The sequence below is a fragment of the Gordonia sp. DT219 genome, from assembly GCF_049847065.1.
Taxonomy (GTDB): Bacteria; Actinomycetota; Actinomycetes; order Mycobacteriales; family Mycobacteriaceae; genus Gordonia.
Map to the genome: position 1 here is coordinate 57,672 of NZ_JBNCNR010000011.1, position 87,829 is coordinate 145,500.

At 66.2% G+C, this 87,829-nt stretch carries 89 protein-coding genes and 4 pseudogenes; 51 read left to right on the forward strand and 42 right to left on the reverse strand.

What is annotated here, in order from left to right; translation table 11 throughout:
- Positions 1-243 precede the first annotated feature (243 nt).
- From ACPXB3_RS14265 to ACPXB3_RS14275, 3 genes are all read left to right on the forward strand, one after another.
- Positions 244-996 (forward strand): hypothetical protein, encoded by a 753-nt coding sequence (locus tag ACPXB3_RS14265; protein WP_425728014.1) that lies wholly within the window; start codon positions 244-246, stop codon positions 994-996.
- Positions 997-1,041: 45 nt separating this feature from the next.
- Positions 1,042-2,106: a DNA polymerase IV gene (locus ACPXB3_RS14270; protein ID WP_425728016.1), complete on the forward strand. Its 1,065-nt coding sequence runs from the start codon at positions 1,042-1,044 to the stop codon at positions 2,104-2,106.
- A 104-nt stretch (positions 2,107-2,210) separates the two neighbouring features.
- Complete coding sequence (locus tag ACPXB3_RS14275; RefSeq protein WP_425728017.1) at positions 2,211-3,197, forward strand: esterase/lipase family protein; 987 nt, start codon at positions 2,211-2,213, stop codon at positions 3,195-3,197.
- A gap of 6 nt (positions 3,198-3,203) precedes the next feature.
- Here the strand turns inward: ACPXB3_RS14275 and ACPXB3_RS14280 are convergent, their stop codons facing one another.
- From ACPXB3_RS14280 to ACPXB3_RS14290, 3 genes are all read right to left on the reverse strand, one after another.
- The gene (locus tag ACPXB3_RS14280) at positions 3,204-3,818 is read right to left on the reverse strand and encodes a TetR/AcrR family transcriptional regulator (protein ID WP_425704892.1); all 615 of its coding nucleotides are present in this window, start codon (positions 3,816-3,818) and stop codon (positions 3,204-3,206) included.
- Positions 3,819-3,888: 70 nt separating this feature from the next.
- Positions 3,889-4,416 carry a SixA phosphatase family protein gene (locus ACPXB3_RS14285; protein WP_425728019.1) on the reverse strand — a complete coding sequence of 176 codons (528 nt, stop codon included), beginning with the start codon at positions 4,414-4,416 and terminating at the stop codon, positions 3,889-3,891.
- Positions 4,413-4,712, reverse strand: a complete 300-nt coding sequence (locus tag ACPXB3_RS14290; protein ID WP_425704890.1) for a hypothetical protein — start codon at positions 4,710-4,712, stop codon at positions 4,413-4,415. The genes ACPXB3_RS14285 and ACPXB3_RS14290 overlap by 4 nt, the downstream gene beginning before the upstream one ends.
- Positions 4,713-4,772: 60 nt before the next feature.
- Between ACPXB3_RS14290 and ACPXB3_RS14295 the strand changes: the two genes are divergently transcribed.
- Positions 4,773-5,708, forward strand: a complete 936-nt coding sequence (locus ACPXB3_RS14295; protein WP_425704889.1) for a DMT family transporter — start codon at positions 4,773-4,775, stop codon at positions 5,706-5,708.
- Here ACPXB3_RS14295 and ACPXB3_RS14300 read toward each other — a convergent pair.
- On the reverse strand, positions 5,638-6,141 hold the full coding sequence (locus ACPXB3_RS14300; protein ID WP_425704888.1) for a flavodoxin domain-containing protein: 504 nt from the start codon (positions 6,139-6,141) through the stop codon (positions 5,638-5,640). The genes ACPXB3_RS14295 and ACPXB3_RS14300 overlap by 71 nt on opposite strands.
- A 163-nt stretch (positions 6,142-6,304) precedes the next feature.
- On the opposite strand from ACPXB3_RS14300, the gene ACPXB3_RS14305 reads away from it, so the two are divergent.
- The 4 genes from ACPXB3_RS14305 (at position 6,305) to ACPXB3_RS14320 (ending at position 10,924) form a co-directional block, all read left to right on the forward strand.
- On the forward strand, positions 6,305-7,864 hold the full coding sequence (locus tag ACPXB3_RS14305) for a CoA-acylating methylmalonate-semialdehyde dehydrogenase (protein ID WP_425704887.1): 1,560 nt from the start codon (positions 6,305-6,307) through the stop codon (positions 7,862-7,864).
- A 6-nt stretch (positions 7,865-7,870) separates the two neighbouring features.
- On the forward strand, positions 7,871-9,037 hold the full coding sequence (locus ACPXB3_RS14310) for an acyl-CoA dehydrogenase family protein (protein WP_425728021.1): 1,167 nt from the start codon (positions 7,871-7,873) through the stop codon (positions 9,035-9,037).
- Positions 9,038-9,071: 34 nt separating this feature from the next.
- Complete coding sequence (gene mmsB, locus ACPXB3_RS14315) at positions 9,072-9,941, forward strand: 3-hydroxyisobutyrate dehydrogenase (RefSeq protein ID WP_425728023.1); 870 nt, start codon at positions 9,072-9,074, stop codon at positions 9,939-9,941.
- A 104-nt stretch (positions 9,942-10,045) separates the two neighbouring features.
- Complete coding sequence (locus ACPXB3_RS14320; RefSeq protein WP_425728139.1) at positions 10,046-10,924, forward strand: type IV toxin-antitoxin system AbiEi family antitoxin domain-containing protein; 879 nt, start codon at positions 10,046-10,048, stop codon at positions 10,922-10,924.
- Between the two features lie 71 nt (positions 10,925-10,995).
- On the opposite strand, the gene ACPXB3_RS14325 is transcribed toward ACPXB3_RS14320, so the two are convergent.
- Both ACPXB3_RS14325 and ACPXB3_RS14330 read right to left on the reverse strand, forming a co-directional pair.
- Positions 10,996-11,499 carry a MarR family transcriptional regulator gene (locus tag ACPXB3_RS14325; RefSeq protein ID WP_425704884.1) on the reverse strand — a complete coding sequence of 168 codons (504 nt, stop codon included), beginning with the start codon at positions 11,497-11,499 and terminating at the stop codon, positions 10,996-10,998.
- Between the two features lie 106 nt (positions 11,500-11,605).
- The gene (locus ACPXB3_RS14330; RefSeq protein ID WP_425728025.1) at positions 11,606-12,190 is read right to left on the reverse strand and encodes a TetR/AcrR family transcriptional regulator; all 585 of its coding nucleotides are present in this window, start codon (positions 12,188-12,190) and stop codon (positions 11,606-11,608) included.
- Between the two features lie 75 nt (positions 12,191-12,265).
- Between ACPXB3_RS14330 and ACPXB3_RS14335 the strand changes: the two genes are divergently transcribed.
- From ACPXB3_RS14335 to ACPXB3_RS14360, 6 genes are all read left to right on the forward strand, one after another.
- Positions 12,266-12,760, forward strand: coding sequence for a DUF4188 domain-containing protein (locus ACPXB3_RS14335; protein WP_425728027.1), 495 nt, complete (start codon positions 12,266-12,268; stop codon positions 12,758-12,760).
- Positions 12,761-12,842: 82 nt separating this feature from the next.
- Positions 12,843-14,165: a hypothetical protein gene (locus ACPXB3_RS14340; RefSeq protein WP_425728029.1), complete on the forward strand. Its 1,323-nt coding sequence runs from the start codon at positions 12,843-12,845 to the stop codon at positions 14,163-14,165.
- An 85-nt stretch (positions 14,166-14,250) separates the two neighbouring features.
- Complete coding sequence (locus ACPXB3_RS14345; protein ID WP_425704880.1) at positions 14,251-14,445, forward strand: hypothetical protein; 195 nt, start codon at positions 14,251-14,253, stop codon at positions 14,443-14,445.
- 79 nt (positions 14,446-14,524) lie between these two features.
- Positions 14,525-15,460 (forward strand): DUF3558 family protein, encoded by a 936-nt coding sequence (locus ACPXB3_RS14350; protein WP_425704879.1) that lies wholly within the window; start codon positions 14,525-14,527, stop codon positions 15,458-15,460.
- A gap of 56 nt (positions 15,461-15,516) precedes the next feature.
- A complete protein-coding gene (locus ACPXB3_RS14355) occupies positions 15,517-16,044 on the forward strand; it encodes a DUF3558 domain-containing protein (RefSeq protein ID WP_425705000.1) in 528 nt (175 codons plus the stop codon).
- A 25-nt stretch (positions 16,045-16,069) separates the two neighbouring features.
- The gene (locus ACPXB3_RS14360) at positions 16,070-16,999 is read left to right on the forward strand and encodes an SMP-30/gluconolactonase/LRE family protein (protein ID WP_425728031.1); all 930 of its coding nucleotides are present in this window, start codon (positions 16,070-16,072) and stop codon (positions 16,997-16,999) included.
- Here ACPXB3_RS14360 and ACPXB3_RS14365 read toward each other — a convergent pair.
- Entirely contained in the window at positions 16,977-17,861 is an 885-nt protein-coding gene (locus ACPXB3_RS14365; RefSeq protein WP_425704877.1) for an acyl-[acyl-carrier-protein] thioesterase, read from the reverse strand. The genes ACPXB3_RS14360 and ACPXB3_RS14365 overlap by 23 nt on opposite strands.
- 97 nt (positions 17,862-17,958) lie before the next feature.
- Here ACPXB3_RS14365 and ACPXB3_RS14370 point away from each other — a divergent pair, with 97 nt between their 5' ends.
- The 5 genes from ACPXB3_RS14370 to ACPXB3_RS14390 are packed head-to-tail and all read left to right on the forward strand — an operon-like array spanning position 17,959 to position 23,618.
- Positions 17,959-19,656, forward strand: coding sequence for an FAD-dependent oxidoreductase (locus tag ACPXB3_RS14370; protein ID WP_425704876.1), 1,698 nt, complete (start codon positions 17,959-17,961; stop codon positions 19,654-19,656).
- Between the two features lie 55 nt (positions 19,657-19,711).
- Complete coding sequence (locus ACPXB3_RS14375; RefSeq protein WP_425704875.1) at positions 19,712-20,977, forward strand: glycosyltransferase family 4 protein; 1,266 nt, start codon at positions 19,712-19,714, stop codon at positions 20,975-20,977.
- Positions 20,971-21,684: a class I SAM-dependent methyltransferase gene (locus tag ACPXB3_RS14380; RefSeq protein WP_425704874.1), complete on the forward strand. Its 714-nt coding sequence runs from the start codon at positions 20,971-20,973 to the stop codon at positions 21,682-21,684. Before ACPXB3_RS14375 ends, ACPXB3_RS14380 begins: the two co-directional genes overlap by 7 nt.
- Positions 21,681-22,730 carry a prenyltransferase gene (locus ACPXB3_RS14385; protein ID WP_425704873.1) on the forward strand — a complete coding sequence of 350 codons (1,050 nt, stop codon included), beginning with the start codon at positions 21,681-21,683 and terminating at the stop codon, positions 22,728-22,730. The genes ACPXB3_RS14380 and ACPXB3_RS14385 overlap by 4 nt, the downstream gene beginning before the upstream one ends.
- A 33-nt stretch (positions 22,731-22,763) precedes the next feature.
- Complete coding sequence (locus ACPXB3_RS14390; protein WP_425704872.1) at positions 22,764-23,618, forward strand: LLM class F420-dependent oxidoreductase; 855 nt, start codon at positions 22,764-22,766, stop codon at positions 23,616-23,618.
- A gap of 140 nt (positions 23,619-23,758) precedes the next feature.
- Here ACPXB3_RS14390 and ACPXB3_RS14395 read toward each other — a convergent pair whose 3' ends face one another.
- The 5 genes from ACPXB3_RS14395 to ACPXB3_RS14415 form a co-directional block, all read right to left on the reverse strand.
- Positions 23,759-25,021 carry a DUF222 domain-containing protein gene (locus tag ACPXB3_RS14395; protein ID WP_425704871.1) on the reverse strand — a complete coding sequence of 421 codons (1,263 nt, stop codon included), beginning with the start codon at positions 25,019-25,021 and terminating at the stop codon, positions 23,759-23,761.
- 205 nt (positions 25,022-25,226) lie between these two features.
- Positions 25,227-25,826 (reverse strand): TetR/AcrR family transcriptional regulator, encoded by a 600-nt coding sequence (locus ACPXB3_RS14400; protein ID WP_425728033.1) that lies wholly within the window; start codon positions 25,824-25,826, stop codon positions 25,227-25,229.
- A gap of 79 nt (positions 25,827-25,905) precedes the next feature.
- Positions 25,906-26,439, reverse strand: coding sequence for a hypothetical protein (locus tag ACPXB3_RS14405; RefSeq protein WP_425704869.1), 534 nt, complete (start codon positions 26,437-26,439; stop codon positions 25,906-25,908).
- Positions 26,440-26,472: 33 nt separating this feature from the next.
- Positions 26,473-27,021, reverse strand: coding sequence for a hypothetical protein (locus tag ACPXB3_RS14410; RefSeq protein ID WP_425728053.1), 549 nt, complete (start codon positions 27,019-27,021; stop codon positions 26,473-26,475).
- Between the two features lie 228 nt (positions 27,022-27,249).
- Positions 27,250-28,431: a hypothetical protein gene (locus ACPXB3_RS14415; protein ID WP_425728055.1), complete on the reverse strand. Its 1,182-nt coding sequence runs from the start codon at positions 28,429-28,431 to the stop codon at positions 27,250-27,252.
- A gap of 240 nt (positions 28,432-28,671) precedes the next feature.
- Between ACPXB3_RS14415 and ACPXB3_RS14420 the strand changes: the two genes are divergently transcribed.
- The 4 genes and pseudogenes from ACPXB3_RS14420 to ACPXB3_RS14435 all read left to right on the forward strand — a co-directional run bounded on the left by ACPXB3_RS14420 (position 28,672) and on the right by ACPXB3_RS14435 (position 32,083).
- On the forward strand, positions 28,672-28,866 hold the full coding sequence (locus ACPXB3_RS14420; RefSeq protein WP_425704999.1) for a WXG100 family type VII secretion target: 195 nt from the start codon (positions 28,672-28,674) through the stop codon (positions 28,864-28,866).
- A 283-nt stretch (positions 28,867-29,149) separates the two neighbouring features.
- The gene (locus tag ACPXB3_RS14425; protein WP_425728057.1) at positions 29,150-30,523 is read left to right on the forward strand and encodes a flavin-containing monooxygenase; all 1,374 of its coding nucleotides are present in this window, start codon (positions 29,150-29,152) and stop codon (positions 30,521-30,523) included.
- Positions 30,523-31,479, forward strand: a complete 957-nt coding sequence (locus ACPXB3_RS14430; protein ID WP_425728059.1) for an alpha/beta hydrolase — start codon at positions 30,523-30,525, stop codon at positions 31,477-31,479. Before ACPXB3_RS14425 ends, ACPXB3_RS14430 begins: the two co-directional genes overlap by 1 nt.
- A pseudogene (locus ACPXB3_RS14435) lies at positions 31,476-32,083 on the forward strand (SDR family NAD(P)-dependent oxidoreductase). Before ACPXB3_RS14430 ends, ACPXB3_RS14435 begins: the two are co-directional and overlap by 4 nt.
- Before the next feature lie 14 nt (positions 32,084-32,097).
- On the opposite strand, the gene ACPXB3_RS14440 reads toward ACPXB3_RS14435, so the two are convergent.
- Positions 32,098-32,796: a class I SAM-dependent methyltransferase gene (locus ACPXB3_RS14440; RefSeq protein ID WP_425728061.1), complete on the reverse strand. Its 699-nt coding sequence runs from the start codon at positions 32,794-32,796 to the stop codon at positions 32,098-32,100.
- 60 nt (positions 32,797-32,856) lie between these two features.
- Between ACPXB3_RS14440 and ACPXB3_RS14445 the strand changes: the two genes are divergently transcribed.
- Positions 32,857-33,825 (forward strand): NADPH:quinone oxidoreductase family protein, encoded by a 969-nt coding sequence (locus ACPXB3_RS14445; RefSeq protein WP_425704862.1) that lies wholly within the window; start codon positions 32,857-32,859, stop codon positions 33,823-33,825.
- Between the two features lie 9 nt (positions 33,826-33,834).
- Complete coding sequence (locus tag ACPXB3_RS14450) at positions 33,835-34,104, forward strand: DUF2277 domain-containing protein (RefSeq protein WP_425704861.1); 270 nt, start codon at positions 33,835-33,837, stop codon at positions 34,102-34,104.
- Between the two features lie 2 nt (positions 34,105-34,106).
- Here the strand turns inward: ACPXB3_RS14450 and ACPXB3_RS14455 are convergent, their stop codons facing one another.
- From ACPXB3_RS14455 to ACPXB3_RS14485, 7 genes and pseudogenes are all read right to left on the reverse strand, one after another.
- Positions 34,107-35,042, reverse strand: a complete 936-nt coding sequence (locus ACPXB3_RS14455) for an amidohydrolase family protein (RefSeq protein WP_425728063.1) — start codon at positions 35,040-35,042, stop codon at positions 34,107-34,109.
- A 38-nt stretch (positions 35,043-35,080) separates the two neighbouring features.
- Positions 35,081-35,744, reverse strand: a pseudogene (locus ACPXB3_RS14460) (PaaI family thioesterase).
- Between the two features lie 62 nt (positions 35,745-35,806).
- Entirely contained in the window at positions 35,807-37,171 is a 1,365-nt protein-coding gene (locus ACPXB3_RS14465; RefSeq protein ID WP_425728065.1) for an alpha/beta hydrolase domain-containing protein, read from the reverse strand.
- A 16-nt stretch (positions 37,172-37,187) separates the two neighbouring features.
- Positions 37,188-37,556 carry a carboxymuconolactone decarboxylase family protein gene (locus ACPXB3_RS14470; RefSeq protein ID WP_425704857.1) on the reverse strand — a complete coding sequence of 123 codons (369 nt, stop codon included), beginning with the start codon at positions 37,554-37,556 and terminating at the stop codon, positions 37,188-37,190.
- Positions 37,553-38,443 (reverse strand): NAD(P)-dependent oxidoreductase, encoded by an 891-nt coding sequence (locus tag ACPXB3_RS14475; RefSeq protein WP_425728067.1) that lies wholly within the window; start codon positions 38,441-38,443, stop codon positions 37,553-37,555. The genes ACPXB3_RS14470 and ACPXB3_RS14475 overlap by 4 nt, the downstream gene beginning before the upstream one ends.
- Positions 38,440-39,177 (reverse strand): SDR family oxidoreductase, encoded by a 738-nt coding sequence (locus tag ACPXB3_RS14480; protein WP_425704855.1) that lies wholly within the window; start codon positions 39,175-39,177, stop codon positions 38,440-38,442. The genes ACPXB3_RS14475 and ACPXB3_RS14480 overlap by 4 nt, the downstream gene beginning before the upstream one ends.
- A gap of 45 nt (positions 39,178-39,222) precedes the next feature.
- On the reverse strand, positions 39,223-40,689 hold the full coding sequence (locus ACPXB3_RS14485; RefSeq protein ID WP_425728069.1) for an aldehyde dehydrogenase: 1,467 nt from the start codon (positions 40,687-40,689) through the stop codon (positions 39,223-39,225).
- A gap of 64 nt (positions 40,690-40,753) precedes the next feature.
- Here ACPXB3_RS14485 and ACPXB3_RS14490 point away from each other — a divergent pair, with 64 nt between their 5' ends.
- The 9 genes from ACPXB3_RS14490 (at position 40,754) to ACPXB3_RS14530 (ending at position 49,410) form a co-directional block, all read left to right on the forward strand.
- Positions 40,754-41,341 (forward strand): TetR/AcrR family transcriptional regulator, encoded by a 588-nt coding sequence (locus tag ACPXB3_RS14490; protein WP_425704853.1) that lies wholly within the window; start codon positions 40,754-40,756, stop codon positions 41,339-41,341.
- Positions 41,341-42,579, forward strand: a complete 1,239-nt coding sequence (locus ACPXB3_RS14495) for a cytochrome P450 (RefSeq protein WP_425728071.1) — start codon at positions 41,341-41,343, stop codon at positions 42,577-42,579. Before ACPXB3_RS14490 ends, ACPXB3_RS14495 begins: the two co-directional genes overlap by 1 nt.
- Positions 42,579-43,382, forward strand: a complete 804-nt coding sequence (locus ACPXB3_RS14500; protein WP_425728073.1) for an SDR family oxidoreductase — start codon at positions 42,579-42,581, stop codon at positions 43,380-43,382. The genes ACPXB3_RS14495 and ACPXB3_RS14500 overlap by 1 nt, the downstream gene beginning before the upstream one ends.
- Positions 43,379-44,737 (forward strand): cytochrome P450, encoded by a 1,359-nt coding sequence (locus ACPXB3_RS14505; RefSeq protein WP_425728075.1) that lies wholly within the window; start codon positions 43,379-43,381, stop codon positions 44,735-44,737. The genes ACPXB3_RS14500 and ACPXB3_RS14505 overlap by 4 nt, the downstream gene beginning before the upstream one ends.
- A complete protein-coding gene (locus tag ACPXB3_RS14510) occupies positions 44,737-44,937 on the forward strand; it encodes a ferredoxin (protein ID WP_425704849.1) in 201 nt (66 codons plus the stop codon). Before ACPXB3_RS14505 ends, ACPXB3_RS14510 begins: the two co-directional genes overlap by 1 nt.
- Before the next feature lie 21 nt (positions 44,938-44,958).
- Positions 44,959-45,501 carry a nuclear transport factor 2 family protein gene (locus ACPXB3_RS14515; protein ID WP_425728077.1) on the forward strand — a complete coding sequence of 181 codons (543 nt, stop codon included), beginning with the start codon at positions 44,959-44,961 and terminating at the stop codon, positions 45,499-45,501.
- A 25-nt stretch (positions 45,502-45,526) separates the two neighbouring features.
- Positions 45,527-46,801, forward strand: a complete 1,275-nt coding sequence (locus ACPXB3_RS14520; protein ID WP_425728079.1) for a hypothetical protein — start codon at positions 45,527-45,529, stop codon at positions 46,799-46,801.
- Positions 46,801-47,670, forward strand: a complete 870-nt coding sequence (locus tag ACPXB3_RS14525) for an SDR family NAD(P)-dependent oxidoreductase (RefSeq protein ID WP_425728081.1) — start codon at positions 46,801-46,803, stop codon at positions 47,668-47,670. The genes ACPXB3_RS14520 and ACPXB3_RS14525 overlap by 1 nt, the downstream gene beginning before the upstream one ends.
- 141 nt (positions 47,671-47,811) lie before the next feature.
- Positions 47,812-49,410 (forward strand): DUF222 domain-containing protein, encoded by a 1,599-nt coding sequence (locus tag ACPXB3_RS14530; protein WP_425728083.1) that lies wholly within the window; start codon positions 47,812-47,814, stop codon positions 49,408-49,410.
- A gap of 58 nt (positions 49,411-49,468) precedes the next feature.
- On the opposite strand, the gene ACPXB3_RS14535 is transcribed toward ACPXB3_RS14530, so the two are convergent.
- Together ACPXB3_RS14535 and ACPXB3_RS14540 are read right to left on the reverse strand one after the other, a co-directional pair.
- Entirely contained in the window at positions 49,469-50,743 is a 1,275-nt protein-coding gene (locus tag ACPXB3_RS14535; RefSeq protein ID WP_425728085.1) for an SLC13 family permease, read from the reverse strand.
- A gap of 26 nt (positions 50,744-50,769) precedes the next feature.
- A complete protein-coding gene (locus tag ACPXB3_RS14540) occupies positions 50,770-52,416 on the reverse strand; it encodes an MFS transporter (protein WP_425706311.1) in 1,647 nt (548 codons plus the stop codon).
- Positions 52,417-52,437: 21 nt separating this feature from the next.
- Here ACPXB3_RS14540 and ACPXB3_RS14545 point away from each other — a divergent pair, with 21 nt between their 5' ends.
- Positions 52,438-52,734 carry a hypothetical protein gene (locus ACPXB3_RS14545; protein WP_425706310.1) on the forward strand — a complete coding sequence of 99 codons (297 nt, stop codon included), beginning with the start codon at positions 52,438-52,440 and terminating at the stop codon, positions 52,732-52,734.
- Between the two features lie 96 nt (positions 52,735-52,830).
- Here ACPXB3_RS14545 and ACPXB3_RS14550 read toward each other — a convergent pair whose 3' ends face one another.
- The 10 genes from ACPXB3_RS14550 to ACPXB3_RS14595 all read right to left on the reverse strand — a co-directional run bounded on the left by ACPXB3_RS14550 (position 52,831) and on the right by ACPXB3_RS14595 (position 60,448).
- Positions 52,831-53,259, reverse strand: a complete 429-nt coding sequence (locus ACPXB3_RS14550) for a DUF6918 family protein (RefSeq protein WP_425706309.1) — start codon at positions 53,257-53,259, stop codon at positions 52,831-52,833.
- A gap of 135 nt (positions 53,260-53,394) precedes the next feature.
- Entirely contained in the window at positions 53,395-54,255 is an 861-nt protein-coding gene (locus ACPXB3_RS14555) for a MaoC/PaaZ C-terminal domain-containing protein (RefSeq protein WP_425706308.1), read from the reverse strand.
- A gap of 4 nt (positions 54,256-54,259) precedes the next feature.
- Positions 54,260-56,020, reverse strand: coding sequence for a 3-oxosteroid 1-dehydrogenase (kstD, locus tag ACPXB3_RS14560; RefSeq protein WP_425728087.1), 1,761 nt, complete (start codon positions 56,018-56,020; stop codon positions 54,260-54,262).
- A gap of 229 nt (positions 56,021-56,249) precedes the next feature.
- Positions 56,250-56,729, reverse strand: coding sequence for a hypothetical protein (locus tag ACPXB3_RS14565; protein ID WP_425728089.1), 480 nt, complete (start codon positions 56,727-56,729; stop codon positions 56,250-56,252).
- Positions 56,730-56,763: 34 nt separating this feature from the next.
- The gene (locus ACPXB3_RS14570; protein WP_425728091.1) at positions 56,764-57,165 is read right to left on the reverse strand and encodes a hypothetical protein; all 402 of its coding nucleotides are present in this window, start codon (positions 57,163-57,165) and stop codon (positions 56,764-56,766) included.
- Positions 57,166-57,350: 185 nt separating this feature from the next.
- The gene (locus ACPXB3_RS14575; RefSeq protein ID WP_425728093.1) at positions 57,351-59,009 is read right to left on the reverse strand and encodes a hypothetical protein; all 1,659 of its coding nucleotides are present in this window, start codon (positions 59,007-59,009) and stop codon (positions 57,351-57,353) included.
- Positions 59,010-59,012: 3 nt separating this feature from the next.
- Positions 59,013-59,333 (reverse strand): WXG100 family type VII secretion target, encoded by a 321-nt coding sequence (locus tag ACPXB3_RS14580; protein WP_425728095.1) that lies wholly within the window; start codon positions 59,331-59,333, stop codon positions 59,013-59,015.
- A gap of 22 nt (positions 59,334-59,355) precedes the next feature.
- Positions 59,356-59,652 carry a WXG100 family type VII secretion target gene (locus tag ACPXB3_RS14585; protein ID WP_425728097.1) on the reverse strand — a complete coding sequence of 99 codons (297 nt, stop codon included), beginning with the start codon at positions 59,650-59,652 and terminating at the stop codon, positions 59,356-59,358.
- A 140-nt stretch (positions 59,653-59,792) separates the two neighbouring features.
- Positions 59,793-60,236: a hypothetical protein gene (locus ACPXB3_RS14590; RefSeq protein WP_425728099.1), complete on the reverse strand. Its 444-nt coding sequence runs from the start codon at positions 60,234-60,236 to the stop codon at positions 59,793-59,795.
- 8 nt (positions 60,237-60,244) lie between these two features.
- A complete protein-coding gene (locus ACPXB3_RS14595) occupies positions 60,245-60,448 on the reverse strand; it encodes a hypothetical protein (RefSeq protein ID WP_425728101.1) in 204 nt (67 codons plus the stop codon).
- 118 nt (positions 60,449-60,566) lie between these two features.
- Between ACPXB3_RS14595 and ACPXB3_RS14600 the strand changes: the two genes are divergently transcribed.
- From ACPXB3_RS14600 to dmpG, 3 genes are read left to right on the forward strand one after another with little or no spacing between them, the layout of a single operon-like run.
- Complete coding sequence (locus ACPXB3_RS14600; protein WP_425728102.1) at positions 60,567-61,355, forward strand: 2-keto-4-pentenoate hydratase; 789 nt, start codon at positions 60,567-60,569, stop codon at positions 61,353-61,355.
- Between the two features lie 38 nt (positions 61,356-61,393).
- Positions 61,394-62,299, forward strand: a complete 906-nt coding sequence (locus ACPXB3_RS14605; protein WP_425728103.1) for an acetaldehyde dehydrogenase (acetylating) — start codon at positions 61,394-61,396, stop codon at positions 62,297-62,299.
- A complete protein-coding gene (gene dmpG / locus ACPXB3_RS14610) occupies positions 62,296-63,372 on the forward strand; it encodes a 4-hydroxy-2-oxovalerate aldolase (protein ID WP_425728104.1) in 1,077 nt (358 codons plus the stop codon). The genes ACPXB3_RS14605 and dmpG overlap by 4 nt, the downstream gene beginning before the upstream one ends.
- Positions 63,373-63,637: 265 nt before the next feature.
- Here dmpG and ACPXB3_RS14615 read toward each other — a convergent pair whose 3' ends face one another.
- Together ACPXB3_RS14615 and ACPXB3_RS14620 are read right to left on the reverse strand one after the other, a co-directional pair.
- The gene (locus tag ACPXB3_RS14615) at positions 63,638-64,435 is read right to left on the reverse strand and encodes a VOC family protein (RefSeq protein ID WP_425728105.1); all 798 of its coding nucleotides are present in this window, start codon (positions 64,433-64,435) and stop codon (positions 63,638-63,640) included.
- A 106-nt stretch (positions 64,436-64,541) separates the two neighbouring features.
- Positions 64,542-65,459, reverse strand: coding sequence for a LysR family transcriptional regulator (locus ACPXB3_RS14620; RefSeq protein ID WP_425728141.1), 918 nt, complete (start codon positions 65,457-65,459; stop codon positions 64,542-64,544).
- A gap of 100 nt (positions 65,460-65,559) precedes the next feature.
- On the opposite strand from ACPXB3_RS14620, the gene ACPXB3_RS14625 reads away from it, so the two are divergent.
- Positions 65,560-66,696 carry a TDT family transporter gene (locus ACPXB3_RS14625; protein WP_425728106.1) on the forward strand — a complete coding sequence of 379 codons (1,137 nt, stop codon included), beginning with the start codon at positions 65,560-65,562 and terminating at the stop codon, positions 66,694-66,696.
- Positions 66,693-67,289 carry a hypothetical protein gene (locus ACPXB3_RS14630; protein ID WP_425728107.1) on the forward strand — a complete coding sequence of 199 codons (597 nt, stop codon included), beginning with the start codon at positions 66,693-66,695 and terminating at the stop codon, positions 67,287-67,289. Before ACPXB3_RS14625 ends, ACPXB3_RS14630 begins: the two co-directional genes overlap by 4 nt.
- Here ACPXB3_RS14630 and ACPXB3_RS14635 read toward each other — a convergent pair.
- Positions 67,243-67,608 carry a hypothetical protein gene (locus ACPXB3_RS14635; protein ID WP_425728108.1) on the reverse strand — a complete coding sequence of 122 codons (366 nt, stop codon included), beginning with the start codon at positions 67,606-67,608 and terminating at the stop codon, positions 67,243-67,245. The genes ACPXB3_RS14630 and ACPXB3_RS14635 overlap by 47 nt on opposite strands.
- Before the next feature lie 4 nt (positions 67,609-67,612).
- Positions 67,613-68,818 (reverse strand): Rieske 2Fe-2S domain-containing protein, encoded by a 1,206-nt coding sequence (locus tag ACPXB3_RS14640; protein WP_425728109.1) that lies wholly within the window; start codon positions 68,816-68,818, stop codon positions 67,613-67,615.
- Between the two features lie 229 nt (positions 68,819-69,047).
- Here ACPXB3_RS14640 and hsaA point away from each other — a divergent pair, with 229 nt between their 5' ends.
- From hsaA to ACPXB3_RS14675, 7 genes are all read left to right on the forward strand, one after another.
- Entirely contained in the window at positions 69,048-70,283 is a 1,236-nt protein-coding gene (gene hsaA / locus ACPXB3_RS14645) for a 3-hydroxy-9,10-secoandrosta-1,3,5(10)-triene-9,17-dione monooxygenase oxygenase subunit (RefSeq protein WP_425728111.1), read from the forward strand.
- Positions 70,284-70,334: 51 nt separating this feature from the next.
- Entirely contained in the window at positions 70,335-71,246 is a 912-nt protein-coding gene (gene hsaC / locus ACPXB3_RS14650) for an iron-dependent extradiol dioxygenase HsaC (RefSeq protein ID WP_425728113.1), read from the forward strand.
- A 16-nt stretch (positions 71,247-71,262) separates the two neighbouring features.
- Positions 71,263-71,838: a 3-hydroxy-9,10-secoandrosta-1,3,5(10)-triene-9,17-dione monooxygenase reductase subunit gene (gene hsaB, locus ACPXB3_RS14655; protein WP_425706296.1), complete on the forward strand. Its 576-nt coding sequence runs from the start codon at positions 71,263-71,265 to the stop codon at positions 71,836-71,838.
- Positions 71,835-73,043, forward strand: a complete 1,209-nt coding sequence (locus tag ACPXB3_RS14660; RefSeq protein ID WP_425728115.1) for a hypothetical protein — start codon at positions 71,835-71,837, stop codon at positions 73,041-73,043. Before hsaB ends, ACPXB3_RS14660 begins: the two co-directional genes overlap by 4 nt.
- Complete coding sequence (locus ACPXB3_RS14665) at positions 73,040-73,837, forward strand: SDR family oxidoreductase (RefSeq protein WP_425728117.1); 798 nt, start codon at positions 73,040-73,042, stop codon at positions 73,835-73,837. The genes ACPXB3_RS14660 and ACPXB3_RS14665 overlap by 4 nt, the downstream gene beginning before the upstream one ends.
- Positions 73,830-74,990, forward strand: coding sequence for a sulfotransferase family protein (locus ACPXB3_RS14670; RefSeq protein ID WP_425728119.1), 1,161 nt, complete (start codon positions 73,830-73,832; stop codon positions 74,988-74,990). The genes ACPXB3_RS14665 and ACPXB3_RS14670 overlap by 8 nt, the downstream gene beginning before the upstream one ends.
- Before the next feature lie 355 nt (positions 74,991-75,345).
- Complete coding sequence (locus tag ACPXB3_RS14675; protein WP_425728121.1) at positions 75,346-75,972, forward strand: TMEM175 family protein; 627 nt, start codon at positions 75,346-75,348, stop codon at positions 75,970-75,972.
- 22 nt (positions 75,973-75,994) lie between these two features.
- Here ACPXB3_RS14675 and ACPXB3_RS14680 read toward each other — a convergent pair whose 3' ends face one another.
- The 6 genes from ACPXB3_RS14680 to ACPXB3_RS14705 all read right to left on the reverse strand — a co-directional run bounded on the left by ACPXB3_RS14680 (position 75,995) and on the right by ACPXB3_RS14705 (position 82,682).
- Positions 75,995-77,104: an acyl-CoA dehydrogenase family protein gene (locus ACPXB3_RS14680; RefSeq protein ID WP_425728123.1), complete on the reverse strand. Its 1,110-nt coding sequence runs from the start codon at positions 77,102-77,104 to the stop codon at positions 75,995-75,997.
- The gene (locus tag ACPXB3_RS14685; RefSeq protein ID WP_425728125.1) at positions 77,101-78,072 is read right to left on the reverse strand and encodes an acyl-CoA dehydrogenase family protein; all 972 of its coding nucleotides are present in this window, start codon (positions 78,070-78,072) and stop codon (positions 77,101-77,103) included. Before ACPXB3_RS14685 ends, ACPXB3_RS14680 begins: the two co-directional genes overlap by 4 nt.
- Before the next feature lie 5 nt (positions 78,073-78,077).
- Positions 78,078-79,244, reverse strand: a complete 1,167-nt coding sequence (locus ACPXB3_RS14690; protein WP_425728127.1) for an acyl-CoA dehydrogenase family protein — start codon at positions 79,242-79,244, stop codon at positions 78,078-78,080.
- Between the two features lies 1 nt (position 79,245).
- Positions 79,246-80,154 (reverse strand): enoyl-CoA hydratase, encoded by a 909-nt coding sequence (locus ACPXB3_RS14695; protein WP_425728129.1) that lies wholly within the window; start codon positions 80,152-80,154, stop codon positions 79,246-79,248.
- A gap of 143 nt (positions 80,155-80,297) precedes the next feature.
- On the reverse strand, positions 80,298-81,608 hold the full coding sequence (locus ACPXB3_RS14700; protein WP_425728131.1) for a DUF222 domain-containing protein: 1,311 nt from the start codon (positions 81,606-81,608) through the stop codon (positions 80,298-80,300).
- 177 nt (positions 81,609-81,785) lie between these two features.
- Positions 81,786-82,682, reverse strand: coding sequence for a helix-turn-helix domain-containing protein (locus tag ACPXB3_RS14705; protein WP_425728133.1), 897 nt, complete (start codon positions 82,680-82,682; stop codon positions 81,786-81,788).
- Between the two features lie 92 nt (positions 82,683-82,774).
- On the opposite strand from ACPXB3_RS14705, the gene cysD reads away from it, so the two are divergent.
- From cysD to ACPXB3_RS14725, 4 genes and pseudogenes are all read left to right on the forward strand, one after another.
- Positions 82,775-83,731 carry a sulfate adenylyltransferase subunit CysD gene (cysD, locus tag ACPXB3_RS14710; RefSeq protein ID WP_425728135.1) on the forward strand — a complete coding sequence of 319 codons (957 nt, stop codon included), beginning with the start codon at positions 82,775-82,777 and terminating at the stop codon, positions 83,729-83,731.
- Complete coding sequence (gene cysC, locus ACPXB3_RS14715; RefSeq protein ID WP_425728137.1) at positions 83,731-85,614, forward strand: adenylyl-sulfate kinase; 1,884 nt, start codon at positions 83,731-83,733, stop codon at positions 85,612-85,614. The genes cysD and cysC overlap by 1 nt, the downstream gene beginning before the upstream one ends.
- 1,623 nt (positions 85,615-87,237) lie before the next feature.
- Positions 87,238-87,429, forward strand: a pseudogene (locus ACPXB3_RS14720) (hypothetical protein); the annotation flags it as partial.
- A gap of 133 nt (positions 87,430-87,562) precedes the next feature.
- A pseudogene (locus ACPXB3_RS14725) lies at positions 87,563-87,756 on the forward strand (YoaK family protein); the annotation flags it as partial.
- Between the last annotated feature and the right edge of the window lie 73 nt (positions 87,757-87,829).

Below are 87,829 nucleotides of genomic sequence, written 5' to 3' on the forward strand. Positions count from 1 at the left end.
GGCGGGGCCCTCGGTGACGGCGCGCGTCGTCATGCACTCTCGCCCAGTCGAACTTCGTCAGCCTGAATATCGTTCGCCCAGTGCGGCTTTCATCGACGAGGATTTCGGAGAACGTGGGTGACTTCGCCTGGACAGCTCGCGCGATGTGGTCTAAGTTACTCCTCAGTACCGAAAATACTCTTGGGTAACCCGACGATGGGGGATCTCGTCGGATCACAACCCGAAACGGTGGGGGGCACGAGCATGTTTGATTATGCGGAATGCGAAACACGTACTAGTCGAAGGTTTCTCGGTGGAACGGCGATCCTGGAAGCGTTCGACGTCGAGGAAGTGATCGTCTTGCCCGCGCTGCGAATGCTGTTGCGCGCTGCTCACCCACACTCGGACCCGTCCGACGCGGCGCCCGGGGACGAGTTCGGCCTCGCGCCACTGGATGAGTCGGCCACCGCTGCGGTGCATTCGTCGATCGCACGTCATCTGCGTACCAGTGATGTTCTCGCGGACATGCTGCGCGAGTGCGCCGGGGACGGCGAGGCCGGCGCCTCGCTGCGCGGTGTGGCCGGCGCACTCCCGGTGCGGGCACAGGGGTTTCTGCTCTCGGATGCGAGCAGGTCCGGCCATCCCGTCCGCAGTGACCTGGTGCGACTTGCCTTTCTGCTGGTTGCCGCGCACACGTTGAGTGATCCCACGGACGTCGCCACCGCCTCGCGTTCGTTGAATCTGGTACCGCCACCCCTGCATCGTGACCGTGCCATGATGAAACAAGTTCTCGCCCAACTGGTCCCGGCATTCTCGAGCTCGCAGCGGTCCTGGTTGGAGATCACCGTCAGCAAGGCGGCGTCGTTCTTCTCGGTACCCGACGAGAAACGCCTGCCCGCCACCGGCGATTTGCGGCTGGCCGAGGGCACCTCGGATCTGACGCTGCTGCGCTACAACCGCCATTCCCTTGCGCTGGCCTGCGATCAGGCCGGGCTGAGTCTGGCGGGTTCGGTCTGAGCGAGAGCTGACCGCGGGCGCTGCGCCGGCGGTATCGTGACCGATGTGAGCGCGCCGAGGACGCAACGCTATCGGTGGCTTCTCCATATCGATCTCGACCAATTTCAGGTCGCGGTGGAGCGACTGCGCAGCCCGGAGCTCACCGGGGTGCCGGTGATCGTCGGTGGCAACGGCGATCCCGCCGAGGCGCGCAAGGTGGTCACGTGTGCGTCCTATGAGGCCCGGGCAGTGGGCGTGCGAGCCGGGATGCCGCTGCGCGCGGCGTATCGCAAGATGCCCGACGCGGTGTACCTGCCACTCGACATGGCGGCCTACGATGTGGCCTCTGCGCAGGTCATGGAAACCTTGCGGGAGTCGGGCCATCCGATCGAGGTATGGGGATGGGACGAGGCCTACGCGGGGGTGGCGACCGGGTCCGACAGCCAGATCACCGACGTCGCGAAGGGCCTGCGGGCGCAGGTGTTCGAGCGCAGCGGGCTGTCGTGCCGGGTCGGCATCAGCGACAACAAGCAACGCGCGAAGATGGCCACCGGATTTGCCAAACGCGACGAGTCGGCGGGCGGGGTGTTCCTGCTCGACGACCGTAACTGGCTCGCGCTCATGGGCGATGCTCCGACGCGCGACCTGTGGAGCGTCGGACCGCGGACCGCAGACAAACTCGCCGAGATGGGGATCGCCACCGTCAACGATCTCATCGCCACGCCCCGCGACGACCTCATCGCGAGATTCGGTCCGCATCAAGGTAATTGGCTATACGTCCTGTGTCGTGGCGGGGGCGATGCCACCATCACCGCCGAACCATTCGTGGCCAAATCCCACTCGAAGTCGCGGACCTTCGCCGCCGACCTCACCGCGATGGACGACATCAGTGCGGCGGCCGCGGCACTCACCGACGAACTTCTCACCCAGGTGGTCGCGGAAGGACGCGTGGCGTTTCGGGTGGCGGTCACCGTGCGGACCACCACCTTCTACACCCGCACCAAGTCGCGCAAGCTGCCGGCGCCGACCACCGACGCCGCGATCATCACGCCCGTCGTCGACGAATTGCTGCAGAAGTTCGAGCAGGGCCGGCCGATCCGACTGCTCGGCGTGCGCCTCGACCTCGTCTGACCCTGTTCACCCGTGCCGCTCACGCGTTACCGTGAGATGTGCCGCTCGAACGTCATCACCGCCGCCGGACTCACTTTGCGCGCTCTGGGTTACGCACCGCGACCATGGTGTTCGCCATGGTGCTCACGGTCGCGGGCGCGTTGTGGTGCAACGCCGGGACGGCACCCGCGGCACCGGCGGCATCATCCAGCCCGCCGCTGCCGGTACGCTACGACTTCCTGGCCGGAATCTCTGCCGAACTCGCCCACCCCGGCGGATCGTTGCCCGGCACCAACGACTATTCGTGCCGAGGATCGGCGGCGCATCCGCGGCCGGTGATCCTCGTCCACGGCAGTGGTGGTGGCAGACAGACGAATTGGGCCACCCTGGCGCCGGTCCTGGCCAATGCGGGCTACTGCGTATTCGCCCCGACCTACGGAGCGCTGGGCACGGTCTGGCCGGTGTCGGCGCTCGGTGGCCTCGGGCCCAAACCCGACAGTGCTTGGCAGCTCAAGGAATTCATCGACCGGGTGCGGCAGGCGACCGGCAGCGAGCAGGTCGACATCGTCGGGCATTCCCTGGGCACCGAGATCCCGACGTACTGGATGAAATACCTCGGCGGTCGCGGTCACGTCGCCCACTACGTGTCGCTGGCACCGTACTGGCGCCAAGGGCCCGACGACGACGATGTGCGCGGTGAGACCATTGCGGCATTCCGTGCGCGCCTGGGCATACCGGCGCCCACTCGCCCGGCCTGCCCCGAATGCCGGCCGGCGCCAACGGATCTCGACTTCAACCAGGCAGTGCGCCAGCCCACGCCCTATCTGCCCGGCGTCCGCTACACGAACATCGTCACCCGCCACGACGAGATCGTCACCCCGTACGACGTCGGCATCCTGGCCGGCCCGGCAGGCACGAGTACAAGCGTCACCAACATCGTTGTGCAGGACGGCTGCCCGGCCGACCACTCCGACCATCTGTCGATCGTGGCGAACCCGCGGTCCGCGGCGCTGGTGCTCAATGCCCTCGACCCCGCACACCCGCGGCCGGTCCCGTGCGTGCCGGTCTCGCCGGTGTCGCCGCTGCTCGGTCAGTTGACGTCAGTCGGGTGAGGTCGGTCAATTGACGACATAGGTGAGCAACATGCGCACGAACGCATCGGTCGTGCGCTCCACCGACACGGTGTCGCCCGTCATCACATAACCGAGGGTGAGCCCGTCGGACACTGCGACGACGGCCGGCGCCAGCTCCTCTTCGGGCACCGTCCAACGGAACCCGCCCAGCCGGGCACCCTCGCGCAGCATGCGGACGACCAGTTCGGTGTAGCGCGAATACAGATACCGGGCCAGCGATTCCAGGCCCGGCGTCCGGCGGGCGAACAGCCCCAGCGAGATGAGTGCGTGCTCGCGCGTGGCATTGCCGACGACGTCTCCGGCAAATGTCTCGAAACCGGCGCGGAGTACCTCGGCCGGATCGAGCGACGAGGTACTCGACAGTTCCTCGAGTGAACGCACCCGCTCGGTGAGTGCGTCGAGCTCCTCGTTGATGCCGTATTCGGCGGCCGCCGCGAGCAGCGCGTCGCGACTGTCGAACGCGTAGAACAAACCCGATTGCGGGACGCCTGCCTCCTCGGCGATACGCCGCGTGGTGGCGCTCTCGACCCCTTCGGTCGCGATGACCCGCAGAGTGGCCTCGATCGTAAGCCGGCGCCGCTCGGCGACACTGCGCCGCATCTACTCTCCTGCGAACCCTAGACGAAATGGACTCTTGGGATCTTACCCATCGGTGTCCCGACCACCGGAGTCAGTGGTCGGGACGGTCACCCGATGACGGCGGCCGCGGGACCCGGAGACCGACGATGTGCGCGTCGGGGTCGTACTCGAGGCCGATGTCCCGCCACGGCGCGCCGACCCGCACGATCGCGTACGCCGATGTCGGGAAGCGCTCGATCTCGCCGTCCGGGTCAAGGGTCAGTGCGGTGGCCGGCATCCCCGGTTCGTGGCCGACGATCAACAGGCATCGCGCGTCGGCGGGGGCGTGGATGCGGATCGATTCGAGGACGTCGAAGGCGCTGCCGCCGTAGATGTCGTCGAGGTAGACGGCCGGCGCGGAGAACCCGGTGCGTTCGAGGGTTTCGCGGGTACGGGTGGCCGTCGAGCACAGCGCGGCGTCGACGGGCAGTCCCTCGTCGGCCATCCACCGGCCGGCGAGGGCGGCCTCGCGGCGCCCGCGGTCGGCGAGTGGGCGTTCATGATCTCCGGTACCGGACGGATATCCGGACTTACCGTGCCGCATCAGGATCAGCGTGCGGGCCGGTGAACCGTCGCTCATGCCACGCCGGCGCGGGCCGAGGTCCGGGGCCGCTGTGCCGCGGCCAGGACCTGGGCCGTCGCCCGCCAGGCCGCGGCCTCCTGCCGGTAGAAACAGGCGAGTTCGGAGTGCTCGTCCCCATCGTCCCCGTCGCCGCCGCCGTCGCCGTCGGCGTGCTCTGCGAGGTCGTCGAGTTCGGCTGCCTCATCGAGGCACTCGGAGATCACATGTGTGATGAGGGAGGCGTCGGTACACACGGCTTCGATCGTGGTCACATCGAGCGTCGCGAGGATTTCGAGGTCTGGTCGCAACCGCATGGTTCCAACCTACGACGTGTATACCTCGCCGGGCGGGTAGCCACACCGTAGCCTGGGCACGTGCATTCCTGGGTTCCCGCGCTCCTCGCGGTTCTCGCGGCGCTGTTGATCGCCGGCGGAACCGTGCAGCGGCAGCGCGCGTCCCGGGCCTCGGGTGCGATCACTCGTGGCTGGTGGGTCGGGGCGTCGATCGCCGTGGTGGGTTTCGCGCTGCAGGCCGCGGCGCTCGGACTCGGATCGATCCTGCTGGTGCAACCCCTCGTCGTCCTCGCGGTGCTGTTCGCCTTACCGCTCGAGGCGTGGGCCGACCGGCGGCACCCGGCGCGTCGGGAGTGGGCGTGGGGCGCGGTGCTCGTGGTCTGCGTGGCGACGTTCCTGCTCATCGCGCGTCCCGAGCCCTCGGTGCGGCGGCCCCACGACCTGGTCGTCTGGGCGACCGTCGCGGCGGTCATCGGCGTGATCGTGGCGTGCGTGATCTGCGCCGAGCGGTCGACACCGCACTATCGGGCGTTGTTCTACGGGCTCGCCGCCGGCACATTGTTCGGGGTATCGGCGCTGCTCATCAAGACCATCGTCTATCAGCTGATCAACCATCCGGCGCATCTGTTCGTCCACCCAGAGCTCTACCTGTTCGTGGTGGTGGCGACGGGGGCGGTGGTGGTCCAGCAGAGGGGCTTCGGCGCAGGCGATCTGCAGACGTCGTTTCCGGCGATGAACGTGATGGAGCCCGCCGTCGCGATGGCGTTGGGCGTGGTGCTGCTCGGCGAGAACCTCAAGGTGTCGACGACGACGGCGCTGTTCCTCGGTGTCGTCCTCGCCGTCATGATCCGTTCGGTCGTGGAGCTCGCGAAGGAGGCGGCCGTGCGCTGCGGCACGTTGCCCGCCCAGGCGCCCGGACCCGGCAGTGACTTCGACGGTGATCAGGTCAGACGTTTGCCGGATCGATCACCGGGATCAGATTCCGGGCCCACTGCGCGGCCATCACGCTCGGCCTGATCCCCGACGAGTTGTCGTGGCGGGCGTGCTCGCCCACCTGGGTCGCGCCGCGCGCGACGAGCTTCTCGGCCATCAGCTCGCCACCGAGATTGAACGTCTCGCCGTAGACCATGTCGCCGAGGCCGAACACCGCGAAACGCAGGCCGGACAGATCGGGGGCGAGCGCCTCGAGTTCGTCGGCGAATGGCTCGGCGCCCATCGGCAGATCGCCCGAACCCGACGTCGAGCAGACGACCACCAAGAAGTCCGCGGGGTCGAGGTCTGCCACCGCGAACTCGCTCATGTCGTAGATCGCCGGATCGTGGGCGGTGACCAGAACGTCGGTGGCCCGAACGTCGGCTGCCAAGACATCGGCTGCCAGGACGTCGGCTATGGCGTCGGCGACCAGCTCACTCGTGCCGGTTTCGGTGCCGTAGAGGATGACGACGGACATGGAAGCCTCCTTCGCAAGGGATGCAAGGCTAGCCTAACTCGCGCTGGTCATCGAGGGCTATGACGCGGGGCACTGCCTGTCGGAATCCGGGCCTTGCGCAATTACTAGGATATCCTAGTATTGGAAATGTTCCGCACCCCCGAGCCGAAGTCCAGGTGATCGCGTGGCCAGCCCGACCTCTACCCCGTCCATCCCGCACTACCTCGACGGCGCAAAGGTGACCGCCGAGGGCGGCCGCTTCGCCGACGTCTTCAACCCGAGTACCGGTGCCGTCGTCGCGCAGGTTCCGTTGGCGAGCGCCGACGACGTCGCCACGGCGGTCGCCACGGCCACGGCGGCGCAGAAGGAATGGGCCGCGTGGAATCCGCAGCGACGCGCCCGGGTGCTCATGCGCTTTGTCGACCTGGTCAACCAGCACGCCGACGAGATCGCGACCACGCTGTCGCTCGAGCACGGCAAGACCCACGCCGACGCGCTCGGCGACATCCAGCGCGGTATCGAAGTCATCGAATTCGCCATCGGCATCCCGCATCTGATCAAGGGCGGATTCACCGAAGGTGCGGGGTCGGGGATCGATGTGCACTCGATCCGGCAGCCGCTCGGTGTGGTCGCGGGCATCACGCCGTTCAACTTCCCCGCGATGATCCCGCTGTGGAAGGCCGGTCCGGCATTGGCCTGCGGCAACGCGTTCATCCTCAAACCCAGCGAGCGGGACCCGTCGGTGCCGGTGCGGCTGGCCGAATTGTTCAGTGAGGCAGGACTTCCCGACGGAGTCTTTCAGGTGGTCCACGGCGACAAGGAGGCGGTCGACGCGCTGCTGACCCATCCCGACGTCAAGGCCCTGGGTTTTGTCGGCAGCTCCGACATCGCCGAGTACATCTACTCGACCGCCGCCGCCAACGGCAAACGCTCGCAGTGCTTCGGTGGAGCGAAGAACCACATGATCATCATGCCCGACGCCGATCTCGACCAGGCCGTCGACGCGTTGATCGGCGCCGGATACGGCAGCGCCGGTGAACGTTGTATGGCGATCAGTGTGGCGGTGCCGGTCGGGGAGCAGACCGCAGAACGGTTGCGCGCCAAGCTCGTCGACAAGGTGAACGCCCTGCGGGTCGGGCATTCCCTGGACCCGAAGGCCGATTACGGGCCGCTGGTGAGCGCGGCCGCACTCGAGCGGGTCCGCCACTACATCGGCAAGGGCATCGAGGAGGGTGCCGAACTCGTCGTCGACGGTCGCGAACGCACCAGCGACGAACAGACCTTCGGCGACGATGACCTGTCGAACGGCTTCTTCCTCGGACCGACCCTGTTCGACCACGTCACCAAGGACATGTCGATCTACACCGACGAGATCTTCGGTCCGGTGCTCGCCGTCGTGCGTGCCGGCGACTACGAGGAGGCACTGGCGCTGGCCTCGGAGCACCAGTACGGTAACGGGGTCGCGATCTTCACCCGCGACGGCGACGCGGCCCGCGATTTCACCGCGCGCGTCGAGGTCGGCATGGTCGGCGTCAACGTACCGATCCCGGTTCCGGTGGCCTACTACACTTTTGGCGGCTGGAAGCGCTCGGGATTCGGCGACCTCAACCAGCACGGCCCGGCGTCGATCGAGTTCTACACCAAGACCAAGACCGTCACCACACGCTGGCCGTCGGGAATCAAGGATTCGGCGGGCGCCGAGTATGACGGCCGCGCCGAATTCGTCATCCCGACGATGGACTGAGCGTCGATGACGACCTTCGTGGATTCCGGTCTTGACGCCGACGAACGGGTGATCGTCGAGACCGCGGCCGACTTCGCTGCGAAACGACTTGCGCCACACGCGCTCGAATGGGATGCGGCGCATCACTTTCCGGTGACGGAGCTGCGTGAGGCGGCGCGGCTGGGCATGGGGGCGATCTACTGTGCCGAGGACGTCGGCGGCAGCGGGTTGCGCCGGCTGGACGGGGTGCGCATCTTTCAGCAACTCGCCTACGCGGACCCGGCGGTCGCGGCGTTCCTGTCGATCCACAACATGTGTACGTGGATGGTCGACGAGTACGGCACCACCGAGCAACGCGCGCACTGGGTGCCGCGGCTGGCGAGTATGGACACGGTGGCCAGTTACTGCCTCACCGAGCCCGGTGCGGGATCGGACGCCGCGGCGCTGACCACACGTGCCGAGCGCGTCGGTGACGATTATGTACTCACCGGCGTCAAGCAGTTCATCTCCGGCGCCGGGACCTCGGATCTGTACGTCGTGATGGCGCGCACCGGCGCCCCCGGGCCCAAGGGTATCTCGACGTTCCTCGTCGAGAAGGGCACGCCGGGAATGGGTTTCGGTGCCCAGGAACACAAGATGGGCTGGCATGCGCAGCCGACGGCGCAGGTCGTCCTCGACGGGGTACGGGTACCCGCGGGCAACCTCCTCAGCGGGCAGGAGGGGATCGGTTTCGGCATCGCGATGAACGGACTCAACGGCGGCCGGCTGAACATCGCGGCGTCGTCACTGGGCGGCGCACAGGCCGCCTTCGACAAGGCGGCGAGCTACGTGGCGTCGCGAAAGGCATTCGGATCGGTACTGCTCGACGAGCCGACCATCCGGTTCACCCTCGCCGACATGGCGACCTCGCTGCAGAGTTCACGGCTGATGTTGTGGCATGCGGCCGCCGCTCTCGACGCCGGGAGCCCGGACAAGGTCGAGCAGTGCGCGATGGCGAAACGCCATGTCACCGATGCCTGTTTCACCGTCGCCGATCAGGCATTGCAGTTGCACGGCGGCTACGGCTATCTGGCCGAGTACGGAATCGAGAAAATCGTCCGGGATCTCCGCGTGCACCGCATCCTGGAAGGGACCAACGAGATCATGCGCGTCGTGGTGGGTCGTTCCATCGCCGGCCGGTACCGACAGAATTGACACGCAGCGAGTCTGCACCTGAGGAGATGTGACAATGACGACGATCGCCTTTCTGGGACTGGGCAACATGGGCGGCCCGATGGCCGTGAACCTGGTAGGGGCCGGGCACACGGTGCATGGTTTCGACCCGGTGCCGGAAGCGGCGGAAGTAGCCCGGCGCAACGGGATCGAGACCTTCCCGACAGCGGTCGAGGCCGTCTCGGTGGCGCAGGTGGTGATCACGATGCTGCCGAGCGGGGCCATCGTCAAGAAGGTCTACGAGGAGATCCTGCCGGCCACGGCGACCGGTGCGCTGTTGATCGACTCGTCGACGATCTCGGTGGCCGACGCGCGTGAGGTCCACGAGCAGGCCTCCGCCGAGGGTTTCGCGCAGGTCGATGCCCCGGTGTCGGGAGGGGTCAAGGGCGCGACCGCAGGCACCCTGGCCTTCATGGTCGGCGGCAGCGAGGACGCGTTCAGTGCGGCTCGGACCACGCTGGACCCGATGGCGGGCAAGATCATCCACTGCGGCGAGCCCGGCGCCGGGCAGGCGGCCAAGGTGTGCAACAACATGTTGCTGGCCGTGCAGCAGATCGCGGTGGGTGAGGCGTTCGTCCTGGCCCAGAGACTCGGACTGTCCGATCAGGCGCTCTACGACGTGGTGACCGGCGCGACCGGCAACTGCTGGGCCATCGAGAGCAACTGTCCGGTACCGGGACCCGCGCCGACGTCGCCGGCCAACAACGATTTCCGGCCCGGTTTCGCGACGGCGCTGATGAACAAGGACCTCGGCCTGGCGATGGACGCCGTCGCCGACACGGGTGCCCGCGCCCCGCTGGGAACCCATGCCGCGCAACTGTATCGGGCGTTCGCCGAGCAGCATTCGGACCTCGACTTCTCGGCGATCATCGACACCCTGCGCTGAGCCGTCCGATCAGTATGACGTTTCCCCCGGAATCCGGGGGAAACGTCATACTGATCACGCTGCCGACGATGGAACCGGACACGCTCGGCTCGCGTCCAATCGCCATGGACATACACGAGTTGTCGGTGCGTCGTGACGGCGTGTTCACCACCAGGGAAGCGCTCGACTGCGGCGTCAGCGAGTCGGCCATCGCGCGACGCATGGCGTCGGGCGCATGGACCGAGGTGGCACACGGCGTCCACCTCGTCGCCGGCCACCCCAGGGGCGCTCGGGCACAGGCGCGGATCGCGGTGCTCTCGGTGCACAAGAATGCGGTTCTGGGTGGCGCGGCGGCAGCGTGGTGGCTCGGCCTGTGCTCCGAGGAACCGCGAAAACACCTGGTATTCACTCAGACCCGGGGCCGTGCCCGCCGATCGTCGGCGACTGCGGTGAGCCGCTATCGCGAACTCGATGACGAGGACGTCGTCGTGCGTGACGGACTTCGGACGACGGCGGCGGATCTCACCGTGCTCGAAGCGTCACTCGTTCTGGGGCTGTCCTTCATGGACTCGGCATTGCTGTCGGGGCGCGTGACGCCGGAGACCCTCGCCGACGTTCACACCCGCTACCCGAAGCGACATGGCGCAGGCAAGGCATCGGCCTACCTGAGGCTCATCGGCGACGGTGCCCGTTCGGAAGCCGAGCGGCTCACCGTGCGAATCTTGCGTGCGGCAGGGATTTCCGGCTGGGTGGCGAACCTGCCGGCCTGCGGGTACGTGATCGACTTCGCATTTCCCGACCGGAAGGTCGCGGTGGAGATCGACGGCTTCGCCTATCATCGCGACGCCGCCGCCTTTCAGCGGGATCGCACCAAACGCAACGCGCTGATGCGCAATGGCTGGCATGTCCTCAATTACACGTGGGCCGACCTCGTCGACCGACCCGACCAGGTCGCCGCGGAGATCGCGGCCGCCCTGCGCTCGTCGTCCGCGAGATCAGCGTGATCAGTATGACGTTTCCCCCGGATTCCGGGGGAAACGTCATACTGATCGGTTGGAAGGCGACCAGACCAGGCTCAGAAGTCCCCGGCGTGGTGGCGCAGTGACTGGATTGCGCCGACGAGACCGCCGATCTCGTCGCCGTCCATCCCGACGTCGGCGAACACCTCGCGATTGAGAGTGGCGGTCGCGTCCTCGACGGTGGTGCGGCCGAGTTCGGTGATCTCCACCAAGGTGGTGCGGCCATCGGTGGGGTGGGGGAGCCGCCGCACGAGTCCCGCTTCGTCGAGTCGCCGGATCGCGTGCGTGACGCTGGTGACGTGGACCTGTAGGCGATCGCTGGCCTTGGTGATGGGGAGCGCGCCCTGTCGCGAGAAGGCCAGCAGCCGAAGCAATTCGAACCGCGAGAACGTCAGATCGTAGGGCCGCAAGGCGCTCTCGACACGCGCCAGCAGGATCTGGTGGGCGCGCATCACGGATGTGACCGCGACCATCCCATCGGAGACGTCGCCCCATCCGGCGGCGGTCCAGTTCGCCTTGGCCTCGGCGATCGGGTCAAAACGCATGCGGTGACCTGCCATGCGTCTGACCCTATCCCGGCTGGTGATACGAGGTGTCCGGACATCAACGAACCTGTTGCCGTGGTTCGCCATCGAATTCCGGGGCACTGCTGTGTCCGTATCGATCTCAGCGGGGCGCGGCGCGCCACCCGTCGACGATGGCGCCGATCGCGAGCGCGGGGTCGGCGCTTTCGGGGAAGAGGCCGGCGAGCAGCAGCAAGGCCGCGCCGTGGACCTGTGACCACAACGATGCCGCGACCGTCATCGGGTCGGCGCGGCGAAAGGTGCCCGACTCGATGGCCTGGCACACCGCGTCATGTAGTGGGGTGAAGGCCTCGACGCCGGCGGCGCTGGTCTCTGGACTCGGTTCGATGCCGACGGCGGTCAGGACGAACATGAGCTCGTACAGACGCGGGTTCGCCAGCGCCCAGCCGACATAGGCGACGCCGAGATCCATGAGGGGCTCGCCGGTGCGCGCGTCGAGGGCGGCACGCTGGGCGGTGCTGAACCGCCGGAAGGCGCGGACGAGAACCGCGCGGGTCAACTCGTCCTTGCTTCCGAAGAGCGAGTACACCGCCGTGGTCGACGTCGAGGCGCCCTGCGCGGCGGTGCGGACCGACAGTGCGCCGAGGCCTTTGGACCCCACGATCTCGATGGCGACGTCGATGAGGCGTTCGCGGAGATCGGCATCGTGGATCCGAGGTCTTGCCATGTCTCCCATCGTTCCATAACATCGTTTCATAACAGTGTTACAAAACCATGATGTTGCACAACAAGGGAGCTGATGATGGTCGAGTCCGAAGCGCGTCGTTTCACCAACCAGCCCCCGCCCGACGGGACGGCACTATTCCTCATCGGGATGACCCTGCCGCGACTCCGGCATCCGCGCGCGTGGCTGTCGGTCTTCCTCGCCATGCCGCGAATGCTCTGGTATCTCAAGGCGAATGCGGAGACCGGGCTGCTGTCGGCCAGGTTGTACCTCGGTTCGTCGATCATGGTGGTGTCCTACTGGCGTTCGGCCGAGGATGTCCGACGCTTCGCCGCCGACGGCGCGGCTCCGCATCTCCCGGCGTGGCGGCGCTTCACCAAGCGTTTCGCCGATACGAACGCGGTTGGCATCTGGCATGAGACCTATGTCATCGGCGAACACGAGACGATCGCCAGCGGCATGTCGCCGCGGGGGTTGTCCGAGGCGGTCGGTGCGGTGCCCGTCGGGGTCGGCACGGCCACTGCGGCACAACGGATTCACCAATCCGTGGAGTCGATGGGATCGTCGGCGTGACGTGACCGCGCATTCCGTGCACGCCGACGGTTATTCGTGGTTGACTCCTCTCAGTTTTTGTTCAGGTGAGAGAGGTCGGCAGATGGCCATTGCGTCGATGCGTCACGAACACCCACGGCGGCGCATGCGTTTCGGGACGGCCGCCGTCGCGCTGCTGTCGGTCCTCGCGATCGGTCTCGGCATGACGATGGGGGAGGGGCAGGCGCAGGCGGTGGCGGTGCCGAGCCCCACCGGCAGCGTCGGCGACGTGATCGCCGCGCTGGCGAACAACAAGCTCTCGCAAGACCTCGCCAAGCAGTGGCGGCTGGATATCTGTGCCGCCGACTCCGACGGCGGACCGCACGACGGCGGTGCCGACTGCACCGGATCGACGGGAGTCGGTGTGGCCGTGGTGCTTCCGACCGCTATCGAACTCGTTCCGGCGCTACCGAACGCCCCGCTCCCCGTAGGCGCGGCGAAGGTCATCGGCGACGGCTTCCAGTTCGCCCTCGCCTCGGGTGGTGGGCAGGCGACCGCGATCTCTTATCTCCCGCTGAGCCTCGCCACGGCCGGCGCGAGCGACGGCCGGACGGCGTATGCGTTCGCGGTCATCGGGATGGCCGATGCGTGGACGACGAGTGAGATCCCGGTCAAGCTGTTCACCAGCCGCGTTGGGGCGATACCGGCGATCACTCAGGTGAACTGTTATGGCGCGCTTGCCGCGGCGTATGCCGAGAACGTCGGCGCGTGTGCGAACGTCCTGGGTACCTTCGACGTCAAACTCGATCAGCTGCAGCGCATTCCGCAGCTGCAACTCGCGCTGACCGACCCCACTGCCGTCGTGTTCGACCCGGCGACAGTGCTGACGACCGCACTGGGGAAGCTCCTCCACGGGCAGGGTTTCACCCTCAGCAAGGACGTCGCCCGGCTTTCGCTCGGCGGCGATTCGATCCTCGCGCTGACGAGCGACTACGGTCTGTCGGCGCCGATCACGATCGACTGGCTCGGGTCGACGATCACGATCTTCCCGACGGCCCATATCAACGGCGCCGACCGCCCCAACGGCCTGGCGCTGCCGCACATCTCCGGCGGCGCGCTCGACACGTCGAAGCTCGCCCCGGCCGTCACGGTTCCCAAGAGCGCACTGCCGTTCGGACTCGCGCCGATCACGCCGGGCAGTGCCACCGCCCCGGCCACCGCGGTGATGCGGTCGTCGCGCGTCGCGGACACGGTCCTGCAGTCCTCGACACCGCAGTCCTCGACACCGCAGTCCTCGACACCGCCGGCCTCGACACCGCACCCAGCGCAACCGACGTCGACGGCATCCGCTCCGTCATCTCCGGCGCCCACGCCGGGCGACGGTTCTGCCGGTGGCTCGGATGAGGTCACGACAGGTAATACCCGGACGGTCGCCACGGCCGGCTGACGGGCAGGGTTCTTCGCCTTGGTGGTGGCGTCGCAGCAGTTCGATACAGTGGGTGAGGCAACTCGCCGACAAGGAGCCCGCCGTCATGGCCATTGATCCGAACAAGAGCAAAGCCGTCAGTCAGGTGGTGCGGCAGCATCCGGTGATGAGCCTTGTCGCCGTCTCGCCGGGTATCGCGATCTTCGTTCTGCTCTGGGTGTTCGGGATCGAATGGCTGGCCATCATTTTCGCGATCGCCGCGATCGGCGGTGGCTACTACGCGCTGACGCGGCAGAAGTAGGTATGCCGATGTCGCCCCGCCCCCGGCAGGATCAGTACCCCCGGCAGGATCACTGCAGTCCCCGAGAGGTTCGCTGACCGTGGCGTCCACTCGCGTCGACAGCTGGATCTGGGCGGTCCGCCTCACCAAGACCCGATCGGCGGCCGGTGCCGCCTGCCGCGGCGGCCACGTGCGCGTCAACGACACCAGTGCCAAGCCCGCCCAACAGGTGGCGGTCGGCGATCGGGTGCAGGTCCGGCTCGCGGGCCACGAACGCGTCGTCGAGGTCACCAAGGTGATCAGCAAACGCGTGTCCGCGCCGGCCGCGGCAGAGTGCTACATCGACCACAGCCCGCCCCCACCCCCGCGGGAACTCGTCGCCGGTGTGCCCCGGCGCGATCGCGGCGCCGGCCGACCCACCAAGCGTGAGCGCCGCGACCTCGAGAAATTCCGCGGCGGCACAGCCCTTCTCGCGCTGGCCGCGATTCTGTCGGTCGTCATCGTGGGGGCGACGGCGTGCTCATCGAATTCCGATGACCAGACCCCGGCCGCCCGTCATACCCCGGAGGCTCCGGGACCGGCGGGCGCCGGTCCCTTCTTCGGGGAGTGCGGCGGCGTGAGCACCGACGAGGTCTCGCGGATCACCAACTTCGGCGCCCTGAAGCTCGCTGTCGACAATCCGTCGGTGTGCGAGTGGAGTACGGGCCCCAGCCGCACCGGGGCGGTCGCATCGTTCAACTGGTATCGGGGCTCGCCGATCGGACGGGAACGCGGCACCGAACAACTCTCGCGCGCATCGATCGAAGACATCGATCTCAACGGGCACAAGGGATTCATCGCCTCCGATGAGGGTATCTGCGAGATCGGGATCGAGTTCGGTGCCGACTTCTTCGAATGGTCGGTGAGCGCCGGTACGCCATCAGCAGGCTCCCCGCCCCCCGGTAGCCCGCCCGCAGGTACCCCGCCGAGCGATCCCGGCGCCATCTGCAATGCCGCGCGCCAGCTCTCGACTCTGTCGATCGAGCGGGCGAAATGACCGCCGGCGCGCGCCATACGCGCTCATCGGCACGGCGGCGGACGCTGATAGTGGTGATGGTGATGCTCGTCGTCACCCTTGCCGCCGCGTGTTCGCGGTCGGTCGACGGCCAGCCATTGTCGGTGCAGCAGGCCGACTCCCAGGGCAGCGGGTCCGGCAATGTCGACACCGATCAATACGATGAGCTCACGCTGGAATGCCAGATCCTGCGGACCGACCAGGTGGCCAAGGCGGTCGGCGGGACAAGTGCGGAGGCCATCTTCTTCGGCGCGAACTGCCGCTGGTACGTCGACGGGCCGGTCGCCGCGTACGTCACCTTCAACTGGTTCGAGTGGGGCAGTGTCAACGTCGAGAAGGACACCGCCAAACGGCTCGGCTACGATACCGAGAACATCAAGATCGCAAGTCAGGCTGCATTCACCCAGACCCAGGCCCGTCGGCCCGGAGTCTGCGGGGTGACGACGCGCGCACCCAGTCGCGGCATCTACACGTTCTGGGTGGAGCCGGTGGGCGGCGGGGCCGCGCAGGACCCGTGTGTTGCGCCGACCAAATTGATGCAATTGGTGCTCAACGGCGGACAGTGAGTTCGCCTCGGCGAGGGGTGAATCGGTGTTCGGAGTTGCACGGACGGGGATTGCGATCGGGGCCGTGCTCGCGGCGGCGCTCGGCGGATGGACCGCATCGGCGCGCGCGGAAGCCGCGTCGTGTCCGGTGGTACACGCCGAGACCCTCGTTCCGGGTTCCGGCGTCGACGGCTGGGCCGAGAACGTCCTCGTCACCGACGGATCGATCTGGGTGTCGCGCACGTTCGGTGACGTCGTCGAACGCTACGACGCGTCCGGTCGACGAACCGAATCGATCGCGGTGCGCGCGCCCGGCTCGATCCGGCAGGGCCCCGACGGTCTGCTGTATGTCACCTCGGGCGATACGACGGCCAATATGATTCCCGGCGCGCCGCGAACCGGATCCGTGGTGCGCTTCGATCCGCAGTCGCGCGCACCGATCGCCCGGACCTTCGCCGCCGGGCTCGGGATGCCCAACGGGTTGGCCATCGACGCGCACGGCGCCGTGTATGTGGCCGACGGGGCGCTCGGCGTCCTACGACTGCGGCCTGACGGGCGCATCGACGAACCATGGTCGTCGCGCGCACCCAAGAATCTCGCCCCGACGGCGACCGTGAACGGAACGTCCGCCAATGGTCTGGTCGCGGTGGGCGACGATCTGTACCTGACGATGACGACCAGCCTCACCGGGCGGGTGCTGCGGGTACCGATCGCGAATCCCGCGGCCGTGACGCCCGCCGCCGACCTCACCGCGCCACTGCCGGGCATTCTCGACGATCTCGTCGCCCTCGATGACACCACCCTTGCCGTCGCATCGACGACCGGTCAGCTCCATTTCGTGAAGCTGCGCTCCCGCCAAGTGTGTTCGTCGACGGTCGGGGTGCCGCTGAGCGCGCTCGCGGCCGTCCCCGGTCAGCGTGACACGGTGGTCGCGACGTCCGAGAACGGTCAGATCATGAGGTTGCGCTGGTCCTGAGGTCACCGCGAGTCACCGACACCGTTGCCGCGACGCGCAACTCGCCGGGAGCGTCTTCGCCTGCGGGCACCATCATCCACACCAGGAGCCGATCGGGTTCGCGAACGCGGCGCAGCGTGAGGGGCGTGCCCGGCACGATCGGGCGCAGATACTCGATCACCGTGCGATGCGGACCGTCGATCAGATCCGGATGGTCGATGAGCTCGTCTTCGATCGCCTCGAGGTACGCGGCGTTGTTCAGATGTTTGAACGGGTCGAAATCGGTACTGCGCAGGACATGTTCGCGATCGGGGAGGTCGAGCAGTTCGGGGGCCGGTGCGGTCTCGGGGTTCATCGGCTTCCACCGCAGCCGGTGCACGTCGGTCATCGACGAGAGCATCTCGAAGGCCTCATCGGACAGGCGTGACGGCATCCCGAGATCGTTGACGTTGATCCAGAAGGCCTCGGTCTCGATCAGTCCCGCGGGCCGCGGTTGCGGATTGAATCGGTTGGTCTCGTGCTCGGCGGTCAGCCGCACCCGCATATTGGTCCAGCGTGTCGAGAGCGCACCGCACCACCGCTGTGCGGTGATCGCGGCCGGCCACGAGAACGGCCGGATGACGTCGATGACGGTGCGCCGCACGATCCAGAAGGGGTCGGTGTCGCCGAAGTCGGTGGCGTCGATGTTGTCGTTGGCGACGTCCTGCAGATAGCGGGCGACGGCGTCGAGACGGACCCGCATCTGCTGGTCCACGTCACCGGTGCGGATCCGGTAGCCGGCCTCGAAGTGGCGTGCGCCATCCTTGCGAGCGGGCAACGGATCGAAGGCCGCGGGGGAAGTCGTTTCCGGCCGGGGTGCGTCGGGTTGGGCAGAAGTGCTCACTCGGGTCCTCGCATGTCGCCTGGTGTGTCAGGGTTAAGATACAGTGAGGCCCAAAACTAGAACACGTTCCAGGTGGATTGAGGCAAGGAAACCGCAGATGGCGCATGTGATCACCCGACCGTGTTGTAACGACGCATCGTGCGTCGCCGTGTGCCCGGTGAACTGTATTCACCCCACGCCCGACGAGCCGGAGTTCTTCACCGCCGAGATGCTGTTCATCGATCCGGAGACGTGCATCGATTGCGGTGCCTGCATCGACGAATGCCCGGTGGACGCGATCATCCCCGACGATCAGCTCGAGCCGCGCGACGAGCCGTACCTGCAGATCAACGCCGACTACTACAACGATCACGAGGTGGACGGCGGACTGGTGCCGCCGAAGAAGGCGCCGCAACTGCCCGATGCGCCGCTGCACATCGCCATCGTCGGCGCCGGCCCGGCCGCGTTCTACGCCGCCGAGGAACTCGTCCGCCGCCGGCAGGTCGCCGTCGACATGTTCGACCGTCTGCCCACGCCCTACGGCCTCGTGCGGGCAGGCGTGGCTCCCGACCACGCGGCGACCAAGGGCGTCGAATCCGGGTTCTCGGCCACCGCGACCAAAACGAACTTCACCTACCACCTCGACGTCGAGGTGGGTAAACACATCAGTCACGACGAGCTGGCGCAGCGCTACCACGCGGTGATCTACGCCGTCGGCGCCCCCACCGATCGGCGGCTCGGCATCGACGGGGAGGACCTGCCGAACTCGTTGCCCGCCACCGAATTCGTGGCGTGGTACAACGGCCACCCCGACTACGCCGAGCTGGCCGTGGATCTCTCGGCACCGCGCGCGGTGGTCATCGGCAACGGCAACGTGGCCCTCGACGTCGCCCGCATCCTCGTCACCGATCCCGACGAGCTGGCCCGCACCGACATCGCCGACCATGCACTGGCGGCGCTGCGTGACTCAAAGATCACCGAGGTGGTGTTGCTCGGACGGCGCGGGGTCGCGCAGGCGGCCTACACCAACAGCGAGTTCCTGGCACTCGGGGAGGTCGAGGGCGTCGACGTCATCGTCGAACCGGATGAGTTGACCCTCGATCCGGCGACCGAGGCGGCGCTGGCCGACGGCACGCTCGATTCGACCATCGCCACCAAGATCCGGCTCGCCCGCGAGTTCTCGCAGCGACCGGCCACCCCGGGCAATCGGCGCATCGAGTTCCGGTTCCTGGGCTCACCGCTGTCCATCGAGGCGGGCGAGACCAAGGGCACGGGAAAGGTGGCGACGGTGACCGCGGTGCGCAACGTCTACGCCGACGCGCCGGGCACCGAACAGGTCGCCATCACCCCGACCGAGGAGCGCTTCGACATCGACGCGGGACTGGTGTTGCGGGCGATCGGATATCGTGGCGTACCGATCACCGATCTGCCCTTCGACCAAGGACACGCGGTGGTCCCCAACACCGCAGGCCGGGTGCAGACCGCTGCCGGCGGTGACGTCATCCCCGGCCTGTACGTCGCCGGCTGGATCAAGCGCGGTGCGACCGGGGGAATCGGGAGGAATCGTTTGTGCGGTCAGGAGACGGCGGAATCGGTGCTCACCGACTTCGTCGCGGGCGCACTTCCCGAGCCGACCCTCTCGCGTGAGGACGTCGCCGAACTGGTCGCCGACCGCGGCGCGCGGCGCATCGACCTGGCCGGGTGGAAGCGCATCGACCAGGTCGAACGAGCGGCCGGCAAGACCGCAGGCCGCCGACGTGTGAAGCTTGTGGACATCGGTGATCTGGAAAGCGCCGCCGAAGCGGAACCCGGCTGAGTTCCCTCGCCGACCGCCAGCGGACCAACCACACGAGAAGAACGGGGTACACGACGTGCGCGTCGCACTGCTCTCCTACCGCAGCAAGCCACATTGCGGGGGCCAAGGGGTCTACATCCGGCATCTGAGCCGCGAACTCGCGCTCCTCGGTCACGAGGTCGAGATCTTCTCCGGCCAGCCGTATCCGGACCTCGACCAGGCCGCGCTCGATGCCGGTGTAAGTCTCACCAAGGTGCCCAGCCTCGGTCTCTACGACGAACCCGATCCGTTCCGCACGCCGCGGCCCGGGGAGTACCGCGACTGGATCGACGCCCTCGAGGTGTCCTCGATGTGGACGGCGAGCTTCGGTGAGCCGCTGACCTTCAGTCTGCGAGTGGCCCGGCTGCTCGCCGACCGGCGCGACGACTTCGACATCGTCCACGACAACCAGTGCCTCGGCTACGGACTGCTGCAGATCCAGAAGGCCGGCTTCCCCCTGATCGCGACGATCCATCACCCGATCACCCGCGACCGCACCCTGGCGGTGAAAGCGGCCAAGGGCTGGCGAAAGATCACCGCCTGGCGCTGGCACTCGTTCCTGCGCATGCAGGGCCGGGTGTCGCGGCGCATCCCCGAATTGCTGACTGTCTCGCGCAGCAGCGAGGTCGACATCCGCAAGGCCTTCGACATCCCCTCCGGCCGCATCACCACCATCCCGCTCGGCGTCGACACGGAAATCTTCAGGCCCGCCGAGAGTTCCCGCATCCCCGGCCGCATCGTCTGCGTCGCCAGCGCCGACGCCCCACTCAAGGGCGTGTCGTATCTCCTCGAGGCGGTCGCCAAGCTGGCATCGGAGCGTGACGTCACCCTGACGCTGGTGTCCAAACTCGATCCGGCCGGACCGTCGGCCACGCTCATCGACGACCTGGCGATCGCCGATCGCGTCGAGGTCGTGTCGGGACTGTCCGACGAGGAGATGGCGCAGCTGCTCGCGTCGGCCGAAGTGGCTTGCGTGCCATCGTTGTACGAGGGTTTCTCGTTGCCGGCCGTGGAGGCGATGAGCTGTGGCACCCCGCTGGTGGCCACCCGCGCCGGGGCCATCCCCGAAGTCGTCGGCACCGACGGCGCCGCGGCCCGGTTGGTGCCTCCCAGCGACTCCGGCAAACTTGCGCAAGAGATCGGCCGGCTACTCGACGACGCCGACCTGCGTGCCGAGATGGGGGCGGCCGGGCGACGGCGCGTCGAGGAACGCTACAGCTGGGCGGCCGTGGCCGCGAAGACCGCCGAGCACTATCAGACGGTGCTGAATCGGGTGACGACAGAGGAGACGAGTGCGTGCTGACAGTTGATTTCGACCGGCTGGGTGTGGGACCGCAGACCACTGTGATCGACATCGGGGCCGGGCAGGGCAGACACTCGTTCGAGATGTTCCGACGTGGCGCGGATGTGATCGCGTTCGACCAATCCGAGTCCGACATGGGCGACGTGGCCGAGATGTTCGACGCGATGATGGCCGAAAACCAGGTGCCCGCCGCGGCCAAGGCTCGTGCCGAGGTCGGCGACGCGTTGCGGCTTCCCTACGCCGACAACAGCTTCGACGTCGTGCTGATGTCGGAGATCCTCGAACACATTCCGTCGGACGAGGCGGCGATCGCCGAGATGGTGCGTGTGCTGCGTCCCGGCGGGCTGGCCGCGGTGACGGTGCCACGCTACTGGCCGGAGAAGGTGTGCTGGGCGCTCTCGGACGAGTACCACGAGGTCGAGGGCGGCCACGTGCGGATCTACAAGGCCTCCGAGCTGGCAGGCAAGCTCTCGGCGGCGGGCCTCGAGGTCACCGGCACCGATCACGCGCATGCGTTGCATGCCCCGTACTGGTGGCTCAAATGCGCTGTGGGCGTGGAGAACAACGACAATCCGTTGGTCAAGGGCTATCACCAGTTGCTCGTATGGGACATGATGAGCAAGCCGTGGCTGACCCGGGTCGGTGAGCAGGTCCTCAATCCGGTCATCGGCAAATCGGTCGCCCTGTATCTGCGCAAGCCGGAATGAGTCGGCTCACACCGGAGATCGCCGGTGTGCTGAGTGCCGAGCAGGTGATAGCGACGGGCGCGGCCATCGTCGGCATGCAAGAGGAATCCGGTGCGCTGCCATGGTTTCCGGGTGGCCAGACCGATCCGTGGGATCACGTCGAATCGGCGATGGCCTTGAGCGTCACCGGGTTTCACGCCGAGGCCCGGGCGGCCTACGACTGGTCGCGGCGCGGGCAACGCGCCGACGGTTCATGGCCGATCCGGATCGTGTGCGGCACCGTCGTCGACGACGGGATCGACGCCAACTTCTGCGCCTACATCGCGGTCGGCGTGTGGCATCACTACCTGATCACGGGCGACGCGGCATTCCTCGAGCGGATGTGGCCGACGGTGTGGTCGGCGATCGATCTGGTGTGCCGATTCCAGCGGCCCGACGGCGCCTTCCGCTGGGGCGGCGCCCACCACACGCATGCGATGTTCGACGAGGCGCTCATCACCGGTAACGCGAGCATCTACCAATCGCTCGACTGCGCCATCCGCATCGCCGCGGAACTCGATCAGCCCGACGAGGACTGGGTGCGCGCGTTCAAGGCACTCGGCGAGGCGTTCCGCACCCGGGTCGACGTCTTCGAGGCGCCGTCGGAACATTCGATGGACTGGTATTACCCGGTTCTCGGTGGCGCATTGCGCGGCGCGGAGGGGCAGGAACTGATCGCCCGCCGGTGGGACGAATTCGTCGTCGCAGGCACGGGGGTGCGCTGCGTCGATCACCGGCCGTGGGTGACCGGGGCGGAGACCTCCGAGCTGGCGCTGGCCCTCGACGCGCTCGGCGACACCGCCGACGCCGTCGACCTGATCGCCTCCATCCAGCATCTGCGTGATCCGGACGGCTCCTACTGGACGGGTCTCGTCTTCGCCGACGGTAAGCGCTGGCCGGTCGAGAAGAGCTGCTGGACATCGGCGGCGGTGATACTTGCGGCCGATGCGGTGAGCGGCGCGTCGGCGGCCAACGGAATCTTCCGGGACGTGGGCAGCTGGAGCCGACAAAACGAGAACGTGTTCTAGACAGCTGTCCAGTCCTGTGTCTATCATTCGATCATGGATTTCGGGATCGTTCAGTTCACCAGTGACCGGGGACTGAAGCCCCACGTGCTCGCGCCGCTCATCGAGGAGGCGGGCTTCGCGTCGTACTTCGTGCCCGAGCACGGGCACATCCCCACCCGGCGCGACGCCGCGCATCCGCAGACCGGCGACGCCTCGCTGCCCGACGACCGCTACATGCGCACGCTGGATCCGTGGACGTCGCTGGCCGCGGCCGCCGCGGTCACGGAGCGGATTCGGCTGTCCACGGCGGTTGCGCTGCCGGTGCAGTCCGATCCGATCACGCTCGCCAAGACCCTGGCCACCCTCGATCACCTCTCCGATGGGCGGCTGTCTCTCGGTGTCGGATTCGGTTGGAACCTGGACGAATTGGCCGACCACCACGTCCCGCCGAAGCTGCGGCGCACGATGCTGCGCGAATACCTCGAGGCCATGCGGGCGCTGTGGACCGATGAGGAGGCCGAATATCACGGCGACTTCGTCGATTTCGGTCCGAGCTGGGCCTGGCCTAAACCTCAGGCGCATATCCCGACCTTCGTCGGGGCCGCGGGCAACGAGAAGAACTTCCGCTGGATCGCGCGCAGTGCGGACGGCTGGATCACCACACCCGGCGAGGATGATATCGAGGGTTCGGTGGCACTGCTCCAGGAGATCTGGCGTACCGCCGGACGTGACGGCAGCCCGCAGATCGTCGTCCTCGACTTCAAGCCCGTCGAGGAGAAACTCGCAAAGTGGCGCGAGATCGGTGTCACCACAGTGCTTTACGGCCTGCCGGACGACTCGGTGGAGCGTGCCCGCGGCTATCTCGCCAAGCTCGCCGGCAAGCTGGGCCTCGCCCCTGCCGTCGTCTAGGCGGAAGCTGGGCCGAAGCCCTATGAAGTTCTCAACGAACGGTCGCGGTCCCGGCAGGCCGGGTGCGGGGTCAGAAAGGCGTTGTGGGTAGGGCGGTTTCAAGCAGCTGAGTTCAGGCGGTCAGTGTCAGGCGGCCGGTTTCAGGCAGCGCTGTCGAGGTGGAGGGTGCGCCGGTTGTAGGCCGGTAACGGTCGTCGTCGGGGATCGACCGCGGCGGGTGGGATCAGCCACGGATGCCGGTCGAAGCCCATCACAACATCCCACCCACTATCGTGGACGTCGTGGTGGCAGCTGGTGCAGAGCAAGCAGCCGTTGTCGAGGTCGGTGGCCCCACCGTTGATCCAATGCTCGAGGTGGTGCGCTTGGGTGCGCGAGGCGGGCGCACCACACTTGATGCAGCATTTGTCGCGCAGCAGCAACGCTTTTCGTTGTGCCGGGGTGAACAGCCGCTTCTCGCGACCCACGTTCAGCGGCACTTGGTTGTCGTCGACGATGACGACGGTGATCCCCGCATCACAGCCGAGAGTTTTCGCGGTGGCGGGGGTGACCGATCCCATGAACTCGAGTGCGGATAGCTTCGGGGTGTCGGCGGGGATCGTCAACAGCACCCCACCGGTCGGCTTGCAGGACACGGTCTCGTCGGCAAGACCCTTCTGGGCAAGTTCGAGGATGGTTTCGAGAGCATCAGCACGTTTCCGTTCGACCGGCCGCGGATCGTGCGAGCCGTCGGGTTGAGGCTTTGGCGCGGACAGTGCTTCGACGAGGCTGTGGAGTTTCTCCCCGGCGACCGCATCGAGGTTGGCGCGCACGTCGAGGCGTCCGTCGCTGGTTTTGTGGTAGCCGAGTTCGTTGACGGTCTTGTCTTCGGCGGCAGGCGTACCGTCGGTGTCATCGGCAAGAATGTTGCCGAGTTGGTGTGCGCGCTTGCCGATTTCGGCGGGACTCATCCCGGACAGCGCCTGGGCCACGAGGGCGCGGGTGTGGTCGCGGCGTTGCTCGGGGGTGACGGGTTCGCCGGCGCGGGAGGCGATGTGGGTGAGTCCGCGGACGATGGCGTCGGCGTGGTCGAGGGACACCGACCCGTAGGCGCTGTGCTTATGGAGTCCGTCGATGTTGTCGGTGGTGCCGACGCGAACGAGTCGGCCGGCAACAGCGGGCGCGAATCCCATGGAGATCAACAGTTCTCGCACCGATCGGACTTGGGGTGCGGTTATCTTGAGGCGGTCGAATTCGCCGGTCAGGTTCGCCGCGTAGTGATCGAGCATGTTGCGCAACGTGTTCAGTTGCTGCATCGCGGCGAAGGCTTCACGTGAGGTGAGGTCTGGACTGTAAGTACGGTCATCGAGAAGCCCGATAAGGTGCCCGTACAGTTCGGCGGAAAGAGTGGTGGTGTCGTCGATCATGGATTCCCCCCTGGATGATCTTGCGATAAGTCCAGTGTAGCAGAATATTTGTTCGACGCCCAAGTGTTCGACGATTGATTAACAAGTGCGGCAACCAGTTTCGTCCCACCAGTGAACAATTGTCACCGCCGTCGCCGACGGTGACCACGATTGCGTCGACGGCGTCCAGTGTTGCCGAATCTCCGAAACGGTGATGCCTGTTTCGCTACCGAGTGGGTGCGGCCCGTAGGCCGGGCATCACGAATGTCTCGATCTGCCGGCGCACCGACGGCGCATCGTCGGCGTCGACGGTGTCGCCGGGTACGGTTCCAAGGCTGATCAGGATGCGCGCCACCCACTCCGACACCTCCTCGGCGTCGTGGCCGGGATGGACGACGCCGGCGTCGATGGCCGCTTGTACGAAGGGTTTCCAGAACAGGGCGAGGTCGGGGACCAGGCCGCTGACGCCGGCGCCGGCACACGCGGCGAACTCCTCCGGCTCGTCGGTGCGCAGCCGTAGCAGCAGCGTCCCGGGATCGTCATAGGCGCCGCGCCCGATGCGCACGCCGGCCACGAGCTGTTCGGCGAAGTCACCGAGCGCGTCGAGTTCGAGTCGGGCATCGGTCCAGAACGAGTCGGTGAGCCGCACGATCGCCGCGCCGACCATGGCGTGCTTGTCGGGAAAGTGCCGGTACAGCCAGGCGCGTGACACGCCGGCGTCATCGGCGACCTGTGCCATGGTGGCGCCCCGGATGCCGTGCTGCGCCAGCAGTTTCTCGGTGGCGTCGAGCAGCCGGTCGGCAACGTGCGTGGTCGGGGAGTTCATGGCTTCTCACCTTAGCCGCGGATTCGCAGCGGTGGCCGTTGTCACTCGACACGGCTTGGACGTTGTCCGAGGACACTGCTCATCGATACAGTCGAACACCCACGACATCGTCCTTCCACTCGGCCGTGGCCGTGACCACCAGTTGCACGAGGAACATGGAGCGAGCCGGCCCGATGAGACCTATGTTCTGAATGTTGGAGACGAGCGGTCCATATGGAGAATCGAGCGTTCCGAACATGTATGAGGAAGCGGCGTCCGGACCCAGGCCGGCCGATTCGGTCGACACTTGAGACCATCCCGGAGTGCTCTCGGTCATGTCGGCTGCCATTCTGACGAGTTCGGTGGGTGTCGTCTGAATATTGTGCATTACCCAGCCGACAACCGTGGCCTGCGAAGAGAACGGCGGAATGCTGTCACCGGGTGTTTCGTCCCTGGACGATTCTGCAGCGCGAATATCGCACCATACCGGTCCCGGGTTTGTTGTCACAGACTCCATGACCGTCGCACGCCACTTCGGCGGTATGCCGCAGACGCCGAGTCCCGAGACAAGTGGATCGCCAAGAATCTCTGACTGGACCGCGGAGTTGGTCGCCAGGAATTGCGCAAGATTCACTTCAAAGGCTTCCCGGAATCGGATGCGATGAGCTCACGGGACATGAACCATCACATCTACGTACTCGCCAATCGCAGGTAGCGGGTCGGGAACGGGCGTCAACAGCATTGCCCGGATCTCTTCAGCAGTGAGAGGATCGCCCGCCACCGACCGTTCTTTGGTCTGGACCAGCGTCGACAGCAGGGTATTGAAGTTCAGCCCCAAGGGAACTGCGGCAAACTTCGCGACCACACGTTGGTGTTCGCCAAGGGTTCGCAACAAGACTGTCGCCGCATACTCTCCCGCCAGGGTGTATCTGACTTCGACGTCGGACCACAGATAAACTCGCGCGCCGGCGAGTGCTATGAGATCGCCGTTGAGCTTTATCGGACCTCGTCCCAGGAATGCCATGTATCCGTACCACAGGGTGAACCCAAGCGAACCGATAGCGGAAAGTATGATCCGAAAATCAAGATCATCGCAGAATAGGAGATGTCCGACGCACCCGCATAGCATCATTCCGAAAGAAATGGTCATCCATAGGTTAACATTCGCAAAGAATTGCTGCTGGCGCAGCACAACGTCATCGCCCGAAACCTTCATGCGGGTTCGCGGTGGGAAGAAAAGCGGCAGAGGAAGGAGCAGGAGGCCGACTGCCGTAATTGACAATATGTATGCGTGTATGAACACGGCCGCTTGAATGGAAAATATCCCTACTATTATTATTCCGATGGTTGCCTTTTTTATTTTGGGATTTGAGTCGTCTGAGTAACGTCTCCATCTTACATGTATCATAACACTACCGTGTTTCGGGAATATTCTTTGTATTCGTTAGTGGTCCCAAATCTTCGCAATTTCTTTTGAGCTGACATAGGCCACAATGCCGCCGGCCAGAGCGCTTCCGACCGCCCCAATTGCGGTACCCACACCAGGACAGATCGCCGATCCGGCGGTTGCGCCATCCAACGCCCCTTCACCGGTTTCGGCGGCAACCGCTGCACCCGTACCAGCCTCGACCGCAGTCTCTCCTACCGACGCCCCTCCCTCCGCGACGGCTTCGCCCACACCCGATTCACCGGCCCCTTCTGCAGCGTCACCTGCGGTCTCCGCACTTAGACTTTCGTTCGTGTGAAGAAACTTCGAGACACCTGCTTTCGCCGCCGTGGCCGAGCTCGCTATAACCGCTGGAGTGGCCGTTCCCGTTGCGAAGCCGACCGACTCGCGTATGACGGCTTCGTCCCACGGATCACCGTCATGCACATCGGCGAAGATTACCGGGACGGTCATCAAAGCACCCATCCCGGCGCCGATGGGAGTGGTGCGGAGATTCGCGATATCTTTCAGCCACGGCAGTACCCTTGCCTCATATCCTGTCGGCGCCTCACCCAACGATGCGCGCCAGATGTCGGTGATGATGTCCGTGTTGGCGCCGACAAAAGTAGACACCGAACCGAGCACGACGTCGTTGGATGTCGGCCGAAGAGACACTCCCTCGTCCCTGACACCCGCTGCCGCGGCGATTGCCTTCGCAAGATCTTTGTCTGCCTGATCAGCCTCTGTCAGCAGCGTCGCGAGCGACTTGACCAGATTTGCCTGCTGCTCCCGCTTCAGCGCCACGCCGGCTTCCTCGTCAGGCGTGAACGGACCCATGATCGGGACGAGTGGGGTGATCGTGTCATCGTCGGGGTCGAGGACGAACCCCTCGGCGTCACATGCCGCGATGAGCTTTTTGAGATTCGCCTTGACCTGGATGACCTCGAGCTCGGCCGCCCGTGCGGCGTCAGCGACACCGGCCGCAATGTCTCCGTGTAGCTCAAGGGCCTTTCGAGTCTTCTCCGTGGCCTTCTTGGCGTCGTCGGCAGCGATGCCCTGCCAGGATTCGAACGCCGGAAGGTTGTTCACCCTGAGTGCCGTCATTCTCGAATGGTCCGAAACGTCCCTCGACACCCCGAATACGGCCGCAATCTCGTCCGGGTTCCACTTCTGGATGTCCGCAACGGAAATCTTCCCCACGAGCCCCCCATTCCTCTCAGGCCCTGATAGCGTACCTGCGTTGCGTGCGGGAACCAACCATACCCGGGCGCTTCTTGATCCGACCGGCTCGACAAATCGATCAAATCCGACATCGAACTCGTGTTGGCGGGCAGTGAACCCGATCGGAAGTGAGATGCGATGTCCTACTTGTCCGTTGATCCCGGCGAACTGCACTAGTCCGGGCACCTTTGCAACACCTACCGGCTCGACACCGAGGATATTTACCGGTCGGCGCATATGACGATCGAAAGTGCCGTGGCAAGCGGGTGGATCGGATCATCGGCCGTGTCCATGCAAGCGGCATTGGACAATATGCGCGATTCGCGCAGCCGAATCGTTGGCCGCCTCGATGAACACTCGCAAGGCCTGATGATCTCGGCGACCAGTTATCAAGAGGCCGATGCCCGGGGGTGACACGTCCTCGATTCCGTCGGAATCTCTTACCGTCTCTCTATACGATCTCCATATCTGACCACGGCTTTCCGCGTCGATATCGGGTCGGGAATGGCGAAGGCCCACGGTCACCACCGAGGACGTGCGCAAGTGGACGTCCGAGCGGGCTCTTGGCCGGGCCATGCGTCGCGTGTCGGCGGCTCAATGTCACCGCCGTAGTAGACAGTTTTGCCGAAGTGTTCACATCCGGGTGCCTGGTGGAGTAGACAGAAATGTGAATCTGTCAACCACCCTAGGGGGTCCCATGCGCCACGACCTACCGCGTACCGCCGTGATCGGCGCAGGCATCAGCGGCCTGACGTCGGGCAAGATGCTTGCCGACTACGGCGTCCCGTACACCTGTTTCGAGAGCTCCGACCGTGTCGGCGGCAACTGGGCGTTCGGAAATCCCAACGGCCACTCGAGTGCCTACCGATCACTGCACATCGACACCTCGAAGCACCAGTTGTCGTTCCGCGACTTCCCGATGCCGGCGGAGTATCCCGACTTCCCGCATCACACCCAGATCAAGAAGTATCTCGACGACTACACCGACGCCTTCGGGCTGCGCGGGAACATCGAATTCGGCAACGGGGTGACGCATGCCCGCCGACTCGACTCCGGCGGTTGGGAACTGGCGACCGAGCGCGGCGAGACCCGGCGTTTCGACCTGCTGGTGGTGGCCAACGGGCACCACTGGGATCCGCGCCTGCCGGAGTTCCCGGGCGAGTTCAGCGGTGTGCAGATGCACTCGCACCACTACATCGATCCGCGCACCCCGATGGACTTCGCGGGCAAGCGAATCCTGGTGGTGGGCCTGGGCAACAGTGCCGCCGACATCGCCGTCGAACTCTCGTCGAAGGCACTCGAGACGACGGTGACCATCTCGACCCGGTCGAGCGCGTGGATCGTCCCCAAATACTTTGCAGGCAAACCGGCCGACAAGTACTACCACACGTCGCCCTATATCCCGTTCTCGTGGCAACGCAAGTTCACCCAGATCATGCAGCCGCTGAGCGCCGGGCGGCCCGAGGACTACGGCCTTCCGACGCCCAATCACAAGTTCTTCGAAGCACATCCGACGCAGTCGGTGGAACTCCCGTTGCGGCTGGGGTCCGGTGACGTCACCGCGAAGGGCAACATCGATCGTCTCGACGGCACCACCGTCCACTTCGCCGACGGGACGAGTGGCGACTTCGACGTCATCATCTACGCCACCGGATACAACATCACCTTCCCGTTCTTCGACCCGGACTTCATCAGCGCACCCGGCAACCGGATCGACCTGTACAAGCGGATCTTCTATCCGGGGATCGACGACGTGGTGTTCGCAGGTTTCGCCCAGTCGACGCCGACGCTGTTCCCGTTCGTGGAATGTCAGGCACGGGTGATCGCGGCATACGCGATCGGCCGATACCGGCCGCCGGCGGAGGCCGATATGCACCGGATCATCGCCGAGGACCAGGAGTACTACACCGGGCACATGCTGCAGACCGCCCGGCACACCCAACAACTCGACCACTACCTCTACGAGCACGACATCCGCACCAAGGAGTTGCCGGCCGGGGCCGAACGCGCGGCACGGCAAGGAGCACCGCAATGGGCCGGGGTCGGCACCGAGATCCTGCAGGAGGCGTGATGACGACCACCGAGACAGCCCGTCGCACAGTACGTTTCGATTCGCACGGAACCGCCTGCGACGCCTGGTTCTTCGCCCCGTCCGAGCATTCACCGTTCGCCACCGATGCCGGCGTTCCCGTGGTGGTGATGGCCCACGGCTTCTGCGGCACCAAGGATTCCGGGCTGGAGTCCTTTGCCCGGCGACTCGCCGACGCCGGACTGGCCGTGTTCGCCTTCGACTACCGTGGCTTCGGACTTTCCGAAGGCGCACCACGGCAACGGGTCTCGATGTCCGGGCAGGCCGCCGACTATCACGCCGCCGTCGCCGCGGCCGGGCATCAGCCGGAGGTCGACGCGAGCCGAATCATCCTGTGGGGTCTGTCGCAGTCGGGCGGCCACGTCCTCGTCGTCGCCGCGGAGCGCGCGCGTCAGGGACTCGACGACGTCGCCGCGGTCGTCTCGGCGGTGCCCCTGGTCAACGGGCTCGCCGCGGGTGTGCACCACTATCCGCAGGTCGGGGCGGCGTCGATGCTGCGTTCGACGGCGATCGGGGTCGGCAGCGCACTCGGAGCCGCGCTGGGCCGCGGCCCGGTACTGATGCCCGTCGTCGGCGAGCCGGGCCAGAAGGCGGCATTGACGTCACCGGGCTTTCTGGAGAGCTACCTCGCGATCGCCGGGCCGAGCTGGCGCAACGAGGTCGACGCGTCGATCGGCTTTGAACTCGGGTCATTTCGCGCCGACAAGGCCGCCCCCGATGTCGCCGCACCCGTGTTCATGCAGATCGCCGACTTCGACCGCGGCGCACCGCCACACGCCGCCGCCAAGGCCGGCTTCGCCGCCCGCGCCGAGGTGCGGCATTACCCGTGCGACCATTTCGGGATCTTCGCCGAGGTGGAGGATTCGTGGTTCGAGCCGGTCGTCGCACACCAGATCGCCTTCCTGACACACCATCTCGCAGTCAAGGCCGACGCGTGAGTACCGCACTGGTGATCGGCGGCGCGTCGGGGATCGGCAAGGCCACCGCGCGAGAGTTGTATGGCGCGCGCCACCGCGTCGTCATCGCCGATGTCGACGCCGACGCCGCCCGGACCACGGCGGTCGAGATCGGCGCAGGGGAGGCCGGCGCGGGGGAGGCCGGCGGGACGGTGGAGTCGATCCACCTCGACGTCACCGACGAATCGTCGGTGGCTCCATCGTGTGCGTCGCCTCGCTGAACGGCCGCCGGCCGGGTGCCGGGATGGGCTCCTACTGTGCGGCGAAAGCCGGGGTGCTGATGCTGGTCGAGGTCGCTGCACTCGAGCTCGCCGACCGCGGGATCCGCGTCAATGCTGTGTCACCCGGTCTCGTCGACACCCCACTGACCGCCGGGATCGCCTATGTTCCCGGCTTGACCGAGGAATACCTGGAGAACACGCCGTTGGGGCGGGCCGGCACTCCGGAGGACGTCGCCGAGACGATCACCTTCTTGACCTCCTCGGCGGCCGGCTGGATGACCGGGGCCGCAATCGATCTCAACGGCGGCGCGCACCTCAAGCGCTATCCGGACGTGCTGGGACGCGTTCGCGCCCTGGCGCAGTGATTACAGCGCAGTGATCAGCCCTTCGGCAGCGCCGCGCCGATCTGACCCGAGTCGCGGCGCAGGACGCGAAGTGATCCCTCCGCCCGGACCTCGGTGAACTGGCCGGTTGCCAAGGCCTGGCAATAGATCTCGTAGGGCGGGCGGCCGCCGTCGGCGGGGTCGGGGAACACGTCGTGGATCAGCAGTGCGCCGCCGATGCGCACCCACGGCGCCCACCCGTCGAGGTCGTTCTGCGCGGCCGCCATCGAATGGCCGCCGTCGATGAAGACGAAGTCGACGGCCTTGCCCCATGCCCGGGCGGCCACCGTCGACGGCGCGAGCATCCCGATCACGGTCTGTTCGAGGCCCGCGTCGAACATGGTTCGGCGGAAACGCGCGGAGGTGTCGAGGGTGCCCGAGTGCGGATCGACGAGCGTCGTGTCGTGGTACTCCCAGCCCGGCTGGTGTTCCTCGGAACCGCGATGGTGGTCGACGGTGACGATCACCGCGCCGGCCGCCTCGGCGGCCGACCCGAGAAACACCGTCGACTTGCCGCAGTAGGTCCCGATCTCGACGCCGACCTTGGCCGAATCCGGTTGGGAGAGATACTCTCCGGCGATCTCGAACAAGGTCTGCGCCTCGTCGAGGGGCATGAAGCCGGGGGTGTCGTCGGCGACCTTCCGACGTTCGGGCGAGGGTACGGGGAGCGGCTGCGGCGCCGGTGTCGCGGTCATGGGATCGATCGTAGCGTTACCGACCGAGCGATTGTTCTCCCCGGCGTAGGGTGGACAACCATGAAAGCTCAGGTACTCACCGCGGAGTCCGGACCGGCCGCCCTCGAACTGACCGACGTGCCCGACCCGACGCCGGCCGACGGCCAGGTTCTCGTCGACATCAAATCGTGCGGGGTGTGTTTCCCCGACCTGCTGATGAGTCAGGGCAAGTACCAGTTGCGGCTGCCCACACCGTTCACCCCGGGCACCGAGGTCGCCGGCGTGGTGACCGCCGCGCCCGCGGACTCGACGGTGGCCGTGGGCGACAAGGTGCTCGTCGCCTCGGTCGTCGGTGGATTCGCCGAGCAGGTCGCCGCCGCACCCGAGCAGCTGCTGCCGCTGCCGGAGGGATTGACCTTCGACGAGGGCGCCGCACTCGGCATCAACTTCCAGACCGCGCTGTTCGCGCTCAAGATGCGTGCGCAGACCGCGCCGGGCGAGATCGTCGGGGTGCTCGGCGCGGCCGGCGGTGTCGGTGTCGCGTCCATCCTGGTGGCCAAGGCGATGGGCGCCAAGGTCGTCGCGATCGTGCATCGCACCGGGGCCGAGGAGATGCTGCGCGGTCTCGGCGCCGACCACGTCGTCCAGCTCTCCGACGGCTGGGGTGACCGGCTGCGCGAGTATGCCCCCGAGGGCGTCGACGTCCTGATCGATCCGGCCGGCGGCGAGGTGTTCGACGAGGCCCTGCGTCAGGTCGCGGCCGACGGTCGGTACGTGGTCATCGGCTTCGCGGCGGGCGGTATCCCGACCGTGAAGCTCAACCGGGTGCTGTTCCGCAACATCGCCATCGTCGGCGCGGCCTGGGGCGAATACGTGCGCACCCATCCGGGCGTCCCGGAACTGCTGCACGACGAGCTCACCGAGATGATCGGCGCCGGCCTGCGGCCGCCGGTGACCTCGACCTATCCGCTCGCCGACCTGCCCCGGGCATTGACCGATCTCGCCGAAGGGCGGATCCTGGGGAAAGCCGTCATCCACATCGCCGATTGAGAGGTCCTCATGTGCCGCAACATCACCGAACTCCGCGGCCTCGAGCCCGCGGCCACCGGGGAAGAGATCGAGGCGGCCGCCCGGCAGTACGTCCGTAAGGTCAGTGGCATCCGGGCGCCGTCGGCGGCCAACATCGATGCGTTCGAGGCCGCGGTCGGCGCGGTCACCGCGGCCACCCGCACCCTGCTCGCCGAACTGCCCGAACGCCGACAGCCGCCCAAAACCGTACCGCCACTTCGGCGTCCGGAGGTGCAGGCGCGGATCGCGGCACGCGGGTAGGGTCAGACCGACGGAGCGACCCCGAACAGCTCTGCCGCATTCGTGTACAGCACCCGGCGCAACCAGTCGTCACCGAGGTCGAGCCGGGCCACCGCGTCGAGTGCGTGCGTGTAGGGGTAGGGAATGTTCGGGAAGTCGCTGCCGAACAGGATCTTGCGACCCAGCTCGGCCAGTTGGGGACGCAACCGGGCCGGAAATGGTGCGCCGTCCTCGGAGAAGTCGGTGAACGACATCGTGGTATCGAGCCGCACGTTCTCGAAGCGCTCTGCCAGGGCGAGGAATTCGGCGTATTCGGGCATACCCATGTGCGCGACGATCAGCGGCAGTGACGGAAAGCGCTCGAGGAGTGCGGCAATCGGCTCGGGGCCCGTGTACTTGCCGGGGGCCGGTCCGGAACCGCAGTGGATGATCACCGGCACCTGTGCGTCGGCGATCTGCGACCACACCCCGTCCAGCAGCGGCTCGAGGGGCGAGAAGGCGCCGACCTGAATGTGGCACTTGAACACTCGCGCACCGCGCTGGATGGACTGCGAGACGTACGCGGTGGCCGATTCCTCGGGATAGAACGTCGCGGTGTGCAGGCAATCGGGGTGGTGTGCGGCGAAGTCGGCGGCCCAGCCGTTGAGCCATTCGGCCATATCCGGCTTGTGCGGATACACCAGCGACGAGTATGCGCGAACCCCGAAGGCCTGCAATGCGGCGACCCGGACATCCTCGTCGGCGCGGTAGGTGATCGGCCACTCGCGGCCGATGAGTGGACCGGCGGAATCGAAGTACGCCCACACCTTGTCCATCACCGGCCGCGGCATGAAGTGGGTGTGGACGTCGATCAGTCCCGGCAATCCCAGCCCGCCCCACAATGTCCGGACCTGTTGCGCCTCAGCTTCGCTGAACGGAGCCGGGTCTGGGGAGTGGTCATCGGGAACAGGGCTGTCCATGACTCGACGTTACCGCGCCTCGCGCGAGCGGCGACACGTCAGTCCGGGACGTCGGGCCGGTAGTGGTCGGCGGCACGCGGCATCCGTCCGGCCCAGTTCCGCGGCTCGATGAACACACCTTCGGCCTCGACGGTGATGCCGCCGGCGTCGGCCAGTGTCCCGCGGACGGTCTTCTTGCGGCCCTCGCGTGCGACGATCGATGCGCGCGCGGTCAGCGGGCCGAGTGGCGTCGGCCGCAGATAGCGGACGGAGATCGTGCCGGTGTAGCACGGCACGTTGTCGATGCTGGCGCCCTCACCGAGGACGTGATCGAGGACCATCGCGCAGATACCGCCGTGCACATGACCGGCCGGTCCCTCATACGCGGCGCCGAGCGTGAATTCCGCCGACACCTCGTCTCCGTCGTGGCGGGTGTGCAGTGGCGGGGCGATCGCGTTGCGCAACCCCACCACGGCGTTGCCCCAAGGCATTCCGACGAACTCTGGCGTGTAGCGCACCCCCGTAGGGGCCGTCCATCTGCTCGGCCCGCAAGTCCGCCACGAGCTCGTCGATGCGGGTGCGGGCCTGCGTGATGACGTCGTCGTCCACCTCGGTGCGGATCACTGCATCGATGAGCTGCCGGACGGAGTCGGTGAGCGGCTCGTACACCGACCGGCGGCGTGCGATCTCCTCGTCGGAGATGTCCTCGAGGGTGAACTGCATGCGGCGACTCCCGGATCGTGTCCGGCCGAATGGCCGGGGACCAGACTAGAACGTGTTCTAATCTAGCGGAAGGCGTCGGCGTCGGCCACCAGATCGGTGCGTGCGTCGGCGAGCAGTTCGGCCCGGTCGTCGGGTCGGACGAAACCGGCGCCGATGGCCGTATCGGCGGCCGCGGTGTACTGCTCGAGGTACACGTCGGGGTTCGGGTAGAGGTCGGCGAGTACGGTCGGCGGCAATGGTGTCGTGCGGCCGAACAGCACGCAGATGCGTGGCACCTGCTCCTCGACGACACCGCTGAGGACCTGGGTCGCCACATCCACACAGGGTGTGCGTACGCCGTCGCGTACGTTGCCCACCTCGTCGAGCTCGAAGCGGTGCCCCGCACCGGAATCAGTGACCAGTAGCGGTGGCGCCGTGGGTGGTTCGGTCCCGTCGTCCACCCACCCGCGCAGATGATGCAGAGCGGCGCGCAGGACGAACCGTTGCTGGCCGCGATTCACCGGGTCCGGGCAGCCGAGCATCGACTCGTACTCGCCGATCTGGACGTGATCGGCGTGCGACGTGCCCGCCACCTCCCAGACCCGCAGTCGTGGCGAATCCGGTTGCCGTGCCGTTACATACCGGAAGTCGGTGAGGACGTCGGTCTCGGTCTGCACGACGAACACCGGGATCGCCAGATCGGTGGAGATGCGGACGGGCGTTCCCCGATACGCCTCGTCGATGTCGACGGGGCCGCCGGCGTCTCCCAACGGGAGGGCGCCCATCGACCGACTGTGGATCAGGATGCCATGAAACGCGTTGTGCCGGTTCGCGAAGTGATTGGCGTAGGTGGTCAGGGCCATCGCCGACTGCGATTCGCCCACGGCGAGCAGTCGGCGCACCGTCAGACCGGTCAGCGGGTGACCGGGCGCATCGGAGCCGGCCAGGGCCAGCCCGATGCTGCCGAAGATGTCGTAGCTGTATCCGTCACCCGGATGGTGCAGGGTTCCGTATCGGTCGGGGTCCTTGTCGGCGAGCCGCATTCCCATCTCGGCCATGCCGACCGACCCGTCACCGCCCTCGATGCCGGTGTATTGCGCCGACACCCCTATCCACGCATATCCCGAGCGCACGAATTCGGGTGCCAGGTAGGTGTATTCGGGCGCCGCATCCATCCCGCTCGACACGTTGAACCACTCGACGACGACGTGGCCGTTGAAGTCGGCGTCGTCGCGCGGGCGCCGCACCAGTATGCGCGTGGTGAAGTCGGCGGAAGCGAGTTCGTCGAGTTCGCCCGATGACGCGGTGCCGTAACGCCGGGCTCGCCCGGCGGCCGCATATTCGCGTTCGTCGTATCCGTGGGCCGCCAGCTCAGGACCAGGCGTGGCACTGAGAATGGTGTGGCCATGGCCGTCGGTCAATTCGGTGAAGGTCACCCGTGAGGACATTCCTCGACTGTAACCGCTATTCGCTGCGGGACTTGCGATGATTGTCGATGACCTTGCCGAACATGAAATGCATCTTGGTGCCCAGCGGCCAACCCACGTAATAGCAGAGGAACAGCGAGATCTCCTCGAGCTGCTCGGGGGTGAACTCCTCGTTGGCCAGTGCCGACGAGGCCTGGATCTCGGCGACGTCGATCTGTCCGGCCGCAGCGAGCGCACCGAAGAGCAGCAGCCGCCGGTCCCGGATCGAGAGACCCTCGCGCGACCACACCTCGCCGAAGACCTGATCTGCGGTGTGCGCGAAGTAGTCTCCCGGGCCGTCCGACATCTCCCAGCCGTAGACCTTCGACATCATGTCGAGGGATTGGCGGCGTTGCTCGGAGGTCATGCGGTCTGTTCTCCTTCGTGATGGGGGACGCCGAGCGCGCCGGCCAGATCGCGGCGGGCGATCGTGCCGAGCGGCAGGTCGACGCCGAGTTGGTCGGCCAGTGCCAGGGCGAGGGACAGATCTTTCTCGCCCAAGGTGCGAACGGAACGGAAGATGTTGTACCAGAAGTCATCCGGTGCGATCTCCGCGGTGGTGTCGCGGAGCATGATCGCACCCGCACCGCCGGTGATCGCGTCGGTATGCCGAACCACCTTGCCGAGCTTGGCGACGTCGATGCCTGCGGATTCGGCCAGGCGCGCCGCCTCGGTGGTGGCGGTGAACGAGATGAAGTGCAGCAGGTTGCGGGCCAGCTTCATCTTGGTGCCCGCCCCGACGTCGGCTCCGGCGTGCACGAGCATGTCGGCGGTGAGTGCGAACGGTTCTTTCAGCCGTTCGTAGGCGTCACGCGGGCCACCGACCATGATGGCCAGCCGGCCTTCGGCCGCGCCGAGGGCACCACCGGAGATCGGCGCGTCGAGCAGTATGACGCCCTGCGCCGCCGCGAGGTCGGCGAGGTCACTCGCGGTCTCGGGGGAGATGGTCGAATGCACGGTGATGATCGTGCCGGGCGCCGCCGCCGACAGCAGACCACCCTCGCCGGCGACGACGGTGCGTACCTGCGCGTCGTCGAGCACGCAGATGCCGATGATGTCGGCGCGTGCGGCCAGGTCCGCCGGTGAATCCGCCGCTGCCGCACCCTGATCGACCAATGTGGCCACCGCGTCGGCGGCGAGATCGAAGACGGTCAGCCCGCCGGACCACTTCGCCAGACTGCCGGCCATCGGTCCACCGATGTTGCCGAGCCCGACGAAGCCGAGACGCGCCGGTGTGCCGGCGTCGACGGTCACGACCGGATCACCTGACCGCCGTCGACGTTGAAGATCTGCCCGGTGATCCAGCCGGCCTCGTCGGACAGCAGGAACAGGCACATGCCGACGAGATCCTCGGGGGTGCCGAACCGCTTGAGCGGCAACCGGTTCACGATGTCGTCGACCATCTCCTTGGGCGTGGTGGAGCGGGTCGCCTCGGTGTCGATGGGGCCGGGGGCGATGGCGTTGACGCGGATGTTCTGGCCGCCGAGTTCGGTGGCCAGCTGCTGGGTCAGGCCGTTGATGCCCACCTTGGCCAGCCCGTAGAATCCGCTGTAGAGCCATGCGGCGGTGGAGGATTGGTTCACGATCGCGCCACCATTGGTCATCTGCGGATACACCTGGCGCGTCACGTTCAGTGCGCCGTCGAGATTGACGCTCATGAACTTCTTGTAGTAATCCCACGGCACGGTGATGAGGAAGTCGAGCTTCATCCCGCCGTAGATGGCGGCATTGTTGACCAGTCCGTCGATGGTGCCGTACGCGTCGACGGTGGTCTTCGCGAGCGCCGCGGCCGAGTCGGGATCGGAGACGTCGGTGTGGACGTAGCGTCCGCCGATGTCGGCGGCGACCTTCTCGCCTGCCTCGTCGTTGAGGTCGGCGACCACGACGTTCGCGCCCTCGGCGGCCAGCGATCGGGCATAGGCCTCGCCGATGCCGCCGGCGGCGCCGGTGACGATGATGGTCTTGTCGGTGAAACGTGCCGAGGTCATGTGCTGCTTTCTGTTGGTGGAGTGGTCGGCGGGTGCGGATGCGCACTAGGCGGGACGGGCGACTGCTTTGGTCTCGAGGTACTCCTCGAATCCGGCGACTCCCATCTCGCGGCCGATGCCCGACGCCTTGTAGCCGCCGAAGGGGACGTCGGCGGAGTACCAGATGCCACCATTGACGGACATGGTTCCGGTGCGGATTCCGTTGACCACGTGGTCGATCCGTCCTTCGTCGGTGCCCCAGACCGCGCCGGACAGACCGTAGGGGGAGTCGTTGGCGATGCGGATGGCGTCGTCGTCGCCGTCGTGGGGCAGGATCACCAGAACGGGGCCGAAGATCTCCTCCTGCGCGACACGCGCCGAGTTGTCCACCCCGGAGATCAGGGTGGGTTCGACGAAGAAGCCTTTCGCCTTGTCGGCCGGACGGCCGCCGCCGGTCTCGATGGTGCCGCCCTCGCTGCGGGCGAGTTCGATGTAGGACTCGACGCGCTGCCGTTGGCGAGCGGAGATCACTGGGCCGCATACGGTTCCGGGATCGGTGGGATCACCGGCGGCCAGCCCGGCGAGGCTGTCGCGGGTCGCTGCGATGGCCTCGTCGAGCTTCGCACGCGGCACGAGCAGTCGGGTGGTGATGGCGCAGCCCTGCCCGGCATGGGTGACGACCGCGAATGCGGCCATCGAACAGGCGGCGGCGAGGTCGGCGTCGTCCAGAACGACGAAGGCCGACTTCCCGCCGAGTTCGAGGAACACCTTGGTGAGTGACTCCACCGCGCCGGCCATCACCTTCTTGCCGGTGGCGGTCGACCCGGTGAAGGAGACGACGTCGACGCGCGGATCACTGCCGAGCTGGGCACCGAGTGCGTGATCGCTCGAGGTGACGATGTTGATGACGCCGGGCGGGAAGTCGGTCTCCTCGGCGATCACCTTGCCGACCAGGGCCGCGCACCACGGGGTGTCCGGGGCGGGTTTGAGCACGACGGTGCACCCGGCGGCCAGGGCGGGCCCGATCTTGGCGAAGTTGATCTGGTGCGGGAAGTTCCACGGGGTGATCGCCCCGACGACGCCGGCGGCCTCGCTGCGCAGTTCCCGGTGGTTGCGCAGTCCCATCGGCTTGGCCTCGCCGAGATCTTGTGTCCACTCGTAGTTCTCGGCGAGATCGGCGAAGTAGCCGAGGTCGGTGATCGGCCCTTCCAGTTGGGGACCGTGGGTCAAAAAGACCGGGCAGCCCACCTCGGCCACGGTGATCTCCCGCAACTCGTCGGCGTGCGCGAGCAGCGCGTCGCGCAACTGCCGCAGGCACCGGGCCCGCAAGGCGTGGTGGCGCGGCCCCGCCGGGGCGGCGCCGGCGCGCGGGGCCGCGCGGGGCGGCGGCGCCGGCGCGCCGCCGCCCGCGTCGGCGGCCTTGCCGAGGACTTCTTCGGTGGCCGGGTTGATGACATCGAAAGTGCCACCGCCGCCGGGGATCAGCTTGCCGTCGATGAGTAGATCCGACGCGGCTGCAGGTCTGAGGGACATGTTCTGGAACTCCATCTGGACAGGTGTCTGGACTCGAGTACAAAGCTAGTGTAGCGTCGCTCACATGTCCAGCCCCGTGTCCCAGGAATCGACCCGACGGCGGCTCTCGGCCCAGCAGGCCGAAACTGTCGCCAGGCTCACCGACGCCGCCGTCGACGTACTGAACGAAGACGGTTTCGATGGTCTGACGGTCCGCGTCGTCGCCAAACGCGCCGGCGTCGCACCGGCGACCGCGTACACCTACTTCTCGTCGAAGAGTCACCTTGTGGCAGAGGTGTTCTGGCGTCGTCTGGCCGATGGCGTCAAGACGCCGGACATGTCACTCGACCCCGGCGATCGGGTCGCCGCGGTGTTGCGCGACGTGTCGCTGGTGGTGGCCGGGGAAGGACAGCTCGGCGGCGCGGTGACCGTGGCGCTGCTGGGTACCGACCCCGATGTCGAACACCTGCGTCTACGGATCGGCGGATTCATCCGGCACCGGCTCGCCGAGGCGCTCGAGGTCGGCGTCGAGAACCCGGGCCCCGTCGTCGACGCGCTGGAGATGCTCTACGCCGGTGGGCTCGTCCACGCCGGGATGGGGCACCTCAGCTACGAGCAGACCTCCGAACGTCTTGTCGCCGCAGCACACCTACTCATGGAGAAGCAGTCCTGATGCCAGACACCGTCGCCCTCGCAGGCATGCAACAGCGGGTCCCGTTCGACCCGTATGCCTATGACTTCCACGAGGATCCGTATCCCACCTATGCGCGCCTGCGTCACGAGGCGCCCGTCTACTACAACTCGGAGATGGATTTCTGGGCACTTGCCCGGCACGCCGATGTGCGCAGCGCCTTTCGCGACGCGACGCGACTGTCCAACGCGTGGGGAGTGTCGCTCGACCCCAGCTCCTACGGCCCCGACGCACACAAGTCGATGTCGTTTCTGGCGATGGACGACCCCAAACACATGCGGATCCGCAAGCTGGTGAGCAAGGGTTTCACCCCACGCCGCGTCAACGACCTGTCCGGCCGGATCACCGCGCTGACCCACGAGCACTGGAGCAAATGCCTCGACAAGCGCGAATTCGACTACATTGCCGACTTCGCCGGGCTGCTGCCGATGGACGTGGTCTCCGAGCTCCTCGGCGTCCCGGAGAGCGATCGGGCATTCCTGCGCAGGCAATCCGACCTCCTCCTGCACCGCGAGGAGGGTGTACTCGACGTCCCCGAGGCCGCCGTCTATGCGTATATCGAACTGCACAAGTACTATTCGGCACTGATCGCCGAACGTCGCAAGAATCTCGGCGACGACCTCGTGTCGGCACTGATCACCGCCGAGATCGACGACGACGCCACCGGTGAGAAGACCACCCTGTCCGGGGACGAGATCGTCGGATTCATGGTGCTGATGGTCGTCGCCGGCAACGAGACGACCACCAAACTCCTTGCCAACGCCCTGTATTGGGGATGGCGCAACCCCGATGAGCTCGCCCGGGTCATCACCGACACCGATCTCGTGCCGGAGTGGACCGAGGAGACGCTGCGGTACGACAACTCGACCCAGATGGTGTTGCGGCGAGTGGCCGCCGACGTCGAGTACGGCGACGTCACCATCCCGGCGGGTCAGCGGGTGCTGCTGCTCGTCGGATCGGCCAACCGCGACGAGGATGTGTTCGACGATCCCGACCGCTACCGGATCGGCCGCGACACCGCGCAGGCCCTGATGAGTTTCGGGATGGGAACGCACTTCTGCCTCGGTGCGCACCTCGCCCGGCTGGAGGCCAACGTCGGTCTCGCCGAGGTGGTGCGGTCCATCAAGTCCGTCGACATCGACATCGACAACGCGGTCCGCGTGCACTCTGTGAACGTGCGCGGATTCGCCGAACTCCCCGTGAAAGTGACGGTGCGCTGATGAGTTTTCTCCCGCATCCCGATCGCCGGCCGGTCCTGGTCGCCGGCGCGTCGTCGGGGATCGGCGCCGCGACGGCGCAATGGCTGGCCCGCCAAGGCCATCCGGTCGCGCTCGCCGCCCGCCGGATGACCACGCTGCAGGAACTCGCCGACAAAATCGCCGCGGACGGCGGCGAGGCAGTCGCGGTGCCCCTTGATGTGACCGACGAGGCGTCGGTGATCGACTGTGTCGCCAAGGCGCAGGCCGCGATCGGCGAACTCGAGATCGTCGTCGCCGGTGCCGGTGACCTGGCGATCGGATTGTCGTACGAGACCTCGCCGGCGGAATTCGCCGACCAGATCAACATTCACCTCACCGGCGCCTACCGCCTGTACCGGGCGGTGATCGGTGGAATGATCGAGCGCACCCGCGGCGACATCGTGTTCATCGGATCCGATGTGGCGGTGCACCCCCGACCGTGGTCGTCGGCATATGTCGCGGCCAAGTCCGGCATCGACGGTCTCGTCGCCACTATCGCGCTCGAACTCGAGGGCACCGGGGTGCGGGCCGGGGTGGTCCGACCGGGCCAGACCCTCACCGGGATGGGCATGGATCTCGACCCGGAGGCCACCACCGGCATGCTCAACGACTGGATCCGACACGGGCTGGCCCGCCACGGCAATTTCCTTGCGCCCGAACACATCGCGCAAGCGGTCGCCGCGATGGTCGCGATGCCCCGCGGCGCGCACATGCGGTCGGTGGAGGTCGAGGCCGAAGGTGCGCTGCCCAGAGAGAAGCGTTCTGCGAAAGGAACCGAACAATGACCACCCTGACGACTCCCAAGCGCGTGTCGGGCGGCGACGGTGAACACGGCCACCTCGACGAACTCGCCACCGACCCGATCGGACTGTTCTGGCGGATCCGTGAGGAGTGCGGCGACGTCGGACAGTTCCAGCTCGCCGACCGGGAGGTGGTGCTGGTCTCCGGTGCGGTGGCCAACGAAGAGTTCTTCCGCGCACCCGAGGAGGACCTGGACCAGGCGGCCGCCTACCCGTTCATGACGCCGGTCTTCGGTGAGGGCGTCGTCTTCGACACCAGTCCGGAAGAGCGGTCCAAGGCGATTCACAATGCGGCCCTGAAGGGTCCGCACATGAAGCAGCATGCGATCACCATCCCGCACGAGACCGAGCGCATCATCGCCGAGTGGGGCGACGAGGGGGAGATCGACCTCCTCGAGTTCTTCGCCGAGCTGACCCTCTACACGAGCTCGGCGTGTCTGATCGGGCGCCGGTTCCGCGAACAGCTCAACGGGCACATCGCGCACCTCTTCCACGACCTGGAGAAGGGCACCGACCCGATCGCCTACGTCGACTATCGCGCCGACATCGAGAGCTTCCGCAAGCGCGACGCCGCGCGGGCCGAGCTCGTCGAGTTCATCCAGGGGGTGATGAACGAGCGGATCGCGAATCCGACCGAGAACAAAGACGATCGCGACCTGATGGACGTGCTGGTGCAGGTCGGGTTCGATGCCGACACCATCACCGGCATGTTCATCTCGATGATGTTCGCCGGTCACCACACCACCTCGGGCACCGCCGCGTGGACCCTCATCGAGCTGCTGCGCAATCCGGACTACATGACACAGGTGTACGAGGAACTCGACGACATCTACGCCGATCGGGGCGAGGGCAGGCCCGAGTACTCGTTCGCCGCGATGCGTCAGATCCCCAAGCTGGAGAACGCACTCAAGGAGGCGCTGCGGCTGCATCCGCCGCTGATCGTCCTGATGCGGGTGGTGCAGAACGATTTCCACGTCGAGGACTTCGAGATCAAGGCCGGTCAGTCGATCGCCGTGTCGCCGGCGATCTCGAACCGGCTGCCCGAGGATTTCCCGAATCCCGACACCTTCGATCCCGATCGCTACGTCAAACCGCGCCTGGAGGATCTGGTGAACCGGTGGACGTGGATTCCGTTCGGTGCCGGCCGACATCGTTGCGTCGGTGCACAATTCGCGATCATGCAACTCAAGGCAATCTTCTCGGTGTTGTTCCAGAACTACGAATTCGAGATGGCCCAGCCCGCGGACTCCTACCGCAACGATCACTCGAAGATGGTGGTGCAGCTCGCACAGCCGTGCCGGGTGCGCTACCGCAGGCGGGCCGCAGACAAGGAGGTCTGATGCGAATCGAAATCGATCTCGACCTGTGCCAAGGGCACGGAATGTGCGAGATGGAGGCGCCCGAGGTGTTCGAGACCCACCACGATCACGCCGAGATCCTCGACAAGGAACCCGACGACAGCCTGCGCGAGCAAGTCCTCGCCGCAGTCCAGTACTGCCCCACTCAAGCCCTGAGAATCGCAAGCCCTGAGAATAGTTGACGACAAGTGAGGTTGACCGACATGGCATTTGATCGTGCCGAACTCGAAGAGATGAAGCAGCGCTGGCTGCAGGCCAACATCGACGCCGAGAAGGCCGGTGACTGGCGGCCGCTGGCCGACTTCTACACCGAGGACGCCACGTACGGGTGGAACTACGGTCCGGACAAGGACTTCATGGCGGTGGGGCGTGACGAGATCCGCGATATCGCTCTCGGCCAGGAGATGGAGGGGCTCGAGGGCTGGGAGTATCCGTACGAGGAATGGGTGATCGACGACCAGACGGGATCGATGATCGGCTTGTGGAAGCAGGTCTATGAGGGCACCCGTGACGACGGCACCCATTACGCACTCGAAGGCATCCAGGGCAGCTGGTTCCGCTACGCCGGAAATTTCCAATTCTCTTGGCAGCGTGACTTCTTCGACTACGGCAACGTGTCGGCGCTGTTCATCGAGATGCTCAAGAACAATGCGATGAGCGACGGCATGCTCAAGCGGATCGAGAAGGCGACGGGCGATCAGCCGGGCTGGTACCCGTTCGGCAAGGCGCCGGTACCGTTCTGGTGACCGGCAGAAGACCCGAGAATCAACTATGACGACTCCAGCCCACATGTATTCGGATCTGACCGGTGATCAGCTCGCCGGTCTCGTCCCCGAACTGCTGCTCTCGGGACAACTCATCGACCGCAGCGGAATGGCCCACCTGATCGGCGCTTTCGGCCGCGAGACGATGGCCCGGGTGGCCGTCGAGGAATGGATGGCCGCCAGCCCCGTCTACACCCACCGCATGCGGACGGCGCTGGGCATCGACGGGAACGGCGTCGAGGACATGTTCAAGTGCCTGCAACTCGATATCGGTGCGCCGCCACAATTCATGGATTTCCGTTACGAGGTCACCGATCACGATCACGGGGCCTTCGTGCTCGATCATTGTGGTGCGCTGATGGATGTGGAACCGCTGGGCGACGAATACGTGACCGCGATGTGCCATGACATCGAGGATCCGACGTTCGACGCGACCGCGATCGCCACCAACCGGCGCGCCCGCATCCGTCCCATTCATCGGCCGCCGCGCCGACCGGCCGACCGGCATCCGCATTGCGCGTGGACCGTGACGATCGAGCCGGACCGCGACGAGTTGCCGCTGCCACCGGATGCGGAGCTGATGTTCACCACCCGCGCCGCCCAGGTCGGTCTGGTACCCATCGACGCCACGGCCGACGACGGACTCGTCGACTACCGCGGCGCGCTGGTGGCCGATCTGCAGTTCGCCGAATGGTCGGCGTCGGCGCTCGCACGGATCGCCGAAGAGGTTGCGTTGCAGCATCAATTGCTCGCACTGGGATTCTGGCTCAGCGTGCGCCGGTACGCCGAGTCCGTCGAGCAGGCCACCGAGATCTTCCGCAAACAGTTCACCGGCATCGCGGGACTGGCGGCGGACCGGCTGCGCGCGGAATTACGTCTGGGCACCGACGCGCAGGCGCTGGCGCAGGTCGTCAACCTGATCCCGGTGCTCGGCCCCGGCCGCTACACCGGTGTCGAGGCGGCCGTCGACGCCGACGAGGTGATCGTGGAGATACCCGCGGATTCCGCTGCCCACGCCGACGGCGGCTGGATCACCCTGCTGGACACGGATCACGTCGAACCGCTGCAGGCGATCGGAGTGGCCGTCGATCCGCGCTGGAGCGTGGTGGCGGCCGAGCAGACCGGGGAGGGACTGACGGTGCGGTTCGGTCTGGGCACCGAGGCGCAGAAAGAGTCCGGTGAGGTGGCCATCGCGCGGTTCAGTTCCGGCGCCGACTTCACCTTCACCGACCGTGGCCGCTCGATCCCGATCACGCCACTGACCACCACCGGCGGGGTGTGATGGCCGGATTCGGTCTCGCCGGGCGGGTGGCGATGATCGCGGGCTCGACCCGCGGCATCGGTCTCGCCGTGGCGTACGCATTGGCCGGTAGTGGTGTGTCGCTCGTCGTCAACGGCCGCGACGAGGATGCGGTGGCGGCTACCGTCGACGAGATCGTCGGCGGCGGTGGTCGTGCGGTCGGTGTGTGCGGTTCGGCCGGCGACCGCGGCGTCGTCGAGAAGATGGCGGCAGACGCGCTGTCGGAGTTCGGTGCACTCGACATCGCGATCAACTGCGCGGGCATCGCCGAGCCGCCGGGGTCGACGGTGCTGACGATCACCGAGGACGAGTTCCGTGAGCAGCTCGACGCCCACCTGATGAGCGCCTTCCATCTCACACAAGTCGCCGGAGGTGTGTTCGCCGAACAACATTCGGGGGCGATCGTGCTCACCGGATCGGCCGCCGCGCTCGGAACCTTCGGCGGCAGTGGGTATCCCGCGGCGAAGGCCGGCGTCACCGCGCTGGCTTCGGCGGCCGCCGGTGATCTGGCCCCGCTCGGGGTCCGCATCAATGTGGTGATGCCCGGCGCGAAATCGCGGCTGTCATCGGGTCCGGAGTACGTGCGCCATATCGAGAGCCTGCACGCGCGTGGGATTCTCGACGACCTCACCCGCGATGCCGCCATCGACCCGGCCCCGCCCGAGTACGTCGCGCCGCTCTACACCTTCCTCGCCGGTGACGCCGCGGCCGACATCACCGGCCAGACCTTCACCGCCGCAGGCGGATTCATCGGACGTTATGATCCGCACCAGCCCACCCTCATCGCCTACCGTGAGCACACATCGACCGCCCCATACACCATGACCGAACTGGCCGATCTGCTTCGCTGAGGATCGCGAGCCGCCGAATTCTTCACAAGTATTTTCGATTGTTGCTCGCCGACCGGGCATATCGGGTGTAGACTCGAACGCACCAGCGACGAACTGATGTTTGATCGCATTCACTTTGGTCGTATTCACTGGGGGGTGACGATGACAACGATCGACCTGCCGGCTCTTGCGCCGGATGAGCAGGCCACGTTGTTGCATGCCCTTCTCGATCAGATGGGTTCGACGGATCTGTCGCAGTGTTCGGATGAGTCGTTGTTGGAGGTCGCGGCAGCCAATGAACGCGCGATCAACAAGCTGACCTTCCAGGGTGACCGGCAGATCGTCGAGCTATCCGACCGGAATGCGGAGCGCCGGTTCGGGTTTCGATCGGTCACCGACATGATGGTCGTCGGGTTGCGGGTGTCGGAGCCGATGCGCCGTCGCAAGCAGATGACCGCCACCGCCACCTATCACGGGTTGACCGGTGAACCGCTCGCCCCGAAGTACCCCACGTTGGCGCAGGCGTTCGCCGAGGGGGCGGTCGGGTCCGCACATTCGCGGGTGGTGATCGACGTTCTCGACGACATCCCGCATCAGGTCGACCACGACATCAAAGTCAACGCCGAAAAGCAGATGGCCGACTACGCCCGCGTGCACACCCCCGCCGAGTTGACCGCGATCGGCGCGCGGCTGATGGCACACCTCGACCCCGACGGCGAGTTGACCGACGACGTCGACCGGCAGCAGAAACGTCAGGTGTTCCTCGGCCGCCAAGACACCCAGCAGATGTCGAAGATGACTGGCAAGATGACCCCGGAATGCCGTGCCGACCAAGAAGCCGTGTGGGCGGTGTGGGCAGCCCCCGGTATGAACAACCCCGACGACCCCGAGTCGCCGTCGGGTTCCGTCGAAGACGCCGATCCCGAGAAGTTGGCGGCCGCGGTCGAACGTGACACCCGCAGCCAAGCGCAACGCAACCATGATGCGATGCAGGCCGTGTACAAGCTGGCGTTGACGTCGGGGGAACTCGGCGAATCCCATCGCGGGCTACCGGTGCAGTTGATCATCAAAGCCGACCTCACCGATCTGATCAACGAAACCGGCCACGGCGTGACGGCCACCAACAGCCTGCTGCCCATCAAAGATGTCATCCGGTTGGCCGCCGAATCGCAGCCGTGGTTGGCGGTGTTCGGTGAGCACACCACCGTGCCCCTGTATTTGGGTCGGGCCCGGTTGGCGAGTCGCGGGCAACGGATGGCGTTGTTCGCCAAACCCGACGGACAGGTGTGCTCACACCCCGGGTGTTCGCAGCCGGCCGCGCACTCGGAAATCCACCACGCCACCCTCGATTACGCCAAGGGCGGGTTGACCAACATCGACGACCTCGCCCCGGCGTGTCCGAAACACAACCGGATGGTCGGCGACAAACTCGGCCAGTACACCACCGGCATCTACCGCGACGGACCTTTGGCCGGGCGGTGTTGGTGGCGGCGTAACGCCGCCCCCGGTGCCCCACCGCACCCGAAACGCGTCAACAAACTGCCTGATGTCGGACCCGACTTCACCGCCGGGCTCGCGAAGGTGCGTGCCGAAATCCACCGGCAACCACCCGACGCGGGTAATCCGTTGCCGGACAGCAGCACCGGTGGCTACGACGTCGTCGACATCATCACCCCCGACTACGCCGACATCGACGTGACCACTGAACCGTCACGCGTCGAAGCCCGCCTGGCCCGCCTGCTCGCCATCTGCGGACGCTGACCACCGAATCTGCAGCCTTTAGTCGCGGAAACCGCGACCAAAGGCTGCAGATTCGGCGTCACATCAGCTGTAGTCCGAGCCAGAGTGCGCCGACGGCGGCAATGAGTGTCGGTGGCACGGTGAGTGTTCCCAACAGGACGTAGCGGCGGGTCGGGGGAGCGATCGTGTGACGGCGCATCACGTCGCGCCACAACAGGTTCGCCAACGAGCCGAAGTAGGCGAGGTTCGGCCCGATGTTCACGCCGAGCAACATCGCGAGGGCAAGGCCAGGTTCGTGGGAGACCATCGGCAGCAGCAACAGGGTGGCGGGCAGGTTGTTGAGGATATTGGCCGCCAGCGCGGCCAGCGCGGCCACCGCCAGCAGCGCCCACAGTTGCGTTCCGGACGGGATCAGACCGGTGATCCACTCACCGATAGGGCCCAGCCGGATCGGCACGATGATGATCCCCAGCGCGGCGACGAACGCGAGGAACGGGATGTTCACCGCGCGCACCGCCCGCACCAGGGTCACCGCGGGGGCCTTGCGCAGTGGAGCGATCAGCATCACCACGGCACCGACCGCGGCAACGGCCGCCAACGGAATCCCCAGCGGCTCGGCGATCACGAAGCCACACAACACCAGCCCCAGCATCACGAGTGTGGCGAGGGGGGCCGGACGTCGGGCGGTGCTCGGCGGGTTGCCGTCCTCGATGGCCGGTGTGCCCGCAGATTTCAGCTCCGACGCGAAGAACATGCGAAAGATGACGTACTCGACGAGTATCGCGACCACCCATGGCGCCGCCATCAACCCGGCGAAAGACAAGAAGCCGAGCCCTGTCGCCGAAAAGGCCAGCAAATTCGTCAGATTCGACACGGGCAGCAGCGTGGATGCACTGTTGGCCAGATGTGCGGTCGCCGTGCCGACCGGTGTCACCCGGGCGCCGATGCGTCGCGCGGTGGCGACCGCCACCGGCGTCAGCAGCACGATGGTGGTGTCGATCGAGAGGACCGCCGTCGTCAGCGCTGCCGCGACGAACACCAACCCGAGGAGACGCGTGGGCGAGGCGCGGCTCCACGACGCCAGAATCTGACCGATCCACGCGAATACCCCGGTGCGCGCACACACTTCGGCGATCACCAGCATTGCGGCGAGGAACCCGATCGTCGGGCCGATGAACCGCAACTCGTCGACCACCTGAGACCACGACACCGCCCCGAGCAGGGCGAGCAGCAATGCGGCCGGAACCGCGACGACCGCAGGCGAAAGTCGTTGTGCGGACACCGCGACCCCGATGACGGCGGCCAGGCAGAGCACGGCCACGGCGGTGCCCAGCGAACTGTGGGCATCGAGCACGTCGCGAGCTTACGCCGGTGGGCGGGTCAGCTATCGGTGCCGCTCCAGCCGAATTCGTTCTGCCCGGCCGCCGGCTCGTCACCGGCCGGCAGGGCGACCACGCGGCGTGGGGCGATGACGGTGGTCAGGACGGACCCGACCACCAGAACGATCCCGAGCACCAGACAGCCCTGATTCATCGGCACGACGAAGGCGTCCTGCGCACCGTGAAGCACGCGGGCGCCGAGCTCACCGGGCAGCCGGGCGGCTACTTCGCTCGCCTCGGCCAGCGAACGCCCGATGTGCTCGGCGGCGACGTCGGCCTGCCCCAGTATCTGCCGTCCACCCGCGGTGTTGCCCGCACCGATCTGTGCCTGGCCCGCGGCGGTTATCTGGTCATGAGCGAGATCCGCGACGGGACGGATGCGGCTCGCATACCCGGCAGCGAGGAGGCTTCCGGCCAGCGCGATGCCGATGGCCGCGCCGATCTCGCGGGCGGTGTCGTTGACCGCCGAGCCCACACCCTGGTTGTCGAGCGGGGTGTTGGACATGATCGCGGTGGTCGACGGGGCCGTCGCGAGCCCGATACCGATCGCACAGAATCCCAGCATCCACGCCATCATCCAGTACGCGTCGTAGTCGACGACGCCGAGCAGAATCAGTCCGACGCCGGCGATGAGCAGGCCGGCGCCGAGGACGAAGCGTAGCGAGTGGAAGCGCACCGCAAGCCAGTTGCCCAGCAGCGCAAAGATACTCACCCCCAGCACCATCGGCATGAGGGCGAACGCCGAACGCAGCGGTGAGAACCCGAACACCAACTGCAGCCGCTGCAGAAGCAGATAGAAGGCGCCGAACGAGGCGAAGAACTGCAAAGCCACCGACAGTGCACCGGCGCCGAAGGCGCGGTTGGTGAACAACCGGACGTCGAGAAGCTGCCGGCGACCCCGCAGCTCGATCAGACAGAACACGACGACGAGCACCGCACCGCCGATGAGGGTCCCGAGCACCAGCGCGTCATTCCATCCGCGATGCGGAGCCTCCAGCAGACCGAACACGATGCCGGTGACCGCGAGGATGGACACGACGGAGCCGGCGTAGTCGAAGGGTTGCGGATCGTGGTCCTTCGACGAGCCGATCGTCAGGCATACCAATGCGGTCACCGCGGCCGACGCGGCGAAGGTGATGAAGATCGAATGCCAGGAGAAGAACTCCAGCAGGATACCGGAGACGAAGAAGCCGGCGATCGCACCGGCGCCGGCCACCGCGGCCCAGATACTGATGCCGATGCTCCGTTTGTCCGCGGGCACACCGGAAGTGATCAGCGACAGGGTGGTCGGCATGATGAAGGCCGCGCCGACGCCTGCGACGCAACGCGTGATGATGAGTTGCGTCGAGTCGGTGGTCCAGATCGCCGCCAGCGATCCGATTGCGAACACCAGCAGCCCGACGACCAGCATCTCGCGCCGACCGAAACGGTCACCGATCGCCCCGGCCGGCAACAGCAGCGCGGCGAGCGCGAGGGTGTAGCCGTCCGCGATCCAGGTCATCTGTCCGGTGTCGGCACCGATGTCGATGGCGATGTCGGCCAGCGCGGTGTTGAGGGCGGCCATCGCGGCGACCACCATGCTGACCGCCGCGCAGGCGATGAGGATCAGCCACACCGACCGCAGATCCAGCGTCCTGGGTTGTGTCATCCGTGGCTTCCTTTCCAAGCGGTGAGCAAAGTCGGCAACAAAAATGTGATGCAGGCGACACGCGGGCGACGAATCAAGACACCACATGCAACGTGTGACACATTGATCACTGGAGTAACAAACTCGGGGTTGCAGATCGCCATCACGATCGTGGCCCCGGACAACCGAAAGAGGGAGATCATGGCCGCACCGGTCGCCTCTTCACGATCCACCGAGACCCCAACCGTGCGCCTGCACGTGTGGCGGGTGCTGTCGATGCTGGTGGCACTGATCGCCATCGTCTGCGCGCTCGTGCTCATCGTCACGACCGCTGCCTGAGCGTCGTCGGTGGCCGGGTGTGAACCCGGGGCCCGCCGGCGCGTGCGGGCCGCGTCGTCACCCGGCCGGACCGGGATGAGACGACGCGGCCGAGACTCACGCGTGCTTTTCGACTACGTCGCCGACGGCGGGCAACGCCTCGGTGACGTATCCCTTCGCCTTGCCGCGCAGCGAGTTGTAAGCCTTGGTCAGTGGCGCCTTCGCCGATTCGGCCTGGGCGTCGGTGACCGCGAGCAATGCCTCCGAGGCGGTGCCGGGATCGGCGGCCAGATGTGCACCGAATGAGGTGCCCGCCGGCTTGGAGTCCCAGAACGGCTGGAGTGCCGTCACGAAGTCCGGAAGCATCAGGTTGGTCGCCTTTTTCACGATGTCGGGTTTGACCTTGCCGACGGCCGCGTACGCCGTCTTCACCGCGGCACCACCGAATCCCTTCTGGGCTGCGACCCGCGAGTCGATCACCCCCACCAGATCGTCGACCACGGCTGGGCGGTTCGGGCCGAGCAGGGACTGCAGCGAATCGCTCATCAAGAATCTCCTCAAGGGACGGTTACGAAGACGATGCGGCCGCATGCGGCGACCGGCACCCCTGAGCAGAATAGACGCCTGCACCGGCGAAGTATGGTCGCGCCAAGGTTTGCGGCGTGTGGGGTCTCGGGCCCCTCAGCGCTTCGTGATCACCACATTGCCCAGGGCGGGCGCACGGTCGCGGTCGGCGACGGACGCGGTGATCAGCAACCGGCCGTCGTCATCCCAGACGTCGACGTCGATCGTCTCACCCGGGAAGACCACGCCGGCGAAGGTCGTCGAGTAGTCGGCGACGGCCGTCACGTCGCCGTCGAGAAGCGAGTCGACGACGGCGCGGCACACCGTTCCGTAGGTACACAGGCCGTGCAGGATAGGCCGGGGAAAGCCTGCGGCCGAGGCGAATTCGGGGTCAGAGTGCAGCGGGTTGCGGTCGCCGCACAGGCGGTAGAGCAATGCCTGGTTCGCCAGCGTCGGCACCGACAGGTGGTGATCGGGTTCGCGGTCGGGGTAGGTGACCCGGTTCGACGAGCCACGCTCGCCACCGAACCCGCCCTCGCCCTTGGCGAAGATGGATGACCGTGCCGTCCACAAGACGGTGCCGGCGTCGTCGACGGTGACCGATTCCTGGACGATGACCGCCGCCGACCCCTTGTCCTGGATCTCGGCGATCGTGGTCCGCGTGGTCGCCTTCCCGGCTGCGGGAATGGGCCCGTGGGCGGTGACCTGCTGGCTGCCGTGCACCACCTTGGCGAGGCCGATGTCGATTCCGGGGAAGGAGACCTTCGGGGCCTCGGTGGCGTGGAAGGACGCCGCGACGGTCGCGAAGGTGGGCAACACCTTTGGCGCCACATCGTCGACGTACACCAGGCCGGTGCGGTCCATCGGGTCGCTCGCCGCGCCGACGGCGAGGTGGTAGAGCGCGACGTCGGAGGCCGACCACTCGAAGCTGACCTCGGGGAGCTCGGCACCCAGCGCCTCGGACAGGTCGATCGGCATGACCTCAGTTCTCCTTGCCTGCGGTGGCGGCGGAAGGTGCTGCGCTGTGCGCCGTCTCGCCGTCGGCGCAGTCGCGCGCCGCGAGGTAGCCGAAGACCAGTGCCGGGCCGATGGTGGCCCCCGGGCCGGCGTAGGTGTGACCCATCACCGGGGCGGACGTGTTGCCGGCGGCATAGAGGCCCGCGATCACCGAGCCGTCGGCGCGCAGCGCACGTCCCGATGCATCGGTGTCGATGCCGCCCTTGGTGCCGAGATCGCCGGGCACCATCTTGACCGCGTAGAACGGCGCCTGGTCGACGGCCCCGAGGCTCGGGTTGGGCTTGTTGGTGATGTCGCCGTAGTAGTGGTCGTAGCCGCTCTTACCGCGGCCGAAGTCCTCGTCGACACCTGCTCGTGCGAAGCCGTTGAATCGTTCGGTGGTGGCGCGCAATGCATCTGCGGGAACGTCGATCTTCTCGGCCAGGGATTCGAGGGAGTCGGCCTTGACGACGACCCCGGATTCGAACCACTTCTTCGGAAGCGGTTGGCGGGCATTGACTCCCGCGAAGAGGTAGCGGTTGCGGCACCGCTGGTCGAAGATCAGCCAGGACGGTACGTTGTCGCCCGGGCCGGTACCCTGGCCGAACTCGCCGCCGTACATCTGGTGCACCGCTTCGACATACGGCAGTGATTCGTTCATGAAGCGATCGCCGCGGGTGTTGACGATGAACGTGCCGGGTACCGAGCGTTCGGACAGCGCGAACCACGGGCCGCGCGGCAGCGGGATGGTCGGGCCCCACCAGGAGTCGTCCATCAGGGACACCGCGGCCCCGATCTTGAGGCCTGCGTTGATGCCGTCACCGGTGTTGGTCGGCGCGCCGGTGGTCCAGTCGGAGCCGATGGGCTCGCGCTGGTACTTCTTGCGCATCTCGACGTTGTGCTCGAAGCCACCGCACGCCAGGATCACTCCACGCTCGGCGCGGATGTGCAGTCGACGTCCCTCGTGCTCGGCGACCACGCCGACCACCCGGTCGTTCTCGGTGACCAGATCCACCAGTCCCGTCGACAAACGCAGTGGCACACCGGCTTTGCGGACTCCGAGCAGGAGTTCGGCGGCCAGCGCCGCGCCCATCGCGATGAGCTTCTTGCCGCGGCTGCGAGCCCAGAAGAACCGCGCGCCCACCTTGCCCATCCGCACCGGACCGCGCCAGTGTCGCAACCCGGTGTTGAGCCAGCGGTAATCCGACTGCAGGACAACCATGTTCAGTGGTGCCTTGGTGTACTGCGGATGCAGTGTCTTCAGGTCGTCGCCGAGGGCGCGGGCGTCGAACGGCCGGGGTTCGACGCTGCGGCCACCGAGCCGTCCGCCGGGCGCCTCGGGGTAGTAGTCGGAGTAGTTCTTCACCCACTCGAGGTCGAGGGGAGCGTGCGCCATCAGGAACTCGAGGGCCTCGGCGCCTCGGTCGATGTAGGTGTCGATCTTCTCGGCCGGCGCGTGCTCGCCGATGATCGCGTGCACATACCGGCGCGCCTCCTCGCGATCGTCGGGGACCCCGTCGCGCTTGAGGACCGAGTTGCCCGGGATCCAGACCCCACCTCCCGAGCGGGACGTCGAGCCGCCCCAGTAGGCCGATTTCTCGATGATCACGGTCCGTAGGCCCTGCGCGGCCGCGGTTATGGCCGCGCTGAGGCCGGCGGCTCCAGCCCCCACGACGACGACGTCATAGGTCTCGTCCGGATCGGTCCCGGTGGGTTGCTGTCCTGCTGGTTCGGTCGCGCCGGCCATGAATTGGGTCCCTTCGTGCGCCGCGGGTGGAACGGGTTCTCATCTAAAAGTAGAACACGTTACAGATTCGCGGCGCCAGGGGTCGGCGGAGTCGGCGGGTGATCGGCGTCGACGCTCGCCCGGCAAGCCGGTGTGACCAGCGGCTTTCCGTCCGGTCGAATCGCTGCATGCCGATGCCCGCCTGGCCGGTGCACACGGTGGAGACGAAGCACCGGTGCCGGTCTGGTGCTCACTTGCCGCGTGCTGTCTCCGGTGCCGCGTCGTCGGCGTCGTCTCCGTAGGCGATTTCGCGGACGGAGAAGTGGGTGGTGTCGATGGTGTCGGTGGTGAGGTATTCGGTGAACAGTGCGATGGCCTCGTCGGGGGAGAACACTTCGTTGCGGTGGACCGCGATGGTGGAGTCGTCTTTCTGGGCGAGGTCGATGAGTTCGGTGCTACCGGTGGGATGCCCGAGGGCGACGAGGCGTCCGTCGAGTTTCCACTCGACGGTCAGCCCGTCTTGGGTTCCGGTGGTCTGTACGAAGTTGTGCTCGGGTTTGGCGTATTCATACGTCGGGAGACCTTCGGGCCAGGGGAAGAGGACGGCGTACAGTCGCTTAGTTCCGATGAGACGAATTATATGGCCTATCTGTATCGTAGTCCTGTCGAGGCCAGCGTCGAGAACATCTATTGAAGTCATATTCGAGAACGTTTCTACGCCGTAACTCATGGCACCTGCTCCTTTGAGTCTGGTCCTGATGCGCTCACTCGTCGGTTGTCTGCTTTGACGTTGCCCCGTCGGTGGTTGCTGGGCGCGGAGTCGCAGTGCTGTCGTGGCGAGCGGCGACGGGCGCGTGTGAACCACTCTCGGAGATCGACGATGTCGGCTCGGCCGAGGCGGCGTTCTCGTCGGCGTCCTCGCCGTAGGCGATTTCGCGGACGGAGAAGTGGGTGGTGTCGATGGTGTCGGTGGTGAGGTATTCGGTGAACAGTGCGATGACCTCGTCGGGTGAGAACACTTCGTTGCGGCGGACCGCGATGAATGAGTTGTCTTTCTGTGCGAGATCGATGGGTTCGGTGCTGCCGGTGGGGTGGCCGAGTGCGACGAGGTGTCCGTCGCGGCTCCACTCGAAGGTCAGGCCGTCCTGGGTTCCGGTGGTCTGCACGAAGTTGTGTTCGGGTTCGGCGTATTCAAGCTTCGATCGACCCTCTGGCCATGGGAAAATAATCGCATATAAGAAATAGTTCCCGATGAGCCGCAGAATGTTGACCACTTCTTCTTGGGCTTCCTCTGGATCGTCGCGAAGGGCCGCTATCGAAGTCACTTTTGCGAACATTTGTGCGCCGTACATCAAGGCACCCACTCCTTAGCTACGTTTGTGACTTTTACGGGTATGACAGTACCATCCGGCAGGATAGCTGTGCCGTACGCTGGTGTTTCAGCGCTGACGGCTGGGTCGAACTCCTTTTGGTTGGCTGAAGGAGTGCCTGCTCCGCTTTTCACTTCGACTCCCGTCACTTCAACGTAGCCGTCGGGTCCCGGCTTTGGGTCTACTGGCATATCGTAGCCGTCGTACTTCCGAATCCTTGAGGAGCCATCGGGCTTTACGGGCTCAATATTTTCACCCTTGAAATCTTTGCCGCGAAATTTTACCTGGCGGTTATTTCGAACCACGATACGATTCGGGCGACGTGCGGCATACTGCTCGATTCCCTGTCCTTCCTTATCGTACGATTCCTTGTCCCATCCCTGGTATTTTCCCAATGCATCGCGCGTTTGCGCATGCATGATCGTGACGCCATTGTCTCCTATTGCCGCCTGGGAAAGGTCGAGTGCGCTGGCTCCTGCGATAGCTCCACCGGACAGCATCATGGCGCCGCCGGCGACGTTGACCGGCACCCCTAGAAGGGCGCCGACGCCGGTCGCGTCCAACGCAACACCGGGGAGCTCGACGCCGGCGCCGAGTGCCATCAGCGCGCCGCCGCCGATCAATCCGGCGGTGTCGCCCGGGTGGTGGAGCATCGCGTTGCCGTAGGAGGCTGTGGCGTTCACGACGGCTGCCGCCACATTCTCGATGTCGTCACCGATGTCCTCGAGTTCTGCTGCAGCCCAGTGGGCCATCACCTTGGCGAACGCCTCTACGTCGGCGATGATGGGCTCCAGCAGTTTGCCGGCGGCATCGGCTTCGACCTTCAGATCGCGCAGTACCTGCTCGGCTTCGCGCGCAATCCGTTTCAGCTTGTCTTCATCGCCGCTGACAATGCTCCATGCTTCGTCCAAGAAGCCAGACGGCGTGGCGATCTGCATGGCGTCACTGATGAGTGCCTTGAGATGCGCATGAGCGTCATCGACATGTTGCGCATAGGCGGTGAGCTGGCTTGCGATGCCACTCGCTGCCCTCTGAATTCCAGCACTGGCGTTTGCCGAATCAGTGAACCCCTGACTGACACTGGGCTTCTCGGGAATATCTTCGCCGTGGGCTCGGGTTTCGGGGCCCACCAAGCTGGTGTCGAACGTGCTCGCGGCCGCACCGAGTAGTGACCACGAGGCCGCAGCGGCACGCATTTTCGCGGGGTCTCCGTTGGGCCATACCATGCCGATCAGGCGCTGGATGAGACCCCAGCCGAAAGGTGCCTGGGATGTGCTTCCCTCGGCCTTTGGTGGCAGATGTGCCGAGATCGGTCTGGTCGGGGTCGGCTTGGTGGGCGGACCTCCGTTGGGGGTGATGGAGGAGTAGTGGTTGGCGGTGGCGTAGTTGTACGCACTCGTCCGAAGTAGGTCACCGACTCGGCTGACCCCATTGATCGTATCCACCGATGACACAACGACAGCGGACGCGGCGTCGTCGTATTTCTCTCCGACGACCACCCCGGCGGGGTCGGTGCCGGTCATTCCCACGGAAGCTGAGAGTGCGTTCAGTTCGCCGTGTAGCGCGGATCCGAACGCCCGGCTGGCGGCAATCGTCGCGGTCCCGGCGGCATCGAGCACCGCAGGATCAACTGTGACCACCCGTCAGCTGCGTTTCCACATCGATGAATTCCGGGCGACCGCGGCGGCGTAGTTTCTATGAGCACCGCCGACGACGACTCCCAATTCGGCCACAGATTTACGCATGTCGGCAGCCCCCTTTGCCCACTGCTGGTGCGCTCGGATGTGTGAAGCCGCCGCCTGACCTTGCCACTCGATGTGCAACTGGTCGACCTTACGATCGATCTCCGCGATGAAGGATTCGGTCGACTCCTCGAAAGCTACCAGGAGTTCACTGGCCGATTCCAATGCCGCAGGTTCCACATGGAACCCGGTTGTACCAGAAGCAGAGTGTCTTACATCCATGCTTGAACCCCCTCTGTTTTACTTAATCCATCTGATCGCCATGATAAAGGCTTGCAGCTACCTGGTGCAGCGCACTGACTATGGTCACCATACCTTCAACGATCTCGATACTTCCCTTGTGCCAATCTCCAAAAGCATCATGAAATTGACCGGCAGGTTGTCCTTTCCAGCCTGGACCCAGAAGTTCATGGATTTGATCGTCGAGCTTCATTAGCGAAGACCGAAAGTCGTTCGCCATCGAGTCGATCTCCGAAGAGATCCGGTGCACATTCTCCGGGGTGATCGCCAGTATTCCTTGCGAACCATCATAGTTTCCCATGTGTCTACCTTCCCCCGATGCTTGCCTCAGCGTTGCGGTCAGACCCTACACCACTCGCACAAAAAACGGGTACGCCACTATAGAAAGAACGGATAATATCCTCATATCGGACATTCAGGATCGAATGTCCGGTCCGATTCTTACGCTTCGTCAGTGTCCTCGCCGTAGCCGATTTCGCGGACGGAGAGGTGGGTGGTGTCGATGGTGTCGGTGGTGAGGTATTCGGTGAACAGTGCGATGGCCTCGTCGGGTGAGAACACTTCGTTGCGGTGGACCGCGATGGTGGAGTCGTCTTTCTGGGCGAGGTCGATGTGTTCGGTGCTGCCGGTGGGATGACCGAGGGCGACGAGGTGTCCATCGCGCTTCCACTCGACGGTCAGTCCGTCCTGGGTTCCGGTGGTCTGCATGTATTCATGGGTTGCTTTGACGTCGTCGTACACGGAGACGCCATCAGGCCACGGATAAAAAATGGCATAAAGGAAATAGTCTCCAACAATTCGAAGGATGTTGACGACTTCTTCTTCGGCTTCTTCGGGATCTTCACTGAGGACAGTTCTGGAAGTTATATCCGAGAACATCTCCACGCCTGGTCTCATGGTGCCTTCGGGTCGGGGTCGCTTTGTACGCCAGTATTTTCGATATCCGAGTTCTCTCCGCGAGCGACCAGTTGTCCGTCGTGGCTCCACTCGACGGCCAGTCCGTCCTTGGTTCCGGTGGTCTGTGCGAAGCTTTGTTCGGGTTCGGCGAGCCTACCGAGCAGTTCGTCCCACCGCTGCGTCGCCCTCGCCCTGCTCATGGCGACGATGCGCCCGCGGCATATCAGTCACTCTGTACCGGTTGCCGGTACGGCCCTCCCGCAAATCTGCAACGTGTTCTAAACTAGAACACGTTCAGCGCATGGAGGTGAGGACGGAATGGCGGTCGACCAGGCAGTTCGGCAGCAGATCGCAACCGATCTGTGGAACGCGGAGCGGACCGCGACGGCGATCGACCGTCCCACGGACGCCCACCCGGATCTCGACGTCGTCGACGCCTACGAGATCCAGCTCATCAACATCCGCAAGCGGCTCGATGCCGGGGCACGGGTCGCGGGGCACAAGGTCGGGCTGGCCTCGGAGGCCATGCAGAAGATGATGGGTGTCGACGAGCCCGATTACGGGCACCTCCTCGACGAGATGCAGTACTTCGAGCACACCGCGATCGACACGAAGACGTTGTGCATTCCGCGAGTTGAGGTGGAGGTCGGGTTCCTCCTCGGCGCGGACCTGCCGGGCGAGGGCTGCACCAACGAGGACGTGATCGACGCCGTCGAGTGGGTGGTGCCGTCGATCGAGCTCATCGATTCGCGGATCGCCGACTGGCAGATCACCCTGTGCGACACCATCGCCGACAACGCATCCTCGTGCGGATGGATTCTAGGCGAGCAGCGGGTGGCCATCGACGCCATCGACGTCGGCGACATCGATGCGGTCCTGCACCGCAACGGCGAGGTCGTGGCAAAGGGTAATTCCGCTGCGGTGCTGGGCGATCCACTCAATGCGGTGAGCTGGCTGGCCCGCAAGGTGAGTTCGTTCGGGGTGCACCTACGCAAGGGCGATCTGATCCTGCCGGGTACGGCAACCCGCGCCTTCGACGTGGGCCCGGGCGATCACGTCGTCGCCGAGTTCGCCCGACTCGGCAGCGTCACGCTGGACTTCAACTGATGTACAAGGACTTTCGACAACAATCACAGGAGGCGTAGGTGGCTGCAAAGCTGACCGCGGCGATCATCGGGTCGGGCAACATCGGTACCGACCTGATGTACAAGCTGGAACGGTCCGAGGTGATCGAGCCGCGATGGATGGTCGGTATCGACGCCGACTCGGAAGGGATGAAGCGGGCCGCCGACCACGGCCTGATCACCATGAGCGGTGGTGCCGACGAGTTGCTCGCGTCCTCGGAGAAGCCGGATCTCATCTTCGAGGCGACGTCGGCCTACGTGCACCGCGAATACGCGCCGAAGTATGCGGCGGCCGGGATCACCGCGGTCGACCTGACGCCCGCGGCGGTGGGCCCGGCAGTGGTGCCGCCGGCGAATCTGCGAGAACACCTCGACGCGCCGAACACCAACATGATCACCTGCGGCGGGCAGGCGACCATCCCGATGGTGCACGCCGTCTCCTCGGTCGTCCCCGTGCCCTACGCCGAGATCGTGGCGTCGGTGTCCTCGGTGTCGGCCGGGCCGGGAACACGCGCCAACATCGACGAGTTCACGCGCACGACGTCGAAGGGCATCGAAACCATCGGGGGAGCCGAGCGTGGCAAGGCCATCATCATCCTGAATCCGGCCGATCCGCCGATGATCATGCGCGACACCATTTTCTGCGCCATTCCCGCCGACGCCGACACCGACGCGATCGCCGCGTCGATCCACAAGCGGGAGAAAGAGATCCAGTCGTACGTGCCGGGATACCGGCTGCTGCAGGACCCGCAGTTCCATGCGCCGAGCGTCATCAACGGCGGCTACGCGCGGGTCTCGATCTTCGTCGAGGTCGAGGGTGCGGGCGACTTCCTGCCGCCGTATGCGGGCAACCTCGACATCATGACCGCCGCCGCCACCAAGGTCGGCGAAGAGATCGCGAAGCAGAAAGCCGGGGTGAACGCATGAGCACCGCAACGTCCAACCTGATGGGCGGCGCGCGGAAGTACTCCGACGCCCTCGACATCCGCATCACCGACTCGTCGCTGCGCGACGGCAGCCACCACAAGCGCCACCAGTTCACCGAGGACGAGGTGCGCGCTGTCGTCGGCGCCCTCGACGACGCCGGTGTCCCCGTCATCGAGGTGACCCACGGAGACGGACTGGGCGGCTCGTCGTTCAACTACGGCTTCTCCAAGACGCCTGAGCAACAGCTGATCGCCGCGGCAGCGGAGACGGCCAAGCGTGCGAAGATCGCGTTCCTGATGTTGCCGGGTCTGGGCACCAAGGACGACATCCGGGCCGCGCAGGACAACGGCGGACAGATCTGCCGGATCGCCACCCACTGCACCGAGGCCGACGTGTCGATCCAGCACTTCGGTCTCGCCCGGGAACTCGGCCTGGAGACCGTCGGATTCCTGATGATGAGCCACAGCCAGCCGCCGGAAGTGCTTGCCGCCCAAGCGCGAATCATGGCCGACGCGGGCTGCCAGTGCGTCTACGTCGTCGATTCGGCCGGCGCACTGGTGCTCGAGGACGTCACCGTCCGGGTGCAGGCACTGGTCGCCGAACTGGGCGACGACGCGCAGGTCGGGTTCCACGGGCACGAGAATCTCGATATCGCCGTGGCGAATTCGATCAACGCGATCCGGGCCGGCGCCCAGCAGATCGACGGCTCGATCCGGCGCTTCGGTGCCGGTGCCGGCAACACCCCGACCGAGGCGTTCGTCGGCGTCTGCGACAAGCTCGGCATCACCACCGGTGTGGACTTCATGAAGATCGCCGACGCCGCGCAGGACGTGGTCCGGCCGGTGATGCCGACGGAGTGCCTCGTCGACCGTTCATCGATGATGATGGGCTATGCCGGCTGCTACAGCTCGTTCCTCAAGCACGCCGAGGGTCACGCCGAGCGCTACCACGTCTCGGCCGCCGAGATCCTCATCGAAGCCGGCAACCGCAAACTCGTCGGCGGACAAGAGGACCAGCTCATCGACATCGCGCTGGAACTGAAGAAGAAGGCCGACGCGAACGCCGGCGTGTGAGACGTCGGCCGCCGGCTAACCCGCCGGCGGTGCGGGCGTGTCCAGCCGGCCGTCGAGCGGATTGCCAGGGTCACGAAAAGCTGTCTCGCAGTATGTGATCCGCGGGTCGGTGAGGACGAGCCCCGTAGCCGTACGTGGCGCCGTGATCGGTGGGCGCCTTCCCGCTCACTCATCTGCTTCCCGCTCAGCGATCTCGGTGAGCGGGAAGCAAATAGGTGAGCGGGAAGCAAATCGCTGAAAGCTGGAGCCCGCCATCGAACCGCTGCTACATCCCGGCCGGCGGGTGGCCGAGGCAGAAGGCGGCGCCGAGCGGATCCTTGAGGGCTGCGAGAGTGCCGTACGGGGTCTCCTCGCCGCCCATCAGGACCTCGGCGCCGAGGGACTCCGCCTGCTTCACGGTGTCGGCGACGTCGTCGACGCGCACATAGATCTGCCAGAAGGAGCCGACCTCGGGCGGAAACATCTTCGCGGCGTCCATGATCCCGCTGTAGGACTGCTCGCCGACGAAGACCTGGCCGTAATGGTCGGGGCCGACGGCGTCGGGGTCGCCGCCGGTGCCGACCTCCTCGATGCGGGCGCCGATCACCTGTGGGTAGAAGTCGAGCGAGGCTGCATAGTCCTTGCTCTGACACTCGAACCAGTACGGGGTGCCATGCGTACCCCATTCACTGAAGCCGACGTGACGGTTCGGCTGCCAGAACCCGATCGCCGCGCCGGCGGTGTCGACAGCGACCAGCATGGTGCCTTCCTCGCCGACGGCCATGGGCGGCACCATCATGGTTCCGCCGGCCTTCTCGACGGCCTGCACCGTCGTCTCCGGGTCATCGGTGTGCAGGTACACCGACCACACATTCGCCGGGCCGGCCTCGGCCATGTGCGGCATCAACCCGGCGATGCGTCTGCCGTTGCGGGTGAAGTTCTGGTAGCCGCCGAACTCGGCGCGTGGGGGACCCTCGACCTCCCAGCCGAAGATCGCGCCGTAGAAGTCGACGGCCCGTGCCGGGTCGCTGCTCGTCAGATCGAACCAGGTCGGTGCGCCGACCGGGGCGGAGTAACTGGTCATGTCGTGCCCTTCTCGCCTATTCGGATGGTGGCCCAGAGAGGATCTGGCCCAGAGGGACTGACCTCGATCCTCGCCGAAACTCACCGCGAATGGGGCGTATCGGGACCTACTGCCGTGTGGCGGCGACGTGGGTGAGGAATTCGCGGGCCGCTCCGGCTGCGGGGTGGCGGCCACCGATCCAGACGGCGCGCAGTGCCCGACGCAGATCGAGGTCGGCGAGCGGTACGGCGACGAGGCGGCGTCCGAGGTCGTCGCGCACCGCCAGATCCGACAGTACGGCCGGCCCGGCTCCGGCGATCACCGCCGAGCGCACCGCCGCCGACGTCGACAGTTCCAGGACCGGTTGTGCACGCCCAACGTCGGCACCGACCGCGCGACCGAGCTGACGTTCGAGGAACCGTCTTGTGCCCGAGCCTGTTTCGCGAGCGACCAGCGCGGTACGCGCCAATTCGTCGGCGGTGACGGGGGTGCGGCGGCGAGCCCACCGATGGTCGTGGGGCACCACGAGCAGCAGGGTGTCGCGTGCGACGATCCGGCTGTGCACACCGGGCGCCACCTCGGGCCCCTCGACGAATCCGAGTTCGACGTCACCGGCGCGCACCATTTCACAGGCGTGTTCGGAGTTCGTCGCGGTGAACGACACCTTGGGGCGGGAGGCCGAGGCCCCGTGTTCGGTCCGTCCGAACGACACCAGCCAGCGTGGCAACAAGTGCTCGGCGATGGTCAGGCTGGCGGCCAGCCGCAGTTGATCACGGCGCTCTTGGCGCAGCGCGGCCAGCCCGGTGTCGAATTCGTCGGCCGCGGTGAGTAGCCGATCGGCCCACTCCGACACGAGGATTCCTGTTTCGGTCGGGGTGGTCCCGGTGGGTGAACGGTTCAGCAGCGAGACCCCGAGCGTCGCCTCCAGCGCCCGCATGCGTGCCGACGCCGCCTGCTGGGTGATGCCCAGTTCGGTGGCGGCCGCATTGAGGCTGCCGTGGGTGATCACCGCGAGCAGCGTCTCCAGGGACGGCAGGTCGGGCATGCGCGAGCTCAGCATTCGCCCACCATACAAGTGCCGTTTGTAGGGGTTGCAGACAATCGGCCTCTACTGCCTGCGCCCGCAGACGGCGACCGTAGGGGCCATGACTCTTCTCGGTGTGCCCGCGCGGTCGTGGACCCTGCGCCCGGACCGGTTCGCCCACGTACCGCCGAACTGGTTCGCGTCGGTCATGGGAACCGGGATCGTCGCGGTCGCCGCGCACGCTATCGACGACCGCAGCGCCGTACTCACCGGGCTGTCGGTCGCGTTCTGGCTGCTGACCTGCATCGTGTTCGCCGGGGTCGTCACCGCGACCGCGGCCCATTGGTATCGGCATCCCGACGTCGCCCGCGAGCATCACCGGCACCCGGTGACCGCGCATTTCTACGGTGCCGTGCCGATGGCGATCCTCACGGTGGGCACGTCCACCCTCGTCGCGGGTTCGCACGTGATCGGCCACGGTGCCGCACTCGCCGTCGACGCGGTGTGCTTCACCGTCGGGACGATCGGTGCGGTCGTCACCGCGGTGCTGGTGCCGGCCCGCCACCTCGTCGGACGTGCCGGCGACCGGGGCGAGCCGTTCGGTGGCTGGTTGATGTCGGTGGTGGGGCCGACGGTGACGGCGTCGGCGGCCGCGGTGCTGGCCGCGTCCGTCGACTCGGCCGCGACGAGCCGGATCCTCCTGCTCGTCGGTGCCCTCGCCCTCGCCATCTCGCTGATCCTGGCATCGCCCATCCTCGTCGCGGTGGTGCGGCGACTGGTGACGACCGGCCCGGGGCCGGACGGGCTCGCACCCACCTGGTGGATCGTGCTCGGCCCGCTGGGGCAGTCGGTGACCGCCGCATGCCTGCTCCCGCACACCGCGGCAGCGGTGCTCGATGCGCCGACCGCCCGAGTCGTGCGTGACGTCGGCCTGGCGTATGCGATTCCGGTCTGGGTCGCCGCCGCGTGCTGGATCGTGGTCGCCGCGACCATCACCGCGCGTTCGATCGCCCGCGGCCTGCCGTTCGGGTTGACGTGGTGGTCGTTCACCTTCCCGCTGGGCACCTTCGTCACCGGCTCCGCGGCGCTGGCGACAGTTCTGGGCGGCACGGTATTCGGGGTCATGCTGTTCACGGTGACCGCCGACGCCGGATTCGTCGCCCTGCTCTGCGCGTGGACGATCGTGACCGCGCGTGCGGTCGCCGAGACCGCGTCGCCGGCAGCGCAGCCCCTGGCGCGTGGCACGCTGGAACGGTGAGCAGCGTTCCCGACACCGCCGTCCCGAAGCGAGTCACCGACCGAATCCGGCCGTTCCTGTGGCCGGTCCTGGCCATCGCCGGCGTGGCCGTCGCCGGATGTTCCCAGGCGACCTGGGGCTACTCCGACCAGGGCGCGCAGCTGGAGGTCAGTGGTCTCGGTGGCGTCGACGCGAAGGCCGCGGCGACCGCCGATGTCGCGGCCGCCTTCGGCGCCCACACGCATCGGCCCGCACTGGTCACCCTGATTCTCGGCGTCGTCATCGCGCTGGTCGCGCTGCTGGCGTGGTGGAAGCCGATCCGGCGCAACCGGATCGCGGTTCTCGGGGCCGCGGCGGTGATCACCGCCGCGGGAGTGGCGACGGTCGTCGTCGCCGCCGAGGCGGTGGCCGACCCGGCGACGCACCTGTTCGACGCCGCGGTGATCGACGCGATCGACACGCCGGGACCGCTGTTGGACGCGGGCTGGGGCGCGATCGCGACCCTCGTCCTCGGACTGCTGACCGTCGTCGTGGCCCTGACGGCCGCGGCCCTGCAGTGGCCGGTGCTCACCAATAGCCGTCGGGATCGGACTCCGGTGAGTGCGCGGGGATGATCCCCTCGGCCACACCGTGATCGATACTCGCCGACAACCGCGGACACGTCCGCATCATCGCCGGATTCCCGCCGGCCCGACGGATCTCCTCGAGCTCGTCACAACGCGCGCGGGCCTGCGCATTCCACTGCACGGTGGTGTGATGCGGGCTGGTCTTCTTGACCAGAACGCAGGCGTGGCACGAGCGGCATTCGATCTCGGTCATGCCGCCGCGCAGATAGTGGTCGCGGTCGCGGGTGGTCGCCTCGCGTACCCGCTCCAGCCGCGCGGGATCGGTGGTGAGATCGGGGGCCTTGGACCAGCCGGCTGCGCGCGTCATCGGCTCAGACCCGCGACTCGGCGCTCTCGGCCGTCTGCTCGTCGGCCGCCTGCTGCTCCTCGCGGCGCCGAATGTTCTCCTGCACCTCGATGTTCCAGCTCTCGACCGCCTTGACGGTGTCGATCTCGTACTCGAAGCGTTGCGTCATCTCGTCGGTGACGTCGGCCTTGTCGACGTAGAACTGCTCATACCAGCGTCGCAGCTGGTACACCGGGCCGTCCTCCTCGACGAGCAGCGGATTGTCGATGCGGGTCTTGTGCTTCCAGATCTCGACGTCCTGCATGAATCCCACTTCGATGCCCGCGGTGATCTTGGTGGCCATCTTGGCGGCCTGCTCGGCGGAGAGGCCCTCGGGGACCTTGGCCATCACGCCGTACATCAGCACGAACGAATTCTCGTCGATGGGGTAGTGGCAGTTGGTGAGGATGGTCTCGACGGCGTATCCGCCGTAGTACTGCACCATCGGATTGAGCATGTAGGACGGTCCGTAATAGGCGGCGATCGACTCCAGGCGGGTGTCGCCGTAGGCGGTACCGAGCGAGATGTCCGGGCGCCCATGGGAGTTCATGTATTGCGCGGCGGTCTCGCCCTCGAAGACGTTCTTGAAGTAGTCGGGCAGCGCGAAATGCACGTAGAAGAAGTGCGCCATGTCGACGACGTTGTCGATGATCTCGCGGCAGTTGGAGCCCTCGATGACGATCCGATTCCAGGTCCACGGCGTCCATTCGTCGTCGCCGACTTCCGACAGCTCCGGGATGATGCAGTCGTCCGGTGGCGGATTGCCCTCGGGATCGTGGTAGACGAAGACCTGCCCGTTGCGGATCATCGTCGGCCACGCGCGCGTCTTGGCGAGCTTCGGGTTGCGCTTGGCGTACGGCACGCCGGCACATCGGCCGTTGCCCTTCCACAGCCAGCCGTGGAAGGGGCAGGCGACGTTGTCACCCTTGACGCTGCCCTGGGAGAGATCGCCGCCCATGTGCCTGCAGTAGGCGTCGAGGACCTTGATCTCACCTGACGTATCGGCCCAGACGACGAGCTTGGTGCCGAAGATATGCACCGGGTGGGGTGCGCCGTCGCGGAAGTCGTTCACCAGGCCCAGGCAGTGCCATCCCCGGGCGAAGCGGGTCGGCGGGGTGCCGGTGTCGATCTCACGCACACCCGAATCGGTTCCGCCGGTGTGTGCGGGCCCGGAACCAGCTGTCACAGCCATGTGGCCATCTCCCATCGTGCTGCTGCACGCAAATCGCGTACGACCAATACTAGAACATGTTACAAAAATGGTGGCCGATTGCCGGGTGCGATGTGGGAAACGGGGCAGGAAAAGGGCCCAAAGTCCCAGCGCTCGACATAAATAAGAACGTGTTCTAGTCTCGAAATCGTACAGCGTGAAGGTTGCCGGCGGGACCGGGCACACGACGAGAACAGGCGGGGAGACAGGAATGGGCGAGATGCCAGCACAACGGAGCGGTTCTGATCATCAGCGGTTCCCATCAGCGCATCAGCGCAGCGAGGCAGCCGAGGCGGTCCTCGAAAAGATCAACGCGCTGCTGCCCGAGCTCGAACAACGGACCCAGCAGACCGAGGATCTGGGGCGGATTCCCGACGAGACGGTCTCCAGCCTCGAGAGCGCCGGTTTCTTCCGGCTCATGCAGCCCGCGCAGTGGGGCGGCTACGAGGTCGACCCGGTCACCTTCTACGAGGCCGTCCGCCGTTTGTCCACCGCCTGCGGGTCGACGGGCTGGGTGTCGGGCATCGTCGGTGTCCACAACTGGCATCTGGCCCTGTTCGACCAGCAGGCGCAGGAAGACGTCTGGGGTAAGGACACCTCGGTCCGGATCTCCTCGTCGTACGCCCCGATGGGAATGGGTGAGGTCGTCGACGGCGGATACAAGGTCAACGGCAACTGGGCCTTCTCCTCGGGATGCGAGATCGCCGACTGGACCTTCGTGGGCGGCCCGGTGATCAAGCGGGGCAAGCCCGTCGACTTCGTCAGCTTCCTCCTCCCGCGCTCGGACTACACGATCAAGGACACGTGGAATGTGGTCGGGCTCAAGGGGACCGGCTCCAACACGCTGCAGGTCAAGGATGCCTTCGTGCCGAGCCACCGCGTGCTGTCAATGCGCACCATGGCCGAATATCGCAGCCCGGGACTCGAGCGCAACACCGCCCCGGTGTACAAGATGCCGTGGGGCACCATCCATCCGAGCGTCATCTCGACGCCCATCATCGGAATGGCGTACGGCGCCTACCACTCGCACGTCGAGCATCAGGGCAAGCGGGTACGCGCGGCCTATGCCGGCGAGAAGTCCAAGGACGATCCGTTCGCCAAGGTGCGGATCGCCGGTGCCGCCAGCGACATAGACGCTGCCTGGCGTCAGGTGTCGGGCAATCTGGCCGCCGAATACGACCTCATCCTCGCCGGCGAGGAGATCCCGATGGAGCTGCGGCTGGCCGCCCGTCGTGACCAGGTGCGCGCCACCGGCCGGGCGATCGCCGCCATCGACAGTCTCTTCGAGAACTCCGGCGCCGGAGCGCTCGACCTGGACTCGCCGATCCAGCGGTTCTGGCGTGACGCGCATGCCGGGCGCGTGCATGCCGCCAACGATCCCGAACGGGCGTATGTGGCATTCGGCAACGGCGAGTTCGGGATTCCGGTCGGCGACACCATGGTCTGACCGGCCGTGACGGGGCGCATGACAGGCACAGCGAATACAGGAGCAGCAGACATGACCGACAGTCCCATCCGATCCCTGGGCTACATGCGCATCGAGGCGACCGACGTCGGCGCGTGGCGCGAGTACGGACTCAAGGTCCTCGGCATGGTCGAGGGCAAGGGAGCGACCGACGGCGCCCTGTATCTGCGCATGGACGATTTCCCGGCGCGGCTGGTGATCGTGCCTGGCGAACACGACCGGCTTGCCTCCTCGGGCTGGGAGTGTGCCAATGCTGCTGCGCTGCAGGAGGTTCGGGACCGGCTGTCGGCCGCGGGAATCGTGTACCGCGAGGCCAAGGACGAGGAACTACTCGACCGGCAGGTGGTCGAGATGATCGTGTTCGACGACCCGGCCGGCCACACGTTGGAGGCCTTCCACGGTGTGGCACTGCAACATCGACGGATCGTGAGCCCCTACGGGCACCGCTTCGTCACCGGCGAGCAGGGCCTCGGGCACGTGGTGCTCACCTGCTCCGACGACAAGGCCGCCCTGGACTTCTACAGCGACGTCCTCGGGTTCTCCCTGCGCGATTCGATGCGCCTGCCACCGCAAGCGGTCGGCCGCGAGGAGGGCGACGAGTCGCCGTGGCTGCGCTTCCTCGGATGCAACCCACGACATCATTCGCTGGCATTCCTGCCCATCCCGAACCCGACCGGGATCGTGCATCTGATGGTGGAGGTGGGCAACTCCGACGATGTCGGCCTGTGCCTGGACCGGGCGCTGCGCCGCAAGGTGCCGATGTCGGCCAGCCTGGGCCGCCACGTCAACGACCTGATGTTGTCGTTCTACATGAAGACGCCGGGCGGCTTCGACGTCGAATTCGGTTGCGAGGGAAGAACCGTCGACGACGACGAGTGGATCGCCCGGGAGAGTACTGCGGTCAGCCTGTGGGGACACGATTTCACCATCGGCTTCCGCGGTTAGGGCCGGACGCCGAATCATGAGTGCGCACACGCCCTACGGCTCCGCAGACTTCGACACCAGACAATTCCGGACGGCGATGGGGCAATTCTGCACCGGCGTCACCGTCATCACCACCCTCACCGACGACGACCGGCCCGCGGGTTTCGCCTGCCAGTCGTTCGCCGCGCTGTCCCTCGACCCGCCGCTGGTGCTGTTCTGTCCGCAGAAGACCTCACGCACGTGGACGGTGATCGAAGAGCGCGGCGCGTTCTGCGTCAACGTGCTGTCCAACCGGCAGCAGGACGTCAGCGCGAGTTTCGGCGCACCCCGCGACGACAAGTTCACCGGCATCGCCTGGGACCGGTCCCCGTCCGGGCTTCCGGTGATCCGGCATTGCCTGACCTGGGTCGACTGCACCATCGAGCAGGTGACCGATGGCGGCGACCACCACATCGTCATCGGCCGCGCGCAGACGCTCGGCGAGGTGTTGCAGGACAAGCCGCTGCTGTTCTACCGGGGCGGCTACCTGTCCACCGAACATCCGCGGGTGACCCCGGCGCAGGCCGAGTTGGAGAACTTCCTGACCTGGACCGGAGGAGACACCTGGCTATGAGCGCCGCGACCACCACCTCGGCCGACCCGGTGACGCCGGCCGCCACCGGCCCGTTCACCGCGGCGATCATCGAGGCCGAGAACCTCATTCGCACAGCCGATTTCGTCACCGGCGAACAGGACCTCGCAGAGGGCCTCGACTATCTCGCCGGCAGCATCTCGGCCATCCTGCATCTGGTGCGCACCCGGAATCTGACGCACCCGGTGTTTGTCACGTCGACCGGGCCGTACACCAAGATGGGCCTGGACAACCCGGATACGTTGTATCTGCACGCCGACATCGAGCCAACCGGAACCTACCGGGTCCGCGGTCGGCGTGGCACCACCGCCGACCTGAGTTTCCAGGTGCTGCGCGGCGATTACACCCCGGACGCGGTCCCCGGTGGGGATGATGCATTCGATGACCGGCGGCTTGCGATCGAAGCCGACGGCACCTTCGACATCACCTTCCGGCCCGCCGGATCGGCGCCGGCGCCGGGCGAGCTCGTGTTGCCGGAAGGGGCGACCACCCTCTCGGTGCGCGAGGTGTACTCGGAGTGGTCGGCGACCAAGGGTGCCATCGCCATCGAACGTGTCGACACCGCCGGAACCGCGCCCCCCGAACCGGATCTCGAGCGGGTCGAGCGCCGGTATCGCACGGCCGCCAAGATGCTGACCGCACGCATCAACACCTGGTTCAACTTCCCGAAGTGGTTCTACCTCGACGAGCCGGTCAACGCCTTCACCGCGCCGCGCCTGACACCGGGCGGGCTGGCCACCCAATTCTCCTCGGTGGGCCACTACCGGCTCGGCGAGGACGAGGCGATGGTCATCACCGTGCCCCGATCGGCCGCGCCCTATCAGGGATTCCAGCTCGGCAGCATGTGGTACATCTCCCTGGACTACGTCAATCACCAGACGAGCCTCAATTCGGCTCAGGCACAGGTCGATCCGGACGGGATGATCCGGATGGTGCTCGCGCACCGCAATCCGGGTGTGACCAACTGGATCGAGACGACCGGCCGCGGTCAGGGGATTCTGCAGTTCCGCTGGCAGCGGACCGACGCGCCCATCACCCCCGATCTGGGACCGAGCGCACAGGTCGTCGACTTCGCAGATGTGGCGGCCCATCTGCCCTTCGTCGACCACAACCGCATCGACGAGCACGAATGGTCGCAGCGGATCGCGCTGCGGCAGCGGCAGTTCGCGGCCAGGATGCTCGCATGAACGGCGCCGGCGGGGTAGCACCCGGCGGGGTACTGGCAGGCAAGGTCGTCGTCGTCTCCGGTGTGGGTCCGGGGCTCGGGCGTGCCATCTGTCGCCGTGCCGCGGCCGCCGGCGCCGACGTGGTGCTGGCCGCCCGCACCGAGTCGCGGCTCAAAGAAGTCGCCGCCGAGATCGACGGGCGCACGTTGGTGGTACCCACCAACATCACCGACGACGCTGCCGTCGACGCGTTGGTCGCCGCGGCGGTCGAGGAATTCGGCGGGGTCGACGTCCTGGTCAACAACGCCTTCGCGCTGCCGTCGATGAAACCCCTCGCCCGCACCGACTTCGACCAGATCGCCGCGAGTCTCGACCTCACGGTGCTGGGTACATTGCGGGTGATCAAGGCATTCACCGACGCGCTCGCCGACCGGTCGGGTGCCATCGTGAACATCAACTCGATGGTCATCCGCCACTCCGAACCCCGCTACGGCAGCTACAAATTGACGAAGTCGGCGATGCTGGCGATGTCGCAGACGCTGGCCACCGAACTGGGGGACAAGGGAATCCGCATCAACTCGGTGGCGCCGGGATACATCTGGGACGATCAACTGAAGTGGTACTTCGGCGAGGTCGCCGAGAAGTACGGCATCACCGCCGAGCAGGTGTATCAACAGACCGCGGCCCGCTCGGATCTGAAACGTCTGCCCGAACCCGACGAGATCGCCGACGCCGTCGTCTTCCTGGCGTCGCCGATGGCGCGGGCCATCACCGGCCACACCCTGGACGTGAATTGCGGGGAATACCATGACTAGCTCGGCTTCCGTCCGCGCCACCTCCACGCAGGTGGGAACTGTCGACGATCTGCACGAATCGGCCATGCGGGCAACCGGTCTCGACGATTTCGGCGAGGACGACGGCTATCGCGACGCGCTGCGGACTCTGCTGGCGTCGTATGCGGACGAGGCCGGGCTGAGCGCGCTGGGCAGCAAGATGTTCCGGTTCTTCCTCAAGGGTGCGCTGGTCGCCCGCCTGCTCAGCGAGGCGTCGTGGCAGGCGAATCGGGGATATGTCGACGTGCCGATCACCCGTCCGGTGTTCGTCACCGGCCTGCCCCGGACCGGGACGACCGCGTTGCACCGGCTGTTGACCGCAGACCCGGCGCATCAGGGACTCGAGATGTGGCTGTGCGACTTCCCGCAGCCGCGGCCACCGCGCGACACCTGGGCCGACAATCCGGTGTTCCGGCAGATCAACGCGGGCTTCGCGCGCCATCACGTCGATAACCCCGAATTCATGGGCCTGCACTACATGGATGCCGGTGAGGTCGAGGAATGCTGGCAGTTGTTGCGGCAGAGCATCATGTCGGTCTCCTACGAGTCGCTGGCGCATGTGCCGACGTACTCGCGCTGGCTGGCCGGTCAGGACTGGACGCCGGCGTATGCGCGGCACAAACGCAACCTGCAACTGATCGGCTCCCATGATCTCGAGAAGCGTTGGGTGCTCAAGAATCCCAGCCATCTGTTCGCCCTCGACGCGCTGATGGCCACCTACCCGGATGCGTTGGTGATCCAGACCCACCGGGCACCGGAGACGATCATCGCGTCGATGTGCAGCCTCGCCGAGCACGCCACCCCGGGATGGTCGACGACCTTCGTCGGCGAGCAGATCGGCGAGTCGCAACTGGAACTGTGGTCGCGTGGGCTGCACGAGTTCTCCACGGCGCGGGCACGATACGACCGGCGTCAATTCCTCGACGTCGACTTCGCCGAGCTGCGCTCCGACCCGTTCGGGGTGGTCCGCCGGGTCTACGCGGCGCTGGGCACCGAGGTGTCTTCGGCGGCGGGGGCGGCGATGCGTGAGCTCGACGAGGAGAGTCACTCGGGCGTGCGGGCCCCGCGGCACAGCTATCGGCTCGCCGACTACGGCCTCGATGAGGCCACGGTGACCGCGGCTTTCGAGTCCTGATCGTCCGACACAGCCGACGCTGTGGGACCGGCGGCGCGTGGAAGATCCTCGAACACCGACCGCCAGTGGTGTTCCGGCAGTTCGACGCCACACCGCAGGACGATGGCCAGGCCGGTGGCCATGGCGATACCCAGCAACCCGAGCTACCGGCTGGTCAGTGCGATCAGCACGAGGGCTACGGTTCGTAGCACGGGCCATGGATCGAGAACGAGCAGAATCGGTGCGCACAACAATTCGTCGTCCTGCTGGGCGAGTATCTGGAGATCCCACGGCGAACGCAATCGGCGCCGCGGATCGGCTATCCGGCGACTCCTCCTGACCGGTCGGGGCGGGGCAAGCGGGCTACAGTGCTCCCATGGCAGACTCGCACCGTCGCACCGAGGAAGGATTTCGTCGGCTCATCGCGTTCACCGACGCGGTCGTCGCGATCGCATTGACGCTGCTCGTCCTGCCGTTGGTCGACATTGCCCACGATCTCACCGAAGGCATGACCGTGTGGCAGGTGTTCTCCGACCATTCCGACCAAGTGATCGGCTTCCTCATCAGCTTCATCGTGATCTGGGTGCTGTGGCGCAACCACCACTCGATGATGGAGTACTTCCGGTCTTACGACGAGGTCCTGTTCAGACTCCACTTCCTGTGGCTCTTCACGATCGTGGCCCTGCCGTTCGTCACCGCGCTCATCAGCGGGCGCGAGATCGAATGGGCGAATCTGGCGTATCTGACGGTGCTGTGGGTGTCGATCGCATCTCTGTCGGCCATGGCGCTGTGGGGCCGGTCGCACCGGGAATTGCTCGACGACTCACCCGAGACCGAACATTGGCTGGCCGGTCCGCCCGACCTCAGCACGATCATCATGCTGACCATCGCGATGGTCGTGACCGCGGTGTTCCACGACGTCGGGATGTGGTCGCTACTCCTGCTGCTGCTGAGCGGGCCGCTGCATGCGGCGGTCGCGCACCGGTGGCGTGCACGTCGATAGCGGGCATCCCGGCGGCGGGAATTCAGTTCTCGTTCGGTTGCAACCGCCGGGCCAGTTCGGCCACCACTTCGTGCGGTTGACCGAACAGTTGCGAACTCGACTGCGCGCGTTTGAAGTACAGCTGGATGTCGTGTTCCCAGGTGATGCCGATGCCACCGTGGATCTGGATGGCGTCACCGGCGACGCGGTAATAGGCCTCGGAGCAGTGGACGTGGGCGGCGGCGGCGAGGTCGTCGGCGTCGGCCGATCCGGCGGCGAGGGCTTCGAGCGCCGCCGTCGCCAGTGAGCGGGAGGTCTCGACGAGGGCGTACATGTCGGCCATCCGGTGTTTGAGGGCCTGAAAGGAGCCGATGGCCCGGCCGAACTGGGTGCGCTCCTGGCTGTGTCGAACCGTCAGATCCAGAGTCCGTGCGGCGCCGCCGACCTGCTCGGCCGACAGCAGCGCCCACGCCGCGGTGCGCAGAGCGACGACCGTGCCGGTGCGGGCGGTGATTGTGGTGGCGGGCACGTCGTCGAAGGTCACGGTGGCCAGCGGCCGGGTCGGGTCGAGCAGCGGCTGTGGCGTGATGGTGACGCCTTCGGCGCGGGCGTCCACGTCGTGCACCGTGGGTCCCGCGTCCGTTCCGGCAAGTACCAGCAGGTGATCGGCGCATTCGCCGTCGAGTACGTAATGGGCGGTGCCCGACAGCAATCCGGCCTCGGCGCGTACCCCGGGCGCCGACCACCCGGCGCCCTCGGCCCAGCACAGCGCGACCACCTGCTCGCCGGTGGCGATCGAGGGCAGCAGGCGGGCGGCTGCGGCGTCGTCGCCGGTGGCGAGGATCGCGGCCGCCGCGAGTGCCGAGGAGAACACCGGCACCGACGCCAGCGTGCCGCCGAGTTCCTCCAGCACGAGGCCGGTTTCGACGAAACTTGCACCCGCGCCGCCGAATTCCTCTGGGATCGGCAGCGCTGCGACGCCGATCTCGGCGCACAGTGTCTGCCACAACGACCGGTCGATACGCGGCGTCGACGTCATCGCCTTGCGCACCGCCGTCGAGTCGGCGCGCTGCCGCAACAACGTCGCAACCGAATCACGGAGTGCGCGGCGATCTTCGGGCGAGACGGCGTCGGCCGGTGCGGGGACCGTCATAGCGTCTCCAGGATGCGGGCCCGATGGGCGGCCGGAGTGCCCCACGCACCGATCAGGGCCCGGGTCTTGGTCAGGTACAGCGACAGGTCGTGTTCGGCGGTGTAGCCGATGGCGCCGAACACCTGAAGCGAGTGCCGCGCCGCGAGATTCGCGGCGTCGGCGGCGGCCACCTTGGCGGCCGAGATGTCGCGGGCGACGTCGGTTCCCGCGGGCGCACCCCCGTCGGCGCCGACGGCCGCGCCGTACACCAGGGGCCGGGCCATCTCGACGGCGATCGCGACGTCCGCGAGGTGATGTTTGACCGCCTGGAAGGACCCGATCGGACGGCCGAATTGTGCGCGGGCCACGGCATATTCGGACGCCAGGGTGAGCATGCGTTGACCGAGGCCGAGGAGTTGGGCGGCGGTGGCCAGCGCGCCCAAGTCGGTGGCGCGCCCGGCGTCGACGCCGTCGGCGACGGTCTGTACCGCGCGCACGGTCGATACGGTCCGCGTGGTGTCCACCGACCGTTCGGTACGCACCGCTTCGGCTGTGCTGAGTGCACCGTCGGCGAGTAGATACACCGCCGACGCCGCGGGGACGTCGGCGGCCAGCGGCGCGAGCGGCGGGGCGGCGACGGTGACGAGCTCGCCCGCGGCGATGCGCTCGAGCGTCTCGTGCTGACCGGCCGAACGCAATGCCGCCGGTGCGACGGCCAGGGTTTCGGCCAGCGGCCCCGGAAAGCCGTGGCGACCGAGTTCTTCGGCGGCCACCACCATCTCGACCGCTCCGGCACCGGAGCCGCCGGCCGCCTCGTCGATCATCAGGCCGAACACGCCGATCTCCGCGAGCTTGGTGACGACGGCGGCCGCGGGAGCGCGGTCGCCGGCGGCCCAGGCGCGGGCCACCGCGGCGCTGTCGGCCTTGGTGAGCAACGCGTCGATGCTCGCGACGAGATCGTCGTGGATGTCGGAACGAAGGAAGTCCATCGTGCTCACCGGTCCCCGCGCGGCAGGCCCAGCAGGCGTTCCGCGATCACGTTGCGTTGGATTTCGTTGGTGCCGGCGTAGATCGGGCCCGAGAGCGAAAACAGGTACCCGTCGAGCCAGGGGTCGTCGAGCTCGGCTTCGGAGCCCTGCAGGTCCAGTGCGGTCTCGTGGGCGGCGATGTCCCACTGCGACCAGAAGACCTTGTTGATCGACGACTCCATACCCAGCTGCACACCGGCCGCGAGACGGCTGACCGTCTGATACGTCGAGAGTTCGTACGCGCGCGAACCGATCCACGCGTCGGCGACGCCCTTGTCGGCAGCAGCGGTCGCGGGCACCGCATCACGCTGCGCCTTCCATAGCTCGACGAGCCGGTCCGTGGTCGCGAGGAATCTCCCGGGGGCGCGCAGCGAGAGTCCGCGCTCGTTGGCGGCGGTGCTCATCGCGACCTTCCATCCATTGTCGACGGCGCCGATCACGCCGGACGCACCCGGATCGGCCGGATCGTCCGGGACGAAGACGTTTTCCAGGAACAGCTCTGCGAAGCCGGGCTCACCGTCGAGCTGGGCGATCGGTCGCACCGTCACGCCGGGCGCACGCAGGTCGAACATGAAGTACGTCAATCCCTTGTGCCGCTGCGCTTCCCGATCAGTGCGGAAGAGCCCGAAGGCCCGGTCGGCGAACGACGACCGCGAGCTCCACGTCTTCTGCCCGTTGAGTAGCCAGCCGCCGTCGGTGCGGGCCGCGCGCGACCGTAGCGACGCCAGGTCGCTACCCGCCTCCGGTTCGCTCCATGCCTGACCCCAGATGTCGTCGGCGCGGGCCATCCGGGGCATGATCCGCTCGAGCTGCTCCGGGTGCGCGTGCTCGAAAAGTGTTGGGGCGAGCAGGAAGATGCCGTTCTGGCTGACTCGGCCTGGAGCCCCCGACCGATAGTATTCGTCCTCGAAGATCAGCCAGTGCAGCAGCGGCTCGTCGCGGCCGCCGAACTCGACGGGCCAGCTGACCACCGACATGCGGTCGGCGGCCATCGTCGCTTCCCACTCGCGGTGCGCCTCGAACCCCGCCGCGGTGTCCATCGACGGCAACGGCTCGGCCGGTACATGAGCGGCGAGCCAGGATCGGACCTCGGCCCGAAACGCCTGTGCCGCATCGTCGAACAACAGATCCACGTCAGGCCCCCGCCCCATTCGCCTGCTTCATCGACTTCGCGTCCATCCCGCCGAGCGAATCCCCGCCCGATGCCTCGGCGTTGGCGGAATGGGCGAAGTGATGCCATCCGAACACCGAATCCATCGCGTTGCGCATACCCATCTGGTCCTCGCAGATGTTGACGGCCTTCTTCGAGAGGAACAGACCCTGCATCGGCATCTCGACGATCTTCTCGGCGATGCCGTCCACCTTGCCGGCCAGCCCGTCGCGTTCGACGACGTGGTTGACCATGCCCCATTCGGCGGCCTGTACGGCGGTGAAACGCTCGCCGGTGAACAGGATCTCCTTGGCGCGCCGCGGCCCGAGCACGTAGGCGTGTGCGAAGTACTCGACGCCGGGAATGCCCATGCGCGCAACGGGATCGGCGAAGAATGCGTCGTCGGAGGCGACGATGAAGTCGCACACCCACGCCAGCATCAGGCCACCGGCGATGCATGCGCCGTGGACCTGCGCGATCATCGGCTTGGGAATGTCACGCCACCGCCGGCACATGCCCATGTACACCTCCATCTCGCGGGCCAGACGCTGATCGGCTCCCGACTTGTCGGTGTGATCCCAGTGCAGAACCGCCGCGTTCTCGTAGAAGGTGTCGAAGTCGCGTTCGGGCGTACCGATGTCGTGGCCGGCGGAGAAGTGCTTGCCGTTGGCCCGAAGCACGATCACCTTCACGTCCGCGTCGTCGACGGCCTTCCGGAACGCCGCGTCGAGGGAGTAGGTCATCACCGAGTTCTGCGCGTTGCGGTACTCGGGCCGATTCAGCGTCACGTAGGCGACCGCGCCGCCCGGCCCGCCCGTCTCGTAGGCGACCGGAGTGGTATCCGAGCCGAGATCGTCGGGAGTCAGCACGGGAGGGAGGGCGGCGGCACTCATGCTCCCGAGCGTAACCTAGCAAGTGCTTGGTTGGTAGTGGCGGGTTACCGTGACTCCGGATCGCGACATCGACGGCGCCGTGTGCTGGGCCGAGGCCCTATGAAGTTCTCAACGAACAGGTAGCTGGTTTCAGGCAGCTGGTGTCAGGCCGCGTTGTCGAGTCGTAGGGTGCGCCGGTTGTAGGCGGGGAGTGGTCGTCGTTTGGGGTCGATGGTGGCGGGTGGTATCAGCCACGGATGCCGGTCGAATCCCATCACCACATCCCAGTGATCATTCGGCCCGCTCGCTTCGCTCCCGGCGCCGGCTCTGTCGTGGACGTCGTGGTGGCAGGCGGTGCAGAGGAGGCACCCGTTGTCGAGGTCGGTAGCGCCACCATCAGCCCACGACACGAGGTGGTGTGCCTGGGTGCGCGATGCGGGTGCACCGCACTTCACGCAGCATTTATCCCTGAGCAGCAGCGCTTTTCGTTGCGACGGCGTGAACAACCGCTTCTCGCGTCCGACGTTCAACGGCACCTGTTCGCCGTCGACGATGACGACGGTGACCGCGGCATCACAACCCAACGTTTTCGCGGTCGCAGGTGTCACCGAGCCCATGAACTCGAGTGCGGACAGTTTCGGGGCATCGGCAGGAATCGTCAACAGGACGCCGCCGGTGGGTTTGCACGACACGGTCTCGTCGGCGAGACCCTTCTCGGCAAGCTCGAGGATCGTCTCGAGAGCATCGGCACGCTTGCGATCGGCCGACCGCGGATCGTGCGAACCGTCGGGCTGAGGTTTCGGCGCGGATAGTGATTCGACCAGGCTGTGCAGTTTCTCCCCGGCGACGGCATCGAGGTTGGCGCGCACGTCGAGGCGGCCGTCATCGGTTTTGTGGTAGCCGAGTTCGTTGATGGCTTTGTCTTCGGCGGCAGGTTTGCCATCGTCGGTGTCGGCGGCGAGTTCGTTGGCGATGGTGCGGGCGTGATCGGTGATCTGGGCCGGCGTCATGCCCGCCGACGACCACGACATCAGTGACATCAACTGCGCCAACCGCATTTCTGGTTCGACTGGTTCGACCGATCGGGTTTCGATGTGCGACAGGCCCCGCACGATCGCGTCGGCGTGTTCGGACGAGATCGAACCATCGGCCGCGTGGCGTCGCAGTGGGTCGATGTCGGTGGCGGTGCCGATCCGTACGAACCGGGCGGCGACGGCGGGCGCGCACCCCATCACGACCAGCAGTTCCCGCAGGCGGCGCCCGTGGCCGTCGGCGACACCCAGGCGGTCGAGTTCACCGGTGAACGCGGCTGCATGATGGTCGGCGAGGTTGCGGATCAGCAGGATCTGTTGCAGTGCGGCGTGTGCTTGCGGCCCGGTCATGTCGGGGCGGGTGCGGAGTTCGGCCAGCTGGTCGACAATGCCGGCCAGAATGGCTGCGGTGTCAGTGCTTTCGACGGTGACGTCGGCGATCATGGTGCCCCCCTTGGCGATCGATGCGATGTCTCCATCCTACACGCATGCGCCGACAATGGCACCCGAATCTGCGCATTCTGTGGATCGAATGCCGCTTGTGGACAACACGTTTCGAGGTATGAATGGGCGTTCGTTTCTGTCGGAGGGCTGTGCTAGCGCGCTGGCATGGCAGTGCAGCTACCCGTTTCGTGAAGCGCTCGCGCGCTGGGTTCCCGGTGCTGCGCCCAACTGCTCGGCGGCCGCTCGCGTCGCGGCGACGATGCGGTCCAGCTCGGGCACGGCGATCGAACGGTTGGGGCAACTCACCACCGAGGCCACCACGGAGCCCGAGGCGTCGAGAACGGGCGCGCCCACGGTCACCACCGCCACCCGCTCACCGGCGGCCGCGGCCAGCTCGGCGGGCAGGTAGTCGATGGCCGTCAGATGCCCGAGCAACTCGCCGACCTGGGATCGCACACCCTGCGGCACAGCCGTCCGTTCCAACGAGTTCAGTGCGGTCAGGACGGCGACGTGGTCGTCGGTCATCCGCTCGATGGATGCCCCGCGCTCGCGGACGGCGTCGAGGGCGAGGCCCAGTCGGGTGCGTAGCGCGACCGGGGCCTGCGCAATCCACTCCGCACGCACCTCGGCAGGCTCCCAGGCGATGAATTCTCGGCAGACCGGCGGCCGTAGGGGCAGGGCCGAGCCGGCTGCCGTCCCGTCGGCGCCGGTGTGATCAGGGCGGGGTCGGTGATCGACGATGACGATCTCGTCGCCGACGCGCCGCGCCACAAAGCAGTCGACGCCGAGTTCGCCGGCGAGGGCATCGAGCGTCGGGCGTGCGCGGCGGGTGAGGTGATCGGCGCGTGTGATTCCTGCGGCGAGACCGATCAGCCGGGATCCGGTCGTGTATGTGCCGTCGGGCAGGCGCATCACCCATTCACGATTGCAGAGTTCGGTGACGACGGCGTGTGCCGTCGCGCGGGAATGGCCGGTCCGGCGGACAATGTCGGCAAGGGTCAGTGGGTGCTCGTCGGCGCAGAGGGCCTCGATGACCTGCACGACGCGTGCGGTGGGCGGTGACGGTGACCGCATCGGTTGTTGACCCTGGCCGTTCGACTCGCTTACCGTGTCCGTCACATAGTCAATACTCGGTGTCGACTATTCGACATGTCAAGGAGCGCAGAGTGACAGCGTCATCCGCGGAAATCCCCGCACGTGGACACGATGTGTCGAGGGGGCATTACGAACTGGGTCACCTCGATGCGCTCGAGGCCGAGTCGGTCCATATCTTCCGGGAGGTGGCCGCGACCTTCGAGCGGCCGGTGCTGCTGTTCTCGGGCGGCAAGGACTCGGTGGTGATGTTCCATCTCGCCCGCCGCGCGTTCTGGCCGGCGCCGGTTCCGTTCCCGCTCATGCACGTCGACACCGGACACAACTTCGACGAGGTGATCGACTTCCGTGACCGGGTTGCCGCGCGAACCGGGGCGCGGCTGGTGGTCAGTTCGGTCCAGGACGACATCGACGCCGGGCGCGTGGTCGAGCAGACGGGTCCGGGAGCGAGTCGAAACCGGTTGCAGACCACCGCATTACTGCGCGGGATCACCGAGAACCGCTTCGACGCGGTGTTCGGCGGCGCCCGGCGCGACGAGGAGAAGGCGCGCGCCAAGGAACGGATCTTCAGCTTCCGCGACGAGTTCGGCGCCTGGGATCCGCGCGCACAGCGGCCGGAACTGTGGCACCTCTACAACGGCAGGCACCACAAGGGCGAGCACATCCGGGTGTTCCCGCTCAGCAACTGGACCGAACTCGACATCTGGCAGTACATCGCCGCGCAGCACATCGAATTACCCCCGATCTACTACGCACACGACCGTCCGGTGATCGCCCGTGACGGAATGCTGTTGGCCGACACCCGATTTCTCGTGCGTGCACCCGGGGAGAGTGCGCACACCGAGCGGGTGCGATTCCGGACGGTCGGGGATGCCACCTGCACCGGATGCGTGCGCAGCGACGCCGACACCGTCGCGAAGGTGATCGAGGAGGTGGCCACCACCCGCGTGACCGAACGCGGCGCGACCCGCGCCGACGACCGCATCTCCGAGGCGGGCATGGAAGACCGCAAGAAAGAAGGCTACTTCTGATGAATGCAGTCCCCGTGACCGCCGGCGACATCCAGACACCGGGTGCGGCAGGCGAATTGCTACGGCTGGCCACCGCGGGATCGGTCGACGACGGCAAGTCGACGCTCATCGGCCTGCTGCTGTATGACGCCAAGTCGATCTTCTCCGACCAGCTCGAATCGATCGAACGCACCAGCGCCGCACGCGGTGACGAATTCGCCGACCTGGCGCTGCTCACCGACGGCCTGCGCGCCGAACGTGAGCAGCGCATCACCATCGACGTGGCCTACCGTTACTTCTCCACGCCGAGAAGGAAATTCATCATCGCCGATACGCCGGGGCACGTGCAGTACACGCGCAACATGGTGACCGGTGCATCCACCGCAGATCTGGCGATCATCCTGATCGACGCCCGCAAAGGCGTGCTGGAGCAGACACGGCGACACGCCTTCCTGGCGTCGCTGCTGGGCATCCCACACCTGACGGTCTGCGTCAACAAGATGGACCTCGTCGACTTCTCGGAACGGCGATTCGCCGAGATCTGCGCGGAGTTCACCGATTTCGCGTCGAAGCTCACCGTCGGCGAGATCACCTTCATCCCGATCTCGGCCCTGCGCGGCGACAACGTCGTCGACGCCTCACCGGCGATGGCGTGGTATTCCGGCCGCACCCTGCTCGGTCATCTCGAGAACGTGCACATCGCCTCCGACCGCAATCTCATCGATGCGCGGCTGCCGGTGCAGTTCGTGATCCGGCCGCAACGCGGCGACGGCGCCGATCATCGCGCGTACGCCGGAACGGTGGCCGGCGGTGTCTTCGCCCGCGGCGACGAGGTGGTCGTGCTGCCCGGTGGTTTCACCACCACGATCACCGGGATCTGGGGGCCTGGCGGCACCGAGGTCGACGAGGCGTTCGCCTCGATGGCGTGCTCGGTGGAACTGGCCGACGACATCGACATCGTGCGCGGGGACATGCTGGCCCGCCCGAACAATCGGCCCTACGTCGCACGCGACATCGACGCGATGGTGTGCTGGTTCAGCGCCGACACCACCCTGGCCGAACGGAGCCGCTACCTACTGATGGCCGGTACCCGGGCGAGCCGGGCCGAGGTCACCGGAGTGAACTACCGGCTCGACGTCAACACCCTGCACCGCGAAACCGGACCGACATCGTTGGCGCTCAACGAGATCGGTCGGCTCACCCTGCACACGCAGCAGCCCGTCATGTTCGACTCCTACCGGCGCAACCGGGAGACCGGCAGCTTCATCCTGATCGACGAGACCACCAACGAGACCGTTGCGGCCGGAATGATCACGGCGCCGGTCAGTCACGACAGCCACATCGTGTGGCAGGCCACCAAGGTGTCCCGGGAGCACCGGCCCTACCCGGGCGTCACCATCTGGCTCACGGGGCTGTCCGGGTCGGGGAAGTCCGCGCTGGCAACCGAACTGGAACGTCGCTTGGTCGCCAAAGGGCGCCCGGCCTATCTGATGGACGGCGACAACCTGCGTCACGGCCTCAACTCCGACCTCGGCTTCGGCGACGACGATCGGCGCGAGAACATCCGCCGCACCGCGGAGGTCGCCGCGCTGTTCGCCGACTCCGGGTCGGTGGCCATCGTGTCGCTGATCTCGCCGTTCGCCGACGAACGCACCCGCGCCCGCGAGATCCACGCCGAACGCGGCCTGCCCTTCTACGAGATCTTCGTCGACACGCCACTCGACGAATGCGAGCGCCGCGACCCGAAAGGGTTGTACGCCAGGGCCCGGCGCGGTGAGATCGGCCAGTTCACCGGCATCGACTCGCCGTATGAACGGCCCGAACACGCCGACCTCGTTCTCACCCCGTCCGACGGCGCGCCGGCCGAGGCGGCCGAGACGGTGCTCCGAAACCTGGGTCTGTGACCGGGAAACGTAGCGCACAAGCCGAGATCCCATTCAGCTCCGGCGTACTCACGTAACTCGGATGAGCAGCGACTGCTCCACACTTCCCGATAGAGCCCGTGTGCCAATTTGCCGAAGCTTCTGCCGCGTGCTTTAGTTTCACACATTGAAGTTCAGAATGACACATCAACGGTGCGTGATAACGGATCGAACGGGCTAGGAGACTTTGATGGCAGTGGGCACGAGTTCGCGTGAACGACGGCGGGCAGGTAGGTCGCGTCGGGTGCCGGCTGGTGTTGCGGCTGTGGTGCTGGCGCTGACCGCCTTCGTTAGCGGAGTCGGCGTGGCTGGTGCGGCGCCGGGTTCGTTTGCTGATCAGGAGACGGTCAAGCGTGCGGGGTGACGGTGGGATATCACGCGTGTACCCGACTTCGAAGCCTGGTGCAGTGAGTCTGAAGCAACGATTGAGGGGGCGGGTAGGAATTTAGTATGGCGACGCCAACGCATTTGATCAGTACCGGTTTGGGTGACCTATACCTCGGTCCACACGAGACGGCCGACGATTTCGAAGTCGAGCTACGCGGACTCGACGGTCACTCCAACTGTTCGATAATCCTATGTAAGCTGCCAAGGCCTGGTTGGTCTGGAGACTTCGCATCTCCGGAATTGCTAGCAGCCAAGAATTTCTACATACAGGCTGCGGGGCGGGCTGACAAGATGACGCTCGAGATACGAAGAACTGAGAAAGGTCAGGTCGCCCAGTTTGTTGTCGGGTTAATTTCTGAATGTGATCAATCGAGACATCCAAACATTGTGATAGGGATTGGCAATAGCGCGACGACGGTGTACGAGAGCGAGGTCTTCAACGCGCGGTCGGCGGCACAAGTTCTCTATGAATATTACCTAAACGAGGATATTCCGCAGTCGTACGCCCTTAGAAGGATTGAAGTGTGAACTTCATTTGATACGCAAGTGACGTCACAATTGCGCTCTTGTGATGTAGATGTGGGTGGTCTGAGCGTGGTGTGGGGCGCGACGCCGGTGTCTCGCTTAGCCTAATTATTGGGAGCCAAGTTGCGTAAATTAACACATGCTGAATTGCAGCTCATAAGTGCGGGCATACTGAACGGTATTGATGCAACACCGAGCGACTACTTCTATCTCACGTTGGGAGTGGGGGAGAACCATGGCAATTTCAGAAATTCTAGATCCGTTCAATGATGCTGCACCGAATTCGCTTACGCCAGAGGAGATATCGCGATGCATTGAGTGCGCGAAGTTGTCGGTAATGTTTGTGGCAGACTTCGCATACCACGTCAGGATGGGTGTCGACAAGGCCGACGTTCTTGCGTTTATTGTCGCCATGGAGACCACCGGCGAACCTCCAGAGTACTACCCGAATAACCTGAGGTAGGTACTGCTTCGTGGACCGGTAGCGAACTACCTCAAGCGGTATACAAAGCCAACAGCTTCACAGCTGTGCCGGCAGATGGGCATCCGGCAGTCGATGGGCCGAGTCGGATCGTGTCTCGATACGCTGCCGCCGAGCGGTCTACTCGTCGGTGCAGTGGGAAGTGTTGTCACGCAACGCGTTCGAATCGCTTGCAGACGTGAAGCCCGGTGTGCCGTAACTGGTGTTACGGCTTCTACAACCACGAGCGTCGGCACTCCACGATGGGGCTGGTCAGTCCCATCGACTACGAGAACGCAGCTGTCGCGGCGCCGCACAGAGCAGTCCTTCACCATCTGGGGGGCACACACCTCAGGTCGCAGGTATCGGCGTGGCTCACTTGCGGTGACCGCGTTGGTCTACGGAGTCGGAGCCGACGTGGCTGATGGGGCCGCCGGACTCGTTTGTTGCGAGCGTACTGGACCCGGAGGTGATCGTTGATGGCGAGGCGGTTCTGATCAGTTGACGCCGATCGAAGTCGGGATCAACACCAGCCGTGATTACTGAGAGAATCATGACGTGACAGCAACCTCGACGTCCCTGCGTTCGCGCTGCTGTTGACCGCGGCCAACGGCTTTCTCGATTCTTACACCTATCTGGCTCGTGGCGGGGTGTTCGCCAATGCGCAGACCGGTAACGTGATCTTCTTCGGAATCGGTCTGGCGCACCATCATTGGGTCCAAGCCATCGAGCACGTCGGTCCTATCGCGGCTCTTCGAGGTTAGCCGGGCACTGCTCAGCAATGGAATTGGATGTTGGCCCGCTGGGCGCGGGTGCAGTGGAATC

What these genes read in the sequence shown, in the direction of transcription:
- ACPXB3_RS14485 (WP_425728069.1), bottom strand. Translation starts at nt 40,689, where the DNA reads ATGTCCCTCAGACCTGCAGCCGCGTCGGATCTACTCATCGACGGCAAG.
- cysC (WP_425728137.1), top strand. Translation starts at nt 83,731, where the DNA reads ATGAATGCAGTCCCCGTGACCGCCGGCGACATCCAGACACCGGGTGCG.
- ACPXB3_RS14495 (WP_425728071.1), top strand. Translation starts at nt 41,341, where the DNA reads ATGCCAGACACCGTCGCCCTCGCAGGCATGCAACAGCGGGTCCCGTTC.
- ACPXB3_RS14680 (WP_425728123.1), bottom strand. Translation starts at nt 77,104, where the DNA reads ATGACGGTCCCCGCACCGGCCGACGCCGTCTCGCCCGAAGATCGCCGC.
- ACPXB3_RS14505 (WP_425728075.1), top strand. Translation starts at nt 43,379, where the DNA reads ATGACCACCCTGACGACTCCCAAGCGCGTGTCGGGCGGCGACGGTGAA.
- ACPXB3_RS14525 (WP_425728081.1), top strand. Translation starts at nt 46,801, where the DNA reads ATGGCCGGATTCGGTCTCGCCGGGCGGGTGGCGATGATCGCGGGCTCG.
- ACPXB3_RS14620 (WP_425728141.1), bottom strand. Translation starts at nt 65,459, where the DNA reads ATGCCCGACCTGCCGTCCCTGGAGACGCTGCTCGCGGTGATCACCCAC.
- ACPXB3_RS14660 (WP_425728115.1), top strand. Translation starts at nt 71,835, where the DNA reads ATGAGCGCCGCGACCACCACCTCGGCCGACCCGGTGACGCCGGCCGCC.
- ACPXB3_RS14515 (WP_425728077.1), top strand. Translation starts at nt 44,959, where the DNA reads ATGGCATTTGATCGTGCCGAACTCGAAGAGATGAAGCAGCGCTGGCTG.
- ACPXB3_RS14445 (WP_425704862.1), top strand. Translation starts at nt 32,857, where the DNA reads ATGAAAGCTCAGGTACTCACCGCGGAGTCCGGACCGGCCGCCCTCGAA.
- ACPXB3_RS14465 (WP_425728065.1), bottom strand. Translation starts at nt 37,171, where the DNA reads ATGTCCTCACGGGTGACCTTCACCGAATTGACCGACGGCCATGGCCAC.
- ACPXB3_RS14675 (WP_425728121.1), top strand. Translation starts at nt 75,346, where the DNA reads ATGGCAGACTCGCACCGTCGCACCGAGGAAGGATTTCGTCGGCTCATC.
- ACPXB3_RS14425 (WP_425728057.1), top strand. Translation starts at nt 29,150, where the DNA reads ATGCGCCACGACCTACCGCGTACCGCCGTGATCGGCGCAGGCATCAGC.
- ACPXB3_RS14470 (WP_425704857.1), bottom strand. Translation starts at nt 37,556, where the DNA reads ATGACCTCCGAGCAACGCCGCCAATCCCTCGACATGATGTCGAAGGTC.
- ACPXB3_RS14450 (WP_425704861.1), top strand. Translation starts at nt 33,835, where the DNA reads ATGTGCCGCAACATCACCGAACTCCGCGGCCTCGAGCCCGCGGCCACC.
- ACPXB3_RS14540 (WP_425706311.1), bottom strand. Translation starts at nt 52,416, where the DNA reads ATGACACAACCCAGGACGCTGGATCTGCGGTCGGTGTGGCTGATCCTC.
- ACPXB3_RS14565 (WP_425728089.1), bottom strand. Translation starts at nt 56,729, where the DNA reads ATGAGTTACGGCGTAGAAACGTTCTCGAATATGACTTCAATAGATGTT.
- ACPXB3_RS14340 (WP_425728029.1), top strand. Translation starts at nt 12,843, where the DNA reads ATGGCCATTGCGTCGATGCGTCACGAACACCCACGGCGGCGCATGCGT.
- ACPXB3_RS14635 (WP_425728108.1), bottom strand. Translation starts at nt 67,608, where the DNA reads ATGACGCGCGCAGCCGGCTGGTCCAAGGCCCCCGATCTCACCACCGAT.
- kstD (WP_425728087.1), bottom strand. Translation starts at nt 56,020, where the DNA reads ATGGCCGGCGCGACCGAACCAGCAGGACAGCAACCCACCGGGACCGAT.
- hsaC (WP_425728113.1), top strand. Translation starts at nt 70,335, where the DNA reads ATGACCGACAGTCCCATCCGATCCCTGGGCTACATGCGCATCGAGGCG.
- ACPXB3_RS14705 (WP_425728133.1), bottom strand. Translation starts at nt 82,682, where the DNA reads ATGCGGTCACCGTCACCGCCCACCGCACGCGTCGTGCAGGTCATCGAG.
- ACPXB3_RS14395 (WP_425704871.1), bottom strand. Translation starts at nt 25,021, where the DNA reads ATGATCGACGACACCACCACTCTTTCCGCCGAACTGTACGGGCACCTT.
- hsaA (WP_425728111.1), top strand. Translation starts at nt 69,048, where the DNA reads ATGGGCGAGATGCCAGCACAACGGAGCGGTTCTGATCATCAGCGGTTC.
- ACPXB3_RS14500 (WP_425728073.1), top strand. Translation starts at nt 42,579, where the DNA reads ATGAGTTTTCTCCCGCATCCCGATCGCCGGCCGGTCCTGGTCGCCGGC.
- ACPXB3_RS14665 (WP_425728117.1), top strand. Translation starts at nt 73,040, where the DNA reads ATGAACGGCGCCGGCGGGGTAGCACCCGGCGGGGTACTGGCAGGCAAG.
- ACPXB3_RS14290 (WP_425704890.1), bottom strand. Translation starts at nt 4,712, where the DNA reads ATGCGGTTGCGACCAGACCTCGAAATCCTCGCGACGCTCGATGTGACC.
- ACPXB3_RS14695 (WP_425728129.1), bottom strand. Translation starts at nt 80,154, where the DNA reads ATGAGTGCCGCCGCCCTCCCTCCCGTGCTGACTCCCGACGATCTCGGC.
- ACPXB3_RS14600 (WP_425728102.1), top strand. Translation starts at nt 60,567, where the DNA reads ATGGCGGTCGACCAGGCAGTTCGGCAGCAGATCGCAACCGATCTGTGG.
- ACPXB3_RS14335 (WP_425728027.1), top strand. Translation starts at nt 12,266, where the DNA reads ATGGTCGAGTCCGAAGCGCGTCGTTTCACCAACCAGCCCCCGCCCGAC.
- mmsB (WP_425728023.1), top strand. Translation starts at nt 9,072, where the DNA reads ATGACGACGATCGCCTTTCTGGGACTGGGCAACATGGGCGGCCCGATG.
- ACPXB3_RS14480 (WP_425704855.1), bottom strand. Translation starts at nt 39,177, where the DNA reads ATGACCTCGGCACGTTTCACCGACAAGACCATCATCGTCACCGGCGCC.
- ACPXB3_RS14325 (WP_425704884.1), bottom strand. Translation starts at nt 11,499, where the DNA reads ATGGCAGGTCACCGCATGCGTTTTGACCCGATCGCCGAGGCCAAGGCG.
- ACPXB3_RS14700 (WP_425728131.1), bottom strand. Translation starts at nt 81,608, where the DNA reads ATGATCGCCGACGTCACCGTCGAAAGCACTGACACCGCAGCCATTCTG.
- ACPXB3_RS14330 (WP_425728025.1), bottom strand. Translation starts at nt 12,190, where the DNA reads ATGGCAAGACCTCGGATCCACGATGCCGATCTCCGCGAACGCCTCATC.
- ACPXB3_RS14285 (WP_425728019.1), bottom strand. Translation starts at nt 4,416, where the DNA reads ATGAGCGACGGTTCACCGGCCCGCACGCTGATCCTGATGCGGCACGGT.
- ACPXB3_RS14440 (WP_425728061.1), bottom strand. Translation starts at nt 32,796, where the DNA reads ATGACCGCGACACCGGCGCCGCAGCCGCTCCCCGTACCCTCGCCCGAA.
- ACPXB3_RS14520 (WP_425728079.1), top strand. Translation starts at nt 45,527, where the DNA reads ATGACGACTCCAGCCCACATGTATTCGGATCTGACCGGTGATCAGCTC.
- ACPXB3_RS14455 (WP_425728063.1), bottom strand. Translation starts at nt 35,042, where the DNA reads ATGGACAGCCCTGTTCCCGATGACCACTCCCCAGACCCGGCTCCGTTC.
- ACPXB3_RS14510 (WP_425704849.1), top strand. Translation starts at nt 44,737, where the DNA reads ATGCGAATCGAAATCGATCTCGACCTGTGCCAAGGGCACGGAATGTGC.
- ACPXB3_RS14550 (WP_425706309.1), bottom strand. Translation starts at nt 53,259, where the DNA reads ATGAGCGATTCGCTGCAGTCCCTGCTCGGCCCGAACCGCCCAGCCGTG.
- ACPXB3_RS14685 (WP_425728125.1), bottom strand. Translation starts at nt 78,072, where the DNA reads ATGGACTTCCTTCGTTCCGACATCCACGACGATCTCGTCGCGAGCATC.
- ACPXB3_RS14595 (WP_425728101.1), bottom strand. Translation starts at nt 60,448, where the DNA reads ATGAGCAGGGCGAGGGCGACGCAGCGGTGGGACGAACTGCTCGGTAGG.
- ACPXB3_RS14430 (WP_425728059.1), top strand. Translation starts at nt 30,523, where the DNA reads ATGACGACCACCGAGACAGCCCGTCGCACAGTACGTTTCGATTCGCAC.
- ACPXB3_RS14370 (WP_425704876.1), top strand. Translation starts at nt 17,959, where the DNA reads ATGGCGCATGTGATCACCCGACCGTGTTGTAACGACGCATCGTGCGTC.
- ACPXB3_RS14300 (WP_425704888.1), bottom strand. Translation starts at nt 6,141, where the DNA reads ATGTCCGTCGTCATCCTCTACGGCACCGAAACCGGCACGAGTGAGCTG.
- ACPXB3_RS14280 (WP_425704892.1), bottom strand. Translation starts at nt 3,818, where the DNA reads ATGCGGCGCAGTGTCGCCGAGCGGCGCCGGCTTACGATCGAGGCCACT.
- ACPXB3_RS14265 (WP_425728014.1), top strand. Translation starts at nt 244, where the DNA reads ATGTTTGATTATGCGGAATGCGAAACACGTACTAGTCGAAGGTTTCTC.
- ACPXB3_RS14585 (WP_425728097.1), bottom strand. Translation starts at nt 59,652, where the DNA reads ATGGGAAACTATGATGGTTCGCAAGGAATACTGGCGATCACCCCGGAG.
- ACPXB3_RS14615 (WP_425728105.1), bottom strand. Translation starts at nt 64,435, where the DNA reads ATGACCAGTTACTCCGCCCCGGTCGGCGCACCGACCTGGTTCGATCTG.
- ACPXB3_RS14310 (WP_425728021.1), top strand. Translation starts at nt 7,871, where the DNA reads ATGACGACCTTCGTGGATTCCGGTCTTGACGCCGACGAACGGGTGATC.
- ACPXB3_RS14410 (WP_425728053.1), bottom strand. Translation starts at nt 27,021, where the DNA reads ATGAAGGTTTCGGGCGATGACGTTGTGCTGCGCCAGCAGCAATTCTTT.
- hsaB (WP_425706296.1), top strand. Translation starts at nt 71,263, where the DNA reads ATGAGTGCGCACACGCCCTACGGCTCCGCAGACTTCGACACCAGACAA.
- ACPXB3_RS14320 (WP_425728139.1), top strand. Translation starts at nt 10,046, where the DNA reads ATGGACATACACGAGTTGTCGGTGCGTCGTGACGGCGTGTTCACCACC.
- ACPXB3_RS14670 (WP_425728119.1), top strand. Translation starts at nt 73,830, where the DNA reads ATGACTAGCTCGGCTTCCGTCCGCGCCACCTCCACGCAGGTGGGAACT.
- ACPXB3_RS14400 (WP_425728033.1), bottom strand. Translation starts at nt 25,826, where the DNA reads ATGAACTCCCCGACCACGCACGTTGCCGACCGGCTGCTCGACGCCACC.
- ACPXB3_RS14345 (WP_425704880.1), top strand. Translation starts at nt 14,251, where the DNA reads ATGGCCATTGATCCGAACAAGAGCAAAGCCGTCAGTCAGGTGGTGCGG.
- ACPXB3_RS14580 (WP_425728095.1), bottom strand. Translation starts at nt 59,333, where the DNA reads ATGGATGTAAGACACTCTGCTTCTGGTACAACCGGGTTCCATGTGGAA.
- ACPXB3_RS14640 (WP_425728109.1), bottom strand. Translation starts at nt 68,818, where the DNA reads ATGGCTGTGACAGCTGGTTCCGGGCCCGCACACACCGGCGGAACCGAT.
- ACPXB3_RS14385 (WP_425704873.1), top strand. Translation starts at nt 21,681, where the DNA reads ATGAGTCGGCTCACACCGGAGATCGCCGGTGTGCTGAGTGCCGAGCAG.
- ACPXB3_RS14390 (WP_425704872.1), top strand. Translation starts at nt 22,764, where the DNA reads ATGGATTTCGGGATCGTTCAGTTCACCAGTGACCGGGGACTGAAGCCC.
- ACPXB3_RS14555 (WP_425706308.1), bottom strand. Translation starts at nt 54,255, where the DNA reads ATGCCGATCGACCTGTCCGAGGCGCTGGGTGCCGAGCTCCCCGAGGTC.
- ACPXB3_RS14275 (WP_425728017.1), top strand. Translation starts at nt 2,211, where the DNA reads ATGGTGTTCGCCATGGTGCTCACGGTCGCGGGCGCGTTGTGGTGCAAC.
- ACPXB3_RS14625 (WP_425728106.1), top strand. Translation starts at nt 65,560, where the DNA reads ATGACTCTTCTCGGTGTGCCCGCGCGGTCGTGGACCCTGCGCCCGGAC.
- dmpG (WP_425728104.1), top strand. Translation starts at nt 62,296, where the DNA reads ATGAGCACCGCAACGTCCAACCTGATGGGCGGCGCGCGGAAGTACTCC.
- ACPXB3_RS14490 (WP_425704853.1), top strand. Translation starts at nt 40,754, where the DNA reads ATGTCCAGCCCCGTGTCCCAGGAATCGACCCGACGGCGGCTCTCGGCC.
- ACPXB3_RS14355 (WP_425705000.1), top strand. Translation starts at nt 15,517, where the DNA reads ATGGTGATGCTCGTCGTCACCCTTGCCGCCGCGTGTTCGCGGTCGGTC.
- ACPXB3_RS14530 (WP_425728083.1), top strand. Translation starts at nt 47,812, where the DNA reads ATGACAACGATCGACCTGCCGGCTCTTGCGCCGGATGAGCAGGCCACG.